At 65.1% G+C, this 94787-nt stretch carries 80 protein-coding genes (1 of these 80 only partly in view); 45 read left to right on the forward strand and 35 right to left on the reverse strand.

The genetic code is table 11. The annotated features are described in order from the left end of the window. From uraD to MTR66_RS07990, 10 genes are all read left to right on the forward strand, one after another. Window positions 1-352: the 3' portion of a 2-oxo-4-hydroxy-4-carboxy-5-ureidoimidazoline decarboxylase gene (uraD, locus tag MTR66_RS07945; protein ID WP_243919486.1), read on the forward strand. Its footprint begins 107 nt before the window's first position; 352 of the gene's 459 nt are visible here — the last part of the coding sequence; its start codon lies beyond the left edge, outside the window; it ends in the stop codon at window positions 350-352. Further along, a complete protein-coding gene (gene uraH, locus MTR66_RS07950; protein WP_243919488.1) occupies window positions 349-684 on the forward strand; it encodes a hydroxyisourate hydrolase in 336 nt (111 codons plus the stop codon). The genes uraD and uraH overlap by 4 nt, the downstream gene beginning before the upstream one ends. Before the next feature lies 1 nt (window position 685). Continuing rightward, the gene (locus MTR66_RS07955; RefSeq protein ID WP_243919490.1) at window positions 686-1882 is read left to right on the forward strand and encodes a urate hydroxylase PuuD; all 1197 of its coding nucleotides are present in this window, start codon (window positions 686-688) and stop codon (window positions 1880-1882) included. Then, window positions 1879-3411, forward strand: a complete 1533-nt coding sequence (gene xdhA / locus MTR66_RS07960; RefSeq protein ID WP_243919492.1) for a xanthine dehydrogenase small subunit — start codon at window positions 1879-1881, stop codon at window positions 3409-3411. The genes MTR66_RS07955 and xdhA overlap by 4 nt, the downstream gene beginning before the upstream one ends. A 123-nt stretch (window positions 3412-3534) precedes the next feature. Then, window positions 3535-5844 carry a xanthine dehydrogenase molybdopterin binding subunit gene (gene xdhB, locus MTR66_RS07965; protein WP_243919494.1) on the forward strand — a complete coding sequence of 770 codons (2310 nt, stop codon included), beginning with the start codon at window positions 3535-3537 and terminating at the stop codon, window positions 5842-5844. Continuing rightward, entirely contained in the window at window positions 5841-6758 is a 918-nt protein-coding gene (gene xdhC, locus MTR66_RS07970) for a xanthine dehydrogenase accessory protein XdhC (protein ID WP_243919496.1), read from the forward strand. The genes xdhB and xdhC overlap by 4 nt, the downstream gene beginning before the upstream one ends. Window positions 6759-6909: 151 nt before the next feature. Beyond that, window positions 6910-8190, forward strand: a complete 1281-nt coding sequence (gene guaD, locus MTR66_RS07975; RefSeq protein WP_243919498.1) for a guanine deaminase — start codon at window positions 6910-6912, stop codon at window positions 8188-8190. A gap of 73 nt (window positions 8191-8263) precedes the next feature. Next, complete coding sequence (locus MTR66_RS07980) at window positions 8264-9280, forward strand: adenosine deaminase (RefSeq protein ID WP_243919671.1); 1017 nt, start codon at window positions 8264-8266, stop codon at window positions 9278-9280. Next, a complete protein-coding gene (locus tag MTR66_RS07985) occupies window positions 9280-10398 on the forward strand; it encodes a nucleoside hydrolase (RefSeq protein WP_243919500.1) in 1119 nt (372 codons plus the stop codon). The genes MTR66_RS07980 and MTR66_RS07985 overlap by 1 nt, the downstream gene beginning before the upstream one ends. A gap of 5 nt (window positions 10399-10403) precedes the next feature. Further along, the gene (locus MTR66_RS07990; protein WP_243919502.1) at window positions 10404-10919 is read left to right on the forward strand and encodes a DUF4269 domain-containing protein; all 516 of its coding nucleotides are present in this window, start codon (window positions 10404-10406) and stop codon (window positions 10917-10919) included. A gap of 166 nt (window positions 10920-11085) precedes the next feature. Here the strand turns inward: MTR66_RS07990 and MTR66_RS07995 are convergent, their stop codons facing one another. From MTR66_RS07995 to MTR66_RS08010, 4 genes are all read right to left on the reverse strand, one after another. Beyond that, entirely contained in the window at window positions 11086-11481 is a 396-nt protein-coding gene (locus MTR66_RS07995) for a VOC family protein (protein WP_243919504.1), read from the reverse strand. Between the two features lie 4 nt (window positions 11482-11485). After that, window positions 11486-12064, reverse strand: coding sequence for an LOG family protein (locus tag MTR66_RS08000; RefSeq protein ID WP_243919505.1), 579 nt, complete (start codon window positions 12062-12064; stop codon window positions 11486-11488). Window positions 12065-12259: 195 nt separating this feature from the next. Then, window positions 12260-12793, reverse strand: a complete 534-nt coding sequence (locus tag MTR66_RS08005; protein WP_243919507.1) for a phosphoribosyltransferase — start codon at window positions 12791-12793, stop codon at window positions 12260-12262. A gap of 85 nt (window positions 12794-12878) precedes the next feature. Next, a complete protein-coding gene (locus tag MTR66_RS08010) occupies window positions 12879-13820 on the reverse strand; it encodes a LysR family transcriptional regulator (protein WP_243919515.1) in 942 nt (313 codons plus the stop codon). 245 nt (window positions 13821-14065) lie between these two features. Here MTR66_RS08010 and MTR66_RS08015 point away from each other — a divergent pair, with 245 nt between their 5' ends. The 5 genes from MTR66_RS08015 to MTR66_RS08035 all read left to right on the forward strand — a co-directional run bounded on the left by MTR66_RS08015 (window position 14066) and on the right by MTR66_RS08035 (window position 22355). Then, a complete protein-coding gene (locus tag MTR66_RS08015) occupies window positions 14066-15634 on the forward strand; it encodes an adenosine deaminase family protein (protein WP_243919516.1) in 1569 nt (522 codons plus the stop codon). Window positions 15635-15790: 156 nt separating this feature from the next. Then, window positions 15791-18250 (forward strand): TonB-dependent siderophore receptor, encoded by a 2460-nt coding sequence (locus tag MTR66_RS08020; RefSeq protein ID WP_243919517.1) that lies wholly within the window; start codon window positions 15791-15793, stop codon window positions 18248-18250. 95 nt (window positions 18251-18345) lie between these two features. Then, the gene (locus MTR66_RS08025; RefSeq protein ID WP_243919518.1) at window positions 18346-19458 is read left to right on the forward strand and encodes a purine nucleoside permease; all 1113 of its coding nucleotides are present in this window, start codon (window positions 18346-18348) and stop codon (window positions 19456-19458) included. A gap of 130 nt (window positions 19459-19588) precedes the next feature. Next, on the forward strand, window positions 19589-20950 hold the full coding sequence (locus MTR66_RS08030) for an 8-oxoguanine deaminase (protein WP_243919519.1): 1362 nt from the start codon (window positions 19589-19591) through the stop codon (window positions 20948-20950). A gap of 13 nt (window positions 20951-20963) precedes the next feature. Then, window positions 20964-22355: a uracil-xanthine permease family protein gene (locus MTR66_RS08035; protein ID WP_243919520.1), complete on the forward strand. Its 1392-nt coding sequence runs from the start codon at window positions 20964-20966 to the stop codon at window positions 22353-22355. 113 nt (window positions 22356-22468) lie between these two features. Here MTR66_RS08035 and MTR66_RS08040 read toward each other — a convergent pair whose 3' ends face one another. The 10 genes from MTR66_RS08040 to accD form a co-directional block, all read right to left on the reverse strand. After that, on the reverse strand, window positions 22469-23143 hold the full coding sequence (locus MTR66_RS08040; protein WP_243919522.1) for a cytochrome b/b6 domain-containing protein: 675 nt from the start codon (window positions 23141-23143) through the stop codon (window positions 22469-22471). A 14-nt stretch (window positions 23144-23157) separates the two neighbouring features. Beyond that, the gene (locus MTR66_RS08045) at window positions 23158-23628 is read right to left on the reverse strand and encodes a c-type cytochrome (RefSeq protein ID WP_243919523.1); all 471 of its coding nucleotides are present in this window, start codon (window positions 23626-23628) and stop codon (window positions 23158-23160) included. A 48-nt stretch (window positions 23629-23676) separates the two neighbouring features. Then, the gene (locus tag MTR66_RS08050; protein WP_243919524.1) at window positions 23677-25092 is read right to left on the reverse strand and encodes an ankyrin repeat domain-containing protein; all 1416 of its coding nucleotides are present in this window, start codon (window positions 25090-25092) and stop codon (window positions 23677-23679) included. After that, window positions 25085-26425 (reverse strand): DUF1552 domain-containing protein, encoded by a 1341-nt coding sequence (locus tag MTR66_RS08055; protein ID WP_243919525.1) that lies wholly within the window; start codon window positions 26423-26425, stop codon window positions 25085-25087. The genes MTR66_RS08050 and MTR66_RS08055 overlap by 8 nt, the downstream gene beginning before the upstream one ends. Further along, complete coding sequence (locus MTR66_RS08060; RefSeq protein ID WP_243919526.1) at window positions 26422-29061, reverse strand: DUF1592 domain-containing protein; 2640 nt, start codon at window positions 29059-29061, stop codon at window positions 26422-26424. Before MTR66_RS08060 ends, MTR66_RS08055 begins: the two co-directional genes overlap by 4 nt. A 193-nt stretch (window positions 29062-29254) precedes the next feature. Next, entirely contained in the window at window positions 29255-29944 is a 690-nt protein-coding gene (locus MTR66_RS08065; protein ID WP_243919527.1) for a DUF4396 domain-containing protein, read from the reverse strand. Between the two features lie 87 nt (window positions 29945-30031). Beyond that, window positions 30032-30979 (reverse strand): acetyl-CoA carboxylase carboxyltransferase subunit alpha, encoded by a 948-nt coding sequence (locus MTR66_RS08070; protein WP_243919531.1) that lies wholly within the window; start codon window positions 30977-30979, stop codon window positions 30032-30034. 163 nt (window positions 30980-31142) lie between these two features. Next, entirely contained in the window at window positions 31143-32492 is a 1350-nt protein-coding gene (gene accC, locus MTR66_RS08075) for an acetyl-CoA carboxylase biotin carboxylase subunit (RefSeq protein ID WP_243919532.1), read from the reverse strand. Between the two features lie 14 nt (window positions 32493-32506). Then, a complete protein-coding gene (accB, locus tag MTR66_RS08080) occupies window positions 32507-32965 on the reverse strand; it encodes an acetyl-CoA carboxylase biotin carboxyl carrier protein (protein ID WP_243919533.1) in 459 nt (152 codons plus the stop codon). Next, window positions 32962-33810 (reverse strand): acetyl-CoA carboxylase, carboxyltransferase subunit beta, encoded by an 849-nt coding sequence (gene accD / locus MTR66_RS08085; RefSeq protein WP_243919534.1) that lies wholly within the window; start codon window positions 33808-33810, stop codon window positions 32962-32964. The genes accB and accD overlap by 4 nt, the downstream gene beginning before the upstream one ends. 483 nt (window positions 33811-34293) lie before the next feature. On the opposite strand from accD, the gene fdhD reads away from it, so the two are divergent. The 6 genes from fdhD (at window position 34294) to MTR66_RS08115 (ending at window position 41325) form a co-directional block, all read left to right on the forward strand. Continuing rightward, window positions 34294-35061: a formate dehydrogenase accessory sulfurtransferase FdhD gene (gene fdhD, locus MTR66_RS08090; RefSeq protein ID WP_407673028.1), complete on the forward strand. Its 768-nt coding sequence runs from the start codon at window positions 34294-34296 to the stop codon at window positions 35059-35061. A 247-nt stretch (window positions 35062-35308) separates the two neighbouring features. Beyond that, a complete protein-coding gene (locus MTR66_RS08095; RefSeq protein ID WP_243919536.1) occupies window positions 35309-36523 on the forward strand; it encodes a toxic anion resistance protein in 1215 nt (404 codons plus the stop codon). 160 nt (window positions 36524-36683) lie between these two features. Then, window positions 36684-37382, forward strand: a complete 699-nt coding sequence (locus tag MTR66_RS08100; RefSeq protein ID WP_243919538.1) for a hypothetical protein — start codon at window positions 36684-36686, stop codon at window positions 37380-37382. Beyond that, complete coding sequence (locus MTR66_RS08105) at window positions 37375-38019, forward strand: YqiJ family protein (protein WP_243919540.1); 645 nt, start codon at window positions 37375-37377, stop codon at window positions 38017-38019. Before MTR66_RS08100 ends, MTR66_RS08105 begins: the two co-directional genes overlap by 8 nt. Before the next feature lie 505 nt (window positions 38020-38524). Next, on the forward strand, window positions 38525-38977 hold the full coding sequence (locus MTR66_RS08110) for a hypothetical protein (RefSeq protein ID WP_243919542.1): 453 nt from the start codon (window positions 38525-38527) through the stop codon (window positions 38975-38977). Window positions 38978-39609: 632 nt separating this feature from the next. Next, a complete protein-coding gene (locus tag MTR66_RS08115) occupies window positions 39610-41325 on the forward strand; it encodes a flotillin family protein (protein WP_243919547.1) in 1716 nt (571 codons plus the stop codon). Window positions 41326-41383: 58 nt separating this feature from the next. On the opposite strand, the gene MTR66_RS08120 is transcribed toward MTR66_RS08115, so the two are convergent. Then, window positions 41384-41728, reverse strand: coding sequence for a hypothetical protein (locus MTR66_RS08120; protein ID WP_243919549.1), 345 nt, complete (start codon window positions 41726-41728; stop codon window positions 41384-41386). A gap of 612 nt (window positions 41729-42340) precedes the next feature. Between MTR66_RS08120 and MTR66_RS08125 the strand changes: the two genes are divergently transcribed. Continuing rightward, a complete protein-coding gene (locus MTR66_RS08125) occupies window positions 42341-42712 on the forward strand; it encodes an EthD domain-containing protein (RefSeq protein WP_243919551.1) in 372 nt (123 codons plus the stop codon). A 6-nt stretch (window positions 42713-42718) separates the two neighbouring features. On the opposite strand, the gene MTR66_RS08130 is transcribed toward MTR66_RS08125, so the two are convergent. After that, window positions 42719-43534, reverse strand: coding sequence for an SDR family NAD(P)-dependent oxidoreductase (locus tag MTR66_RS08130; protein ID WP_243919554.1), 816 nt, complete (start codon window positions 43532-43534; stop codon window positions 42719-42721). 216 nt (window positions 43535-43750) lie between these two features. Here MTR66_RS08130 and MTR66_RS08135 point away from each other — a divergent pair, with 216 nt between their 5' ends. From MTR66_RS08135 to MTR66_RS08155, 5 genes are all read left to right on the forward strand, one after another. Then, entirely contained in the window at window positions 43751-44455 is a 705-nt protein-coding gene (locus MTR66_RS08135) for a CoxG family protein (RefSeq protein WP_243919555.1), read from the forward strand. Then, window positions 44452-45321, forward strand: a complete 870-nt coding sequence (locus MTR66_RS21350; protein ID WP_243919556.1) for an FAD binding domain-containing protein — start codon at window positions 44452-44454, stop codon at window positions 45319-45321. The genes MTR66_RS08135 and MTR66_RS21350 overlap by 4 nt, the downstream gene beginning before the upstream one ends. Further along, window positions 45318-45791, forward strand: a complete 474-nt coding sequence (locus tag MTR66_RS08145; protein WP_243919557.1) for a (2Fe-2S)-binding protein — start codon at window positions 45318-45320, stop codon at window positions 45789-45791. Before MTR66_RS21350 ends, MTR66_RS08145 begins: the two co-directional genes overlap by 4 nt. Before the next feature lie 151 nt (window positions 45792-45942). After that, window positions 45943-48672 (forward strand): xanthine dehydrogenase family protein molybdopterin-binding subunit, encoded by a 2730-nt coding sequence (locus MTR66_RS08150; RefSeq protein WP_243919558.1) that lies wholly within the window; start codon window positions 45943-45945, stop codon window positions 48670-48672. A gap of 235 nt (window positions 48673-48907) precedes the next feature. After that, complete coding sequence (locus tag MTR66_RS08155; protein WP_243919559.1) at window positions 48908-50263, forward strand: hypothetical protein; 1356 nt, start codon at window positions 48908-48910, stop codon at window positions 50261-50263. On the opposite strand, the gene putA is transcribed toward MTR66_RS08155, so the two are convergent. Continuing rightward, window positions 50260-53856: a trifunctional transcriptional regulator/proline dehydrogenase/L-glutamate gamma-semialdehyde dehydrogenase gene (gene putA, locus MTR66_RS08160; protein ID WP_243919560.1), complete on the reverse strand. Its 3597-nt coding sequence runs from the start codon at window positions 53854-53856 to the stop codon at window positions 50260-50262. The genes MTR66_RS08155 and putA overlap by 4 nt on opposite strands. 99 nt (window positions 53857-53955) lie before the next feature. Here putA and MTR66_RS08165 point away from each other — a divergent pair, with 99 nt between their 5' ends. Beyond that, complete coding sequence (locus tag MTR66_RS08165; protein ID WP_243919562.1) at window positions 53956-54426, forward strand: Lrp/AsnC family transcriptional regulator; 471 nt, start codon at window positions 53956-53958, stop codon at window positions 54424-54426. A gap of 84 nt (window positions 54427-54510) precedes the next feature. Here the strand turns inward: MTR66_RS08165 and MTR66_RS08170 are convergent, their stop codons facing one another. From MTR66_RS08170 to cobA, 7 genes are all read right to left on the reverse strand, one after another. Next, the gene (locus MTR66_RS08170; RefSeq protein ID WP_243919674.1) at window positions 54511-55728 is read right to left on the reverse strand and encodes an MFS transporter; all 1218 of its coding nucleotides are present in this window, start codon (window positions 55726-55728) and stop codon (window positions 54511-54513) included. 186 nt (window positions 55729-55914) lie between these two features. Continuing rightward, window positions 55915-56712 (reverse strand): phosphoadenylyl-sulfate reductase, encoded by a 798-nt coding sequence (locus MTR66_RS08175; protein ID WP_243919564.1) that lies wholly within the window; start codon window positions 56710-56712, stop codon window positions 55915-55917. Window positions 56713-56739: 27 nt separating this feature from the next. Further along, window positions 56740-57171 (reverse strand): DUF934 domain-containing protein, encoded by a 432-nt coding sequence (locus MTR66_RS08180; RefSeq protein WP_243919566.1) that lies wholly within the window; start codon window positions 57169-57171, stop codon window positions 56740-56742. Continuing rightward, window positions 57164-57328, reverse strand: a complete 165-nt coding sequence (locus MTR66_RS08185) for a hypothetical protein (protein WP_243919568.1) — start codon at window positions 57326-57328, stop codon at window positions 57164-57166. Before MTR66_RS08185 ends, MTR66_RS08180 begins: the two co-directional genes overlap by 8 nt. Then, a complete protein-coding gene (locus MTR66_RS08190; RefSeq protein ID WP_243919576.1) occupies window positions 57321-58955 on the reverse strand; it encodes a nitrite/sulfite reductase in 1635 nt (544 codons plus the stop codon). The genes MTR66_RS08185 and MTR66_RS08190 overlap by 8 nt, the downstream gene beginning before the upstream one ends. Further along, a complete protein-coding gene (locus tag MTR66_RS08195) occupies window positions 58955-59251 on the reverse strand; it encodes a DUF2849 domain-containing protein (protein ID WP_243919578.1) in 297 nt (98 codons plus the stop codon). The genes MTR66_RS08190 and MTR66_RS08195 overlap by 1 nt, the downstream gene beginning before the upstream one ends. After that, the gene (cobA, locus tag MTR66_RS08200) at window positions 59248-60051 is read right to left on the reverse strand and encodes a uroporphyrinogen-III C-methyltransferase (RefSeq protein WP_243919581.1); all 804 of its coding nucleotides are present in this window, start codon (window positions 60049-60051) and stop codon (window positions 59248-59250) included. The genes MTR66_RS08195 and cobA overlap by 4 nt, the downstream gene beginning before the upstream one ends. A gap of 177 nt (window positions 60052-60228) precedes the next feature. Between cobA and MTR66_RS08205 the strand changes: the two genes are divergently transcribed. After that, entirely contained in the window at window positions 60229-60909 is a 681-nt protein-coding gene (locus MTR66_RS08205; protein ID WP_243919583.1) for a helix-turn-helix domain-containing protein, read from the forward strand. 388 nt (window positions 60910-61297) lie between these two features. Then, window positions 61298-62194: a GGDEF domain-containing protein gene (locus tag MTR66_RS08210; RefSeq protein ID WP_243919585.1), complete on the forward strand. Its 897-nt coding sequence runs from the start codon at window positions 61298-61300 to the stop codon at window positions 62192-62194. Window positions 62195-62215: 21 nt separating this feature from the next. Here the strand turns inward: MTR66_RS08210 and MTR66_RS08215 are convergent, their stop codons facing one another. From MTR66_RS08215 to MTR66_RS08235, 5 genes are all read right to left on the reverse strand, one after another. Continuing rightward, window positions 62216-63154 (reverse strand): bifunctional helix-turn-helix transcriptional regulator/GNAT family N-acetyltransferase, encoded by a 939-nt coding sequence (locus MTR66_RS08215; protein ID WP_243919587.1) that lies wholly within the window; start codon window positions 63152-63154, stop codon window positions 62216-62218. A 167-nt stretch (window positions 63155-63321) separates the two neighbouring features. Further along, window positions 63322-63732 carry an acyl-CoA thioesterase gene (locus MTR66_RS08220; RefSeq protein ID WP_243919589.1) on the reverse strand — a complete coding sequence of 137 codons (411 nt, stop codon included), beginning with the start codon at window positions 63730-63732 and terminating at the stop codon, window positions 63322-63324. Window positions 63733-63836: 104 nt separating this feature from the next. Continuing rightward, on the reverse strand, window positions 63837-64916 hold the full coding sequence (locus MTR66_RS08225) for a mechanosensitive ion channel family protein (protein ID WP_243919591.1): 1080 nt from the start codon (window positions 64914-64916) through the stop codon (window positions 63837-63839). Beyond that, complete coding sequence (metC, locus tag MTR66_RS08230) at window positions 64913-66127, reverse strand: cystathionine beta-lyase (RefSeq protein WP_243919593.1); 1215 nt, start codon at window positions 66125-66127, stop codon at window positions 64913-64915. The genes MTR66_RS08225 and metC overlap by 4 nt, the downstream gene beginning before the upstream one ends. Window positions 66128-66155: 28 nt before the next feature. Next, window positions 66156-67319: a superantigen-like protein SSL4 gene (locus tag MTR66_RS08235; protein WP_243919595.1), complete on the reverse strand. Its 1164-nt coding sequence runs from the start codon at window positions 67317-67319 to the stop codon at window positions 66156-66158. Between the two features lie 178 nt (window positions 67320-67497). On the opposite strand from MTR66_RS08235, the gene queF reads away from it, so the two are divergent. From queF to MTR66_RS08255, 4 genes are all read left to right on the forward strand, one after another. Beyond that, window positions 67498-67959: a preQ(1) synthase gene (queF, locus tag MTR66_RS08240; RefSeq protein WP_243919603.1), complete on the forward strand. Its 462-nt coding sequence runs from the start codon at window positions 67498-67500 to the stop codon at window positions 67957-67959. 190 nt (window positions 67960-68149) lie between these two features. Beyond that, window positions 68150-69715, forward strand: coding sequence for a carbon-nitrogen hydrolase family protein (locus MTR66_RS08245; RefSeq protein ID WP_243919605.1), 1566 nt, complete (start codon window positions 68150-68152; stop codon window positions 69713-69715). 13 nt (window positions 69716-69728) lie between these two features. Then, window positions 69729-71513, forward strand: coding sequence for an SLC13 family permease (locus MTR66_RS08250; protein WP_243919606.1), 1785 nt, complete (start codon window positions 69729-69731; stop codon window positions 71511-71513). Between the two features lie 217 nt (window positions 71514-71730). Beyond that, window positions 71731-72069 carry a nuclear transport factor 2 family protein gene (locus tag MTR66_RS08255; RefSeq protein WP_243919608.1) on the forward strand — a complete coding sequence of 113 codons (339 nt, stop codon included), beginning with the start codon at window positions 71731-71733 and terminating at the stop codon, window positions 72067-72069. A 6-nt stretch (window positions 72070-72075) separates the two neighbouring features. Here MTR66_RS08255 and MTR66_RS08260 read toward each other — a convergent pair whose 3' ends face one another. Beyond that, entirely contained in the window at window positions 72076-73350 is a 1275-nt protein-coding gene (locus tag MTR66_RS08260) for an HD-GYP domain-containing protein (protein WP_243919610.1), read from the reverse strand. Window positions 73351-73543: 193 nt separating this feature from the next. Between MTR66_RS08260 and MTR66_RS08265 the strand changes: the two genes are divergently transcribed. The 3 genes from MTR66_RS08265 (at window position 73544) to MTR66_RS08275 (ending at window position 76652) form a co-directional block, all read left to right on the forward strand. Continuing rightward, complete coding sequence (locus MTR66_RS08265) at window positions 73544-74899, forward strand: GntP family permease (protein ID WP_243919612.1); 1356 nt, start codon at window positions 73544-73546, stop codon at window positions 74897-74899. A 113-nt stretch (window positions 74900-75012) separates the two neighbouring features. After that, entirely contained in the window at window positions 75013-75723 is a 711-nt protein-coding gene (locus MTR66_RS08270) for a GntR family transcriptional regulator (RefSeq protein WP_243919615.1), read from the forward strand. Window positions 75724-75902: 179 nt separating this feature from the next. Then, window positions 75903-76652: a hypothetical protein gene (locus MTR66_RS08275; protein WP_243919619.1), complete on the forward strand. Its 750-nt coding sequence runs from the start codon at window positions 75903-75905 to the stop codon at window positions 76650-76652. Window positions 76653-76734: 82 nt separating this feature from the next. Here MTR66_RS08275 and MTR66_RS08280 read toward each other — a convergent pair whose 3' ends face one another. The 3 genes from MTR66_RS08280 to MTR66_RS08290 form a co-directional block, all read right to left on the reverse strand. Continuing rightward, window positions 76735-78522 (reverse strand): DUF389 domain-containing protein, encoded by a 1788-nt coding sequence (locus MTR66_RS08280; RefSeq protein ID WP_243919620.1) that lies wholly within the window; start codon window positions 78520-78522, stop codon window positions 76735-76737. Continuing rightward, window positions 78519-79796, reverse strand: coding sequence for a cation:proton antiporter (locus MTR66_RS08285; RefSeq protein WP_243919621.1), 1278 nt, complete (start codon window positions 79794-79796; stop codon window positions 78519-78521). Before MTR66_RS08285 ends, MTR66_RS08280 begins: the two co-directional genes overlap by 4 nt. A 78-nt stretch (window positions 79797-79874) precedes the next feature. Next, on the reverse strand, window positions 79875-80306 hold the full coding sequence (locus tag MTR66_RS08290) for a nuclear transport factor 2 family protein (RefSeq protein WP_243919623.1): 432 nt from the start codon (window positions 80304-80306) through the stop codon (window positions 79875-79877). Between the two features lie 206 nt (window positions 80307-80512). Between MTR66_RS08290 and MTR66_RS08295 the strand changes: the two genes are divergently transcribed. Genes MTR66_RS08295 through glgX form a run of 5 tightly spaced genes read left to right on the forward strand, consistent with a single transcriptional unit; the run spans window position 80513 to window position 89718 of the window. Then, a complete protein-coding gene (locus MTR66_RS08295; protein ID WP_243919625.1) occupies window positions 80513-82942 on the forward strand; it encodes a glycogen/starch/alpha-glucan phosphorylase in 2430 nt (809 codons plus the stop codon). Next, window positions 82939-85119, forward strand: coding sequence for a 1,4-alpha-glucan branching protein GlgB (glgB, locus tag MTR66_RS08300; protein WP_243919627.1), 2181 nt, complete (start codon window positions 82939-82941; stop codon window positions 85117-85119). The genes MTR66_RS08295 and glgB overlap by 4 nt, the downstream gene beginning before the upstream one ends. A 28-nt stretch (window positions 85120-85147) precedes the next feature. After that, window positions 85148-86410, forward strand: coding sequence for a glucose-1-phosphate adenylyltransferase (gene glgC / locus MTR66_RS08305; protein WP_243919630.1), 1263 nt, complete (start codon window positions 85148-85150; stop codon window positions 86408-86410). 10 nt (window positions 86411-86420) lie between these two features. Further along, entirely contained in the window at window positions 86421-87884 is a 1464-nt protein-coding gene (gene glgA, locus MTR66_RS08310; RefSeq protein WP_243919634.1) for a glycogen synthase GlgA, read from the forward strand. 13 nt (window positions 87885-87897) lie between these two features. Next, window positions 87898-89718, forward strand: coding sequence for a glycogen debranching protein GlgX (glgX, locus tag MTR66_RS08315; protein ID WP_243919635.1), 1821 nt, complete (start codon window positions 87898-87900; stop codon window positions 89716-89718). Window positions 89719-89832: 114 nt separating this feature from the next. Here the strand turns inward: glgX and MTR66_RS08320 are convergent, their stop codons facing one another. Next, on the reverse strand, window positions 89833-91302 hold the full coding sequence (locus MTR66_RS08320; RefSeq protein ID WP_243919636.1) for an oligosaccharide flippase family protein: 1470 nt from the start codon (window positions 91300-91302) through the stop codon (window positions 89833-89835). A 206-nt stretch (window positions 91303-91508) separates the two neighbouring features. Here MTR66_RS08320 and MTR66_RS08325 point away from each other — a divergent pair, with 206 nt between their 5' ends. Both MTR66_RS08325 and MTR66_RS08330 read left to right on the forward strand, forming a co-directional pair. Beyond that, complete coding sequence (locus MTR66_RS08325; RefSeq protein WP_243919638.1) at window positions 91509-92348, forward strand: sulfotransferase family protein; 840 nt, start codon at window positions 91509-91511, stop codon at window positions 92346-92348. Between the two features lie 313 nt (window positions 92349-92661). Then, entirely contained in the window at window positions 92662-93360 is a 699-nt protein-coding gene (locus tag MTR66_RS08330; protein ID WP_243919639.1) for a sugar transferase, read from the forward strand. Between the two features lie 65 nt (window positions 93361-93425). Here MTR66_RS08330 and MTR66_RS21200 read toward each other — a convergent pair whose 3' ends face one another. Then, window positions 93426-93557 (reverse strand): hypothetical protein, encoded by a 132-nt coding sequence (locus MTR66_RS21200; protein ID WP_268740359.1) that lies wholly within the window; start codon window positions 93555-93557, stop codon window positions 93426-93428. Window positions 93558-93894: 337 nt separating this feature from the next. On the opposite strand from MTR66_RS21200, the gene MTR66_RS08335 reads away from it, so the two are divergent. Further along, window positions 93895-94787 (forward strand): endonuclease/exonuclease/phosphatase family protein (locus MTR66_RS08335; RefSeq protein ID WP_243919641.1); only part of this gene is annotated, 893 nt, incomplete at its 3' end.

Genomic DNA, 94787 nt, shown 5'->3' on the forward strand with positions numbered 1-94787 from the left:
GCCCGAAGAACAGCTGGCCCTGATCCGCGCCCACCCGGAACTGGCGGGCAAGGCGGCGATCGACAAGACGCTGACCGAGGCCAGCGCCGCTGAACAGGCGAGCGCCGGGCTCGATCGCCTGACGCCTGAAGAGTTCGAACAGTTCCACAGGCTGAATGCCGCCTATCGCGACAAGTTCGGCTTCCCCTTCATCATCTGCGTGCGCCTGACTGACAAGGCAGGCATTCTGGCCGCCATGCAAGCCCGCCTCGCCAACGACAGCGAGACGGAAGTGGCAACGGCCATCGGGCAGATCGGCGAAATCGTCCGGCTTCGCCTGGAGGATCAGGGGCTGGAGGATCAGGGCGCATGAACACGCTTTCGACCCATGTTCTCGACACCATGCACGGGCGGCCCGCCGCGGGGCTTGCGCTCGTGCTGTCAGGCCCGGACGGCGAGATCGCGCGCGGCGAGACCAATGCCGACGGGCGCTGCCCCGATCTCGTGTCTGGCCCGCTCGCGCCGGGGCGCTATGCGCTGCGTTTCAGGGTGGCGGACTATTTCCGCGCGGCGGGCGTGGAGCTTCCCGATCCGCCGTTTCTGGACACCGTGACCATCGACTTCGGCATGGCGGAAGGCGGCGGGCATTATCACGTGCCGCTGCTCGTCTCGCCCTATTCCTATTCGACTTACCGGGGCAGTTGATTTGCATTTCGATCTTACCGAATGGCTGAACCTTGCGATCCGCTGGCTGCATGTGACGGCTGCTGTCGCGTGGATCGGCGGGTCTTTCCACTTCATCGGGCTCGACCTGCGGCTGAAGAAGCCCCGGCCCGGCACCGCGCCCGAAGGCGTGACCGGTGAGGACTGGGCCGTCCACGGCGGCGGTTTCTACCATTCGCAGAAGTATCAGACCGCCCCCGAGGCGCTGCCCGAAGTGCTGCACTGGACGAAATGGGAATCCTATTTCACCTGGCTGAGCGGGTTTTCGCTGCTGGTGCTGGTCTATTATGTCGGCGCCCGGAACTTCCTTGTCGATCCGGCGAAGGCCGCTCTTTCCGGCGAAGATGCCACGATCATCGGCATGAGCGCGCTAATTGCTGGCTGGCTGTTCTATCACCTCGCCTGCAAGTCGCCGCTGGGGCGCGACAATCGCGTACTGGGCGTGGTATGGTTCGCTTTTCTGCTCGGCATGGCGATATTCCTCAACGCGATCTTCAATGCGCGCGGGGCCTATCTCCACATCGGCGCGATCGTCGGCACCGCGATGGTGGGCAATGTCTTCTTCGTGATCATTCCCAACCAGCGCAAGGTCGTGGCCGCGCTCAAGGCCGGGGAGCAGCCCGATCCGAAGCTGGGGCTGGAGGCCAAGCAGCGCTCGCTCCACAACAATTACATGACGCTGCCGGTGCTGTTCATCATGATCAGCCACCACTATCCGATGACGTATGGCGCCGAGCGCCCCTGGCTGGTGCTGGCGCTGCTGGGGCTGACCGGGGTGGCGGTGCGCCATGTCTTCAACTTGCGCCACATCGGCGCGAAGACCGGCCCGGCGATTGCTCTGGCCGTGGCGCTGGCGCTGGTGAGCGTCACTTACGTTTCGTTCGAGAAGGCCGGGGCTGCCCCGGCGGCGGCCAGCCCCGGGCTGACGTATGCGAATGTCGCGCCGATCTTTGCCAAACGCTGCCAATCCTGCCACAGTGAACATCCGACGAACCCCGCGTTTCCGGCACCGCCGCTCGGCGTCGCGCTGGATAGCTACGACCATGTCCACGCCGTTACGGACCGTATCAAGCGCGTGGCCGTGGATTCGGATGTCATGCCGCTGGGCAACCTCACCGGCATGACCGACGGCGAACGGCAAGAGCTGGGCGCATGGATAGCACAAGGAGCGCCCAAATGAGCGTGCGCTTCATACTCGATGGCGAGATGATAGAGCTGGCCGGGGCCGATCCGACCGCGACCGTGCTCGATCATCTGCGCTACCGGATGGGCCGCACCGGCACCAAGGAAGGCTGCGCCGAGGGCGACTGCGGCGCCTGCACGGTATTGGTGGGCTCTCTGGAGGGGGAGGCAGTGCAATGGCGCGCGGTCAATTCGTGCATCCAGTTCCTGCCGATGCTGCACGGCAAGGCCCTGCTGACGGTGGAGAGTCTGAAGGAGGCAAGCTCAGAGCAGTTGGGCCAAGACCCGCTCACCCTGAGCCTGTCGAAGGGTGTGGAGTCCAGCGCAGCGCCAGCGTCCTTCGACAAGCTCAGGACGAGCGGGTCCTGTGCGAAATCTCTTAATCCCCTCCAGTCCGCCATGGCCGAAAACGGCTCCTCCCAGTGCGGGTTCTGCACGCCGGGTTTCGTGATGTCGCTCTACGGCCGCGCGATCGGGGCGAGCGGGGCGGACATGGCAGTGGCCGATGTGCTGGCAGGCAACTTGTGCCGCTGCACCGGCTATGGCCCGATCCTGGCAGCGGGCGAGGCGGTGGACAGCCTGCCGCGCGACGACGCCGCTCTGGCTGCGCAACTTACCGAAATCGCGGGCGAAAGCGCGTCCGGCGAATGGCAGGGCCGCCGCTGGTTCGCGCCCAGGACGAGCGAGGAAGTGGCCACGCTGCTGGCCGACTATCCCGATGCCCGTATGGTGGCGGGCGCCACCGATGTCGCCCTGTGGGTGACGAAGGGGCTCAAGACGCTCGATACCGTGATCTTCCTCGGCGATGTGGCGGACCTCTGCACCATTGCGGAGACGGACGCGGCGCTGACCATCGGCGCGGGCGTGCGCTATGCCGATGCCCATCCCTATTTCGAGCGGCTCCATCCCGATCTGGGCGAGCTGGTGCGCCGCATCGGCGGTTTGCAAGTGCGCAATGCCGGGACAGTGGGCGGCAATGTGGCCAATGGATCGCCCATTGGTGACGGCCCGCCCGCGCTGATCGCGCTGGGGGCCGAACTGACGCTGCGCAGCGCCCGGGGACGGCGCACGATGCCGCTGGAGGCCTATTTCCTCGACTACGGCAAGCAGGACCGCCAGTCCGGCGAATTCGTGGAATCGATCCGCATCCCGCGCCCCGGCCCGGACGCGGTGATCCACATCGCCAAACTCTCGCGCCGGTTCGACAGCGATATCTCGGCGGTCTGCGGGGCTTTCAACCTGACGGTGAAGCAGGGCACGATCACCAGCGCCCGCGTGGCGTTCGGCGGTATGGCGGCCACGTCCAGACGCGCGGCCGGTTGCGAGGCCGCGCTGCTGGGCCAGCCTTTCAGCGAAGCGGCCATCGAGGCCGCCGCCGACGCCCTCAAGGCCGATTTCCAGCCGCTGAGCGATGTGCGCGGTTCCTCCGCCTATCGCCTCGAAGCCGCCGCCAACCTGCTGCGCCGCCTCTGGCTGCGCGAGCAGGGCACTGTCATTTCCGTGCTGGAGATGGAGGCCGGGATATGAACGCCCTCATTCTTCAAAGCTCGTCATTGCGAGCGGAGCGAAGCAATCCAGGGCGGTGCCACTGCGCTCTGGATTGCCGCGGCCTTGCGGGCCTCGCAATGACGAAGGACGGGAGCGTTCCCCATGGCTGAACGCGATCCCGCCTGGAAGGCGCTGGAAAAGCCCTCTCACCCGCACGACAGCGCGCCGCTGCACGTCACGGGCGAGGCGCGCTATGCAGACGATCTGGCCGAGCCGGGGAACATGCTCCACCTCGCGTTCGGGCAGAGCAGTGAGGCTCATGCGAAAGTCGTTTCGCTCGATTTGTCGCAGGTGCTGGCGGCCGAAGGCGTGGTGGCCGTGTTTACGGCCGCCGATATTCCCGGCAGCAACGATGTCAGCCCTTTCGCGGGCGATGACCGGCTGCTGGCGGATGGCGAAGTCACCAGCCATGGCCAGCCGGTATTCCTCGTCGCCGCGACCAGCCAGCGCGCCGCGCGCAAGGCGGCCCGGCTGGGCAAAGTCGAATACGAACCACTGCCGGCCCTGACCACCATGGCGGAGGCCCGCCGCGAACAGTCGCTGATCGAGCCGACCCAGCGTATGGCGCGCGGCGATGCGGCCAAGGCGCTGGAGGCCAGCCCACATCGCCTTTCGGGCCGCTTCGAAATGGGCGGGCAGGATCACTTCTATCTGGAAGGGCAGGTGGCCGTGGCCACGCCCGGAGAGGACGGGCAGGTCCATGTCCTCAGTTCCACCCAGCACCCCAGCGAAGTGCAGCACCTCGTCGCGCATATGCTCGGCCGTTCCTCCGCCGATGTGACGGTTGAAGTGCGCCGCATGGGCGGGGCGTTCGGCGGCAAGGAAACGCAGGCCGCGCTGTTCGCCGCCGCCGCCGCGCTGGTGGCGGACAGGACCGGCCGCCCCGCCAAGTTCCGCTGCGATCGGGACGACGACATGGTGATGACCGGCAAACGCCATCCCTTCGAAGTCTCCTACGATGTGGGCTTCGATGACGAGGGACATCTGCTGGGACTGTCGCTGTTCCTCTCGTCGAACTGCGGCGCGACGGTGGACCTGTCGCCCGCGATCAATGACCGGGCGATGTTCCATGCGGACAACTGCTATTACCTCGCCGACGTCGAGATCGTCTCCGAACGGCTGAAGACCAATATCGTTTCCGCCACCGCCTTCCGAGGCTTCGGCGGCCCGCAGGGGATGCTGGCGATCGAGCGGATCGCCGATCACGTCGCCGCGCGGCTGGGCAAGGACCCGCTCGAAGTGCGCCTCGCCAATCTCTACGGCCCGGGGCGCGAGGAAACGCAGTACGGGATGACCGTGGCGGACAATATCGCGCCGCAGATGATCGCCCGCCTGTGCGAAACCGCCCGCTACGATGACCGCGCGCGCGCCATCGAGGCGTTCAATGCCAGGAGCCCGGTGATCAAGAAGGGCATTGCGCTCACCCCGGTGAAGTTCGGCATCAGCTTCACCACCACGCATCTCAATCAGGCAGGCGCGCTGGTGCATGTCTATGCCGACGGCTCGATCCAGATCAATCACGGCGGCACCGAGATGGGGCAAGGCGTCTATGTGAAAGTAGCCCAAGTCGTGGCGGACGTTTTCGGCGTGCCCATCGCCCAGGTACGCATCACCGCCACGCGCACGGATAAAGTGCCTAACACCTCCGCCACGGCGGCCAGTTCGGGCGCGGACCTCAACGGCATGGCGGCCTACAACGCAGCCACTGCGATCCGTGAGAGGCTGACCAATTTCCTCGCCCGCACATATGGCTGCGATGAGGCGGACGTGCATTTTACCCCCGGCGGCGTGCTGGCGGGCGGGGAGACGCTCAGCTTCGCCGATGTGACGCACAAGGCCTATATCGGGCGCGTGGCGATGTCCTCCACCGGCTTCTACGCCACGCCGGACATCGAATACGACCGCGCCGCCCACAAGGGCCGCCCGTTCTACTACTTCGCCTATGGTGCGGCGGTGAGCGAAGTGGCCGTGGATACGCTCACCGGGGAGCACAAGGTGCTGGCAGTGGACATTCTCCACGATGTCGGCCGCTCGCTGAACCCGGTGATCGACGTGGGCCAGATTGAGGGTGGCTTCGTACAGGGGCAGGGCTGGCTGACCACCGAGGAACTGGTGTGGGATGACAAGGGCCGTCTGCTCACCCACAGCCCCGCGACCTACAAGATCCCCACCGCGTCCGACCGCGCGAAGCATTTCACCGTCACTTTGTGGGACGGGGAGAACGTGGAGCCCACGATCAACCGCTCCAAGGCGGTGGGCGAGCCGCCGTTCATGCTGGCGATTTCGGTGTTCTCGGCGCTGAACCGCGCGATTGCCGCCACCGCGCCGGGCAAGCGCGATTTGCCGCCGCTCGATGCCCCGGCGACGCCCGAGCGCATCCTGAAGGCCATTGCCGGGCATAAAGCGTCATGACGCAGTGGGTCGGATGGCTGCGGCGGCTGCCGCAGGAGCCGTGCGCGCTCGTCTCGGTGCTGGCGGCCGAAGGCTCCGCGCCGCGCGGGGCAGGCACGCGGATGCTGGTCACGGCGGAGGGGCAGCAGGGCACTATCGGCGGCGGCCAGCTCGAATTCCGCGCGGTGGAGCAGTCGCGCGCGATCCTCGATCATCCCCGGGGCACATGGCGCGTGCAGGACTATCCGCTGGGCCCTATGCTGGGCCAGTGCTGCGGCGGGCGCGTGCGCATTCTGGTGGAGCATGTGGACCCGGCCGCGCTCGACTGGTTGCACGATGCAGAGCTGGGCCGGATGCTGGAAACCGTGCTGGAGGAAGGCGGTGTCACGCGCCGTGTCTTCGAGCGCGAGACGGCCACCCGCCAGTCCGCGCGCGGCGAGCGCCCGGGCGTGGGCACGCGTATGGTCGAGCCGGTGGGCGAGCGTCCGCGTCCGGTCTATCTGTTCGGCGCGGGCCATGTCGGGCAGGCGATTGCCCGGCATATGACCGGCCTGCCGCTGCAACTCGCCTGGTTCGATACGCGGCCCGAACTGGAGGCCATCGACGGCGTGACCGTGGTGCGAGAGGAGGACATCGCCCACTGCATAGAGGAAGCCCCCGCCGATGCGGCGGTGGTGATCCTGACGCATGATCACCCGCTGGACTATCACCTGACGCTGGCCGCGCTCGGGCGCGATCCGCTGGCGTTCGTGGGGCTGATCGGTTCGTCCACCAAGATCGCGCGGTTCAAGTCGCGCCTGAAGGCGGACGGGATTTCCGAAGACGCGCTTTCGCGTCTCACCACACCGATTGGGGTGCCGGGCGTGCGCGGCAAGGAGCCCGACGTGATCGCCATCGCCGTGCTGGCGCAACTGCTGCAATTGAGAGGGCAATGATGGTCTCCGCCCAAATCAATCCTCCCTGTTCCCGAAGGGAATGGGGAGGTGGCATTCGCGCAGCGAATGACGGAGGGGTTTTGAGCCCCCTCCACCACCCGCTGCGCGGGCGGTTCCCCTCCCCATCGCTTCGCGACAGGGAGGATTGGGCATGATCCGCGCCTTTCGCGCCGAACTGCTGTCTGTCGCCGAAGACCCCCGCGACGCCCCCGATGCCGTGCGCCACGAGGCGGACGGTCTGCTCGTGGTCGAGGACGGCGTGATTATCGCACGCGGCGCCTATGCCGATCTGGTGGAGCACTATCCGAACGTCCCGGTCGAAATCCTGCCCGGCCTCGTCGTGCCCGGCTTCGTGGACGCGCACGTCCACTACCCGCAGACCGACCGTATCGCCTCGCACGGCGAGCAATTGCTCGACTGGCTCGACCGGCACATCTTCCCGGCGGAAAAAGCCTTCGCGGACAAGGCGCACGCCGATGCCGTCGCGGCCTTCTTCCTCGATGAATTGCTGCGCAACGGCACCACCAGCGCGCTGGTCTATCCCACCGTGCATGAACAGTCGGTCGATGCGCTGTTCGAGGCCGCGCTGGCGCGGCGGATGCGGATTGTCTCGGGCAAAGTGCTGATGGATCTCGGGCCGGAGGGGCTGCAGGACACCGTCGCCTCGGGCCGCGCGGAAACCGAAGCGCTGATCCGCCGCTGGCGGGGGCGCGGGCGGCTGGGCTATGCAGTGACGCCGCGTTTCGCGCTGGCCTCCAGCGATGCGCAGCTTGCCGATGCGGGCGCCTTGCTGGCCGAACATCCCGACGTGCTGATGCACACGCACCTTGCCGAGAACGTGCACGAATGCGCGGCGGTGGCAGCGCGCTTTCCCGAAGCGGCGGACTATCTCGATGCTTATGACCGCTTCGGCCTGGTCACGCCGCGTTCGGTCTTCGCCCATGGCATCCACCTTTCGGACCGTGCCTGCTCGCGGCTGCACGAGAGCGGGGCGGGGATCGCGGTGTGTCCGAGTTCGAACCTGTTCCTCGGCTCCGGCTTTTTCAACTTCGGGCAGGCGGACCGGCACGGGCTGCGGCTGGGGCTGGGCACCGACGTGGGCGCGGGGACGTCGTTCTCGATGCTCTACACCGCCGGGCTTGCCTATCAGGCGGCACTGGCGCGCGAGGAGCGGCTCGATCCTTTCCGCGCGCTCTGGCTGGCGACGGCGGGCAGCGCCGTGCTGCTGCACATCGGGGATAGAGTGGGCGCGCTGGAAGTGGGGCAAGAGGCGGACTTCGCCGTGCTCGACTGCGCCGCTACGCCCCTGCTAGCCCGACGCACGCGAGGGGCGGACCTTGCGGAACGTCTTTTCGCACTGCAGATCCTCGGCGACGACCGCGCTGTTGCACGAACCTATGTGCTGGGCCAATGCGCCTGGCAAAGACCGTGATTTCCAGCTTCGCCCTTTGCTCGCAATGGCGAAGGAACAGGTGAAGCCCAAATATGTCGCCGAAAGCACAAGCATGACCGATCTCGACACTTTCATCACGGGCCTGCCCAAGGCCGAACTGCACCTGCACATTGAAGGCAGCCTGGAGCCCGAACTGATGTTCGAGCTGGCCGGGCGCAACGGCGTGGAAATTCCCTTCGCTTCGGTGGAGGAAGTCCGCGCGGCCTATGCCTTTTCGAACCTGCAGGATTTCCTCGACATCTACTATGCAGGCGCGAACGTGCTGCGCACCCGGCAGGACTTCCACGATCTCGCAGCCGCCTATTTCGCACGCGCGGCGGCGGACGGGGTGGTCCATGCCGAGATCATGTTCGATCCGCAGACCCACACCGATCGCGGCATTGCCTTCGCCGAAGTGATCGAAGGCCTGCTCTCGGCCATGGCCGAGGCCGAGGCGAAGCACGGCATGACCAGCAAGCTGATCCTCTCGTTCCTGCGCCACTTGCCTGAAGAGGCCGCGTTCGAAGTGTTGGCCATGGCCGAGCCCTGGCTGGACCGGATCGAGGCGGTGGGGCTCGACAGTTCCGAAGTCGGCCATCCCCCGGTGAAGTTCGCGCAAGTCTTCGAAGCCGCGCGCGCCAAGGGGCTGAAACTCACCGCCCACGCGGGTGAGGAAGGGCCGCCCGAATATGTCTATCAGGCGCTCGACGTGCTGCATGTGGACCGGATCGACCACGGCAACCGCGCGCTGGAAGCCCCGGTGCTGGTCGACCGGCTGGCGGAGATGGGCATGACGCTGACGGTCTGCCCGCTCTCCAATCTCAAGCTCTGCGTTGTCGACGATCTGGCCAATCATCCGATCGACCGGATGCTGGCGCTGGGCCTCAAGGCCACGGTCAATTCGGACGATCCGGCCTATTTCGGCGGTTATATCGGCGACAATTTCAAGGCGGTGGCCAAGGCGCGCGGGCTCGATCGCGAAGAGATCGTCCAGCTTGCCCGCAACAGCTTCACCGGCTCGTTCCTGCCGCCCGATGCGATCGCGACGCACCTTGAGAAGATCGAAACTTACGTGGCGGCGCACGCATAATGCACAAGATTATCGGATTGTTTGCCGCGCTGTGGCTCGCGGCGGTGCTTTCGTGCGGCCCGGCCCATGCCGAGGCGGCGAAGCGCAAGGTCATCATCGATGACGAGGGCTTCGCCCTCGTGCACCTGATGCTGCTGGAGAGCGACAGGATCGATGTGATCGGCATCACCAGCGTTTCGGGCAATACATGGGCCAACCGGGCAACCGCCATGGCGCTGCGCGGCGTGGAAATCGCGCACCGGCCCGACGTGCCGGTGGTGCAGGGCGCCACTTATCCGCTGCTTAATTCCGAAGCGCTGACCGAGCGCTGGGAAGCGCTCTACGGCAAGCTCACGTGGAAAGGCGCGTGGATGAAGACGTGGGTGGAGCCTACGGTCCAGAGCGATCCGGTCTATTACGGGCCGAACGATCCCGTTGATCTGCCGCAGGGCAATCCCAAGATCAAAGCCTCGCCTGAGATCGCCGCCAACTTCCTGATCCGCATGGTTCACCAGTATCCCGGGCAGATCACCATTGTCGCCTGCGGCCCGCTGACCAATCTGGCGCTGGCGCAGCGGCTGGACCCGCAGTTCGCCTCGCTGGTGGGGGAACTGGTCTACATGGGCGGCAGCTTCAATCCGCATCAGGTTCTGAACAATGTATCGGCCGCCGAATTCGCGCGCGAATATGCCAATTCGCCCCGCCGGGAATTCAATGCGCGTTTCGATCCCGAAGCCGCGAGCATCGTCTCGCGCAGCCCCTGGCCGAAGCTGGTGGTGATCCCCGCCGATCCCTCCACCGCCACCCAGCTTACCCTGGACCTGCTGAAACGGCTGGAGAAGGCCGCGACGCCCGATATCGGTAAGTTCATCGCGACGATGGAGCCCGGCTTCCCGCTGTGGGATGAGATCGCTGCGGGCTATGTGCTCGATCCCCGCATCGTCACCGGGGCGGAAGACCTTTATGTCGATTACAACACCCAGTTCGGCCCCGGCTATGGCGACACGCTGAGCTGGCGCGAACACTATCAGCCCGGCCTTGGCGAACAGAAAGCCCACGTAGTGCGGGCCATCGATCCGAAACGGCTGGAAGCGGTGATGGTGAAGGCTCTCGCAGAGGGCGTCAAACGGGGAGATTAGGCGCGGTGAATTGGCGGGAGGTGCTGGACCGAATGGCCTTGCTGGCAAGGCTTGCCGCTTTCGATGTCCGCGTGGCCGGTACCTTCCCGCTCGGTATCGATGTGCCCGGCAGCGATATCGACTTGCTGTGCCACGCCCCGGACTCGCACCGTTTCGCACAGGCGGTATGGGATGCCTGTGCGGACTATCCGGAATTTGCGATCTATCAGTGGACCTATGAAGATCGGCCCGTGGTCGCCGGATTTGTGCTCCACCACATCCCCTTCGAGATTTTCGGGCAGGCCATCCCGGTTTCGAAACAGCACGGCTGGCGGCATTTCGAGGTCGAGCGGCGCCTGCTGGCTCTGGGCGGAGATGCCTTGCGCGAGGCGGTGATGGCAGCGCGTATGGCAGGGATGAAGACGGAGCCTGCTTTCGCCCAAGTGCTGGGGCTTGAAGGGGATGCTTACGAGGCCCTGCTGGAACTGTCGAAGCTTGATGATCAGGCTCTGAGAGCGGTGTTGCCGGAGCGGATGAAGTAGGCTGTGCGGCCTTTCCTGCTCCTCCCTGTCGCGAAGCGATGGGGAGGGGGACCGCCCGCACAGCGGGTGGTGGAGGGGGAAGAAACCCCTCCGTCATTCACTTCGTGAATGCCACCTCCCCATTCCGCAAGCGGAACAGGGAGGATTTGGCCATAGGGTTTGTGAGTTACCTTGCCGCAGCGGGTTCGATCAGATCCCACAAGTTCCCATAGAGGTCTTCGAACACAGCCACGGTTCCGTAATTCTCTTTCACCGGTTCGCGCACGAAACGCACGCCGCGTTCGGTATAGGCGGCATAGTCGCGGGCGAAATCGTCGGTTTCCAGAAACAGGAACACGCGCCCGCCGCTCTGTTCGCCGATGGCCGCGCGTTGCCGGTCGTTGGCGGCTCTGGCCAGCAGCAGCGCGCTGGCCCCGCCCTTTGGTGCAACCACGACCCAGCGCTTTTCCGGGGTAAGCTGGGTGTCCTCGCGCAGCTCGAACCCCAGCTTGCCGACGTAAAACGCAATGGCCTCATCGTAGTCGGCGACGACCAGTGCCGTCAGGCCAAGGCGCTGGGACATGCGGTCAGAGATCCTTCGCGCCCAGCCAGTGCTCGGTTTCCGGCGCCATATAGTGCATCATCCGGTCGAGCAGGGCTTCGGGCTCGCGCTCGATCATCAGCATTGCGCGGTGGCGTTCCTGCAGGAAGCCTTCCTCCACGATCTTGTCGATGAACTGGGTGAGGCCGTCGTAGAAATCACCGACGTTGAGCAGGCCCACCGGCTTCTTGTGATAGCCGAGCTGGGCCCAGCACCAGGCCTCGAACATTTCCTCGAACGTGCCGATGCCGCCGGGCAGAGTGACGAAACCGTCCGCCAGGTTGGCCATCATTGCCTTGCGCTCGTGCATGGTCTTGACGACGTGCAGCTCGGTGATGCCGTGGTGGTCCTTTTCGCGGGCGCGCAGGGCTTCGGGGATGACGCCGATCACTTCGCCGCCCGCCGCGCACACGGCGTCGGCGATCACGCCCATCAGGCCGACTTCGCCGCCGCCATAGACAAGGCCGATGCCGCGCTGGGCCAGAAGCGTGCCGAACTGCGTGGCCGCTTCGCGATAGACAGGGCTGCGGCCCGCAGACGAGCCGAGGTAGACGCAAATGCGCATGAGTGGGGAGCTTCTTTCGTTTACAGAATTAAACCATAGCCGGGTGATGACAACGCAGCTCCCCCTTCGTCATTGCGAGGAAGCGAAGCTGACGAAGCCATCCAGTGCAGGCGCAGACCGCCCTGGATTGCTTCGCCCTTCGGGCTCGCAATGACGAGGTGAAGAGGCATGCGTTTCCATCAATCGAGCGTGAAATCAGGAAAGGCGTTCGGGAACCGACTTCGCCTCTTCGACGATGCTGTCCTTGGTGCCCACCGATTCCCAAGGGAAGACGAACCAGCGCTTGTCTTCGGTCCGGTCGATCGTGTCGGCCCAGAAATCGACTTCGGCGCTGGAGCTGCGGTTGTTGATGACGACGGCAAAGCGCATGTTGGCCGCATCGCCGCCCGCTTCGGCGAACTTGCCGCGCAAGTACTGGATCGTGCCGCCGCTGTCGTTGATGTCGTCGACGAAGAGCATGCGTTTGCCCTCCGCGCTCATACCGGCGACTTTGGCCAGCAGCTCGTCGGCAAAGCCGGGCACTTTCGAGGAATGGTCGATCGAAAGCATCGGCAGTTCGAGCTGGTGCGAGATATAGACGCCCGGGGCCAGGCCGCCGCGGCCAATGCCGATCACGAAATCCGGCACCCAGCCGTCTTCACGCACCTTGCGGGACAGCACGCGCACCTTGGCGAGGAAATCCTCGTAATATTCGAGGTAGTGAAGTTCGGGCTCGGCGGTCGGGCTCATACGTCGCGAATCCTGTGCGCTGAATATAGGGAGAACCGGTAAAGTTATTGCGTTCGCACCGCCTGCGCAATCGCGGTGCTGCGATTTACGCGCGGTTTTCCTCGGCGCGCTTCATCGAGGCGGAATAGCTGAGCTGCGCGAAGCCGTTTTCGATCTCGCCGAGCACGAGCCCGGCCGCATAGGACGGCGTGCGCGCGGAGTTGGTGCACAGCGCCAGCGTCATCGGCCGCAGCAGCGCGTCGGAGATGCGCGTGAACGAGAGCAGGCCCGCCTGCACCTCGGTGATCACGTCGAGCGATGTCAGAACGCCGATGCCGCTGCCCTCCAGCACCAGAGAGGTGATCATCTGGATATTGTCGGAGCTGACCTTGCGGTCGATCTCCATGCCGGTGGCGCCTTCCAGAACAGCGATCTGCTGGCATACGGCGAGCGGCTCAGCGGGCACGATCAGCGGCGATCCGGTACAGGCGGAAAAGCGCGTTTCGGACTGTTCGGCCAAGGGATGGCCGGGCCGGGTCACGAAGCCCAGCACTACTTCCACGAAAGCGCGCACGGACAAGTCGCGGTAGGATTGCGGTTCGAACAGGATGCCGAAATCGACCTCGCCGCTGGCCACGGCTTTGCGCACGGCATCGTTTTCCAGCACCCGCACGCTTACGGTGATGCCGGGATAGCGGCTCTGGATCGACTGGATCGCGGCAGGAATGTGGCCTTTGGCCAGTGCGTCGATGATCGCCATTTCCACATGGCCGCGCTTCAAGCCGCGCAAATCCTCGATCTGCGCGCGCACGTCGATCATGTTCTTGTTCCAGCGGCTGCCTGCCGCCATCATAATCTCGCCTGCAGCCGTCAGCCTCAGGCCGCTGGGCAGGCGTTCAAACAGCGGCATGCCGATTTCCGCCTCGACGTTCAGGATCTGACGCGCGATGGCGGAGGCGGAGACATTCAGTTCGTCGGCCGCCTTGCGGATCGAGCCCTGCCGGCCAACCGCCATGAAGTAACGAAGGAAACGGGAAAACGCGGGCATTGATGTATCTTTCCAGCCTGCTCTAATTTTTGCAACGCAGCGTGGGATTCATTGCGTTTGCTCGCACCAAGTCAAGTGCCTAGGACCTGTCATAACACCGAAAAGTGCGGCCGGCCCGGCATCCGCGTTCCGATCTCTCCCCGGGATGCGGAGCCGGGCTGGCTGCATGACCGGAGGGGGCGTTCCTTTGCGGGTTGCTGACTGGTCTGGGTGCGTGCCGCGATTGCAGGGTTTGGCGAATGTGGATGAGTCGAAACGAGCGCCCTTCGGGGGCACGCCTTCGCGCGCTGGCTGTGGCCGGTGTGGCGATGGCGTCGGCTTGGCTCGCTCCGGCAAGCGCCCGCGCCGATGCCGCCAGTGAAGCGGCGGCTTCCGCGATGCTGGACGAGGTTTCCGGCAATGCGGCGCGCCTGCGCATGTTCCTGCAGGCGATGCCCAAGGGCGGGGACTTGCACAATCATCTGGGCGGCAGCGTCTATGCCGAGGATTTCCTGGAAGCGGCCGCGCAAAAGGGCATGTGCACCGATGCCGGGATCACCCGCATCGTGCCGGGGCCCTGCGGTGACGATCTCAAGATTGCGAAGCTGGCGGCGGATCGGCCTTTCGTTTTCGCCCGGCTGGTCGATGCGCTCTCCACGCGTGGCTATCAGCGCGGGGTGGGGGCGGACGAGGTTTCGGGCCATACCCAGTTTTTCCGCAGTTTCGCCCGGTTCGGCCCTGCGTCCGCAGGTGAGAACGGGCGCTGGCTCGCACTCGCGCGGCAAAGCGCGCAGCGCAACGGTGTTAGCTATCTGGAACTGATGCTCGATCCGCCGGGCCTCGCCGGATTTGCCGGCGGTGCCGGGGCAGGGCCAATTGATGAGAGCGGGATTGCCGCGCTCTACGAGGCGGACAGCGCGGAACTCGCGCCGATGCTCGATGGCTTTGTCCGGCAGGTCGATGGCATCGAGGCAGCGGCGAATGCGCGGCTGTCATGCGGCAGCACACAGGCCGATCCGGCTTGCGGCGTTGCCGTGCACTATCTGGCATACGGCTTGCGGGGCTTCGCGCCGCGCATGGTCTTTCGCACGCTGCTGGCCAGTTTCGCGATGGCGCATCGTGATCCGCGCTTCGTGGGCGTGAACATCGTGATGCCGGAGGACGATCCGGTGGCGCTGCGCGACTATCGCCTTCACATGGCGATGTTCCGCTTCCTTGAGGCGAAATATCCCGATGTGAAAGTGACGATGCACGCGGGCGAACTTGCGCTGGGGCTGGTCCCGCCCGAGGATATGGCGGACCATATCGCCCGCGCCATCGATTCCGGTGCACGGCGGATCGGCCACGGCACCGCCATCGCTTATGAGGACAAGGCGCCCGAAACCCTGGCCCGCATGGCGCGCGAGGGGATCGCAGTGGAAGTGAACCTCACCAGCAATGCCGTGATCCTGGGCGTGCAGGGCGGCGAGCATCCGCTGGCGCTCTACCGCAGCATGGGTGTGCCGGTGGTGCTTTCCACCGATGACGAAGGCGTGCTGCGTTCCGACATGACCAACGAATACCGCCGCGCCGTCACCGGGCAGGGGCTCGGCTATGCCGGTCTCAAGGGTTTGGCGCGTGCGAGCCTCGAATATGCCTTCGTGCCCGGCGCCAGCCTGTGGCGCGCGGGCAAGCCGGGAACCGCAGTGGCGCCGTGCGCCGCCTCACTGACCGGCAAGCGCTGCAAGTCTTTCCTCGCATCGAGCGAAAAGGCCCGCCTTCAGGCCGATCTTGAAGGCCGTTTCGACCGGTTCGAGCACACGCTCGGCCGTTTCACTCATCCACAGGGATCCTAGGAGGCACGCGTCTTTACCGACTTCGCCAATTCGAAATTCCGTATATTGATGCACCGCAGAAAATAACGATTGCAACGGGAGAGGTGGGTCACAAACAATATGCGGCGGGAAGCGCGGAAAGGGTCCGCATCCGCCGCCATCAGGGGGTTAGTCACGATGGCCAAGCACCATTCCGTTGATACACCGTTTGGCATTGCTGCACGGCGCAAGCCGCTGCTCGCGATTGCCACAAGTCTCTTTTGCTGCACTGCGCTGACAACGCCGGCCTTTGCCGGCGATGCAGCCGCAGAGGAACCGTCGGGCGAGATCGTCGTCACCGGTTCGCTGAACGCACTTCCGATCAAGGACGTGGGTTCGGTCTTCGGCTTCGACAAGACGATCACCGAAACCCCGCGTTCGGCCTCGACGATCAGCGCCGAGCAGATGGAACGCTTCGGCATCACCGATATTTATGACCTCGTCGCACAGTCGCCGGGCACGTTCACCAACTCGTTCTTCGGCGTTGGCGGCGCGCTCGACATTCGCGGCACGCCGGGCGAAGTCTATTTCCGCGGCGTGCGCCGTCTGGACAACCCGGGCAACTATCCCACCCCGATCGCGGCTGCCGAGCGCATCGACATCGTGCGCGGCCCGGCCTCGCCGATCTATGGTCCGTCCAAGACCGGCGGCTACATGAACTTCGTGCCGAAGTCAGCCCGCGCGCAGGGCGGCTCGTTCATGGCAAACCCTGAAGGCAAGATCAGCTTCACCGGCGGCAGTTGGTCGAAAGCGGATCTGAGCGCGGAAATCCGCGGCCCGGGCAACATCGGTTCGCAGGAATTCGGCTACAGCCTCTATGCTGAGATTGAGGATTCGGGCAGCTACTACGACAACATGTCGACCAAGCAGACGATCCTGCAGGCTGCGTTCGATACCGACCTCACCCCGAATCTGCGCTTCGAATTCGGCGGCATGTACCAGCGTTACCGCGGCCAGCAGAACGGCGGCTGGAACCGCCTGACACAGGATCTCGTTGACAACGGCACTTACATTACCGGCACCGCCCAGTCGCTCGATACGAATGGTGACGGGCAGATGTCGCCCGAAGAAATCAATGCGGCGATTCCGGGCGGTCTGTCGATCTTCGGTGGCTTTGCCTGTGGCGGCGATGCAACGCCCACCTCGATCACGGATGCCTGCTACACCAGCAGCCCCAACAACCTGCTCAATCTCGTCAACACCGGCACGACCAAGCTGAGCCGCCGTAAGACGCTGACGGGCAAGAACGACCGTCTCGACAACAACTCGACCACGGCTTATGCGGACCTGATCTGGACCGGCCCCGGCGATCTGGAAATCAAGAACCAGGCCTTCTACGATAGCTACGAGAACATCAACGAGAACGCTTACGGCTTCTCGCAGATGCACGATTCGTGGGTGTTCGAGGACAAGATCGTCGTTTCCAAGACGTTCGAGAACAACGCGGGCAAGTTCGCGTTCCAGCTCTCGCCCTCGATCCGCTACACGCACTTCCGCCACGGTGAGGACTTCACGTATGAATACTTCCACCGTGTCGATCTGACGCAGGGCTACACCCCGGCCAGCGACCGCCTGCTGGCGACCGAGTGCGACTGCAATTACACCAGCTTCGTCAAGGGCCACTACACTGACGTTGCCTTTGCCGGCCTGGCTGACCTCGATTTCAACTTCGGTCTCGATGTCACGCTGGGTGCGCGTTACGATCACATCAAGGCTGTCTCGAACTATGTGCCCAGCCTGATGGAAAACGCTCCCGACATTCCGGGGGCGTCGGGTTCCGATGGCGCATGGTCGTGGTCTGCCAGTGCCAATTACAAGCTGCCTTTCGGCCTGATTCCTTATGCGACGATCGCCCGCCAGTCGGTGGTCATCGCGGGCCAGGGGGCCGAGATTGCACCGGACAATATCGCGGGCGATACTTTCATCACCGCGTCCAAGCTCTACGAAGGTGGTATCAAGGGCAGCTGGCTGGATGACAGCCTTTATGCCGCGATTTCGGTCTACAAGCAGAAGCGTACCGACTACAGCGCGCAGTCGAGCACGGTGAACCAGGCGGTCGAGACCAAGGGCCTCGAAGCCGAACTGCGCTGGGCGGTTGACGACCACCTGCTCATCACCGGCGGCTACACGCGCACCAAGGTCTACAACCTGACCTTCCTCGAAGCGGGCAGCACTTTCAGCTTCCTGGGCATCGAGGATCTCGTCAACGTTACCGACCCGACGCTGTTCCTCGGCGGCCAGCCGGGCGGCCTGATCCCGATCCCGGACAAGGAAGCCTCGCGCCGTCAGGGTATCCCGACGAACCTGTACTCGCTGACCGCGACCTACGCCTTCGACAATGGCCTCGCCTTCTCGGGCAGCATGGTCAAGGTGGACTCGGTCTATTCGGGTCAGTCGCGGGCCGTGACGCTGCCAGCCTACACCCTGTTCGATGCCAGCGCATCGTACACCACAGGGCCGTGGAACCTGCGTTTCGTCGTCAAGAACCTGACGAACGAGAAGTACTACCGCGCGAACTTCACCGAACTGTTCGGTTCGACGATCGTGCTGCCTGAAAAGCCGCGTAGCTTCCAGGCGACGCTGTCGTACAACTTCTGATCCCAACAGGCCCGGTCCGTTGCGGCGGACCGGGCCGCTTTGCACGGGACGTGACAGTCACGCATCCCGTACCGTATTTTCCGGAAAGGTTCCTGATGTCCTTCCTTCTCCGCATGGCTGCCTGGGCCGGTGCGTGTCTGGCCCTGACGATGACAGCGCTGCCCGCCGCGGCCGAAACGGCGGCCGCGCCGGACATTTCCGCCTGCGAGCCGGGCGCGCCTTGCGCGACGCCGCTGCCGGTCAAGGTGGTGATCGTCTCGTTGTTCGAGATCGGCAAGGACGAGGGCGATACGGCAGGTGAATTCCAGCTCTGGAAAGCGCGGCGCGGGCTGACCATGCGCATCCCGTTCCCGCAGAGCTTCCACGATCTCTATTACAATCCCGAAACGCAGGTTCTGGGCATGGTGACCGGTATCGGCACCGCCCGTTCCACGGCCGCGACGATGGCGCTGGGGCTCGATCCGCGTTTCGATCTGTCCAAAGCCTACTGGCTGGTGGCGGGTATTGCCGGGATCGACCCCGAGAATGCCTCGATCGGCTCGGTCGCCTGGGCGCGCTATGTGGTCGACGGCGATCTGGCGCATGAAATCGATCCGCGCGAGATTCCCGCCGACTGGGGCTTCGGCTATTTTCCCCGCCAGACCAAGGGGCCGAACGATATGTCCGGCAAGCCCGATCCTTCGGGCGGGGAGATGTTCCAGATCAACCCCAGTCTGGAAAAGTGGGCCTATGATCTGACCAGCGGCATCGAACTGCCCGATTCCAAAGAAATCGCCAAGGAGCGGGCCAGGTTCACCGATACCCCGCCCGCGCAGGAGCCGCCGTTCGTGCTCGAAGGCGAACAGCTTTCTGCGATGACGTTCTGGCACGGCAGGCTGATGACCGACTGGGCCAATTCCTGGGTCCGCTACTGGACCAGCGGCAAGGGCGATTTCGTCACTTCGGCGATGGAAGATACCGGCGTGCTCACCTCGCTGACCTATCTCGACAATATCGGCCGGGCCGACCGCGACCGCGTGCTGGTGATGCGCGCGGGCTCCAACTACACGATGCCGCCGCCGGGCGTGGATGCCGCGACTTATCTGCTGCGCGAGAACGAGGGGTATGCCGGGCTCAACGCGGCGGTGGAGAATCTCTACACGGTAGGTTCGGTGGTGGTCGACGAACTGCTCGATCACTGGGATAAGTACGAGGACGCGACGCCTTGATAAGGGCGCGTATCGTGTTCAACATTCCCGTTCGTGTCGAGCGAAGTCGAGACACGCAGGAGCCGCGCGAACGTGTCTCGACTTCGCTCGACACGAACGGAGGTTTGTTGCTGACTGAGCCTGCCACAGCATGACCCTCACGCTCGTCCGCCATGCCGATGTCCTTGTCACGATGGACGATGCCCGGCGTGAGATCGCCGACGGGGCCATGGCCTTTCGCAACGGCGCGATCGTGGCGGTGGGGACCAGCGTGGAACTGGCGCCGCTGGCCGATGAGGCAGACGAGGTGATCGAGGCGCGCGGCTGCGTGATCACACCGGGCCTCGTCAACACGCACCACCACTTGTTCCAGACGCTGACCCGCGCGCTGCCGGACGCCATCAACACCTCGCTGTTCGGCTGGCTCAAGCGGCTCTATCCGGTCTGGGCGCAGTACCGGCCCGAGGATGTCTTCGCCGCCACGCAGCTGGGCCTTGCCGAACTGGCGCTGTCCGGCTGCACGATGAGTTCGGACCATCACTACCTGTTTCCCGAAGGCGTGCGGCTCGACGATTCGATCCACGCCGCGCGGGAAATCGGCCTGCGTTTCCACGCAACGCGCGGTTCGATGAGCGTAGGAGAGAGCCAGGGCGGCCTCCCGCCCGACAGCGTGGTGGAGGATGAGGAGGCGATCCTCGCCGATACGATCCGCCTGATCGATGCATTCCACGATCCCGCCGAGGGCGCGATGCTGCGCGTGGCCGTGGCGCCGTGCTCGCCCTTTTCGGTGAGCCCGGACCTGATGCGCCAGTCCGCGCTGCTCGCCCGTGACAAAGGGGTGATGCTGCATACCCATCTGGCCGAGGATGCGGACGATGTGGCCTTCTCTCTCGAACGGTTCGGCTGTCGTCCCGGCCAATATGCCGAGGATCTGGGCTGGACCGGGCCGGACGTGTGGCACGCCCACTGCGTCCAGCTCGATGCCGCCGAGATCGGCCTGTTCGCCCGCACCCGCACCGGCGTGGCGCATTGCCCCTGTTCGAACTGCCGCCTCGGCTCCGGCATCGCGCCGGTGCGGGCGATGCGGGACGCGGGCGTGCTGGTGGGGCTGGGGGTGGACGGCTCCGCTTCCAACGACAGCGGGCACTTGCTGAACGAGGCGCGTCAGTCGCTGCTGCTGCAACGCGTGCAACTGGGCGCGGACAGGTTCGATCCGCGCGAGGCCCTGTGGCTGGCAACGCGCGGCGGTGCCGAGGTGCTGGGCCGCTCCGATTGCGGTTCGCTGGAGGTGGGCAAGCGCGCCGATTTCGCGGTGTGGGACATGGGCGATGCAGCCTCGCTGGGCGTGTGGGACAAAGTGGCCGGGCTGATACTGGCCCCGCCGCTGGCTGCGCGCGATGTCTTAGTGGAAGGCTGCGGCGTGGTGCGCAATGGCGATCTTGCGACGGTGAAGCGCGAAACGGTGCTGGCGGCAGCCTCGCGTTCGCTCGACCGGCTTATGAGCCTTGCCTGAGGAAAGGGTGCGGATGACCGTTACTGCCACTGCCCCGGCCACGCCCGGCATGACGCCGGAACAGGCGCGCGATCCGGACTATTTCCCCGGCCTTGCCACCGCCATTCCGCTGGGCATCCAGCATGTGCTGGCGATGTTCGTCAGCAACATGACCCCGGCGATCATCGTCGCAGGGGCGGCCGGTTTCGGATATGGATCGGGCGATACCACCGAGATGATCTACATGATCCAGATGGCGATGCTCTTCGCCGGGGTGGCAACGTTGCTGCAGACCATCGGCTTCGGCCCCGTGGGCGCGCGGCTGCCGCTGGTGCAGGGGACGAGCTTTGCCTTCATTCCGATCATGATCCCGATCGTTGCGGGCAAGGGCGTGGAGGCGATGGCTGCGCTTACCACCGCTGCCTTGTTCGGCGGGCTGCTGCACGCGGGGCTGAGTTTCTTCGTCGGCAAGATCCGCTTTGCGCTGCCGCCGATGATCACGGGCCTCGTGGTGCTGATGATCGGTCTCTCGCTGATGCGCATCGGCGTGCAATATGCGGCGGGCGGCGTTCCGGCCATCGGCACGCCCGCGTTCGGCGCCTGGCAATCCTGGCTGCTGGCGGGCGTGGTGGTGGTGACGACGCTGGCGCTCAATTTCTTCGGGCGCGGCATCTGGTCCACCGCTGCCGTGCTGCTGGGGCTGATCGCGGGCTATCTGGTGGCATTGGCGATGGGACGGGTGGACTTTGCGCCGGTGGCCTCGGCCGGGCTGGTAATGCTGCCCACGCCGTTTCACTTCGGCTTTGCGCTGTCGGCTTCGGCCATTTTGGGCTTTTGCCTCACCGGCTTCGTGTCCTCGATTGAATCGATCGGCGATGTCGATGCGATCTGCGAAGGCAATGCCGGTCGCCGCGCCACCGACCGCGAGCTTTCGGGCGCGGTCTGCGCCGATGGGGTGGGCACGGCGTTTGCGGCGGTGTTCGGCGCCATGCCCAACACCACCTTCAGCCAGAACGTGGGCCTGATCGCGATCACCGGGGTGATGAGCCGCCATGTGGTGACGCTGGGCGCGCTGTTCCTGATCGCTTGCGGGCTGTTGCCCAAAGTCGGCGCGGTGATCACCACGATCCCCATCGAAGTGCTGGGCGGCGGGGTGATCGTGATGTTCGGCATGGTCGCCTCGGCGGCGACATCGATGCTGGCGGGCGTGGACTGGACCCAGCGCAACATGCTGATCTTCGGCGTGTCGCTGTCGCTGGCACTGGGCCTGCAACTGGAGCCGGAGGCGTTGCAGCATTTGCCGGAGACTTTGCGTATCCTGCTCGGTTCGGGCGTGCTTCCGGCGGCGGTGACGGCGGTGACGTTGAACTTGCTGGTGCCGGGGCGGACCGCGATGTGCGCCAATAAAATCCTCCCTGTAGTGTAACGACGGGGAGGGGGACCGCCAGCGAAGCTGGTGGTGGGAGGGGGAGAAACCCCTCCGTCATTCACTGACGTGAATGCCACCTCCCCATCGCTTCGCGACAGGGAGGATTGGTGTTAAAACCGGAAGCCGGTGGATGCGGCCCAGGCCACGGCCACGCCAAGCGCAATCCCAACCAGTGCCAGTACCGGAGACCAGCGCAGTTCCTGCGCGGTTTCGCCCGCGTCCAGTTTGCGTTTGCCGGTGATCATCGCGGGCACCAGCCGCTGGCGTTTCCACACCGCGTAGAATGCGATCGCAGCGATGTGCAGCGCCACCAGAGCGAGGATCACGTTGAACACCGTCTCGTGGAAGGCGGCGAAGGCCCGGCCCTGATCGAAAGTGATGTAGTCCGACAGCGGTCCGCCGTCCCAGCCATCGACATCGATGGCGAAGAGCCCGGCCACCACCATCATCAGCAGCACGCCGATCAGCGCCAGCGTGCTCCAGCCGCCGAGCGGGTTGTGCCCGTCGGCGGCGTGGGCCTGTTTGCTGCCGAGCGTCTTCGCATAAGCGGCGACGGCGGCGGGGCCTTTCACGAACTGGCCGAAACGCGCAGTGCGCGGCCCGGCGAAGCCCCAGAACAGACGGAACACCAGCAGCGCGAGAATGGCATAGCCGGACAGGCGGTGCCATTCCATGTCATGCTGCTCGCCGGTCCACCACGAAAAGCCCACGAAGCCTACCAGAAGCCAATGGAACAGGCGGATCGTGGGGTCCCAGATGCGGGTCGTTGCCGGGGCTTCGCTCATGGCCTTGATGCTGCTCAGTCGGCGCGGAACTGCTTGTGGCAGGCGCCGCAAGTGCCGCCCACCGCGCGGAACTGCGCCTGCATGGCAGAGGCATTACCCGTGTTGGCGACGGTGATCAGCTTGTCGGCCTCGGTCACCAGTTTGGTCATTCCAGCATCGAAAGTCGCACGCTTGGTCCAGATGGCGGGCAGGGCGTCGGTCTTCTCGCCCGAGGAGGGGCCGGTGCCGGCGGGGAAGAGCTTGGCCTGAACGCGGCCCGTCGCGGCGATGGTCTTCGCGGCCTTGAGCACGGCGGCCTTGTCCGGCGTGCCCGAAAGCTCGCCCTTCAGCGCCTTCATCGCGGCGCCCATTTTCTTGAAGTTGGCCTTGCGCGTGGCAATCGTGGTGCCCGCCGAAGGCGCGGCCGTGGCAAGCGTGGCACCGCACACCACAGCGGCAGCGGCAAGGCCAAGAGCAGTAAGAGCAGCGAATTTGGGTCGGGTCATGGTCTTTTCCTGAGTGAGAGGGGGCAGGATGCTGCAGGTGCTAACACATTACGGGCTGGCTGCAAAAGCATGGGTGTAGGCGTCACGAACCGTCGTAAGGCCGCCCGCTGCGGCTTGCGCGGCGGTCTTGCCGGACTTGTCGGGAATATCGGTGCGCGCGCCGTGTTGGGCGAGGACGCGCAGCATCGCTTCGAGCTGCGGATGCCAGCCACCGTAGAGCAGCAGATGCAGCGGCGTCATGCCATTGGCATCGGCGGTATCGGCATCCGGCGCGAGGCTGAGCGCATAGTCCAGCGCTTCCGGGCTGTGGCTATGCGCGGCGGCGAGCACCACGTTGGTGCCGTTCCCGGTAACGAAGGCGGTGTCGGCCCCGGCGGCGGTCAGTTGCTTCATCGCGCCGGTCTGCCCGTTCTGCGCCGCGATCAGCAGCGGCGGTGTGGGCGGGACGGGCGGCGGCGGCACGCCGAAATTGGCCTCCGTCACCCACTTGATCTTGGAAGGGCCGGTGAGGCCATCGGGATCGGCGCCTTTCGCCAGCAGCAGCGCCACCAGCCCGGCATCGCCTCCGGCGGCGGCCACGTGGAGAAGCTGGTTGCCGTTGCGGTCGCGCGCGGAAAGGTCTGCGAAGCTGCGTTCCACCAGCAGGGCGGCGGCACCCCAGTTCTTCTGGTACATTGCAAGCTGCACCGCGCTGGTGTTCTCCGGCCCGCGCCATGATGCGTCCGCACCGGCATCGAGCAGCAGTTTCGCAGCTTCGGGAACCCCGCTCTTGATCGCGAAGGCCAGCGGCGTGAAGCGCCCCGGCGTTACCCGGTTGACCCTGGCCCCGGCCTTCAGCAGCGCGGCCATGGCGCCCAGATTGCCTGAAGAGGCCGCCCACATCAGCGGCGTCTGGCCGCGCGCGTCGGCGGCTTCGGGCTTCGCGCCCATGGCCAGCATCCGCGTGACCGTGTCGGCGGGAGCAAAGCGCGCGCAGACCGCCAGCGGGCTGGCGCCGTCCGGCCCGGCCTTGCGGACATTCGCCCGGGCATCGAGCAGGGAATCGACGATGGCGCCATTGCCGCGCTCGCAGGCAAGGGCCAGCGGGGTGAGGCCGAGCGCATCGGCGGTGTCCGGCCTGGCGCCGTGGCGCAGCAGCGTGGCCACCAGCGCCGGGTCCTGCGTTTCAATGGCGTGAGCGAGGGGGCTTTCGTTGTAGGCCAGCGCTGCGTTCGCGCTGGTTCCGGCTTCGAGCACGGCCGCGGTGCCTGCGGTGTCGTCCGCCCGGATCGCGCGGGCGAGGGCATCGGGATCGCTGGATGCGTGGGCGGAGGGTGTGAGGGCTAGGCTGGCGGCAAAAGCTAGCGCGGTCCAACACCCTACCCCGCTCACCCTGAGCTTGTCGAAGGGTGTTCCCCGCGCGGCGCCAGCGTCCTTCGACAAGCTCAGGACGAGCGGAGTGGGGGTGTATTTCCCCCTACGCACGGATCAGCTCCTGCAGCGGCCCGGTGCTGTCCCCGAACGATGTCACCGGCACGTCCAGCAGGTTGAGCCCGGCCAGCAGCAGGTTGGACATGGTGGTGCCGTGTTCCACCCGCACATGGCGCCCGCCTTGCACCAGCCCGCCGGACACGGCGACGGGCAGGTCCAGAAAATCGTGCTCGTTGGAATCGCCGAAAGCCGATCCCCGGATCACCAGCGTGCGATCGAACAGCGAGCCTTCGCCGTCCTTCGTCTCCTTCATCCGCTGCAGGGCATAGGCGAAGAAGGTCATGTGATAGCGGTTGATCTTGGCCAGCTGGCGCATCTTTTCGGGGTTGTTGCCGTGATGGCTCAGCATGTGGTGCGAATCCGGCACGCCGATTTCAGGGTACGTGCGGTTGGACAGTTCGCGGCCGATCATGAACGTGCCCACCCGCGTCATGTCCGCCTGCATGGCGAGGATCTGCAGATCGATCATCAGCTTTACGTGTTCGGCGAAATCGTCGGGAATGCCCGCGGGCTGGGTCATCGATGCGGCCTGTGCGGGCGGGGGCGAGCTTTCCGCGCGCTGGATGCGTTTTTCGATGGCGCGGGTGGCATCGAGGTATTCGTCCAGCTTGCGCCGGTCTTCCATGCCCAGCTTGCCCGAAAGCCGCGCGGTATCCTCCATCACGAAATCGAGGATCGAGGCCTGCTTGCGCAGCCGGGCAAGGCGGCTCTTTTCATCGAGCGCTTCGCCGTCGCCGAACAGCCGCTCGAACACCGCGCGCGGATTGGCCTCCACCGGCAGCGGCACCGTGGGGGTGAGCCACGAAATGCCGTTGGTATAGGCGCAGGAGTAATTGATGTCGCAGCTTCCGGCCATGCTCGGCAGGTCGATGCTCAGTTCCGTCGAGGGGATCTGCGTGGCATCGCCCAGATGCGCGGCGAAGACCTGATCCATCGAGGTGCCGCAGCGGATGTCCGGCCCCTCGGTCTGCCGGGCGTGCGCGCCGGTGAGGAAGGCGGGGCAGGAGCGGCCGTGCCCGGCAGGCGCATCGCCCATCGCCGCGGCCTGCGGATGGCCGAGCCCGGTGATGAAAGTGATCGCGTCCTTGTGCGGCTCCAGCGGCTCCAGCGTGGGGGGCAGGGTGAACGCGGTGCCTTCGCCCGTGGGACGGTATTCGGGCATGGTCATGCCGTTGGGCGAATAGAACACCTGCAGCCGCTTGGGCCGCGCGCCGATGTCCGCCGCATAGGCGCCGGGCATCATCGCTTCGAGGAACGGCAGGGCCATGGCCGTGCCCGCACCGCGCAACACGGTGCGGCGGGAGAGGGGCTTGCGGGTGATCCTCATTTCACGGGGCTTCCTGCCTGGGGGATGGCGGTGGATTTCGATCCTCCCTGTTCCCGTAGGGAATGGGGAGGTGGCATTCGCGTAGCGAATGACGGAGGGGTTTTCTTACCCCTCCACCACCCGCTGCGCGGGCGGTCCCCCTCCCCATCGCTGCGCGACAGGGAGGACTGGGTGGACGCATAAGCCGCCTTGAACCGCTCCGGCGTCTTGCGCATGGTGAAGGCAGGGCTGGTGACGATGCCCTTGATGATGGCGCGCACGCGGTAGCCGTCGGCGGCGGCATCGCTGGCGATGCTGCGCACTTCGGGCATGTCCTGCGGCCCGAGACCGCGCGCGAGGGCATAGATCATCAGTCGCTCGGTGAAGGCCTGGGCGAACTCGTCCTTGCGGTTCATCAGGATCTGCTGGAGGCCGCCGATCCCGGCGAACTTGGTGCCGTCGGGCAGCACGGCGCCGCTGTCGATCGGCTGGCCCGCATCCACGGTGCGCCAGCCGCCCACGGCATCGAAGTTTTCGAGCGCGAAGCCGAGCGGGTCCATCTTTACATGGCAGGCCGCGCAGGTGGGGTTGGCACGATGCAGTTCGAGCTGCTCGCGCGCGCTCAGCAGCCGCCCGTCATGTTCGGTCTTGAGCGCGGGCACGTTGGGCGGCGGCGGGGGCGGCGGTGAGGCGAGGATATTGTCGAGGATCCACTTGCCGCGTTTCACCACCGAAGTGTGGTTGTTGTAGGAGGTGACGGTGAGAATGCTCGCCTGCCCCAGCAGCCCGCCGCGATGCCATTCGGGCTTGAGATGGACTTTGCGAAAGGCCGTGCCGGTAACGCCGGGAATGCCATAGTGCTCGGCCAGCCGCTGGTTGAGGAAAGTGTAATCGGATTCGATAAAGTCCGTCACCGGGCGGTTGCCGGTGAGCACGCTGGCGAAGAACATTTCCGTCTCGGTCGCCATGGCCTGTTTCAGGCGCGTGTCGAACTTCGGGAAGGCATCGATGTCCGGCTTTTGCTGGTCGAGATTGCGCAAGTAGAGCCATTGCCCGGCGAAATTGCCGGTGAGCGCCCTGGCCTTGGGATCGGCCAGCATCCGCGCGATTTCACCGTCCAGCACGCCCGGCGTGCGCAGCTTGCCTTGTTCGGCTAGCGCGAGCAGGCGCTCGTCCGGAATGCTGCTCCACAGGAACAGCGAGAGGCGCGTCGCCAGTTCCAGATCGGACACGGTGTGGACGCTGCCCGGCAGGCTGCCCGCCGGATCGCTCTCGACCACGAAGAGGAATTCGGGCGAGACGAGGATGGCTTCCAGAGCGGCTTCCACGCCGTGTTCGAAATCCGATGCCGCGCGCTCCTGCGCATAGATGCGCATGACGGGGGCAATATCGAAGGCCCCTACCGGACGGCGCCAGGCGCGGCGGGCGAGGGTGGAGACGATCTTTTGTGCGCAGGCCTCTTCCTGCGCGGCCTTCTTCGGGTGGCAGGTGAAAATCGCGCGGCGGCTCGGCGTATCGGGCACGCCGTGGGCGTTGTAGGGCCCGGCCACGTCGATCTGGAGCACGTCGCGCGGGAAGTTCTGCTGCGAATAGCGCTGGTGCATCCGGTAGGAGGGCACTTCGAGCGTCGAGACGCGCTGCCCGTCCACCCAGACGTCGAGCGGCAGCATCTGCGGCGGATCGAGCGGCAGCGGCACTTTGTCGGTATCGTTGCGCAGCGTCTGCACGGTCTCGTCCGGCCAGATCTTGCGGCGGAACGAAAGGCCCACGCGGTGCGCGCCTGCCTTTACCGGAACGCGCACCGAATAGCGGTCTTCAATGAGGCGGTCGGTCTCGTTGTTGGTGTTCGAATTGAGCCAGGCGGTGATCTCGTACTCGCCGTCATAGCGCGCGAAGTACGCAAAGGCGCCGCCCCCGCGAGAGGCCAGCGGCAGATCCGCGCTCGCCCGCTCGTTATAGGCCGGAACGCCCGAGTTCTTGACCGAACCGTCCTTGGGCACCTGCCAGGTCGTCACGAATTCGCGGCGGGAGGTGAGGCCGGTCGCTAGCCGCCCGACTTTGCCCGCCACCGCCACATAGCGCTCCATCAGTGTGGGCGAGACGGTGAGCACGTCGGCGATATTGTCGAAGCCGAAGCCCGAATTGTCTTGCGGCAGCTCGCGGCTGAAATCGGCATCGAGCGAGAGCAGATCGCGCACGGCATTGGCGTATTCGTAGCGGTTGAGGCGGCGCAGCGTCGCCTTGCCCGGATCGGGATGGGCGGCGGCAAAGCTGGCACGCGAGCGGTCTAGCCACTGCACGAAGGCGGCGCGCATGGCGGGATCGGGCTGCGGCTTGGAATGGGGCGGCATTTCGCCTGCGGCGACGCGGCGCAGGATCTTTTCCCAGGCTTCGGCGTGCTTGCCGGTGCGGATGTCGCTGGCCTTGAGGTCTTCGACCGAGAGATTGGCGACCATGTCGAAATCGTTGTGGCAGCGGGAGCAGTACTTATCGAGCATCGGCTCGATCATCGCCGCCTGCGCTTCGGCTGCGGCCGGTGCAGCGCCAGCCGCCGTGCCCGGCTCTCCATCCTGCGCGGCATAGACGGCGGCGGCCGTGATCAGCGCGCTTGCCGCAAGCGCGCTGCTGCCGATGGAAAAACGCCGTTTCAGGCTCATGAAATGTTTTGACCCCGTTTGCCGGTCGCCGTCATCGTGGGCGGCCTGCCTGCCCTTGCTGCGGCAAGGGTTCTGCCGGGACTTTGGACTATCGGCTAGGGGGTGTTGCGTCTATTGCCAATAAACGGACGGCATGCGCACAAAAATCGTACGCAGGCCTGCCGCGGGGAGAATTTCCGGTCATTTTCGACGTTTACATCGCTTCCTTGATCCCTCTGGCAATGAGCCACCGGTTGATCGGGAATGCGGTGATGAACCCGGCGATCATGGCGCCCTGCATGGCGAACCAGAATTCCGGCGTAGCGGCATCGAAGGTGCGCCCCAGGATATGCGGGAAGAACCAGAAATGCGCCATGGCCATGAATCCGTACATGCCGATCTGCCAGCACGTGAGCGACAGCGTATCGGCCTTGGCGGCTTCACGCAGGCCGTCCGTCAGGCCCAGGCCTCGCATCGGCGCGATGGCGAAATACTGGAAGGCGATGCCGAAGCTCAGCGCGAGAAGGAAATCGAACACCCAGGCGGCGAAGATCCTTTCGGCAAAGAGCCAGTGCAGGCCGAACACGGTCAGCAAGGCGGGAAACAGCAAGGCCAGTGTTTCGGCGATCATGTCGGCGAGCGCGCAGCCTGCGCCGCAATGAAGCGTGCCCTTTGCGATTGTGGCGGCGCGCGGCTTGCCGCTGCTCGCGTGTCCATGTCCTCCATGCCGGGCGTGGAAGAGGATCAGCAGCGGGCCAAGGAACAGCGCACACAAGGGCCAGACCCACGCCATCACTTTCATGTGCGGCGGATGGCGCAGCACCGTGGCGAGCATCCACACCGCGCTCGCAAACCCCACGCAAAGCGAGAGAGTGGCCAGATCGTGAAACAGTGCGGAGAACATGAAACACCCTAGTCTGATTGATAGACTGGCCCGGGAGGCCACAGTCCATCAATCAGCGCGGGCGCAGGTTTGTTCCGAAACCGGCTGTCAGAGCGCCCCGATCGCCAGGAACCGCTCTTCGCGCTGGCGCAGCAGGTCTGCCGGGGCCAGTGCGTCCAGTGCCGAGAATTCGCGCCCCAACGCGTCGGCCAGCGCGCGGGCCGTGCGGGTGGGGTCGCGGTGGGCGCCGCCTACGGGTTCGGGCACGATGCCGTCGATCACGTTGAGGCTCAGCAGGTCCTGCGCGGTCACTTTCATGGCGGTGGCTGCATCGGCGGCCTTGTCCGGCGTGCGCCACAGGATCGAGGAGGCGCCCTCGGGCGAGATCACCGAATAGACCGCGTGTTCCAGCATCAGCACTTTGTTGGCGCTGGCAATCGCCACCGCGCCGCCCGAGCCGCCTTCGCCGACGATCGCTGCCACCATCGGCACTTTGAGCGCCAGGCAGGCCTCGGTCGAGCGGGCAATGGCTTCGGCTTGGCCGCGTTCCTCGGCCTCGACGCCGGGGAAGGCGCCTGCGGTATCGACCAGCGTCACCACCGGCAGGCCGAACTTGCTGGCCATCTCCATCAGGCGGATCGCCTTGCGGTAGCCTTCGGGCTTGGCCATGCCGAAGTTGTGCTTGATGCGGCTGGCGGTGTCGTGCCCCTTTTCGTGGCCGATCACCATGACCTTGCGGCCGTCCAGCTTTGCAAAGCCGCCGATGATCGCGGCATCCTCGCCATAGAGGCGATCACCGCCCAGCGGCACGAAATCGGTGAAGACGAGGCGGATGTAATCCACGAAGTGCGGGCGCTGCGGATGGCGGGCGACTTGCGTCTTCTGCCAGGGGGACAGCTTGCCGTAAGTGCTGGCGAGCAGTGCGGCGCTCTTCTTTTCGAGCTTGCCGATTTCCGCCTCGATATCGAGGTCGCTTCCACCGGCCGTCGCGCGCAGGTCCGCGATGCGCATTTCCAGCTCGGCAATCGGCTTTTCGAAGTCCAGGAACGAAATCATGCTATCCTCCCCGATACGGGGAGGGGAACCATGCGAAGCATGGTGGAGGGGTACAGGCGGTTTACGGGACTATGAGAGGGCATGCCGTGCGGCGCGTGCCCCTCCACCATCGCTGCGCGATGGTCCCCCTCCCCGTGCCGGGGAGGATTGTATCGTGCGATCATCATCCGGCCCTCTTCGCCAGCCACTCTTCGAGCCACTTGATCGTGTAGTCGCCGCTGTTGAACTCGGGGTCTTCCAGCAGCGCCTGATGCAGCGGGATCGAGGTCTTGACGCCGCCGATCACCATTTCCTCCAGCGCGCGCTTGAGGCGCATGATCGCGCCCTTGCGGGTGCGGCCGGAGACGATCAGCTTGCCGATCATCGAATCGTAGTAGGGCGGAATGCGGTATCCGGCATAGAGCCCGGAATCGACGCGCACGTTCATGCCGCCTGCCGCGTGGTAGCTGTCCACCAGACCGGGCGAGGGGGTGAAGGTCCACGGGTCTTCCGCGTTGATGCGGCACTCGATGGCGTGGCCCTTGAACTCCAGCTCGTCCTGCGTGAACGAGAGCGGCTTGCCCGCCGCAATGCGGATCTGTTCACGCACCAGATCGACGCCGGTGATCGCTTCGGTCACCGGATGCTCCACCTGCAGGCGGGTGTTCATCTCGATGAAGTAGAACTCGCCCTTTTCCCACAGGAATTCGATCGTGCCCGCGCCGCGATAGCCCATGTCGGCCATGGCCTTGGCGACGATGCCGCCCATGCGCTCGCGCTCTTCGGGCGTGATGACGGGGGAGGGCGCTTCTTCGAGCACTTTCTGGTGGCGGCGCTGCAAGGAGCAGTCGCGCTCGCCCAGATGCACGGCCTTGCCGTTACCATCACCGAAGACCTGGAATTCGATGTGCCGCGGATTGCCGAGGTACTTTTCCATGTAGACGGTGGCGTCGCCGAACGCGGCCTTGGCTTCCGAGCGGGCCTGGCCCATCTGGCTTTCCAGCTCTTCGGCCGAGTTCACGACTTTCATGCCGCGCCCGCCGCCGCCGGAGGCCGCCTTGATGATCACCGGGTAGCCGATCTTTTCGGCCAGCGCGCGCGCTTCGCCGAAATCCTCGATCGCGCCGTCCGAGCCGGGCACCAGCGGCAGGCCGAGGGCGCCCGCGGTGCGCTTGGCCTCCACCTTGTCGCCCATGGTGCGGATATGTTCGGGCTTGGGGCCGACCCAGGCGATGTCATGCGCTTCGACGATTTCGGCGAAGCGGGCATTCTCGGACAGGAAGCCGTAGCCGGGATGGATCGCATCGGCATGCGTGATCTCGGCCGCCGAGATGATCGCGGCGACATTGAGATAGCTGTTCGCGGCGGAAGCCGGACCGATGCACACGGCATGATCGGCAAGGCGCACATGCATCGCATCGGCATCGGCGGTGGAGTGCACCGCGACGGTTTCGATGCCCATCTCGCGCGCGGCGCGGTGGATGCGCAGCGCGATTTCGCCGCGGTTGGCAATCAGGAGGCGTTTGATGGCCATGAAGCGCCCCGTTCTCAGCCAATCACCACGAGCGGCTGGTCGAACTCGACCGGCTGCTGGTTGTCGACGAGAATGGCCGTGACGGTGCCGGACTTGGGTGCGGTGATCTGGTTCATCACTTTCATGGCTTCCACGATCAGCAGCACGTCGCCTTCCTTCACGGCCTTGCCGACCGAGATGAAGTCCGCCGCGCCCGGCTCGGGCGCGAGATAGACCGTGCCGACCATCGGCGACTTCACCGCGTCCACCGGAGCTGCGGCAGGGGCGGCTTCGGCAGCGGGGGCGGCGGCCGGAGCGGCAGCGGCCGGGGCAGCCGCCATCGGCATGGCGGGCATGGCCGCGGCGGCCATCTGCTGGATCATCTGGCGGCTGACGCGGATCTTGCGGTCACCGTCTTCCACCTCGATTTCCGAGAGGCCGGTTTCCGCCAGGAGTTCCGCCAGTTCGCGAACCAGAGCGCTATCGATATTCACGCGACGTCCTTTCGTTCAAGATACTCGAGCAGCGTTGCCAGCGTGGACTTCATGTCCCTGCGGTGGATTACCATGTCCACCATGCCGTGGGCATGAAGATATTCGGCGCGCTGGAAGCCGTCGGGGAGTTTTTCACGGATCGTGTCCTGAATCACGCGCTGCCCGGCAAAGCCGATGAGCGCGCCCGGCTCGGCGATCTGCACGTCGCCGAGCATGGCATAGCTCGCGGTGACGCCGCCGGTGGTGGGATCGGTCAGGATCACGATATAGGGCAGACCTGCGGCGGCAAGGCGCCGGGTGGCCACGGTGGTCTTGGGCATCTGCATCAGCGAGAGGATGCCCTCCTGCATGCGGGCGCCGCCCGCCGCGGTGCAGATCACGTAAGCGCAGCTTTCGGCCATGGCGCGCTCGACGCCGGCCACGAAAGCCTCGCCCACGGCCATGCCCATCGAACCGCCCATGAACTTGAAGTCCTGCACGCCGAGCACCGCCTTGCGCCCGTCCACCGTGCCGAAGGCATTGGTGAGGGCATCGGGGAAGGGATTGGCGGCGCGGGCGGCCCTCAGGCGGTCGGGGTATTTCTTGGTATCGCGAAAGCCCAGCGGGTTTTCCGGCACCCGGGGCGTGGGCAGCACGGCGTAACCGGCATCGAGCAGCAGATCGAAGCGCGCCTGCGTGGCGATGCGGCCGTGGTGCTGGCAATGCGGGCACACCGAAAGATTGGCCTCGAAATCCTTGGCGAAAAGCATTTCGCCGCAGCTCGGGCATTTCATCCAGAGATTGTCGGGCGTGTCGCGTTTCGCCAGACTGGAAAGCGAATTGCGGACCTTGCTGAGCCAACTCATTTTGGTGCGTACCGATCTTGTTGAACAGGATAGAGACGGGGCGCCATAGCCACGCCTCGAACCATTCCGGGAAACGCCGTGCCTGCCCCTTTGTTCTTGGTGCGCAACGCCGGAATGAGCGGCGCGTTTAGGGGAAAGGGTTCCAGTGCCGCAAGCCAATTTGGCGTTGTCTGTGGGGAACTGCGGTTTTGCCCAGTTGCAAAAGAGCGATCCCGGGATGGCGTGATTTGCTATTTTGTATGCAAAAGTAGAAATTTCTGGATAAAACTTACGCAAGTTGTGGGATGAGTGGATACAATCGTGCGAGCGCTTTGTCCGGGGGCTACGGTAAAAATTCTGCTTTGCGCAAGATGGCTTCCCGGCATGGCCTTCCTGCGGTCCCGCGCTATGAAGGGGGCTGAAAGGCGCCGGTGGCCATCCGGTTGAGGCAGGAGCAGCGAACTGGACCATTCCGATGCAGCAAGCGGGGCGGCGCAAGTGCAAGTGCGTCGCAGTCCCTATCACGCTCCGGCGGAAGCACCGCGCGCCATGGCGGTGCCGGTCGAGGCGCCGGTGGCGATCGAGACCAACGGAATTGCCTATGCGGTAATGATGGCAACGCCGCTGGATCTGGAAGATTTCGTGACGGGGTTCCTTGTCGCAGAAGGGCTGGCCGGGCCGGGCGAAGTGGGCGATGTCGCGCTGCATGCGGTGGAGAACGGCGCCTGGGGCACGGGCCATGTCGCGCGCGTCAACCTGCCGCCCGATCGCCTCGGCCCGATCCTCGAACGCGCAAGGCGCCGGGTGGGAGACAGTTCCTGCGGCATCTGCGGGATCGAGGGGGTGGAAGCGGCGCTGCGGCCGCTGCCGTCACTGCCCCGCCGCAGCAAGGCCGCGCCCGAGGCGATCCGCCGCGCGCTCGATATGTTTGCGGAGCGCCAGCCGCTGGGCCGCCTCACCCGCGCCACGCACGCGGCGGCATTCTGTAGTGAAGAGGGCGACGTGCTGCTGGTGCGCGAGGATGTCGGGCGGCACAATGCGCTGGACAAGCTCACCGGCGCTCTGGCGCGGCAGGGGCTGGCGGCGGCGGAGGGCTTTATCGTCATGACCTCGCGCTGTTCCTACGAACTCGTCGAAAAGACCGTGCGCGCGGGCTGCCCGCTGCTGGTGACGATCTCCGCGCCGAGCGATCTCGCCGTGCGCCGCGCGAAAGCGGCCGGGCTGGCGCTGGCAGTGGTGGCGCGCGACGATTCGATGCTGCTGGTGGATTGAAATCCGTCTCTCCGTTCGTGTCGAGCCCCTCGACTTGCTCGGCATGAAAGGCCGAAGTTTATCCCGAGCAAGTCGAGGGGCTCGACACGAACGGGAGGGGGAACGGACAATTCGCCGCCGAATGTCGATCCCCATTTGACGTTCATCGACTACCAGTCCCGCGCGGGTCCGGTTTTCCTTGTAGTCGGCGGCGGGTAATTCTAGATTTCTCTTTCTTCCGGGGTTTGAAAGACAAGGATTTCCCAACATGGCCGTACTGACCGACCAGGATACCGCGGGCGAGCTGAAGCTGACCCCGCCCGATCCCGTGCCGGCCGTAAAGCCCGAGCGCGCCGCCGGTCTCGTGCCGGTGGGAGAAGAGCAGAAGAGCAAGCTGCAGGTTCGGGTCGATGAATTCGTGACCGATCTGGTCTCGCAGGATTCGAACTCGCCCGAGTTCGGCCGCCGTGTCGACCAGATCACCAACATGGGCCGCAAGGAGATTACCGAGGCGGCTGGGCAGTCCAACCGCTTCCTCGACCGTCCTGTGCGCGCGATGGACAAGGATGCGGGCGTGGGCGCCGATCTCGCCGAGCTGCGCCGCACCGTGGAAGACCTCGATCCTTCGACCAAGGGCGATCTGCTGAGCAAGCGTAAGCTCTTCGGCATCATCCCGTTCGGTTCCAAGCTGCGCAATTACTTCGAAGGCTACCAGAGCGCGCAGGGCCACATCAGCGCTATCCTCACTCGCCTGCAGAACGGCAAGGACGAGCTGCTGATGGACAATGCCGCGATCGACGTGGAGCGGCAGAACCTGTGGGCGGCCATGGGCAAGCTCGAACAGATGGTCTTCATGTCCAAGGCGCTCGACGGGGCGCTGGAGGAGAAGGCGAATGATCTCGATCACACCGATCCCGCCAAGGCCAAGGCCGTGCGCGAGTCTGCGCTGTTCTATGTCCGCCAGCGCACGCAGGACTTGCTGACGCAGATGGCGGTGACGGTGCAGGGCTATCTCGCGCTCGATCTGGTGAAGAAGAACAATGTCGAGCTGATCAAGGGCGTGGACCGCGCCTCCACCACCACCGTCGGCGCGCTGCGCACGGCGGTCACGGTGGCGCAGGCGATGGCGAACCAGAAGCTGGTGCTCGACCAGATTACCGCGCTCAACACCACCACGGCCAATATCATCGACGGCACCGGCCAGATGCTGAAGGACAACACCGCGCGCATCCACGAGCAGGCCTCCAGTTCGACGATCCCGCTCGAAACGCTGAGCCGCGCGTTCCAGAACATCTACGACACGATGGATTCGATCGATACCTTCAAGCTGAAAGCGCTCGATTCGATGAAGCAGACGGTCACCTCGCTGGAAGGCGAGATCGACAAGTCCAAGGCCTATATCGCCCGTGCCCAGGGGCAGGCGGAAGGCGTCACCGCCGACGGCAAGGCCGCGCCTTCGCTGCTGGAGGGCGTGGACCAGTAAGCGATGAGCAGCCGTGAGATCACCCAATCCTCCCTGTCGCGCCGCGATGGGGAGGGGGACCGCCCGCGCAGCGGGTGGTGGAGGGGGGAGAAGCCCCTCCGTCAGCCCTGCGGGCTGCCACCTCCCCATTCCCTGCGGGAACAGGGAGGATTGGCGTAACATGGCCCAAACTCCCGCCCGCGTATCACAGGAAATCATCCGCGCCGCCCGCCGCCAGCGCGCCGCCCGGCTCTACAACGCCCGCAAGGAGCGCTGGCGCTTCCGCCTGCGCCGCATCCGCCGCGCGTTCTTCGCGCTCTCGGGCATCTGGATCGCCACGCTGGTGACGGCGCTGGTGCTCGGCGGCATTTCGTTCATGGCGGGAATGCTCTCGATCCTGCTGGGCATCGCGGTGTTCGTGATGCTCTCGATCTACCCGGCGGCCCCGCGCACCCATGCCGGGGATCTGGAAAGCGCGAGCCTGCCCGAACTGGCAGGCTCGGCCGAACTGTGGCTGGAAGGCAAGCGCCGCGCGCTGCCCAATGCGGCGGTCGATGCCATAGACATGATCGGCGTGCGCCTCGAACAGATCGCCCCGCAGCTCGCCGCGATGGAGGAGACCGGCCCGGCCGCGCGCGAAGTGCGCAAGCTGTTGACCGAGCATCTGCCCGGGCTGGTGGACAGCTACACCCGTATTCCCGCCGCGCTGCGCAGCAAACCGGGCGTCAGCGGCGCCAGCCCGTCCGAGCAGCTTGTGGATGGCCTCAGCGTCATTTCCGACGAAATCGAGGCAATGAGCCTCGACCTCTCGCGGAACGACATCGACGCGCTGGCCACGCGCAACCGTTTCCTTGAAACCAAGTACGTCGATCGTGATTGAGCTGCTGACCGAGCCGGGAAATATGCCGTTCTCGGTGGCGCTGGGCGTGGTGGCGCTGCTCGCCGTGCTGCAACTGGCGGGCCTCGGCGATCTGCTCGGGGCCGATCTCGATGCGGATGTGGATGTCGGAGTCGATGTCGATCACGATCTGGCGGTCGATGCGGGGCTGCTCTCGCTGATCGGCGTGGGCCGCATCCCGTTCATGATGTGGCTGATGATCCTGCTGTCGCTCTTCGGCGTGATCGGCCTCGCCGGGCAGCACTTTCTGGAAGCGCTCACCGGCGCGCCATGGTCCGCCTGGCTGGTGAGCGCGGGCGCAGCCCTGGTCGCGCTGCCCGCCACGGGCGCGATATCCCGCCCGCTCGGCCGGGTGCTGCCCAAGGACGAGACCACCGCCATCAACGTTGGTGCGCTCGTCGGGCGCGAGGCGGAAGTGGTGATCGGCACCGCTACGCCGGGCAATCCGGCGCGCGCCAAAGTTACCGACCACTTCGGGCAGGTGCACTACGTGATGCTGGAACCGGACAATGCGGACCAGCGCTTCGTCCAGAACGAAAAGGTGCTGCTGGTGCGGCGCGAGGGCGAACTGTTCAAGGCTATCGCGCGCGGGGATCACTATTTGCCGAAGCTGGATTGAAGGCAGCAAGCAGAAGCTTCGATTGGATCTTCTCCTGCCTGCATCTGCATTTTGGGTGGTAAGCGCACGCAGCGCAACCTAGTTAGGCAGACCATATGCGCACCAACCGGACCTTTTATGCCTTCGATGCAGTGTGGCGCTTCCTGTTGCAGGTATATCTCTGGATCAGCATATTTATCTGCTTGCTGGGAGCATGGGGGATTGGCGTTGTTTCGCAAGGAGAGAATGCGAAGTTCGTAAGTGCAGCGCTCATCCTGTTCGCCGGACTGGGAGTGGCGTTTAGTCGCTCAGTGCGACATATTCAGAATCCTCGCTGGTGGCACTGGGGCTTGGGGGTAGTCCTAATTGCACCAGCGGTTCTGTTGGCCGTGAAGAGATAGCTTCATTGACCTGTGGAATGGCGGCAATGTCGGGCTGCCAGTCAGTAGAGGCTTTTCTCCTTGTTCTGCGATAGCTGGCGTGTTTATTGGCGTATGTGCGATTAAACATCAGGCGATACGGTTGCGTGCTGGCTCTTGCCCTTCCGGTCGCGATATTCTTGTTGGTAGCTGGACCAATCCAGTGGTGGCAGCATTACCAAAGCTGGTCTCATCTTTCGAAGGATGAACTCATCGAATCCGCGAACTGGTACATCGCTAACCGTGCACCGGGCAACGACGCCTGCATCTTCGCAGTTGAATGCAAAGATGGCCGAGCTCGTCTGAAACTGATCAAGACACTCGACGAGTGGGACTTCGAGGCATCGAAGCAGGCAGCTTGGGATCGTAAGTTCAAGGATGTTTGCCAAGGTCGGACTGCAAACTTCGCGTTAGAGGTGGAGCCGACAATCCGCAAAGTCAAACGACCGAAAAAGGACGCAAACGGGCTATTTGGTCATTCTACAACGATCGGTTCGTCCCGGCCAGAACTAGATTTGAACTTGCCGCCTTTAGCGAGATTGAGCCTGAGCCTTGTCTAACCGCATATGCGGTTACAACGCGCTCAAGATTGAATGGTAAACCCTAGCTCCTTCAGTCGAGCGACGTCCATTTTGTCGTCGTCTCCGTAAAGTCCGCTCTAGCGCATATGCGGCTTCACGCCGCCACAGACTTCGGCTGCCGTTGCCTTTGCGACTTTCTGGCTAGTGATGCATTGGAGTCTAAGCCACGATTAAATTTCCGCAATCTCCAAATGCAATCGACTCGCAATAATCCGGTTTTCCTATGAGCCGCCCCCAGCATCCGCTATACCACTCAAAGACAAGATGAAATCGAGAGCGGGGCGCTGTGCCGTCCGCAGCATCTTGGTTCGGAGAAGCGGAAGATGAGCGCCAGTATCGAACGCGGTTCGTGCAGGCTGCGATCCTGTTTTATGGCGCGGTGACCGTTCCGGTCCTGCCGCGACTTCAAATAACTGCCAGCATGGTTCTGGACTTCAAGCCGGTGAGGGCGGGTTTCGTCTGAAATCTGTCTGACGCCATGCGCCCTTGCCGGGCGCGGGAAAGCGATCCGAGGTCATTCAAGCTTAACTGCGTGCGCGCATTTGAGTTGGGATGAAATCGAGAGCGGGGCATAGTGCCGTCCGCAGCATCCCCTTGAAGGAGAAATGAAAATGGACGGCCTTTCGAACGGCCTATTCGGCATCGGCATCCTTGCCGGTGGCATTGTGATCCTGCTGATCGTGTTCGGCGTGATGCTGGCGCGGCTCTACCGGCGCGCGAGCAAGGAAATCGCGTTCGTGCGAACGGGCATCGGCGGCGAAAAGGTCGTGATGAATGGCGGCGCTCTGGTGCTGCCGATCTTTCACGAGACGATGCCGGTCAATATGAACACCGTGCGTCTGGCCGTGGAACGCAAGAACGGGGACGCCCTGATCACGCTCGACCGCTTGCGGATCGACGTGAAGGCGGAGTTCTACGTGCGTGTCCGTCCCGATGCGGGCGCCATTGCCATGGCCGCGCAGACGCTCGGCGCGCGCACGATGCACCCCGAGGCGCTGAAGGATCTTGTCGAGGGCAAGTTCGTGGACGCGCTGCGCTCGGTCGCGGCGGGGATGTCGATGAACCAGCTTCACGAACAGCGCGCGGACTTCGTGCAGAAAGTGCAGCAGGTATCCGCTGCGGACCTGGCGATGAACGGTCTGGAACTGGAATCGGTCTCGCTGACCGGCCTCGACCAGACGTCGATCGAGCACTTCAATGCGAACAACGCGTTTGACGCGGAAGGTCTGACCAAGCTGACCGAGCAGATCGAGCTGCGCAAGAAAACGCGCAACGACATCGAGCAGGACACGCGCGTGCAGATGGAGACCAAGAACCTCGAAGCCGACCGGCAGTCGCTGCAGATCCAGCGCGATAACGAGTTCGCGCGTCTGGAACAGGAACGCGAAGTCGAAATGCGCCGGGCCGAGCAGGCAGCGGAAGTTGCCCGCGAACAGGCCGCACGCGGCCGCGAGGCGGACGAAGCCCGCATCGAGGCCAAGCAGCAGGTTGATTCGCGCCAGATCGAGGCGGACCGGACAGTCCAGGAAGCCCAGATCGCACAGGCTCAGGCGGTCGAGCTGGCCCGTCAGGAGCAGCAGATCGCGATCCAGAACAAGAGCCGCGAGGAAAGCCAGGCCAAGGCCGAGGCGGACGAGGCCCGCGCCAAGGCGGTGGCTGCCGAGGAACAGGTCGCGACCAGCCGCGAAACCGAAGTGGCCGAGCGTCTGAAGAGGATCGAGCTGATCGAGGCGGCCAAGGAGGCCGAACGTCAGGCGATTTCGGTCAAGGTCGAAGCCGAGGCCGAAAAGGAAGCTGCATCCAACCGCGCCCAGGCCGCAAGGCTGGAAGCGGAAGGTGAGGCCGAAGCCGAGAAGCTGCGTGCCGAAGCGGCGCGTGTGCGTTTCGAGGTCGAGGCTGCCGGTCAGCGCGCGATCAACGAGGCAGCGAACCTGCTGTCTTCGGATCAGGTCTCGCTGCAGATGAAGATGGCGCTGCTGAAAGTCTTGCCCGAAGTCGTGCGCGAGAGCGTGCGGCCGATGGAAGCGATCGACTCGATCAAGATCGTGCAGGTCGATGGCCTCACGCAAAAGGGCGGCGCAGCGGGCGGCACCGGGGCTCCCGTCGGAGGCTCGGGCAACCTCGCCAACGATGCGGTGAGCGCAGCGCTCGCCTACCGCGCACAGGCGCCGGTGATCGACGGGTTGATGAAGGAACTCGGCCTCGACGGCGCTTCGCTGGCCACGATGGTCAAGGGCGCGGTGGAGCCGCAGGTTCCGCAAGCCCCTGAAGCGGCGGACAACGACGCGTCAGGGGATGAGGTTTACAGCCCCAAGACGGTGAACTGAACGAAAGGAAGCCCGGGAGAGACGATCTCCCGGGCTTTTCCATTCCTCGCAGACTGCTCTATCTGCCCAGCTTGCTACGGTTGCTGGCCCGGAGAATGTCCTCCATGTCCATGATACAGTCACGCCCCTTGATTCCGTCTTCGGTCTTATCCTCGGGATCGGCTTCGAAGTGCACGCGCATCTGCTCAGACAGTTCGGCGAGTTTCTGGTAGTTTTCTTCGCCCACTTTCTTGCGAATGCTCTTCAGACCTTCGTTTAGAGCGAAGAATTCTGTGTCGATGCTTTGTCCGGGGAAATGACCGCTATCATCTTCAAATTTCGGTGAATGGAGGATCATCCAACCCAGAAGATCCATCAATTCACTGATGCTCTTGGGGATGTAGGGAGCATATGGCTTCTGCATGTTCATCGCCTTGTCCGGGAAATGACGACGTGTCTCAGAGCGCGAACGCTTCCGGGGGCGAATGTGAATCGGCCGTTGCGGGGATCATGATATGGATTGAACTTGCGCTCGGTTCTCGACTGGAAGAGATGCGGCGAAAGCCGTCTTCCCGTTCTGAGATAGTGCTCGAATGCGAGACATTCGGCGGATTGACGCTCCATCGAGGGAGAGTGATTGGGCATTGTTTATCCCTTGTTGTTCAATTGGAACATTAGGGGAACAAATCCTGCAATTCAAGTAATGTAACAATAATGGCAAATCTGTCGCACACATCTGCGCGATCGATGGGTGAGAGCGTCGTTCGCCGTAATCATCACCGCCTGCGGCGGTTCCTGGCTTTGAAAATGTCCTCTCTATGTCCTTGATCTCGCCGACGCCCCGGGGGATATCAGACTTGTTTGTTCGAGTTGACGAATTGAGTGTCCCGTTATTTCTGTCGGAGTTCGGTTCAATTTTGCTATTGAACAATATCCAAAGTCGCTACGTTCTAATCGCCGGGGCGGAAAATATTAAGCAGGGCTCCTGTGTTGGACGGGTAGGAAAGGCTGCAACAGGCGGGGAGAGAGGCTAAATATGCCGGATAAAACCTACAAGATCCTGCTGTTCATGAAGCGCAGGCCGGATATCTCCGTCGAGCAGTTCCGCGACTATTACGAAACGCAGCACGCGCCTTTGGCGGAAAAGTACTCCCGCGGCGTGAAGCGCTATATCCGCCGTTACATCGATCCGCAGCCGCATCCAGAGACCGGCGCGTTTACCGATGGGCCCGATGTCATCACTGAACTGTGGTTCGATGACGAGAAGATCTATCGCGGCACGCTCGCCTATATCACCTCCAGCCTGATGCCGGAGGAGATCATCGCGGACGAGAAGAACCTGTTCGACAGGTTTTCCTTCCGTATCGCTACGGTGGTAGAGTGCGAGTCCCCCGTTCAGGAAGGCTGAGCGCCGTTATTTCCCCGCGTGCATCATGCCCAGATGGCCGACGATGCCGCCGTCCACGCGGATATCGGTGCCGCTGATGTAGGACGCGCCGTTCGAGCACAGGAATTCGACGACCGAGGCGATCTCATCGCCGTGGCCCATGCGGCCTTGCGGAACCATCCCGATCATCGCGCGCAGCTGCTCGTTCGATTCGGCTTCGGCCTTGCCCATCGGGGTGTCGATGAAGCCCGGCGCGACCGAGACGATGCGGATGCCCATGGCGCCGAAGGGAGCGGCCTCGCGCTCCACCATGTGGATCACCGCTTTCTTGGAAATCGCATAGCTGATGCCCGGATTGGTCATGTAGGGGGCGATTTCCTCGCGGTGGCCGGTGGCGACGAACTTGCGGATCGCGCCCAACATGGCCGGATCGCTGAGCATGTAGGCGGAGACCGACGAGATCAGCACCGCGCAGGCACCTTGCGAAAAGCGCGGCAGCAGCCCGGCGAGCAGCTTTTCGGTGGCATCGTAGTTGACGGCGAAGATGCGGTCTACGTCCGCCATTGTCGGCGAGAGGCCCGCCGTATGGATCAGCGCGGAGATCGGCGTCTCGCCCAGCTTGTCCAGGATCTGCTGGGGGAAGTCAGGTGCGGCGATGTCGCCCGCCAGGATATCGACCTTCACCCCGGTGCCGCGCAGCACGGAGGCGAGCACTTCCAGCGGTTCGGCATGAAGATCGCACAGCAGCAGCGAGTGCCCGCGCGAGGCGAAGCGGATCGCGGCGGGCTTGCCCATGCCGCCTGCGGCACCGGTGACGACGACTGTTCCGGGAACTGCGCTCATGACCTCTTCCAATCCTTTGCTGTTTGCTTTGAGGCGTTACCTAACCCCCGCGGTGCGCTGCGGCCAGTGCGATGCCGCCGTGGCCCAACGCGGCGGCGATGAGTGGGTGTTCTAAGGAAATATGATCTATTATCGCTCATAGGGGTTGCGTCCCGGCCTGTCCCGGCGTTCTATCTGCGCCAGATCCGAGCAGCGGAACATTGGGGAGAGACGCGAATGCAGATGACCGGCGAGCAGCGGATTGCCGCGCCGCGCCAGAAGGTGTGGGAGGCGCTGAACGATCCCGCGGTCCTCGCCCAGTGCATCCCGGGCTGCCAGAGCCTTGAGCGCGATGGGGCGGACAAGTTCGTGGCGGTTGCCGAAGTGAAGATCGGGCCGATCGGGGCGCGTTTCAAAGGCCATGTGCAGCTTTCGGATATCGATGCTCCTAATGGCTATACGATCACCGGTTCGGGCAATGGCGGCATTGCCGGTTCGGCGAAAGGCGGCGCCAAAGTGCGCTTGTCCGAGGCGCCGGGCGGCGGGACGCTGGTGTCCTATGAGGTGGAGGCGGAAGTCGGCGGGCGCATGGCGCAGCTTGGCGGACCGATTATCGATGCGACCGCAAAGAACCTTGCGGGCAAGTTCTTCGCCAAGTTCGGCGAAGTGGTGGGCGGCGGCGGAGCTGCCGCGCCGGTGGCTGAAACGGCGGGGGAGGCGGCGCCTGCGGTTGCTCCCGCGCCGCCTGCCGTTTCCGCCCGGCCCGTGCCTCTGTGGGGCTGGATCGCTGCGCTGGTTCTGGCCTTGCTGACGGGCTTTACGCTGGGGCGCATGCACTTTGCCGGTTTCGGCTTGCTGATGGTGGCGGTGCTGCTGGTCGTCACGGCCGCCGTGGCTTTCGAGGCCGGACGCGGCGGGCGGATCGGCGGAGGTGGCCAGTGAAGCCCGCGCCGTTCGACTATGTGCGCCCGGCCAGCATTGCCGAGGCCTGTGCGATCCTCTCCGAGGCGGGCGGCGGCGCCACGGTGATCGCGGGCGGGCAGACGCTGATGCCGTTGCTTAACCTGCGCATGAGCCAGCCCTTCATCCTCGTCGATATCAACGGCATTGCGGAGCTGAAGGGCGTGTCGCGCGCCGGGGGCGCCACGCGCATCGGCCCGGCCACGCGGCAGGCGGAGGCCTTGCGCGATGCCACGCTGGCCCGCCAGCTTCCGGCGCTGGTGACGGCGCTCGGCCATGTCGGCCATTACCAGACGCGCAACCGGGGCACCGTGGGCGGCTCGATCGCACTGGGCGAACCGGCGGCGGAAATGCCTGCCACCGCTGTGGCGCTGGGGGCGGAGATCGAGATCGCCTCGGTACGCGGCAGGCGCAGTGTCAAGGCGGAGGAGTTCTACCTCGGCCCTTACATGACGGTGCTGGAGCCTGACGAACTGGTGACGGGGATCACCTATCCCGACTGGCCAGAAGGCCACGTGGTGCTGTTCCGCGAAGTGGCGCAGCGCCCCGGCGACTTCGCGCTCGTCGGCATGGTGGGCGCATTGGCGCTGGAAGGCGGCTCCATCGCGCGGGCCGGGATCGCGTGGTTCGGCATGGGGCCGGTGCCGGTGAGGGCCCGTCAGGCGGAAGCGGCGCTGCTGGGCACGGGCCTCGGCGACATCGATGCCGATGCCGTGGCGGCGCTCGCCGTGGCCGATACCGCGCCGTTCGACGATCACCACGCCAGCGCCGAATACCGCCGCACGGTGGGCAAGCGCATCTTCGCCCGCACCTTGCGCGAGGCTCTCGACATCAGGAGCGTGGCATGAGCGAGCACAGGATAGATATCACGGTCAACGGCCGCCGCCACACCGCCACGGTAGAGGCACGCGCCAGTCTCGGCGAATTCCTGCGCGAAGGGCTGGGCTATACCGGCACGCACCTTGCCTGCGAGCACGGCGTCTGCGGCGCCTGTACAGTGCGGGTGGATGGCGTCGCCGTGCGATCCTGCCTCATGCTGGCGGTGCAGGCGGACGGGTGCGAGATCACCACAGTGGAAGGGCTGGCGGCGCCGGACGGCACACTCCACCGCGTGCAGCAGGCGCTGCAGGACAATTTCGGCCTGCAATGCGGGTTCTGCACGCCGGGCGTGGCGATCACCCTGGCCGCGGTGCTGGACGATGATCCCGCCGCCACGGCGCAGGATATGGAAGCGGCGATGTCCGGCCATGTGTGCCGCTGCACTGGCTATCAGGGCATCCGCCGCGCGATCAGGCAGCTTGCGGGAGAAGCGGTATGACCCCCATTTTCGCAGTTCCTTCCCCCCTCCCCTTCAGGGGAGGGGCCGGGGGTGGGGGCTCTCGACCAAGCGCAGTCTGTGGGGCCTGCCCCCACCCCAACCCCTCCCCTGAAGGGGAGGGGCTTGTCGGCGCGGATCGGAGGGCGTGGGCATGAGCTTTCACGCCAGCAGCGTCGGCGCCACGCGCTATGTCGGCGAGCGCACCCCGCGCAAGGAAGACGGCCGCCTGCTGACCGGGCGCGGCCAGTTCACCGACGACGTCCAACTGCCGGGCATGATGCATGTGGCCTATGTCCGCAGCCCCGTCGCGCGCGGGCGGATCGTGTCCATCGGTCTCGACGTCGCGCGCGAGATGCCGGGGGTGCAGGCGATCTACACGCAGGCCGATCTCGCCGCGATCCCGGTGCAGATGATGAGCTTCTTCTTCACGCCCATCGAAAGCCCGGTGACGCTGCTGGCGGACGGGCGCGTCGCCTGCGTCGGCGATCCGGTCTGCATGGTCATCGCCGAAAGCCGCGCGCAGGCGGAAGATGCCGCCGCACTGGTCGAGCTGGAGATCGAGGAAGAAACAGCCCTCGTCACTATCGCCGATGCCAGGACCGGCCCGCTCGTCCACCCGGACAGGGACGACAATGTGGCCGCCGAAATGGGCGATGCGGACATGTTGGAAGAGGTGATTCAGCCGCTGCTCGACAAGGCGCCGCATGTCGTCACCCACACGATCCGCCACCAGCGCATTGCCCAGTCGCCGATGGAATGCCGCGCTTGCGTCGCCTCGCCCGAGGGCTCGGGCGAAATGACGGTGTGGGTGGGCTGCCAGAGCCCGCACCTCGCTGCGCGCTATGTGGCGCTGGTTCTGGGGCTGCCGCAGGAATCGATCCGGGTGATCGCGAAAGACGTGGGCGGCGGCTTCGGCCTCAAGAACATCCCCTGGCGCGAGGAAGTGGCGGTGGTCGTGGCGGCGCGGCTGTTCGGCCGCCCGCTCAAGTGGATCGAGGACCGCTACGAGGCGCTCACCGCCTCCAGCCACGCGCGCGAGCAGGAAGTGACGCTCACCATCGGGCTCGACGAGGAGGGCAGGTTGCTCGCCGCATGGTCGGACTATGCCTGCAACAACGGCGCCTGGCCGATGGGCGAGGATGCCAATATCGCCGTGCACATGTTCATGTGGCCCGCGCACAAGCTGCCCGCCTACGGCTTCGTCACGCGCGGCTGGTACACCAATACGATGGGGCTGGGCGGCTATCGCGGGCCCTGGGCGATGGAATCGCTGATCCGCGAGACCACGCTGGACAAGGCCGCGCGCAAGCTGGGTATCGATCCGGTGGAGCTGCGGCGGCGGAACCTGCTCTATCTGCCCGAGCAGCCGGTCACTTCCAGCATGGGCATCGAGGTGACGGACATCACCCCCGGCGAATGCCTCGAAAAGCTGGTGGCCCACGTCGATATCGCCGCTTTCCGGAAGGAACAGGCGGAGGCGCGCAAGGAGGGCCGCTATCTCGGCATGGGCATCGCGACTTATATCGAGCCCACGGGCTCTGCCGGCGCGATGCAGCCGATGACGGGCGAGACAGTGCATCTGCGCATCGAACCCACCGGCAAAGTCGTCGCCATGCTCTCCACCCATTCGCAGGGGCACGGCACGGCGACGACAATGGCGCAAGTCATCGCGGACCGGCTGGGCGTCGCTTACGAGGACATCGCGGTGTTCGAGGGGGACAGCGCCATCGGCGCCTTCGGCCCTGGCGCGGCGGGCAGCCGTCAGGGCGTGATCGCGGGCGGCGCGACATGGCGGGCCACCGAACTGCTGGCGGAGAAGGTCAAGGCCGTCGCCGCGCACCTCTCCAACGCCAGCGTGGAGGCTGTGACTATCGCGGAGGGCATGGTCCATGTCGAAGGCGCGCCGGAAATGTCGCGTTCGCTGAAGGAACTGGCCGAGATTGCCTATGGCGACCCCGCGCGCCTGCCCGAAGGCATGGCGAGCGGGCTCGAAGCCCAGTTCCGCTACCAGCCGCCGCCGATGACGATGACCAGCGCCGCGCATTGCTGCGTGGTCGAAGTCGATGCCGAGACCGGCTTCGTGAAGATCCTGCGCTGGATCAGCGCCGAGGACTGCGGCACGGTGATCAACCCCGGCGTCGTCGAGGGGCAGATCGCGGGCGGCCTGGCGCAGGCGATCGGGCAAGTGCTGCTGGAAGAGATGCCTTACGACGCGCGCGGCAATCCGCTGGCGGCGACGTTCAAGGACTACCTGATGCCGACGATGTTCGACGTGCCGGATTTCGAATACCTGCACGCCAACACCCCCTCCCAGACCATCGGCGGGATGCGCGGTGTGGGCGAGGGCGGCTGCATCATCGGCCCGCCCACGCTGGTGAACGCGATTGCCGATGCCCTCGCTCCCTTCGGGGAGATCGAGGAACTGACGCTGCCGCTCACCCCCGCGCGCATTCTCGATGTGATCGAGCAGCGCGATGTCTCCGGCCGTCAGGCGCAGCCGGAAAAGGTGGCTGCAGCGCCGGTTGCGGCACCCCTTGCCCCGGTTCCAGAGGTTGCAGAACCGGCTCCAGCCGCGCCCACCGGCAGCGTCGATGGCGATTGGGACATGACGCTCAAGGCCCCGATGGGCGGTCAGACCTTCCTTGCGCATTTCGATACCGATGGCGCCGCGTTGTCGGGCTATCTCTCCGCGCCGGAAGGACGGCAGGAGTTTTCCGGCGGCATGATTGATAACGGCCGGATGAAGTTCGAGGTCAAGGTCGACAAGCCGATGAAGATTACGCTCAAGTACGATATCCAGCTGGATGGCGACACGATCACCGGCAAATGCAGGATGGGCATGTTCGGCACGGCGAAGGTCACGGCGGTGCGGCCTTCGTAGAGCATTCCGCCACCTGCAAATGTTGAGGTGCGTCAACGTGTTATAAACGGCGTGCGCGGTGCTGTTTTACACTGTGCGGTGCCGCTTCTTGTATGAAATAATTTAATTCTGTTCTTGAGGCGATTGTCTTTATGTACTGCATCATCTGCTGATCAATATTTTTGAATTATTATTAATAAATGATTCATTGTGTTCGGAGGGGTGATGTATGTCGCAGAAATTCGCGGATTTGTCCTTGGATCAGCGTATCGGCGTCCTGAATTCGGAATACTATGGCATGGTGTTCCTGGGGCTGGCGAACGCTGCCTATACCGATTCCGGGGGGACTCAGGAGCAGGCGATTGCGGATGAGCTTGAAGCTGCGATCACGGATACGGCCTATCTTCCGGCGCTTCCCGAACTCGGGCAGGAGGGTGCCTGCTCGCCGCAGGCAACCGTTCCCGGTGCGTGGAGCCTCGACTGGGGGCCGGCCTTCCCGGTGACGTGGGAAGCAAAGCTGAGCAATCTCATCTACATCGCATCCTACCGGGACGAGAGCGGTGCTCCTTATTTCTTCGTCGTCGGAATCCGAGGGACGGACATTTCGGCGGGCGCCTTGTCTGTGCTTGTGCAGGTGTTCGAGGATTTTGCCGCTTTCGAGACGATCGAATGGTCGAAGTTCTTCGATGAAGAGCGGTTGAAGCTGGGCGCCGCCGTCAAGACCGGGCCAGTCCCGGGCGGGCGCGTGGCGCAAGGCAGCTTCGATGGGGCTAAGGATCTTCTCGGCAGTGTGAACACGCCCCCGGAAGGGCAATCGCAGCCTTCCGGAACCTTGCAGGAAGCGCTGCAGCATTTGCTGGGGCAGGACAATGTCGTGGCGGGAACGCCTATCGTGGTTACGGGGCACAGCCTTGGCGGATGCCAGACGCAGACCATCGCTTCCTACGTTCAGTGGCTGTGCCCTGAAAATACCGTGATCCCGCACGCTTTCGCGCCGTCAACCGCCGGAGACGTGGATTTCATTGCCGATCCCGTGTTCGGCCGCGGGGCTTTCTGGTTCAACACGCTCGATATCGTGCCCTGGGGCTATGTGACGATCGCATCGGCCGATACGGCTCCGTTCCCGGATTCCCTGCCGGACCCGCAACCGTCCGACAATCCCGAACTGGGCGCCGAGTGGGCGGTCAGGCATCTCTGGACAAGCTACAACTGGCCTCCGCGCGATTGCGGGCCGCCGCAGCCCCAGCCGGGGCCGGAACTGCCGGGAAAGCTGCTGATCGAGGGACTGATCGATCTGAAAGGGAAAGTCTTGATCGGCAACAGGTATGCCCGGCCAGATCCGGGGCTCTATCCGGATGTGCTGAAAAAGATGGACGGCTATCTGCCGGATGAGGACACGATCCGGGAATTCTACGAAACCCTGCACGGCGGCGATCAAGAGCCGGAGCCGGTTTCCGGCAGCGGACAGCCCAAATGGCTGGACGGCATCACCCAGCTTGAATGGCAGCACTTTCCGCCGAACTACCAGACCCTGCTCTGGGACAACTACCAGTCGAGCATGGTCTATTTTGACTACAAGAGTTACCCGGCCGGGCCGGTCAGACTGCCTTAGCCGATGGCCATCAGGCTGGCGTTGCCGCCAGCCGCAGTGGTGTTGATGGAGGTGGAGACTTCCTCCAGCAGCCAGATGCCGTTCGGGCCGGAATCGCAGTGCACGGGCACGATGGGGCCGTCCATGGCCGCCACGGCTTCGCAGGCCGCGCGAACGGCCTGAGCGCTGCTTTTGGTTAGGCATGCTGCGAATGGCTCGTTCGGATCGGGGCGGAACTGCGCGGCGATGGCGGCGGGCAGGCCTTCGGGCAGGTCCATGCCTTGCACCGTGCCGCGATTGCCGGTGGCGAGCACGGCGGCCATCTGCGCCAGCAGGTCTTCGCGGTTTTCAGGGCGAAGCAGAATCCGGCCGCGTGGATGAAGGGCGTAGAGGTTGCGTTCGCCGACCGGCCCCGGCAATTCCTGTTCGAAACCCAGTGCTGAGGTTTCGGCCAGCGTCCGCGCCTGCGTGGCGGCAGCCGCTTCCCCTTGCGCCTCCAGCCAATCGGCGAAAGTCACTGCCAGCGGTGCCGCGCGGGGAGAGGAGCGCAGGACGCTTGGCGCCTGCCGGACCAGCCGCCCGAGATAGAGCGGTCCACCAGCCTTGGGGCCGGTGCCGGACAGTCCACGCCCGCCGAAAGGCTGTACGCCGACTACCGCACCAATGGTGTTGCGGTTGACGTAGAGATTGCCCGCCTGCACGCAGCCGGTCACATGTGCCACCGTGCCGTCCAGCCGGGTGTGAAGGCCGAAAGTCAGGCCATAGCCGGTCGCGTTGATGTCCGCGATCAGCGCCGCCAGATCCTCGCGGCGGTAGCGCAGGACATGCAGGACGGGGCCGAAGACTTCGCGTTCCAGCTCGCCGATCACGCCGATCTCGATGATCGTGGGGGCCACGAAAGTGCCTTGCGCGGCTGCATCATCGGGAACTTGCAACTGGGTCACGGGCAGGCCTTTCGCCCGCATTGCCTCGATATGGCCGGAGATGGCCGCTTGCGCTTCGGCGGTGATGACCGGGCCGATATCGTTGGCAAGGCGATCGGGATTGCCCACGCGCAATTCGGCCAGCGCGCCTTTCAGCATCGCCAGCGTGCGGTCGGCCACGTCTTCCTGCAGGCACAGCACCCGCAGCGCCGAACAGCGCTGGCCCGCGCTGTCGAAGGCCGAGGCGATGACGTCAGCCACCACCTGCTCGGCCAGGGCGGAGGAATCGGCGATCATCGCGTTCTGCCCGCCGGTCTCGGCGATCAGCGGAACCGCACGGCCATCGGGCGAGGTGCGCCCGGCAAGCTGGCGCTGGATCAGCCGGGCGACTTCGGTGGAGCCGGTGAACAAGACCGCCGCCACATCGGCAGAGCCCACAAGCGCGGCGCCCACGCTGCCGTCGCCGGGCAGCAGTTGCAGCGCATCGCGCGGCACGCCTGCCTCGTGCAGGACGCGCACGGCCTCGGCGGCGATCAGCGGGGTTTCCTCGGCGGGCTTGGCCAGCACCGGGTTGCCTGCCGCCAGCGCGGCAGCGGCCTGTCCGGTGAAGATCGCCAGCGGGAAGTTCCACGGGCTGATGCAGGCGGCCGGCCCCAGCGGGACTTGTCCGGGGCCGAACGTCTCGCGGGCCTGCTGGGCATAGAAACGCAGGAAATCGATGGCCTCGCGCACTTCGGCCACGGCATTGGCGGCGGACTTGCCTGCCTCGCGCATGGCAAGGCCTATGAGCGTGCCGGTTTGCGCCTGCATGGCGCCGGCGGCCTGCTCCAGAATGTCCGCCCGCTGCGCAACCGGAACGCGGCTCCAATTGCTCGCGGCAGCGCGCGACACGGCATGGGCGACGGCTTCAACGGGGGTATCGGTGACAGTGCCGACAAGGTCGCGGTGATCGGCGGGATTGCGGATGGCGCGGGCAGGCCCATTGCCGCCTTCGGGCGCGGCCCGCCATTCGCGCGCGGCGGAGGCCAGCAGGCCGTGCGAGAGGGCTGCCAGTGCGCGTTCATCGGTCAGGTCGATCCCGGCGGAATTGCGCCGGTCCGCGAACATGTCCTGCGGCAACGCGATCTGCTCGTGCCGGGCGCCGGGCCGCGGCATGGCGCGCACCACATCGGCGGGATCGGCGGTCAGTTCCTCCACCGGCACGTCCGGATCGCCGATGCGGTTCACGAAAGAGGAATTGGCGCCGTTTTCCAGCAGGCGGCGCACGAGATAGGCCAGCAGCGTCTCGTGCGTTCCCACGGGCGCATAGATGCGGCAGGGGCGGTCCAGCTTGTGCGCGCCCACAACCTGCGAATAGAGCGCTTCGCCCATGCCGTGCAGGCACTGGAACTCGTACTGGTCCGCTGTGAAGTCCGGCCCGGCCATGTGATAGACCGCCGCCAGCGTCTGCGCGTTGTGGGTGGCGAACTGCGGGAAGACTTCTTCTGGCGCGGCGAGCAACTTGCGGGCGCAGGCGAGATAGGCAAGATCGGTGTGGACCTTGCGGGTATAGACGGGAAAATCCGGCAGTCCGTCCACTTGCGCGCGCTTGATCTCGGCATCCCAATATGCGCCCTTGACCAGCCGCACCATGATCCGGCGCCCGGCGCGCCGGGCCAGATCGATGATCCAGTCGATCACCATCGGGCAGCGCTTGCCATAGGCCTGGACCACGAAGCCGAGCCCGTTCCAGTCCTTCAGCCCGGGATCGAGCGCGAGGCTTTCGAGCAGGTCGAGAGAGAGTTCGAGGCGGTCTGCCTCTTCGGCATCGATATTGAGGCCGATCCCGTAATCGCGCGCCATCAGGGCCAGCGCTTTTACGCGCGGCAGCAACTCGCCCATCACCCGGTCCGCCTGCGCGCGGACATAGCGGGGATGCAGCGCGGAAAGCTTGATCGAGATACCGGGGCCGCGGATGATGCCCCGGCCTGCGGCGGCCTGGCCGATGGCGGCGATCGCCTTTGCATAATCGGCATAATAGCGTTCGGCATCGGCCGCCGTCATCGCCGCTTCACCCAGCATGTCGTAACTGTAGCGAAAGCCCTTGGCTTCCCATTCGCGTGCGCGCTTCAGCGCCTGTTCGATGGTTTCGCCCACGACGAACTGTTCGCCCAGCATGCGCATCGCCAGATCGACGCTCTTTCTGATCACCGGCTCGCCCGCGCGGGCGATCAGGCGGGTGAGGGCGGCGGACAGGCCTTTCTCGTCGATGCTGCCCACCAGCTTGCCGGTCATCACCAGCCCCCAGGTTGCGGCATTGACGAACAGCGGCTTGCTGCCCGCCAGATGGCCGCTCCAGTTGCCGCCCGCGATCTTGTCGCGGATCAGTGCGTCGCGCGTGGCGGCGTCGGGAATGCGCAGCAGGGCTTCCGCCAGGCACATCAGGGCGACGCCTTCCTGACTGGAAAGCGCGTATTCCTGCACCAGCGCCTCGACGCTGCCGCCCTTGCGCTCCGCGCGCAGGGCCGTGACCAGACGCGTTGCCGTTTCACGGATCGCGGCGCGGGTTTCCTCCGGCAGGCTCGCGGCTTCCAGCAAAGGCGCAAGGCAGGCGGCTTCATCCCGGCGGCGGGCTTCGGCAATCGCGCTGCGCAGCGGCGAGAGGCCGCGGATGGCCGGGGCAAAAGAGGCAAAGGGAGGCAGGGCAGTCATGCCCAGCAATTTACATCATCCCGCATTGGCAATGTGCCTTTTTTCTGGCAATTATACCGCTATATTGGCCTATATTTCCTATATATTCGGACAAATTGCATGAATATTGGTGATAAATCAGCCGATCTGGATGATATGGACCGCAAGATCGTTGCGGTCCTGCGGGAGGATGGGCGGATCACCGTTACCGATCTCGCGCAGCGCGTGGGCATGTCGAAAACGCCGTGTCAGACGCGGATGCGCAGGCTGATCGAGAGCGGTGTGATCCGGGGCTTTCGCGCTGTGACCGATCCTGCCGCCTTGGGGATGGATCATATCGCTTTCGTCGAAGTCAGCCTGTCCGACACGCGCGAACAGGCGCTGCGGGATTTCAACAGCGCGGTACAGCGTATTCCCGAAGTGGAGGAATGCCACATGCTCGCGGCCAATTTCGATTATCTGCTCAAGGTCCGCACCGCCGATATCCGCCGCTACCGGGCCGTGCTGGGGGAGAAGATATCCAGCTTGCCGCACGTTGCCAGCACCTCCACTTTCGTGGCGATGGAAACGGTAAAGGACGGAGTTCGTTAAACCGGAAGCGCGAAGTCACCGGGCCTGGAAGATTCGACGGCGGGCCTGCCGTGCTCTGGCCGGTTTGATGCCGGATCAGGACTGTCAGACAGGCGCGGGGCAGCCTTCAGGCGCCAGCCGCTCCTGCCGCCGGTGCAGCGCGAGTGCCAGCACGAAAACGGCCAGTCCGCCCAGCGAGAGTCCGGCGCCGATCCAGCCGGTTACGCGCAAGCTGTAGCCCGCGCCGATCGCCAGCCCGCCCAGCCATGGCCCCAGCGCATTGGCGACGTTGAAGGCACTGTGGTGCGCGGCGGCGGCGAGCGCCTGCGCTTCGCCCGCCACGTCCATCAGCCGCGTCTGCAGGATCGTGCCGAGCCCGCCGCCGAAGCCGATCAGCAGGATGTCGAGCGTGAGCAGCCAGATATTGCCAGCCACCAGCGGAAACAGGCCGAGCGCGATGGCGCTCCAAAGGAAAGCGCCGATGGCTGCCTGGTTCTGTCTGCGGTCGGCCAGCCAGGCCCAGAACAGGTTCCCCACCGTCATGCCCACGCCGAACACGGCGAGCACCAGCGGCACGAAGGCTTCGGACACGCGGGTGACTTCGATCATGGTCGAGGCGACATACGTATACACGCAGAACAACCCGCCAAAGCCGATGGCGCCTGTCAGCAGGGTCAGCAGCACTTGCGGGCGGCGCAGGGCGCCCAGTTCGCGCAGCGGGCTCGATCGCGGGCCGCCGTGGTCGTGGGGGGCGAACAGGGTGACGAGCGCCATGGTCAGCAGCGCCAGCCCGGCGACGATAGCGAAGCCGCTGCGCCAGCCGATCACCTGCCCCAGCCAGTTGGCGGCGGGCACGCCGATGATCGTTGCCACGGTGAGGCCGGTCATGACTTTCGCCACCGATTGCGCGCGGGCATTGGCCGGCACCAGTGAGGCGGCGACCAGTGCGGCCACGCCGAAGTAGGCCCCATGGGGCAGGCCGCTGAGGAAGCGGAACAGCAGCAGCGTGTGGTAGCTGGAGGCCATCGCACTCAGCCCGTTGCCTAGGGCGAACATGCCCATCAGCCCGATCAGCAAAGTGCGGCGGGCCAGCCTGGCGCCGAGCACCGCGATCGTGGGAGCGCCCACCACGACACCCAGCGCATAGGCACTGATGGCATGCCCTGCCTCCGGCTCGCTCAGCCCCAGCGCGCGGCTGAAATAGGGCACGAGGCTCATGGCCGCGAACTCGGTGGTGCCGATCGCGAAAGCGCCCATGGCAAGTGCTAGGATAATAAGGCCGGGGTGGCCGGACGCGGGGCGTTCGGGTGGTCTGACTGTCATGGTGTACTGCGAAGAATCCGGGGGGGAGGAGAGATTCTGATGCGCCTGCGCGCGCTTGGAAAGGGGGCCAAGCATGCGTTTATTGCACAGGAAGGCGAGCTTGCTGCAATTGCACGGGGCATTCCCGGGAGGACTGGTCACCGCCAGCCTCCCGGAATACTGATAATCTATAGGCTCAAGTGCAGGTCAGAATACCGGATCGAAACCGGGCGGCAGATCGCTGGAGCCGCCATTGTCCTGTCCGGGCGTGTGGATGCCGCATTCGGTCTTGTCCCAGCCGCGCCAGCGGCCCGAGCGGGGGTCTTCGCCCGGCGCGACCTTGCTGGTGCAGGGCATGCAGCCGATCGAGGGATAACCTTCGGCCACCAGCGGGTGCGGGGGCAGGTCATGCTCTTCGATATAGGCGGCGATCCGCTCGGGAGACCAGTCGATCAGGGGGTTGATCTTCAACCGGCCCTGTTCGTCGGTGGTGTCGATCTCGAAGCGGGGCAGGGTGGCGCGGGTGGAGGCCTGGAAGGCCTTCCGGCCCGTGATCGTGGCGTCGAAGTTCAGCAGGGCCTTGGCCAGCGGCCTGACCTTGCGGATATCGCAGCAGCCGTCCGGATCATAGGACCAGCGCAGCCCGCTGTCGTCCTTTTTCGCCAGTTCTTCGGCGTCCGGCGTCAGGTTGCGCAAGTCCTTGAGGCCCAGCCGGTCGGCCAGCTGGTCGCGATAGGCCAGCGTTTCGGGGAAGTGCTTGCCGGTTTCGAGGAACAGCACCGGCACGGAGGGATCGACCTGGCTGACGAGGTGCAGCAGCACCGCGCTTTCCGCGCCGAAGCTGGACACGACCGCGGCATCGCCCGCCATGCGTTCCTTGAGCAGCGTTTCGAGCATTTCTGTCGTTTCGGTGCCACGGAACAGGCGGTTGAGGCGCACCGCATCAGCCTCGCCGAAGCGGGGGCCGGTGTCGATGCGGTCGCGGATGCGTGTCGCTTCGTTCATGCTGGAATTCCTTGTGCAGGAGCCCTTTCAGTTCTGGTGCCGCAGCGCCCAGATCGGCTGGCGGCCATCGGCGGCCGCCTGATAGACATTATCCCACCGCTCGAACGCGCTCTGCGCATCGGCGGGATTGAGCGGCTTGTCCGGCGCGAAAGCGTCGAAGCCGCAGCGGCGCAGGTGGCTGAGCATGTCGATCACGACATCGCCCACTGCGCGGATTTCGCCGGTGAAGCCCGCCTCGCGCAGCACGCGGGCGGAGGAATAGCCGCGCCCATCGGTCCACGCCGGAAAGTTCACTTCCACCAGCGCCAGCTGATCGAGGAACGGCAGCAGCGCGCGTGCATCGTCGCCCGGCTCGATCCGCACGGCGGTGGCGTTGGTCTGCTCCGCGAACGCATCGACGGTGACGGCGGAATCGTTGACGGCCTCGTCGTCACGGAACCGGAACTGGACTTCAACCATGGAGAACCTCGCTGATACGGGCCAGCGTCGCTGCCTGGCTCAAACGTGCTTCGACAAGCTCAGCACGAGCGGATGTGGGGGCAATCTCTTCGTTTCCGCTCATCCTGAGCTTGTCGAAGGATGACTGGCGTGCCGTTTCGGAGAAGCGATCAACCATAGATAGCCTCCTTGAACGGATCCATGCCGATACGGCGGTAGGTGTCGAGGAAGCGCTCGCCATCCTGCTTGTTGGAAAGATAGACCTCGGTGGCCCGTTCCACGGCATCGACGATGCCGTCCTCGTCGAAACCGGGGCCAGTGATCTTGCCCAGCGAGGTATCCGCGCCCTCGCAGCCGCCGAGCAGGAGCTGGTAGTTCTCCACGCCCTTGCGGTCCACGCCGAGGATGCCGATGTGGCCCGCGTGGTGGTGGCCGCAGGCATTGATGCAGCCCGAGATCTTGAGCTTCAGCTCGCCGATCTCCGCCTGCTTCTCGCTGGAGCCGAAGCGTTCCGAGATCTTCTGCGCCACCGGGATCGAGCGCGCATTGGCGAGGCTGCAGTAGTCGAGGCCGGGGCATGCGATCATGTCGCCCACGGTATCGAGATTGGCGGTACCCAGGCCCGCTTCGTCCAGCGCCTTCCACAGCGTATAGAGATCCGCCTTCTTTACATGCGGCAGCACGATGTTCTGCGCGTGGGTGACGCGCAGTTCGTCGAAGCTGTAATCCTTGGCAAGCTGCGCCATCAGGCGGATCTGGTCCGCGCTGGCATCACCCGGAATGCCGCCCACCGGCTTCAGGCTGATATTGGCAATCGCATAGCCGGGCTGCTTGTGGGCATGCGTGTTACGCTCCACCCAGAGGCGGAAGTCGGGATCGGAGAGGTCCAGATCCTCGGACAGGCCGGTCTCGAAAGCGGGATCGGCGAAGTAGGGCTTGATGCGCTCCAGCTCGGCCAGCGGCGGCTCGATGCCCATGGTGAGCAGGTGCTGGAACTCTTCCTCGACCTGGCGCACGTATTCGTCCTTGCCCAGCTCGTGGACGAGGATCTTGATGCGCGCCTTGTACTTGTTGTCGCGGCGGCCATAGCGGTTGTAGACGCGCAGGCAGGCTTCCGAATAAGTGATCAGGTGGTCCAGCGGCACGAATTCGCGGATCATCGGGCTGATCATCGGCGTGCGGCCCATGCCGCCCCCGGCGTAGAACTGGGCGCCGATCTCTCCGGCATCGTTCTTCACCATCTTGATGCCGATGTCGTGCAGGCGCATCGCCGCGCGGTCGGTCTCACTGGCGATCACCGCGATCTTGAACTTGCGCGGCAGGACCAGGAATTCGGGGTGGAAGCTCGACCACTGGCGCAGCAGCTCGGCATAAGGGCGCGGGTCGATCAGCTCGTCCGCGGCGGCCCCGGCGTACTGATCGGAGCTGATGTTGCGGATGCAGTTGCCGCTGGTCTGGATCGCGTGCATTTCCACTTTCGCCAGATCGGCGAGAATGTCGGGCGTGTCCTCCAGCTTGATCCAGTTGTACTGGATGTTCTGGCGCGTGGTGAAGTGGCCATAGCCGCGATCGTACTTGTCCGCGATATCGCCCAGCAGCGTCATCTGCGCGGAGTTCAGCGTGCCATAGGGCACCGCGACGCGCAGCATATAGGCGTGAAGCTGGAGGTAGAGCCCGTTCTGCAGGCGCAGCGGGCGGAACTGCTCCTCGGTCAGCTCGCCCGAAAGGCGGCGGCGGACCTGATCGCGGAATTCCGCGACGCGTGTGTCGACCATCTGCTGGTCGTATTCGTCATACTTGTACATCAGATCACCCAGTTCACGGCTTCGGGGTCGGACGGCTTGAGCGTCAGGTCGGGGCGCACGGTCGGGCCCAGCGCGCGGATGCGGTCCTTGATATGGGCGGGGCGCACGCCGTCAGCGTCCTTCTCGCCATCGATGACATAGGCGGCGAAGACGTTCTGCGCGCCTTCCTCGCGGGCGATGATCTTCGCGCCGTCCTCGCCGACATCGGCGGCCTGATTGACGTCCAGCGACCAGCCCACGCCGGTCCACCAGGTGACCGCTCCGGTCTTGAGGTCGTTTCCTGTCAGGATCTTCACTGTAGTGCCTCCAGCGCCGCCGCGTCCGATGCGAGCGCGCGAATGGTGTTGTCAGGTTCTGCGGTGACGGCGCCGATAACGATAAGTGCAGGGCTTTGCACCTGCTCATCGCGCACAAGGTCCGCCAGCCCGGCCAGCGGCGCGCGCAGCACGCGCATATCGGCGCGCGTGGCATTTTCGATTACGGCGGCGGGCACGTCCGGCGTCAGCCCGTCCGCGATCAGCTTTTCGGATATCTGCGCGGCAGTGGCCAGCCCCATGAAGATCACCAGCGTGCGGCCCTTGCCAGCCAGGCCCGACCAGTCCTGATCGGCGAGCCCCTTGCATTGCCCGGCCACGAACGAGACGATCGAGGCATGATCGCGGTGGGTGAGCGGGATTTGCGCGGCGGCCGAAGCGCCCAGCGCGGAGGAGATGCCCGGCACCACTTCCACCGGCACGCCCGCGGCACGGCAGGCCTCGGCCTCTTCGCCGCCCCGGCCAAAGACAAAGGGATCGCCGCCCTTCAGGCGCACGACGTCGTTTCCGGCCAGCGCTTCCTGCACCAGAAGGGCATTGATCGCTTCCTGCTTCATGGTGTGGCGCGAGCGGCTCTTGGCGACCGAGATCATCCGGGCACCGGGCCGTGCCATGGCGAGAATCGCGGGATCGACCAGGCCGTCATGCACGATCAGGCGGGCATTCATCACCAGCCGCGCCGCGCGCAGCGTCAGCAGATCCGGATCGCCAGGGCCGGCGCCGACAAGATGGACCGTACCGGTCTCGGCCGCATGGCCGGTGGGGAGGGGATTCGCTTCCATGCTCACGGAGATGGCCGCGATTGCGCAGCAGTACCAGCCAGAATGGCTTTGGGGCGCATAAGGGGAGCTTTATACGCCCCTGCCCGCTAGTTTGCAGCCTGCCCTGCGGCTAACCCGTTCGCTAACCAAATATTAACCCGGTGCCCCGACGATCACGCTTCCTCTGGGAGACAGGCTATGCCGATTTCGGCCCATTTCGAAGACGCCGAGCCTGCCGATGGCCAGGCTCGCGCAATCCGCCGCAGGCTGCATTTCGAGACGCAAGGCGCGCTCGAAACCGGGCAGGCTGCGCAAGTGCAGGTTCACAACGTATCCGAAACCGGGCTGCTGCTGGAAACCGCGGCGGATCTGGAAATAGGCGAAGCGATTGCGCTCGACCTGCCCGAGGCCGGGCAGGCCCGCGCCCGCGTGGCATGGGCCAGCGGCGCGCTTTACGGCTGCGCGTTCGACATTCCGCTTTCCGCCGCCGCGCTCAGCGCCGCGCAATTGCGCAGCGCCGCGCAGAACGAGGCCGGGCTGGGGCCATCGCCCACGCCCGCCGGACCTGCGGCGATTGGCGGAGAAAGTTTCGGCGAGCGCCTGCACCGTCTGCGCAAGCTGCGCGGCTACACGCAGGGCGAACTCGCCAGCCGCCTCGGCGTTTCCAAGCCGACGGTCTGGGCCTGGGAGCAGGGCCGTGCCCGCCCGATCGAAGACCGGCTGGAAGCCATTGCCGAAGCCCTCGGCGTGACGAGTGCCGAACTGCGCCCCAGCCGCACGGTGCCGGGGCTTCCTGACCTGATCGCGCGCTGCCGGGACCAGATTGCGGCTGCCGTGGAGACCACGCCTGACAAGATCCGGATCATGATCGAACTCTAGGCCTGATTATCCCGGCGCCGATTGGGCGGTCTGCATTTTCTGGAATGCAAGCCCTTGTCGCCGCCGTCCGTTCTTTCCGCCCAAACCGAAATGGCAGCCTGCCTGCGCCTTGGCGGCAATAAGCCGAGCTGTGGGAAATTTCGGACTTTCCGAATCTGTTGGCCAATGGTAAATAACTGAATAACAATCATAAAATATAAGCTGGTTATATAACAGGAATAACTGGTCTTATCGTCGATTGAAGAGTTTGGGTTGGTGAATTTTACTTTAACCATGTGTCTTTCGAAGTTTTCCAAGCTGCTCTGCAGTAAGGCTTTTCGTGAAGGTGCAATGTGAAATGCACTCGCCCGTGTCGATTTCTGGAGTTCGGGGCGTCGCCGAAATGGACATGAACTTTACGATTCAGGACAGTTCAGCTCTTTACGGGCTGCTGGCCGAGAGCACGTCCGACGTGATTCTCAAGACGGATCTGGGCGGCAGCATCCTTCACGCGTCGCCGGGGCTCGATCAACTGGGCTTCGTTACGGCCGGAACGCAGACCCCGCCGCGCCTTCTCGATCTCGTCGCGCCGGAAGCGCGGTGCGAGGTTGAGCGTGCCTATACTGATGCGCTGGCCGGTTGCAGGCCGGGGCAGCGGGTGGAATTTCCCGCGATCACAACAGACAAGCGGCAGCGCTGGTTCGAGATCCAGACTCAGGCCCTGAAGTCCGAAAGCGGCGAGCCATACGGCGCTCTCAGCATCCTGCGCAGCATCGACGAGCGCCGCAGCCTGGAGCAGCAACTCTTCGCCGCGACCTATACCGACCCGCTGACCAAGCTGACCAACCGCGCGGCCTTCGTTTCGATGCTCGAACACATGGTCGACAAGAAGATGGACGGCTGCCTGGCGCTGTTCAGCATCGACTTCTTCCGCACCATCAACATGCAGTACGGCCAGAGCACCGGGGACGATGTGCTGGTGGTCTTCGCCAATCTCCTGCGCGAGCTGCTGCGGGCGGAGGACATCATCTCGCGCATCGGCTCGGAGCGCTTCGCCGTGCTCCTGCCGCGCGCGACGCCTGAACAGGCCGAAGCGATCTGCAAGCGCGTGATCACGACTCTGGCCGAACTGCGCCAGAAAGTGGGCGAAAGCCGTTTCGCCATCACGGCCAGCGCAAGCGTCGCCCACATCGGGGAAAGCCTCGATTCCACCTTGGAGCGCGCCGAGATGGCGCTGTTCGTGGCCAAGGCCAAGGGCCGCAACCGGCTGGAGCTGGAAAAGGCGCTGCAGAAGGTGCGGCACTGAATCCGGCAACGGGCTGTTCGCTCAGGGAGCCTTCCGCAGGTCCAGAGTCCAGGTCTGGCCAGTAAGGTCTTGCCCGAAGGAATGGTGCGGTGCTTCTTCGGCCAGTTGGAAACCCGTGCGTTCGTAGATGCGGCGCGCGGCGGTGAGCACACTGTTGGTCCATAGCATGAGCTGGCCATATCCCATCTCGCGGGCGCGCTGGATGCAGGTATCGACAAGCAGCCTGCCGATGCCGCAGCCGCGCGCGTCCGGCTCTACATAGAGCAGGCGCAGCTTTCCTACGTCTGGTGTGTCTCCATGGACAAGGAAGATCGAACCGGCCATCCGGCCATCCAGTTCGGCAATCCAAGCGGCGTCACGGGCAGGATCGAAGTCCTGCTGGAAATCGGCCAGAATACGGGCGGCCAGCGCTTCATAACCGGCATCCCAGCCATATTCGCGGGCATAGAGGATCGCCTGGCGCGCCGCCACCATGCCCAGATCGCCGGGCCTGAGCCCGCGCAGGGCCGGTGCTGGCGGCGTATCGCCGCCGAAGATCCGCGTGATCGCTTCCGCAGCGGAAAGCAGCCGGTTGCGCCGGTGGAGCGGCAGTTCGTCGAGCAGTTCGCCGACGGCGGCGCGGGTGTTGCGTTCAAGCGCGGCGTAGGCGGCGCGCCCTTCTTCGGTCAGCGACAGGAGCTGATGCTTGCGGTGCGCCGGATCGCCGCGTGACGCGGTCAGGCCTCGGCTGGCGAAGCGCTTGAGCGTTCGGCTCATCTGCGCCGGATCGAGGCCAAGAATCCGGGCTAGATCCGCCGCTGTCGGGTCTTCGCGATGGGCCAGCTCGTAGAGCACGCGGGCTTCGCTCAGCGTGAAAGGGCTGCGATCGAGGTGCGCATCGAGCAGCCCCAGCCGCCGGGTGTAGATACGGTTGAAGGCGCGCAGCGTGGCAACGTCCTTATCGTGTCGGGGGTCGTTCATGCAGGCACCTTAAATATTGACTTGATCAATACCTGAGGTGTTGATGGAGTCAATACTGCTACTGCTGTGTGCCAGCCCCAGCCGGGGAAGGAGCTGCGACGGTGACGTGGCTGGATTGCGCTTGGGAGACTGCCAGCCGGACCGGGGCAACCGGCCCCGGCATTGGCCTATTCGCTCTCGCCAGCCGGGAAAAAACGCTGGATCACGTCGCGGGCGATGCGGGCCGGGCGTTTCGTGTCGGCGTCGATGCAGCACCAGCTCGATTTGACTTCGGCCAGCACTTCTTCGCCCCGCCGGATCACGGTCTGGTAGAAGGCGCGGGCGCCCTGCACCTTTTCCAGCAGGACGGTGGCGATCACGTCGTCTTCCAGAAAGGCGGGCTTGCGGTAAGTGATCTCGTGCTTGAGCGCGACCCACAAGTGCCGGGAAATCTCCTCCGACGGGGCCAGGGCGCGCCAGTGATCGAGCACGGCCGCCTGAACCCATTTCAGGTAGCTGGCATTGTTGACATGACCCATGAAGTCGATGTCGCCGGGATCGATGCCGATCGGAAAACGGTGGGGAGTCGCGTGCTTCACGTATACGTCAATACCACTTTGGCGCGCCGCGGGACAAGGGCGATAGCCAATTCGTATCCGTTTTGCCCGGTATAGTCCTATGGGCGCTTGCGGGGCTTTGTCTTTTATGCCTTGCGCATGGCTTCCAGCAGTTCGCGGAACGCCTCGCTGTCACGCAGGTTGACGTCGCGCTGGGGGAAGGGGATTTCGATCCCGTGTTCGTGGAACAGGTGCCACAGCGCTTTCAGCACTTCTGAGCGGACATTGCCGATGCCCTCTTCGGGATCGGTGATCCAGCAATGGATGATGAAGTTCACACTGCTGTCGCCGTAGGATTCCAGCCAGGCGGTGGGCGGCGGGGCGTCCAGTATGCGTTTCACCGAGCGGGCGGCCTTGAGCATCAGCTCCTCCGCCTTCACGATGTCGGAGGAATAGGAAATCCCCACCGGCACCTGAATGCGCACGTTCTTGCTGGAATAGGACCAGTTCTCCACCTGATTGATCATCAGGTTTTCGTTCGGGATCAGATATTCCTTCATGTCGCGCGTGGTCAGCGAGATGGCGCGGATGCCGATGCGGCGGATTTGGCCGAAAGTGGAATTGCCCGCCTGATCGGTGATCGCGATCACGTCGCCTGGCTTGATGGACTTGTCCATCAGCAGGATGATGCCCGAGATCAGGTTGCCGAAAGTCTTCTGCAGGCCGAAGCCGATGGCGAGGCCGAAGGCGCCGGAAAACACCGTAAACGCGGTGAGGTCTATGCCAAGAATGTCGATGCCGACCAAGATGGCGATGCCCCAGATGACGAGGCTTACCGTCTTTTCGATCAGCAGGCGCTGGGTCAGGTCCAGCCGCGTGGCATTGGCGAGCAGGCGGCGGGCCAGCTTGCTGGCCGTCCAGGCCACGCTGATCACCAGTGCCATGACCAGCGCCACCACGGTCATGTCCCACAGCGAAATGCGCGTGCCGCCCACTTGCACGGCAAGGCTGTCCAGCGTGTTGACGATGGAGCCGATCGTATCGCTGCGCGAGACGACGACGTTCTTCAGCCCCTCGGCCCCGGCAACGGGTTCGTCGAGAATGGCGGGCGTGATGGCCGGAGTGATGGCAGGTGCAGGGCTGGAAACGAGGACATCGGCATTGGCCGCGCCGCTGGCGTCCCCGGTGGGAACGGCGCTGGCGGCGGCGGCAAGCCAGGCGATCATGCGGCGCTCCAGGCTCCAAGTGCCTGTTCGATATCGGCGATCAGATCTCCGGTATCCTCCAGGCCGATGGCCAGCCGGACGCCGAAGCGGTCGGCGGGCGCGGCGGGCTTCGGCGGCCAGACCATGCAACTGCGGTAGTTGCCGGGATCGACGGGCAGGGCGAGGCTCTCATAGCCGCCCCACGAAAAGCCGAGCCCGAACAGCGACAACGCATCGACGAAGCGGTTGCGCGCGGCCGCGTCGCCGCCCTTGAAGGCAAAGCTGAACAGCCCGCAGCCGCCGGTGAAATCGCGCTTCCACAGATCGTGGCCGGGCGCGCCGGGCAGCATCGGGCAGAACACTTGCGCCACTTCCGGCCGCTGCGAGAGCCACTGCGCGATGGCGAGCGCGCTTTCGGTCTCCTGCTGCAGCCGCAGATGGAGCGTGCGCAGGCCCCGCAGGGCGAGCGCGGCATCGTCGGGCGAGACCACGGTGCCGAGCTGCTGCGCGCGTTCGCGCAGCTTCGCATAGAGCTCCGGCCCGGCGCTGGCGCTGCCCATCATCAGGTCCGAATGGCCGCCGACATGCTTGGTCAGCGCCATCAGCGTGATGTCGATGCCTTTTTCCAGCGCCTGAAAGCCGAGCGGCCCGGCCCAGGTATTGTCGAGCACCGAGACCGCGCCCTTGGCCCGGGCGATGCGGGCGAGTTCGGGCAAGTCGCATACTTCCATCGAGAGACTGCCCGGCGCCTCCAGCAGCACCGCGCGGGTACGCTCGCAGAACAGCGCCTCGTAAGCGGGAATGTCGAGCGGATCGAAGAAGCGCGGCTCGATGCCGAAGTCGCTCAGCAGGCCTTTGCCCATCGAGCGGCTGGGATCGTAGGCGTTGTCGCTGATCAGCACCACGTCGCCCGGTTTCAGCACGGTGAGCAGCGCGCCCGCGATGGCGGCCACGCCCGAAGCGTAGAGCACTGTGCCCGCCGCACCCGGTTCGAGCTGCGTCAGCGCCTCGCTCAGCGCCCACTGCGTCGGCGCGCCGCGGCGGCCGTAGAAGAAGCGGCCATCTTCGTTGTGGCGCGGCCCTTCGGCCAGCGCGGCGGTGTTTTCGTAAAGGTGGGTGCTGGCGCGCCAGACCGGCGGGTTGACGACCGGGCCGGTCCATTCCTTGCGCCGCCCGGCGCCGACGATCTTCGTGCCGGGGGCTGCGTTTTCCAGATTACTCGTATGGCTCAAGGTCTTCTCCGCTATCGCGCGGAGGAACCTAGCCCGCCGCGCGGTCAGGGTCGAGAGCCAAGAGCACGGTGCGGCGCGCCGTTTCGATTTCGCGGGCATCGAGGCCAGTGAAATCGCGCGGACCGGTATCGAGGCGCAGCGGGGCGAGGGACGGGCCTTCGCCCGGAAGGCCCACGGTAAAGGCGAAGCCGAGTTCGAGGCGCGGCAGCGCGGGATCGTTTTCCCCGAGCAATGCCAGCCGCACCAGAGGCACGAGGAACGCGGCCTTGCCGCGCTGCAGCGGGCGCACGGCGGCGAGTGGCAACTGCAACTCGCCTTTCAGGTCCAGAACCTCGCCCGGGCTCATCCGGGGGAAGCTGTGCACCGTGCCGAGCGCTTCGGGCGGCGGGGCAAGCTGCATTGCTTGCGGCAGCGAGGTATGGGCGGAGATCATGTCCGCCAGCAGCTTGCCGGGCGGAATGGCGGTCTTCGCCGTCAGCACCAGCCGGAATTGCAGTGTGGCGTAGACGAGCGAGAGCCGCATCGTCTGGGGTTCGAACATCAGGTCGCCGCTGGCCCGGGGGCGTTCGGCGGGTGGGGAAGGAGCAGGAGCGAAAGCCGGTGGCGGCGGGGCAGGCCGCGGCGCTGCGGGTGTGTCTGCCAGTGCGGTGCCTTCGGGGGGCGCGTTCTGGCTCCGGCGGCGCAAGAGCAACAGGCCCGCAGCCAGCACCGCGAGTGCGGCAGGCAGAGCCCACCACCAGAGCGGCCACTCGCCTTCCGGCGCGGGCGATGCAACCGGGGGCGGTTCGGGAGCGGCGGGGGCGGAATGCGCTTCGGGCGTTGCCGTTGCGGCAGGGAGGGCGCTTGCCGGTGCCGTGGCTGCGGGAGCCGGGGCGGCGGGATGGCGCGGCGATGATTCGGGCGCAGCCTGCGCCGGTGTGCTTGCAGTGGGGGCAGACTTTGGGACCGGCGTGTCAGAGGGACGGGGCGCAGGCTTGGGGCTGGCGGCTTCGGGGGAGGGCGGTGTGGAGGGAGCCGTTTCTGGCGCGGCGGGGCGGACCACCGGGTTTTGTGTATCGACCGGGCCTTGCGCCGCCGGGGGCGTGCCGCTCGGCTCGGGCGTGGGCAGGCTCCAGCCGCTAAGCGATTGCGGCAGTGCGGGTGCAGCGCAAAGCGCCGCGATCAGCGCAGCGGCGGCCCGTGCGCGAAACATGGTTCCGGATGTACCCCTCATGACCGGTCGAGCACAGGGGCGCGGCGCTGAACCGTGTGTTAATGCCCGGCAGCCGCGCGGCCAGCCGTGGCCGGACGGCGCCAGGCGGGGCGCGCCGCGCCGTGCCTGGGGCATCTTGGTTCTTGTCAGCGCGCGGCGTTGGCGGCATGGCCGGGGCATGAGTGAAACACCCCTTTCCCCCCTTCATCTGGGCCAAAGCAGCGCGCTTCCGGCCTCGCCCGAAGAAGCGGTGCTCGACTACGTGTCCAACCCGCGTGAGGGCAGCCTCTATCTCGTGCGCTTTGCCGCGCCCGAGTTTACCTCGCTGTGTCCGGTGACGGGCCAGCCCGATTTCGCGCATCTGGTCATCGACTATGCGCCGCAGGCCAGCATTGTCGAATCGAAGAGCCTCAAGCTGTTCCTCGGCTCGTTCCGCAATCACGCGGGCTTTCACGAGGACGTGACGGTGGGCATCGGCCAGCGCTTGTTCGACGAGATGAAGCCCCGCTGGCTGCGCATTGGCGGCTACTGGTATCCGCGCGGGGGCATTCCGATCGACGTGTTCTGGCAATCCGGCGCGCCGCCCGAAGGCCTGTGGGTGCCCGATCAGGGCGTGCAGGGCTACCGCGGACGGGGGTGAACTGTCTGTCCTCCCCCTTAGGGGGAGGGGGGCCATGCGCAGCATGGTGGAGGGGAGTCTCGCCAGGGCGCACCGTAGCGAAATGGGGCGAATCCCCTCCACCACCCTGCGGGCGGTCCCCCTCCCCGTGCCGGGGAGGAGGGGCATTCGGCACTGGAACTCTGGTATAATCCGCGCGTATTAAGCGCCTATGGATCAAACCAAAGCCAAGCTGATTATCCGCCAGGCCACTGTGGCCGACGCTCCCGCCATCGCCCGTCTTTCGGTCAAGGTCTACGGCAAGGCCGATTCCTTCACCCGCGCCGAGATCCGCGGGCAGGTGATCAATTTTCCCGAAGGCCAGTTCGTCGCCGAATATGAAGGCACCGTGGTCGGCCACTGCGCGACGATGATCGTGACCGCCGATCTCGCTTTCCGGCCGCACACCTGGGAAGAGATCAGCAACGGCGGTTACGGCCGCCCGCCCGCCGAGGACGGCGATGTGCTCTACGGGTTCGAGGTCTGTGTCGATCCCGATTACCGCCGCCTGCGCATCGGCCAGCGGCTCTACCGCAAGCGCAAGGAGCTGTGCCAGCATTTCGAGCTGAAGGGCATTGCCTTCGCGGGCCGCATGCCCGGCTATTACCGCCGCAAGCGGACCTATCCGAACCCTGCCGATTACCTGCAGGCGGTGAAGGACAAGAAGATCCGCGATCAGGTCGTCAATTTCCAGATGAATCAGGGCTACGAGCCCCACGGCATCCTGCTCGACTATCTGCCGAACGACAAGGAAAGCGGCGGCAATGCCGTCATCATGTACTGGACCAACCCGCTCGCCCCGCGCGATACCGGCAAGTCCATTCCTGGCCTGAAGGAGCGCGTGCCGTCCAATGTGCGCGTCGCCACCGTGCAGTTCATGATGCGCAAGATCGAGACCATCGACCAGTTCGAGGAACAGGTGGAATACTGGGTCGATGTCGCCGCCGATTACGAAAGCGACTTCGTGGTGTTCCCCGAACTGTTCACGCTCGAACTGCTCTCGATCGAGGAGCGCAAGCTGGAACCGGCCAGGGCGATCGAGAAGATCGCGGACTACACCGAACGCTTCGTCGAATTCATGCAGCGGATGGCGGTCAGCTATAACGTCAACATTATTGGCGGCTCGCACCCCACCCGGGTGAAGCTGGGTCACGGCAAGAGCGAGATCCGCAACATCGCCTATACTTTCCTGCGCGACGGATCGGTGCACGAAACGCAAAAGCTGCACCCCACGCCCTCCGAGCGGCGCTGGTGGAACATCAAGGGCGGCTACGGCGCCAATGTGATCCCCACCGATTGCGGCCCGATCGGGGTGATGATCTGCTATGACAGCGAATTTCCCGAACTTGCCCGCCACCTCGTCAATCAGGGGGCGCTGCTGATGTTCGTGCCGTTCTGCACCGACGAGCGGCGGGGATACTTGCGCGTGCGCTATTGCTGCCAGGCGCGCGCGGTGGAAAATCAATGCTATGTCGTCACTTCGGGCGTGGTAGGAAACCTGCCCAATGTCGAGAACATGGACGTGCATTATGCCGAAAGCGCGATCCTCACGCCTTCGGACTTCCCGTTTTCGCGTGACGGTGTCGCGGCTGATACGGCGCCCAATACGGAGACTATCGCCATCGCCGATCTCAGCCTCGATTCGCTGCTGACCGCGCGCCAGACCGGCGCGGTGCAGAATCTCAAGGACCGCCGTTTCGACCTCTACCGGGTCGAATGGACGCAGGTTCTGGGCTGAGCGCGGAGACACGATGACCCTGCTTCCCGATCTCCACGCCGCCAGCGCCATCCTGATCGCGCTGGCCATGTTCTATGGCTTTATCAATGGCCGGCTCAGGGTCGAGATCGTCTCGCTGCTGACGATCGGCTCGATTGCGCTGCTGCTCTATGTCTTCCCGATGCCGGGGCAGGACAAGTACGCCGGGCTGCAATTGGCGTTCGAAGGGTTCGGGCACTATGCGCTCGTCACCATCTGCTCGCTGATGATCCTCGGGCGCGGCATGGTGGTGACCGGGGCGCTCGATCCGGCGGCGCGGTTGCTGGCGCAGATGTGGCGGCACAACAAGATGGTGGCGATGCTTGTCACGCTGGTGGTCTGCCTGTTCCTCAGCATGGTCATCAACGATACGCCGGTGCTGGTGCTGATGATCCCGATCCTGGTGCAGATGGCCGCGGGAGACGGCATTCCCGCCTCGAAGACGCTGATCCCGGTCAACGCGGCGATCCTGATCGGCGGCATGTCCACCACCATCGGAACGTCCACCAATCTGCTGGTGGTCTCCATCGCCAACGATCTGGGCATGCGCCCGCTCAGCGTGTTCGAATTCACGCCGATCGTGCTGATCGCGATGCTGCCTGCACTGCCCTATATCTGGCTGGTCATGCCGCGCCTGCTGCCGGATAATACCAAGGCGGTGGCGGCCGAAAGCCGCCGTTTTCTGGCCAAGATGCGCATTGCCGCAGATTCCCCGATGCGCGGCAAGACCATCGAGGAAGCACGCGGCCGTCTGCCCGAAGGGGTGGAGGCCTGGCTGCCGCCCAGCGCTGGCGGGCATGTCCATCGCCGCGTGCTGGCGACGGGCACGTTCGAAGGTCTGCAGGAAGCCGCGCGCAAGCTGTCCGGCACGCTGGCGCCAAACTGGCTGGTGGAACGTATCCGCGCCGAATCCGGCCGTTCGGGCAAGGATCTGATGGTGGCCGAAATGATCGTGGCGCCTGATAGCCGCCTGATCGGTCTCACTCCCAAGAATGCTGGTTTCGAAGGCGTGGCGATGCTGGGGGTGCACCATGTCCGCCAGCCGCTGCGCGATACCCGCCCGCATACGCCCGATGCGCCGATGAAGGAAGGCGATGTCCTGCTTGTCATGGGCATGCCGGAGGATTTGCGCCGCTTCGCCGAGGCCGACGGGCTGCTGCAACTTGAAGGCGGGCAGGAAATCGCGCGTTCGGGCAAGGCGCCGGTGGCCTTCGCGATCATGGCGGGATCGGTGGGATTGGCTTCCGTGGGACTGGTGCCGATCGCGATTTCGGCGCTGGCGGGTGCGATCCTGATGTTCGCGACCGGCTGCGTGCGCTTCGAGCGTGCGGGGCGGGCGCTGTCCGGACAGGTTATCGTGCTGGTTGCCGCCGCGATCGCGCTGGGCAAGTTCATGCTGGTTTCGGGCGCGGCAATGTGGCTGGGCGGCATTCTCGCCTCGGTTCTGCAATACCTGCCGCCCGCAGGCGTACTGGCCGCGATCATGATCTTCGTGACCACGCTCACCAACTTCGCGTCGAACTCTGCGGCGGCGGCGGTGGGCACGCCGATTGCCTTCAACATCGCGGCCAAGCTGGGGCTTCCGGCCGAACCGCTGGTGCTGGCGGTGCTGTTCGGCTGCAACTTGTGTTACGCGACCCCGGTCGCCTACCAGACCAACATGATGATCCTGGCGGAGGGTGACTACAAGTTCGCCGATTACTTGCGCTCGGGCCTGCCGCTGGTGGCGATCATGGTCGCCACGCTCTCGGCCTCGCTGGTGTTCTGGTACGGGATATAGCCGCTAATCCTCCCTATCGCGCAGCGATGGGGAGGGGGACCGCCGCCGTAGGCGGTGGTGGAGGGGGAAGAAGCCCCTCCGTCACGCACTTCGTGCGCGCCACCTCCCCATCGCTGCGCGACAGGGAGGAGTGCTCTCGGCCAAACTGTCATTGTTCTTCGTAAAATCAGCCATATACCGTCACGCGGGGACAAGCCCGTTCCGTGAGGTTGCGCCTATGGATCTTGAAAATTTCGCCGCCCGGTGGATCGAGGACTGGAACAGCGGGGACATCGAAAGGATACTCGCCCACTACGCCGAGGATGCTGAGTTCCGCTCGCCCCATGCGGTGGCGCTGGTGGGAAGCGGCGCTGTTCGCGGCCGGGAGGCGCTGCGCAATTACTGGGGGCCGGCGCTGGAGCAACGCCCCAAGCTGCGCTTCCACCTCAAGAAAGCCTTCATCGGCCACCGAACGGTTGCGATCCACTACGGCGACGAACTCGGCCGCGACGTCGTCGAAACGCTGGTCCTGAACGAGAGCGGGCTGGCGGTCTTCGGGTGCGGCTGTTACGCCTGAAGGGGGCTACTTCGCGCCCACCGTGAGCAGTTGCTCGCGCAGCTCTTCGGCCGGGGGCAGACCCAGTGCGGTAAGGTCGGCGATACCGGCGATGGCATCCTCGCCGAAGCAGTTCGCCAGTTCGATCACCTTGGCCTTGGCATGCTTGCCCGTGGCGAGCGAGAAGAACGTGCGCACGGTCGGCAGGGCCGGTTCCGACGGATTCTGGTCGACCACGACCGCGATCCGGTCCGAGCGCAGGCGGACGAACGAGCCGACCGGATAGACGCCGAGCGCCTCCTGGAAGCGGGCGAGGATCTCGCTGTCGAAGGCGCCTGCGCAGCCCATCATCTCGCGCATGGCTTCGGCCGGGTCCATGGCATCGCCGGTCGCGGCGCCGGAGACCAGCAGGTCGTAGCGGTCGCAGATCGCGGCCATGCGGGAGACCAGGTCGATATCCCGGCCATCGAGGCCTTGCGGGAAGCCGGTGCCGTCCATCTGCTCGTGATGGCGCGCGACGGCCTGCAACACTTCCTCGGGAACGCCTTCGGCAGCGGCCAGCAGATCGCGGCCGACATAGGCATGGCGCTGCCACAGATCCTCATCAATGTCCTTGAGCCCGCCCGCCAGCGCCATCGGATCGATTTCGAGACGGCTCACGCCGACGTCGAGCAGCAGCCCGGCCATGCCGGCGGTACGTGTTTCCTGCGGAGACATGCCCAGTTGACGGGCCAGCGATACCATCAGCGCGCTGACCGAGAGCATGTGCTGGTAGATCGCTTCCATTTCCGACTTGCAGCGCATCAGCCCGGAAAAGGCATAAGGGTTGCGCTCGATCGAGGCGTAGATGTCCTCGACCACCGGCGTGACTTCGGCCACGCGGGGGGCCTTGCCCAGGCGCGCCTCGATGAAGACCTTGGAAATCACTTTGCGGGCCTGTCCGGCCACCCGGCGCGCGTTGCCGAACTCCCGGGCCACGCCCACTGTGGCGGTGCGGGGAATCGGGGCGCGGATCGGGGCCGCCGCCGGGGATTGCGCGGCGGGCATGGGCGGGCGGGCCTTCAGCGCCGGACGCAGCACGGGTGCGCGCGGCGGCGCTTCGTCCTGCCGGGGCACGTCGATCCCGCGGTCGGTATCGATCACCACGCCGTCGAGCGCGCTGCCACGCACGGCCAGGAGACGGTCCTCGTCCTCGATCAGGAAGCGGGCCTTCCAGAAGGGATGGTTCAGCCAGCTTCCCTGGAAGCTGTGAACGAACATGCCCATTTCGACCTGCGACGTGGAAATCTGTTTCAGTGCCATGCGACCGCCAAGTTTGCCAAGGTTTCCGCAAATAGAGCGGTGGTGCTGAATAGAGTTGCTACGGTTTTGGCAAACGCGGCGTTAACGAACGGTCCAAATGCCCGGACCATCTCTGTATTTGCGAGATGGACAACTATGCCGGACGTTTGCCACAACTCTATCCGGCAGAACGGAAAGTTGGGAGGAGAGGGCCTTGATCAGTGCCGTCGGTCTTGCAGGAGCCCTGATCCTGCTGATCTGGATGACCGTGCGCGGCGTCAATATCCTGCTGGCCGGGCCCATTGCCGCGGCGGCTGTCGCGCTTACCAGCGGCATCGCCTGGCTGCCGCCGCTGGCCGCACAGGGGGCGCCCGATTTCGCCACGGCCTACATGAAGGGCTTTACCGGCTTTTTTGGCGACTGGTTCCTGATGTTCCTGCTTGGCGCCATCTTCGGCGAAGTCATGGGGGCGAGCGGCGCGGCGGCGAGCGTGGCGCAATGGGTGGTGCGCCGGATCGGCATTCGCCATGCGGTGCTCGCCGTGGTCGCGGCCTGCGCGGTGCTTACTTATGGCGGGGTTTCTGTCTTCATCGTCGGCTTCGCGGTCTATCCGCTGGCCGTGCACTTGTTCCGCGAGGCGGACCTGCCGCGCCGGTTCATTCCTGCGGCGCTCTGCTTCGGCTCGGTCACTTTCACAATGACAAGCGCGGGTTCACCCGAAATCCAGAACCTGATCCCGATGCAGTATCTGGGCACCGATGCCTATGCGGGCTGGCAGGTCAGCCTGGTGGTTGCGCTGCTGATGGCGGGGCTGGGCTATCTCCTGCTCGACCGCATGGTGAAGCGTGCCGTTGCCAGCGGAGAGCGGTTCGAAGGACGCCCCAGCGACGATACTTCCGGTGCCAGCAGCCACCTGCCGCATCCGCTGCTGTGCCTGCTGCCGCTGATCGTGGTGCTCGCGGTGTTCATGCTGTTCCAGTATCCGCAGGCGCTTGGCCCGGTCTCGGCGCTGCTGCCCGCGCAATCGCTGGGCAAGTGGGCGCTGGTGATGGCACTGGGGGCAGGCACGGCGATTGCGGTGCTGATCGGCCTGCGCTCGCGCGGGGCGATGCCCGCCGCCTTCTCGCGCGGGGCCAGCGGCGCGGTGGTGGCGATCACCAACACGTGCGCCGTCGTCGGCTTCGGTGCGGTGGCGTCGCTGTCGCCCGCGTTCCACAGCGCGCTCGACGCGGTTCAGCATATTCCCGGCGATCCGCTGATCGGTGCGGCCATTGCCGTTACCGTCATCGCCGGGCTGACCGGCTCGGCCTCGGGCGGGCAGAGCATCGCGCTGCCGCTGCTGGCGCCCATCTATCTGCATATGGGCGCGAACCCCGCCGACCTGCACCGCACGGTCGCCATCGCCTCGGGCGCACTCGATAGCCTGCCGCACAATGGATACGTCGTGACCACGATCCGGGCCATCTGCGGCGAGACCCACCGCGATGCCTATCCGGCCGTCGGGGTGCTGACCGTGCTGGTTCCGGTGCTCGGGCTTGTGGTGGCAATTGGCCTGTTTTCCTTGACTTGAAGGGAAGGAGGCCGCTGGTCTGTGAGGCGGATGTTATAGCGGTGCGGTCAATGCGATTGGTCCCGCTCCGGAAAAGGGCTATGGGCGATCGTATACGGCAGCCGGGATTACTCATGCAAAAGGACCAGTCGATCGTCGCCAGCCAGAGGGTGGCGGATATCCTCGCGGAAAGGATTCTCGCAGGCGATCTCGCGCCGGGCACGCGCATCAAGCAGGACGAACTGGCCGACGAACTTGAGACCAGCCGCATCCCTGTGCGCGATGCGCTGCGCATGCTCGAAGCACGCGGTCTGGTGACGATGCGGGCCAATGCGGGCGCGCGCGTCGCCAGCCTGAGCCGCCGCGATCTGGAAGTATCCTACGAGATCCGCGAGCGCATAGAGCCGCTGTTGCTGGCCGACAGCGTGCCCCATCTCACGGCCGAGGACATGGCCGATCTGCGCGATGTGATGGAGCGCCATGAAAACGTCTGCGATGCGGGCGAGGCGATTGCGCTGGGGCGCGAGTTCCACTGGATCAGCTACCGCCGCCACAGCTCGCCGCTGCTGGCGCAGATCGTCGAGCGGGTGTGGGACACCACGCAGAGCTACCGCCGGGCCTATATGCGGCTGGCGATGGACGCGGCGGATGGCGAGCCCCGCCGCCCCCGCGGCATCGAGCACCGCCTGCTGTTCGATGCGATCTGCAAACGCGAAGTTGAAACCGCGCAGGCCGCGCTGGTCATGCACATCCGGCGCACGCGCACCGGGTTGCTCCGCTATGGCCACCTGCTGAGCGGATCGCTGGCCGAACCTGCGCCGCGTGTGTACGAGGGGGCGGAGTAGGGCGCGTTCTGGCCGGGCAGCGTGGACAAAGCGCAGCCAGATTCTGTTGCATTTCTCCTAAATCCGAAAATCAAACGCCAAGCTGAATAAGTCAGTGGAGGGATATGGATGAAATTTACTCTAAATTGACAGTTTAATTGTCAATGCGTCATGAAGTCAAACGTAGAGGCAGATGCGGCATGACGGAATTTGGACGGCGCACCGGAGGTTTCGGCAAGCGGAGAATAGACGGCCTCTCGGGCGTATCGACGGCAAATCGTTCATCAGCCACCGCGCAACCGCGTGGCGTAACGAATCCGGCCCAAAATAGCGGCAGCGGCGACAAGGTCACAGGACGCCATCTTATTAGCGCGGCGATCCTGCTGGTGTTTGGAGTGATACTCCTTGAAGCCGCCTTTGCCGAAACATCGCTGATCACACCGATCAACCCGCTTTTCTTGTGGACTATGCGCGGCATCGGCGCGCTAGTTGGGCTGGCGCTCGGTATTTTCACTTTGAAAACCAGCAACAGTCACATCTTCAAGAGAGTAGTCAGCGTCCTTTTTCTCCCGTTCATGGTTGCTTTCCTGTTCGACGGCATCGCATGGCGCATGGCCGATTGGTGGGAATTTCCCAGCTCTGCCGCGCTATGGGAACCCATGAGCTATCCGGTTCTGCGGGCCCATCAAGGCCGCAAGGCCGCGCGCAATACGCTTGAGATCGATCCATTCGGCGTAGGTGAAACAACTGATATCCCGGTCCCCAGAGACCAATTCAGGCAAGTCTATTCCGGTTCCGGCAACTGGTGCGTTACCGTTCTCCAACGCCGCTCCCCGCGTGGAGCTATCGAGATTCGCACGGATGGCCGCTACACGCTCAAACCGCCAGAGCCGGTTGATTTGCACCGTTGCAGTGTCTGGGGGGCTAGCCCCGGTGGCAGAACCCCTTGAATGGGATCAAGCGGTCCTTTGCCACTTGATCCAGGCGTTTGGACTGTGCCGGTATAACACCAACAAACGGCTTCTTTTCCGCCTACTCCTGGGCCTGTTCGGCTGCCGCTTGCTCCGCCGCAGCCCTTTCGGCTGCGGCTTTGGCGGCCTGTGCGGCGGCGATTTGCGAAGGGCTTTGGGCATAGACGCTGATGGTGGCAACCGGCGCGGGGGTTGGCGCCAGAGCCAGATCGTTGTCCGTGGGCGCAGGGGGCTCACTGGCAGCGGGGGTGGGTACCGTGTGCGCTTCGATCCCTGCATCTGACAGCAGCTTGGTCAGCGCGCCGAGGCGATCCGGGGTGGCGCTGGAAACCGTAACTTTGCTGATCCCCCAGCGGGCCAGCGCCCACAGCGCCAGGCCGCTGCGAATGGCGTCGGGCGGCGGCGGGGCGACGGCCTCCCCTTCGGCGGGGGTGGCGCGGGCGAGCAGCACGGTCAGGCTCGGCTGAGGCGGGGGCACGATGCGCACTGTCCAGCCCGTTACGCCCTTGCTGGCCTGGCTTTCGATCGCGCGGTAGTCCGCCAGCGTCCAGCCGGGGGCAGGCACCGGATCGGCATAGACCATGCGCTGGGCGCGGTCGGTCCATAGTGAGCGGGTGGGCAAGCCCACGGCTTCGCGGATCGTCTTGAACGGGGGGACATCGGCGGCGATGCCTGCGGTGGTGCGTTCCATCGCCGCATCGACCATCGCGCGGGTCTGCGCCTGCACGTCGGCGGCGAGCACCTGCTGGAGGTTGATAGTCACCTGCTCGCCAAGGCTCTTCTTCAGCAGCGTTTCGGCCTGTTTCGCCGCGTTGGTGGTATAGCTGGGGGCAATGACGAGGGCATCGACAGTGGGCAGGCTGAACACCCCCGTCTTCACGTCAAGCTGGGCGATGGTGACGCCCTTTTCGCCGCAGGCTTCCGTAATCGCGCTGCGCGCGGCCATGCGGATGCGCGCTTCGTTGGACAGCTTCATCAGCGTCATCGACAGGGGGGTGGCGAGCGCCAAGAAGGCGGCAATCAGGATTGCAACATAGCGCGGGGTCCATTCCACTTTGCCGAATGGCCTGGCCGCGCCCGAAAGACGGGCAATCAGCGCGAAAGCGAAGGTGATGGCCGCAAGGTTGGTCAGGAACAGCAGCAGCGCGCCCATCGCGAACATTGGCTGGAACACGCCGATGCCGTATCCGATCACGGTAAGCGGCGGCATCAGGGCGGTGGCGATGGCAACGCCGATGGCGGTGCCGCCCTTGCCGATCACGGTGGAATAGCCCCCGGCAAGCCCTGAAAACAGCGCGATGGCCAGGTCCAGCAGGTTGGGCTCGGTGCGCGCAAGGATTTCGGGCGTGGCATTGCGGATCGGCGAAAGCCAGGTCAGCACCATGCCGGTGAGAATGCCGATCAACGCACCGATCGCGACGACTTTCACCGCATCGCGGATACGGTGCCCGTCCAGCGAGGCGAAGCCGAAGCCCATCGCCGCGATCGGGCTCATCAGCGGCGAGACGAGCATGGCGCCGATGACGACGGCGGTGGAGGACTGCAGCAGCCCCAGCATCGCGATGCCCGCCGCCAGCGCGCACATCAGGATATAGCCGTTGGTGAGCTGGCCGTCCTTGCGCACCGTCTGGCGCAAGTCGAAGGCGAGGTCGGGCGTCAGCTCGGGCAGCAGGACGGCATGGGCGAGCTTGATGCGCAGGAGATGAAAGAACGCCTCGGCCCGGCGTACCCATTGCGGGCGGTTGAGCCACATCTCGTTGAACCGGCCGGGCGGCACTTCTCCAGGCGCTTCGGAGGTGGGGCCGGGCGGCGGCGTGTCCCGGGCGGAAGGGGGCGGGGGTCCGGTCACTGTTCCAGCTCCAGTTCGGGGGCATAACGGTCTTTCATCCGGGCGATCAGCCAGCCGATCGAGCCGCCCTGAACCACCACGGCGAAGATCACCACGATATAGGTTGCCACCAGCAGCTCGGTGCGGATGCCCGAGGCGGGCAGGGCGAGGGCCAGCGCCACCGAAATGCCGCCGCGCAGGCCGCCCCACACCAGCGTCGGGAAGGCCATCGGCCCCATGTCGATCACCCGCTTCATCGCCAGCAGCGGCACGCCGACCGAAGTCATGCGCGCGGCCAGCACGATCAGGATCGCACCGGCCCCGGCGGCGAGGTAGCCGGGCTTGAATTCCAGCGCGATCACTTCCAGGCCGATCAGCAGGAACAGCACCGCGTTCAGGATCTCGTCGATCAGCGCCCAGAACTTGATGACGTGATCGCGCGTGACATCGCTCATGGCATGGGCGATGCCGGCATTGCCGATGATCAGCCCGGCCACGGCCATGGCTACCGGGCCGCTGACATGCAGCCCCATGGCGAGGCTGTAGCCGCCCATCACCACGGCGAGGGTGATCATGACCTCGATGATATATTCGTCGATGGACTTCATCGCGATAAAGCCGATCCAGCCCACCGCCAGCCCTAGCGCGGCGCCGCCCAGCGCCTCGCGCAGGAAATGGCTGACCGCGAAAGACCAGCTGAACGTCTCGGTGCCGGTGGCAATGGCGATCAGGATGGTGAAGACGACGACGCCGATACCGTCGTTGAAGAGGCTCTCGCCCGCGACGGTGGCCTGCAGCGTATCGGGCATCGCCGCGCGCTTCATCACGGCCATGACCGAGACCGGATCGGTCGGGCTGATCAGCGCGCCGAACACGAGGCACCAGATCAGCGGAATCTCCACGCCCAGCGCGAGCGTGAGGAACTGGAAAGCAAAGCCCACGATCGCGGTGGAAAGCACCACGCCCACGGTGCTGAAGACCAGGATCGGCCAGGTGCCCTTGCGCATGTCCGCCCAGTTCACGTGCATGGCGCCCGCGAAGAGCAGGAACGAGAGCATGCCCTCCATCAGCGTGGTGGAGAAATCGACGTCGGCCAGGAACCGCCCGAGCTGGTCGGCCAGCGTGCTCGATGGCACCAGCCGGTCATAGGCGACCACCAGCAGCGAGGCGAGCGTGCCCATCACCGTAAGCCCCACGGTGGACGGCAGCCTGAGCACGCGATGGTTGAGATAGCCCAGAGCGGCTGCCAGCACGATAAGGATGGAGGCGGCGTCGAACGCTGTCAGGTCATGCATGGTGTGGTGCTTAGCTCCACTCGCGGGGATTTCCTAGCGGGCTTGGTATCCTCCCCGGCACGGGGAGGGCAGGGCTTCTCAGCTCCACGGCAGCGCTTCTGCGCGCGCTTCCAGCAGCGGGCCGATCGCGGCGTCGGCGAGGATCGTGCAGTAGTATTCGTTCACATGGACGATGCGCCCGCCGCGCAAGGTGAAGACCATGCAGTACTGGTTGCAATAGGGCTCGCCGTTGGCCAGCCGGGCATGGCCTTCGAATTCCACCGCCACCCGGTCTTCTTCCGCCGTCACCGAGTGGATCACCGGGTTCATGCCTTCGGGCATCAGTTCGCGGAATGCGCCAATGGTGCCGACGATCGTGTCATACCGGCGCTCGCCGGACAGTTTGCCGAAGCCCTTGGCGACAGTCACGGCTTCGGGATCGAGGCAGCGGGCCGCGGCCTCTGCATCGCCACGGTCCATGGCGGAAATAAAGGCAAGCACCACATCCTTGCTGGTCTGCGTCATCGTCATTGTCCTCTTCCCTGTTTTCTGAAACGCGCAGGCGATTATTTTTTTGCCGCACTGCACAATGGCCCTTGCCGCAATCCCGGCCTGTGCTAGCCATAGTATCCAAGGTTGGGAAGAGAGCGGGATACCGCCTCCGTCTTGGCGATAACCGGTGCCGTGCATGGGGCCTGTGGCAGGTTTTCCGTGCCGGTCTGTCAAGGAGTGCTTTCGTGGCTGCCGATCCCGTTTCCGCACCCAGTTCCCCCGCTCCCTCCGAGTTCGATCAGCATATCGTCCGCGTCCTGCGCCACCGCGTCGGCAAGGATGAGCGCGCCGCCAAGCAGCATGACTGGTATGCCGCCTCCATCTACGCGCTGCGCGATCAGATTATCGACCGCTGGATTGCCTCCACCCGCCGCACTTATGACGAGGGGGGCAAGCGGGTCTATTACCTCTCGATGGAATTCCTGATCGGGCGGCTGCTGCGCGATGCGCTGTCCAACATGGGCATGACGCGCGAGATGGAAAGCGCGCTCGCCGCGCACGGGCTGGACCTCGCCGCGATCGAGGAGCAGGAGCCGGATGCCGCGCTGGGCAATGGCGGCCTGGGGCGGCTGGCGGCGTGCTTCATGGAAAGCCTCGCGACGCTGGACATCCCGGCATACGGCTACGGCATCCGCTATGTGAACGGCATGTTCCGCCAGCGCATCGACGATGGCTGGCAAGTGGAGCTGCCGGAAACCTGGCTGGCCCACGGCAATCCCTGGGAATTCGAACGCGTCGAAAGCACGTACCGCATCGGCTTTGGCGGCGCGGTCGAGGCCGAGGGGGACGGGGTGATCTGGTCCCCGGCCGAGGAAGTGGAGGCGACGGCGGTCGATACGCCGGTGGTCGGCTGGCGCGGCAAGCGGGTGAACACGCTGCGGCTGTGGACCGCGAGCCCGCTCGATCCGATCCGGCTCGATGCCTTCAACGCGGGCGATCACATCGGCGCGCTGGAAGAGCAAGTGCGGGCGGACAGTCTGGTGCGGGTGCTCTATCCGGCCGATTCCAGCCCGGCGGGGCAGGAGCTGCGGCTGCGGCAGGAGTATTTCTTCACCGCCGCATCGGTGCAGGATATCGTGCGCCGCCACGTCCAGTACGAAGGCGATATCCGCACGCTGCCTGAAAAGGCCGCGATCCAGCTTAACGACACGCACCCCTCGGTCGCGGTGGCCGAACTGATGCGCGTGCTGGTGGACGCGCATGGGCTGGAATTCAACGAGGCGTGGGAGATCTGCAAGCAGACGATCAGCTACACCAACCACACGCTGCTGCCCGAAGCGCTGGAAACCTGGCCGCTGCCGCTGTTCGAACGGCTGCTGCCGCGCCACATGCAGATCATCTATGCGATCAACAGCCGCATCCTGCGCGAGGCGTGCAAGGCGGGGTGCGACGACGATCAGATCTCGGCGATCTCGCTGATCGACGAAGGGGGCGAGCGGCGCGTGCGCATGGCCAATCTCGCCTTCGTGGGTGCCCATTCGGTGAACGGCGTGGCCGCGCTCCATACCGAATTGATGAAGGAGACGGTCTTTGCCGATCTCCACGCGCTTTACCCGGCGCGGATCAACAACAAGACCAATGGCGTCACCCCGCGTCGCTGGTTGCAGCAGTGCAATCCCGGGCTGACCGGGGTGATCCGCGATGCCATCGGCGATGCCTTTCTGGACGATGCGGAAAAGCTTTCCGATCTCAATGCCATGGCGGGCGATGCGGCGCTGGGCGAGCGGGTTCACGAGGTCAAGCGGGCGAACAAGGTTGCCCTGGCCGAGTACATCAAGAAGACCATGGGCATCCGCCTCGATCCCGATGCGATGTTCGATGTGCAGATCAAGCGCATCCACGAATACAAGCGCCAGTTGCTGAACCTGATCGAGACCGTCGCGCTCTATGACCAGATCCGCAGCCATCCCGAGCGGGACTGGGTGCCGCGCGTGAAGATCTTCGGCGGCAAGGCGGCATCGAGCTATCACAATGCCAAGCTGATCATCAAACTGGCGAACGACATTGCCAAACGCGTGAACAGCGATCCTTCGGTGGGCGGGCTGCTCAAGGTCGTCTTCGTGCCCAATTACAATGTCAGTCTGGCCGAGAAGATCATTCCAGCGGCGGACCTGTCGGAACAGATTTCGACCGCGGGCATGGAAGCCTCGGGCACCGGCAACATGAAGTTCGCGCTCAACGGGGCGCTCACCATCGGCACGCTCGACGGCGCCAATGTCGAGATCAAGGACCACGTGGGCAACGAGAACATCGTGATCTTCGGCCTCACCGCCGAGGAAGTCGCCCACAAGCGCGCTAGCGGATATGACCCGCGCCAGATCATCGAAAGCTCGCGCGAGCTGGGGCAGGCGCTTTCGGCGATTGCCTCGGGCGTGTTCTCGCCCGACGACCGCAATCGCTATGCCGGGCTGGTTGGCGGCATCTACGACCATGACTGGTTCATGTGCGCCGCCGATTTCAACAGCTATGCCGCCGCGCAGCGCTCGGTCGATGCGCGCTGGGAAGACCAGGCGGGCTGGCGCGCCGCGGCGATCCGCAACATCGCCAATGTCGGCTGGTTCTCGTCCGACCGGACGATCGGCGAATATGCGAGGGAAATCTGGAACGTCCTGTGAAGCCAGCCGAAAGCGCCCCGGCCGCAAGCACCATCGACTCGCTGCTGCAAGGCACCCATGCGGACCCGTTCGCGCTTCTCGGCACCTATTCCGGGCCTGACGGCACTTTTGCCCGCGCGATCCTGCCCGGGGCGGAAGAGGCGGAGGCGTTCAGTCTTGACGGGCGCAGCCTTGGCCATTTGCGCAAGGTGGATGACCGGTTCCTGTTCGAAGGGCTTCTGGAAGGCGCGCCGCAGCCGGTGCGCTACCGCTGCACCGCGCAGGGGCATGACTGGCTGGTAACGGATGCCTATACCTTCGGCCCGGTGCTGGGCCCTGTCGACGATCTGCTGATCGCGCAGGGCACGCATTTCCGGTTGTTCGACAAGCTGGGCGCGCACCTGATCGAGCATGAGGGCTGCCAGGGCGTGCACTTCGCGGTCTGGGCGCCCAATGCCCGGCTGGTGAGCGTGGTGGGCGATTTCAACGACTGGGACGCCGCGCGCCATGTCATGCGCAATCGCAAGGACATTGGCGTCTGGGAAATCTTCGTTCCCGATCTCGGCGACTATTGCGCTTACAAGTATCACATCGTCGGCGCGGACGGGGCGGTGCAGCCGCTCAAGGCCGATCCTTTCGCCTTCATGTCCGAAATCCGCCCGCACAACGCCTCGATGACGGCAGTGCCCGCCAAGCTCGACTGGGGGGACGAGGAACACCGCGCGCACTGGGCCCAGGCCGATCCGCGCAAAGTGCCCATTTCGATCTACGAGGTGCACGCCGGTTCCTGGCAGCGCGATCCGTGGAACTGGTTCCTGCAGTGGGACGATCTGGCCGATCAGCTTATCCCTTATGTGGTGGAGATGGGCTTTACCCATATCGAGTTCCTGCCGATTACCGAGCATCCCTACGATCCATCGTGGGGCTATCAGACGACCGGCCTCTACGCGCCGACCGCGCGCTTCGGCGAACCGGCGGGTTTCGCGCGTTTCATCGATGGCGCGCACCGTGCCGGGATCGGGGTGATCATGGACTGGGTGCCAGCCCATTTCCCCACCGACGAACACGGCCTCGTCCGTTTTGACGGCACGGCGCTCTACGAGCACGAGGATCCCAAGCTGGGCTACCAGCCGGACTGGAACACACTGATCTACAATTTCGGGCGGCGCGAGGTGTCGAGCTTCCTCGTCAACAACGCGCTGTTCTGGGCCGAGCGCTATCATGTCGATGGCTTGCGCGTCGATGCCGTCGCCTCGATGCTCTACCGCGACTATTCGCGCAAGGAAGGCGAGTGGATACCCAACCCGCAGGGCGGGCGGGAGAACTGGGAAGCGGTCGATTTCCTGCGCGCCACCAACCGCGCGGTCTATGGCCAGCATCCCGGTTTCATGACGTTCGCCGAGGAATCCACCGCCTGGCCCGGCGTCACCCAGCCAGCGGACGAACGCGGGGGCCGCTCGGCGCTGGGCTTCGGGTTCAAGTGGAACATGGGCTTCATGCACGACACGCTGCGTTACATGAGCCGCGATCCCGTGCACCGGCGCTATCACCATAACGACATCACGTTCGGGCTGATGTACGCCTTTTCGGAGAATTACGTCCTGCCGCTCAGCCATGACGAGGTGGTGCACGGCAAGGGCTCGCTGCTCGCCAAGATGAGCGGGGACGACTGGCAGCAGTTCGCCAATCTGCGCGCCTATTACGCGCTGATGTGGGGCTATCCGGGCAAGAAGCTGCTGTTCATGGGGCAGGAATTCGCCCAGCGCCGCGAATGGAGCGAGGAGCGCGCGCTCGACTGGCACTTGCGCGAGGCCCCCGCGCATGAAGGCGTGCGCCATCTGGTGAAGGATCTGAACCGCATCTACCGCGCCAAACCCGCGCTCCATGCCGGGGACTGCGAGGGCGAGGGCTTCGAGTGGCTGGTGGTGGACGATGCCGAAAACGCGGTCTTCGCCTGGCTGCGCAAGGCGCCGGGCGCACGGCCGATAGCCGTCATCGCCAACATGACGCCCGCGCTGCGCACCGGATACCGCCTGCCGCTGCCGCTGGCGGGCAAGTGGAACGAGATCGTGAACAGCGATTCGGTGCACTACGGCGGCTCTGGCAAGGGCAATCTGGGGCAAGTGAGCGCGGCGGACGGATTTGCCACTGTCACATTGCCGCCGCTTGCCACCATCATGCTGGAATATGCCGGATAATGGGGCAGCCGAAGAGGAGGGAGAGGTCATGAGGATACCGACCGGACAGCCGCTGGCCCGCGATGCCATGGCCTATGTCCTGGCGGGCGGGCGCGGCAGCCGCCTCAAGGAACTGACCGACAACCGCGCCAAGCCCGCGGTCTATTTCGGCGGCATGAGCCGGATTATCGATTTCGCGCTGTCCAATGCGATCAATTCGGGCATCCGCCGCATCGGCGTTGCCACCCAGTACAAGGCGCATAGCCTGATCCGGCACATGAACCGGGCCTGGAACTTCATGCGCCCCGAGCGTAACGAAAGCTTCGATATCCTGCCCGCCAGCCAGCGCATTTCCGAAATGCTGTGGTACGAAGGCACGGCCGATGCGGTGTTCCAGAATATCGACATCATCGAGGCGCACAGCCCCAAGTACATGGTGATCCTGGCGGGCGATCACATCTACAAGATGGATTACGAGTTGATGCTGCAACAGCACGTCAACTCGGGCGCGGACGTGACGGTGGGCTGCCTCGTGGTGCCGCGCATGGATGCGACGGCGTTCGGCGTCATGCATGTCGACGGGAACGACGTGATTACCTCGTTCCTCGAAAAACCGGCCGATCCGCCCAGCATTCCGGGTGATCCCGATCATGCACTGGCATCGATGGGCATCTATGTGTTCGAAACCAAGTTCCTGTTCGAGGAACTGCGCCGCGATGCCGCCGATCCCCATTCGAAGCGCGATTTCGGCGGCGATATCATCCCGCATATCGTCAAACACGGAAAGGCGCAGGCGCACCGCTTCACCCACTCGTGCATCCGCGCGGCGGAGGAGATCGAGGAATACTGGCGCGACGTGGGCACGGTGGATGCCTATTTCGAGGCCAATCTCGATCTTACCGACACGGTGCCCAAGCTCAATATGTATGACCGCGACTGGCCGATCTGGACCGATACCGTCGTCGCCGCGCCCGCCAAGTTCGTGCATGACGAGGATGGGCGGCGCGGGCAGGCTATCTCGTCGCTGATCAGCCAGGACTGCATCGTCTCGGGCGCCACGGCGCGCCGGTCGCTGCTGTTCACCGGGGTCAAGATGGGCAGCTGGTCCAGCGTGGAGGAGGCGGTGATCCTGCCGTACTGCAATATCGGGCGCAATGCGCGGCTCAGCCGGGTGGTGATCGATTCCGGCGTGCGTATTCCCGAAGGGCTGGTGGTGGGGGAAGACCCGGTGCTTGACGGCCAGCGTTTTCGCCGTACCGACAACGGGGTATGCCTTATCACCAAGCCGATGATCGACCGGCTGGAGTTGTGACGCCGCGTCCATGCCGTTGAAAGTCCTGTCTGTCGCTTCCGAAGCCGTGCCGCTGGTCAAGACCGGCGGGCTCGCCGATGTCGCGGGGGCGCTGCCTGCCGCGCTGGCGCCGCACGGGGTGGAGATGACTACGCTGCTGCCCGGCTATCCGGCGGTGATGCAGGTGCTCAAGCGCGCGCGGGCGGTGCATGTGTGGGATTCGCTGCTGGGCACTCCGGCGCGGCTGCTGGCGGGCAAGCTGGACGGTACCCATCCGCTGCTGGTGCTCGATGCGCCCGCGCTCTTTGCCCGCGAAGGGTCGCCCTACACCGCGCCGGACGGGCGCGACTGGGCGGACAACTGGCACCGCTTTGCCGCACTGGGCCGGGCGGCGGCCGATCTGGCGGGCGGGATCATGGTGAAGGGCGGCAAGCCCCAGCGGTTCGATTTGCTCCATGCGCATGACTGGCAGGCGGCGATGGCAGCGGCCTATTTGCGCTTTGCGCCTTACGGCGGCGAGGGGCCGGTGCCTTCGGTCATGACCATCCACAACATGGCCTTTCAGGGCTGGTTCGGGGCGGAGGTGTTCGCGCAGCTCGGCCTGCCGTCCCGGGCGTGGACGATGGACGGCGTCGAATATCACGGCGGGCTCGGCATGCTGAAAGCAGGGCTGGCCTGCGCCGATGCGGTGACGACTGTCAGCCCCACGTATGCGCGTGAAATCCGCTCCGCCGCGTTCGGCATGGGGCTGGAAGGGCTGATCGCCGCGCGCGGCCATGCCGTCTCGGGCATTCTCAACGGGATCGACACGGCGCTGTGGAACCCGGCGCAGGATGAGGCGCTCGCCGCGCCCTACACCCACCGCACGCTGGAAAAGCGCGTGGCGAACAAGCGCGCGCTGGAGGCCGAATTCGGTCTCGACGAAGCGGAAGGGCCGCTGTTCGTCGCCGTTTCGCGCCTGACCTGGCAGAAGGGCGTGGACGTGCTGCCCGAAGTGCTCGATCACCTCGCGGGTATCGGCGCGCGGCTGGCGCTGCTCGGTTCGGGCGATGCGGGGATCGAGCAGGAACTGCTGAAAGGAGCGGCGCGCCATCCCGGCCGCATCGGCGTGCGCATCGGCTATGACGAGGGGCTCTCGCACCGCATGATGGGCGGCGGCGATGCGATCCTGATTCCCTCGCGCTTCGAGCCCTGCGGGCTGACGCAGCTCTATGGCCTTGCCTATGGCTGCCTGCCGGTGGTCGTGCGCACCGGGGGGCTCGCCGATACGGTGATCGATGCCAATCCCGCCGCGCTGGCCGTGGGCTGCGCCACCGGCGTGCAGTTCGACGGGGTGAATTACGACAGCCTCGCCGCCGTGCTCACCCGCACGGTTGATCTGTTCCATCAGGGCGAAGTCTGGCAGCGCATCCAGAAGAACGGGATGAAGAGCGATTTCTCCTGGGCCCGCAGCGGCAAGGCCTATGCGGACCTCTACCGGTCGCTGTTGGCATGAAGGCGCCGCCGGTATGAAGGAACTGGGCGCCGTGGTTGGCGCGCAGGCCACGCGCTTTGCCGTGCGCGCGCCGCAGGCCGATGCGGTGTGGCTGTGCCTTTTCGACGGGGATGAGGAAACACGCCATGCCATGCAGCGCGCGGGCCCCGAATGGGAATTGGAGCTGCCGGGCAATCTGGCAGGCACTCGCTACGGTTACCGCGCGCTGGGCGAATGGTCGCCCACGCGCCAGCACTGGTTCGATCCGGCCAAGCTGCTGGTCGATCCCTATGCCGTGGAGCTGGACCGGCGCTTCGTGCAGGATCCGCGCCTGGGTATCTATGGCGAGGATACGGCCGATATCGTGCCGCGCGCCATCGTGGCCGCGCCGTGTGCGCCGCTGCCCAAGGCGGCGGCCCGTTTCGCGCGCGGCGGGCTGGTTTACGAACTCAATGTGCGCGGTTTCACGATCCGCCATCCCGATGTGCCCGAGCATCTGCGCGGCACGGTGGCCGCGCTGGCGCATCCGGCGGTGCTGGCGCATCTGAAGAAGCTCAGCGTCCATGCCGTCGAGCTGATGCCGATCGTCGCCTGGGTGGACGAACGCCACTTGCCGCCGCTCGGCCTCGTCAACGCCTGGGGCTATAACCCGGTGGCGATGATGGCGCTCGATCCCGGCCTGTGCCCGGGCGGCGTGGCGGAACTGCGGGAGACCGTGGCCGCGCTCCACGCCGAAGGGATCGGCGTGCTGCTCGATCTGGTGTTCAACCATTCGGGCGAAAGCGACACCGGCGGCGGCGTGCTCTCGCTGCGCGGGCTGGACAATGCCGCCTATGCCCATGCGCCGGACGGCACGCTGATCAACGATACCGGCTGCGGCAACACGCTAGACTTTGCCAACCCGGCGGTGCGGGAACTGGCGCTCGATACGATGCGGCATTTCGTGGCGCATTGCGGGATCGACGGGTTCCGCTTCGATCTCGCGCCGGTCATGGCGCGCGGCCCCGGCTTCGATCCCGCCGCGCCCATCTTCGCCGGGATCGAGGCCGATCCGCTGCTGGCTGACCGCGTGTTGATTGCCGAGCCGTGGGACATCGGCCCCGGCGGTTACCAGCTCGGCAACTTCCCGGCGCACTGGCTCGAATGGAACGACCGCTTCCGCGACGATGTGCGGCGCTTCTGGAAAGGCGAGGAAGGTATTGGCGTGCTGGCGACCCGGCTGGCCGGATCGTCGGACGTGTTCGGCCCGCACCAGCCCCATTCGGATTGCCGCTCGGTCAACTTCCTCGCCGCGCACGACGGTTTCACGCTTGCCGACGTGGTGGCCTATGCCCACCGCCACAACGAAGCGAACGGCGAAAACAACCGCGACGGGCATGGGGAGAACCATAGCTGGAATAACGGCGTGGAAGGCCCCAGCCATGATCCGCGAGTGCTGGCCGCGCGCAAGGCCGATCTCAAGGCGCTGCTCGGCACGCTCTTCGCCTCGACCGGCACGATCATGCTGACGGCGGGCGATGAGTTCGGGCGCAGCCAGCAGGGCAACAACAACGCCTATTGTCAGGACAATCCGATCGGTTGGGTGGACTGGGCCGCGCGCGACAGCGAACTGGAAGACTATGTGGCCATGCTATCGGCCAAGCGGCACGGGCGGCTGCGCTCCTTCGCGCGGTTTCCGGACAAAGTGCGCTGGCTGACCGCCGAAGGGCGCCTGATGACCGTGGCCGATTGGGAGCACATGAACGGGCATTCCTTCATCTACGATGCCGAACCCGAGGAAGGCACCGGCGAAGGCGAATTGCGCGTGGAAATCTGCCGCGCGCGGCATCTGGTGGATATCGATTTCACGGCTTAAGGGCACGAAATCTTCGTCATTGTGAGCGGAGCGAAGCAATCCAGGGCAGTGTCCTGTGCTCTGGATTGCCACGGCCCTGCGGGCCTCGCAATGACGATCCAAAGTATGTGATCCCTATCCCGAAAAGGCCTGCAGGCTAAAAATGCGCAAGCGCACGGCGAGAGCCAGCACCGCCAGTGCGAGCCCTCCCGCACAGGCCAGCCCCAGCACCAGCGCCGCCAGGGGGGAGAGCGGTAAGGCCGCGATACCCATGCGGCAGATCGCCAGCAGCCCGCCATAGAGCGCGCACAGCATCACCGCTCCGCCAAAGGCCCTGAGGGCGTCGCCGATGCGGATCTGCCCGCGCCAGCGCAGCAGGCCGAAAGCCCAGCCGGTGGTGCCGAGTACGACGGCCGCCTGCGTCCACGCCAGCACCTCCAGCCCGAAAGGCGAGGCGGCGAAGACCGCCGCTATCGCAACTCCGGTGGAGACGAGATCGAACATCATCACCCAGCCCGTCCGGCCCAGTGCGGCGAAAGCCGGCTCGATCAGCATCTGCCCTGCGCCCGCCGCGCCGCGCAGGGCCATGGCATAGGTAACGGCGAGCGCGGCGAGGTACGAGGTCTGGAAAAAGAGCGCGATCACATCGTGGGCGAACACGATGATCACCGCGCCGGTAAGGCCGGTGAGCATGGTGATGGCCCCGGCAAAGCGCGCGAGCGGCACGGCAAGATCGCGGTCCTGCCGGGCAGCCGCGCCGAACTGGGTGGCGGCGAACGTGCTCATCGGCTGGTTGAACACGTCGGTCGCCCCCGTCGCCACCCGGTTGCCGAAGCGGTAGAGGCCGACAGCCGCGGGCGAATGCAGCAGGCCCAGCAGCAGATCGGCGGCATAGCGCGCGAGGAAGGCGAGGAACCGCGATCCGTAGAGCCCGCCCGAAAAGGCTGCGGCCTTGCGGGCCAGATCGCGGCGGAAAGTCCACTGCGGCCAGTCCCGCCCCAGAACGGCATAGAGCACCGCGCCGGTCAGCACGCGCAGATAGCGGAAGGCGACGAGCGCATAGATCGAATGCCAGAACCACAGCAGCATGGCCCCGCCGATCAGCGCTACCAGGTTCTGCGCGAACATCACTGTGAAGTTCAGCGTGACTTCCCCGCGCCGCAGCAGCGCGGCGGAGGACCATGCGCCCACGCTCGCCAGCGGCTGGATCAGGGCGAGCAGCAGCAGCACGGTGCCCAGCGGATGGGCCTGAAACATCCATTCCAGAGGAAACGCCGCCAGTGCCAGAACGAGCGAGGCGAGCGACACCAGCCCGAGGATCAGCCAGAAGCAGGTGGAGAGCACCGCGCTATCCTCTTCCTTCGAGGTCAGGATGAACTGGTAGAATCCGGTATAAGTCATCGTCTGGACCAGCACGATGAAGACGATGCCCAGGCTGTAGACGCCATATTGCGCGGGCAGCAGAAACCGCGCCGCCAGCAGCGTCATCACCAGCGTGGAGACTTGCTGCAAGGCGCGCGCGGTAAAGGCGAACAGCGCCTTCGCGCTTTGCCGCCCCGCCGCGCGAAGGGCTTGTCTGCCGGGAACCGCACTCGTCGTCGTCATAGGCCGCATCCCGCAGGCAGGGCTGAAAGGAGGCCGGAGGCGGGCGAGCCGCTGCCGGGCGCTGAAAGGCCGCGCCTGCGGCTTTCGCCGAAGGGCCGGTCCATTCCAGCCGCGGTTTGCCGGTGCCGTTTCTTGCGTGCCGGGCCGTAACGGACACGGCGTTTCTACCACCCCGGCGCGCAGGCAGAATCCGAATTGCCGCCGGGATGGAGCGAATTGCGCGCGCGCACCGGCGGCGGATGGATATCGTTGCGGCCATGATCGAAACCTTGCGCGAAACCGGAAAGAACACCGCCGGCTGGCTGATCAGCCGGTCCCGGCCGGGCTACCGCTATCGCAACTGCCTGTTCATCCTCGCCCATATGCGGTGCGGGTCCACCGCGCTGTCCAACATCCTGTGCTCCCGCCCGGACATCAGCGGCTATGGGGAAGCGCATATCCGCTATGACGGGCAGGGCGCGCTGGGGCGCCTCGCGCTCAACCAGATGCGCCGGGGCGGCTGGAAGCCGCAGGCGGCCGCGCTGTTCGACAAGATCCTCCATTCGCGCCACGATCGCGCGGCGCCGCCCGGGTTCTTCGAGGCGCGGGCGGTCTTCGTGGTGCGCAGGCCTGACGAGGCGATCCGTTCGATCGTCAATCTCTACGCGCAGCTCGGGCGGGACGAATACCGCACGCAGGAAGAGGCAGCGGCCTACTATATCGAGCGGCTGACCGCGCTGGAGGGCCTGTGGCACCGCTTTCCCGCGCACCGGCGCACCGGGCTCACGCACGAGGCGCTTGTTCGCGATCCCGATGCGGCACTGGCGGCGATATCGGCCCGGATCGGCTTCGATCCGCCGCTGGAGAACCGCTACGCCAGCATGGCCGCCTCGCGCCGCAAGGGCGGGGGAGACCCGTTGCAGAGCGGGCGTTATTCGCGGATCGAACCGGCCTTGTCGCGCCCGGCCGGGCCTGCCCTTGATCTGCCCGAAGCGGCGGTGCGGCAGGCGAACGGCCTCTATCAAGGACTGAGCGCACTGTTCGCGGCGGATCGCACGGGCGTGTGACGCGCGCTTCGCGAAGGGGCCGTGCACAGGGCTGCTTCCATTCCCGATCTTTGTATGGGGCGGTTTGATTGTGCGCTGCGGAAATATCTATTCCGGATCTGTGGGGCTTTATTCCTGTAAATGCGTTCTCCATGTAGAGTATCTTATGTGCCTATACCTAATAAATGTGGCAAGTTATTCGATTAAGTCGGCAATTGTTATTGAACCGTATTGAATACAACTCCCGTTGCGGGTGCAAAATGGTGGGTGGTAGCCAGTTAGGGTCGGTTGATACTTCCGGCTAACATCCGGCTTCAGGGAGGAGTAGGTGGATATGGACCTTGAACGGGGGGCAGCGCCCCCGGATGCATTTGCGTGGCCTGCGGACAGAGTCGAACCTGTCCGGCGCCCGGTGTCCTGGTGGGAAAGCGGGGCCTGGCGTGGTTTCGACATTGTGCTGGCTTTGCTGATCCTGATCGCCGTGCTTCCGTTTCTGGTGCTGGTGACGCTGGTGCTGTTCGTCAGTGATCCGGGGCCGGTTTTCTTCGTTCACCGCCGGATCGGATACCGTGGGCGGTACTTCAACTGCCTCAAGTTCCGGACGATGAAAGTGGACGGGGATGCCATCCTGCGGGCGCATCTAGAAACGAACGAGGCGGCGCGCCGCGAATGGGAGGTGGGGCGCAAGCTCCGCAAAGACCCGCGCGTCACCCCCGTTGGCGCGGTGATGCGCAAGCTCAGTCTCGATGAGTTTCCCCAGCTCATCAATGTGCTGATGGGGGATATGAGCATGGTGGGCCCCCGTCCGATCGTCGATGACGAAGTGGCCTGCTACGGCAGCCATTTCCCGCATTACTGCCTGGTCCGGCCCGGCCTCACCGGCCTGTGGCAGACAAGCGGGCGGAGCGATACGTCGTTTCAGCAGCGGGTGGAGATGGACTTATCCTATATTGCCCGCAAAAGCCTGGCGCTGGACGCCTGGCTGCTGTGCAAGACGGTTCCGGCGGTCGTCATGGCGCGGGGGTCTTATTAAGGGGCTTTCCTCCCAGGGTTGCGGGAACCCGAATCCCTGTTCGCCATCGCCACGCAGGCGTTTGCTCACAGCAGGGAGAACAGGCCCCACCAAAGAGCCAGCCCCATGGCGATGGCCATGCTCCAGCCGCCAGGAGAGATGCGGTCCGCCAGATGGCAGGACGGTATGACGAATATCCGGTGTACGTGCCTGTTCATGCGACCTCTCGAACTTTTCCGAAGACGTTTGCCGCCTTCCCATGTTGTCTGATGGGTTGGCCGCTTGGGGACACCCGATCGCGGCATAGAATAGATGCGCACCGGCACGGCTTCAAACCGGAACCCGCCGGTTTCGTATCGAATTCGGAGGGATTTTCTGTATCCTGCATTTGCTGAGCGGCGCAGCGCAGGAGGAAACAGGGCATATGCTTATCGATGACGGGCAGCCCCGCGTTTGAGTGACCCTCGTTTGATCGGGCCGCGCTCGACTGGCCCCCGTTCAACTGGCCGGCGCTCCGGCGTCTGGCTGGACAGGCTAGCCGTTGCCGGGCTGATCTTGTGTCTGCCAGTCCTCGCGGCGGCGTGGTTTGGCGGTGCGCTTCCCGTTCTGGATCTGGCCTCGCTGGCGGAACTGCCCGCAGCGCTGGTGAGCGGTGTTTGCGCGATCCGGCTGCTGCTGCGGGCGCGGACCAAGGCCGGAAAGGGGCTGGCGGGCCTGTGCCTGATCCCCGGCGCCGTGGCACTGGTGCCTGCTCCCCAGCCTGCGTCATGCCCGCCAGCGCAAGCGACTCTGCGAGTGGCCTGGATCAATGCGCACAATCCGGCTCTGGCGCGCCCCATCGCGGACTGGATCGCGCGCGAACGCCCGGAGATTGTCGGCGTCGCGGAAGTGGGAAAAAGGGCGCGGAAACTGCGGGCTTATCTCGCAAAGCACTACCCCTATCGCCAGAGCTGTCTGACCAGGGGGCGCTGCTCCACGCTTGTCTATGCGGCGATGCGCCCCCGCGATGCCGAGCCGCTCGCGCACGGCGATCCGGCAAATCGCAAGGCGCTGTCCGCCGTGCGCATGGCCTTTGCCCCGCTTGCCTTGGGAAACGGGGGAGAAGTGCTGGCAACCCACCTTTCGCGCCCGCTACCTCTTGGGCGGCAACGCGCCGAACTTGCCGAACTGGAAACGGCATTACAGTCTCCTGCCGATGCGATCGTCATGGGCGATTTCAACATGTCGCCGCGCATGCGCACGCTGCGCGCTTTCGCCCGGCGAAACGGCCTTCGCGTGGCGGCCGCGGGCGGCCCGACCTGGCCGGTGCGCTACGGCGGGCACCGGATCGGCGGGCTATGGCAGATCGACCAGTTGCTTGTCGGCCGCAACTGGCGCGTGGCGGCGGTCAGGCGTTCTCCCGATCTCGGGTCCGATCATCTGGGCTATGTGGCGGACTTGTGCCGGGC

Source organism: Novosphingobium beihaiense (assembly GCF_022832375.1).
GTDB classification, from domain to species: domain Bacteria; phylum Pseudomonadota; class Alphaproteobacteria; order Sphingomonadales; family Sphingomonadaceae; genus Novosphingobium; species Novosphingobium beihaiensis.

Coding starts and splice junctions, on each gene's coding strand:
- uraH (WP_243919488.1), top strand. CDS start 349: ATGAACACGCTTTCGACCCATGTTCTCGACACCATGCACGGGCGGCCC.
- xdhA (WP_243919492.1), top strand. CDS start 1,879: ATGAGCGTGCGCTTCATACTCGATGGCGAGATGATAGAGCTGGCCGGG.
- xdhB (WP_243919494.1), top strand. CDS start 3,535: ATGGCTGAACGCGATCCCGCCTGGAAGGCGCTGGAAAAGCCCTCTCAC.
- xdhC (WP_243919496.1), top strand. CDS start 5,841: ATGACGCAGTGGGTCGGATGGCTGCGGCGGCTGCCGCAGGAGCCGTGC.
- guaD (WP_243919498.1), top strand. CDS start 6,910: ATGATCCGCGCCTTTCGCGCCGAACTGCTGTCTGTCGCCGAAGACCCC.
- MTR66_RS07980 (WP_243919671.1), top strand. CDS start 8,264: ATGACCGATCTCGACACTTTCATCACGGGCCTGCCCAAGGCCGAACTG.
- MTR66_RS07985 (WP_243919500.1), top strand. CDS start 9,280: ATGCACAAGATTATCGGATTGTTTGCCGCGCTGTGGCTCGCGGCGGTG.
- MTR66_RS07995 (WP_243919504.1), bottom strand. CDS start 11,481: ATGTCCCAGCGCCTTGGCCTGACGGCACTGGTCGTCGCCGACTACGAT.
- MTR66_RS08000 (WP_243919505.1), bottom strand. CDS start 12,064: ATGCGCATTTGCGTCTACCTCGGCTCGTCTGCGGGCCGCAGCCCTGTC.
- MTR66_RS08005 (WP_243919507.1), bottom strand. CDS start 12,793: ATGAGCCCGACCGCCGAGCCCGAACTTCACTACCTCGAATATTACGAG.
- MTR66_RS08010 (WP_243919515.1), bottom strand. CDS start 13,820: ATGCCCGCGTTTTCCCGTTTCCTTCGTTACTTCATGGCGGTTGGCCGG.
- MTR66_RS08015 (WP_243919516.1), top strand. CDS start 14,066: ATGAGTCGAAACGAGCGCCCTTCGGGGGCACGCCTTCGCGCGCTGGCT.
- MTR66_RS08020 (WP_243919517.1), top strand. CDS start 15,791: ATGGCCAAGCACCATTCCGTTGATACACCGTTTGGCATTGCTGCACGG.
- MTR66_RS08025 (WP_243919518.1), top strand. CDS start 18,346: ATGTCCTTCCTTCTCCGCATGGCTGCCTGGGCCGGTGCGTGTCTGGCC.
- MTR66_RS08030 (WP_243919519.1), top strand. CDS start 19,589: ATGACCCTCACGCTCGTCCGCCATGCCGATGTCCTTGTCACGATGGAC.
- MTR66_RS08035 (WP_243919520.1), top strand. CDS start 20,964: ATGACCGTTACTGCCACTGCCCCGGCCACGCCCGGCATGACGCCGGAA.
- MTR66_RS08040 (WP_243919522.1), bottom strand. CDS start 23,143: ATGAGCGAAGCCCCGGCAACGACCCGCATCTGGGACCCCACGATCCGC.
- MTR66_RS08045 (WP_243919523.1), bottom strand. CDS start 23,628: ATGACCCGACCCAAATTCGCTGCTCTTACTGCTCTTGGCCTTGCCGCT.
- MTR66_RS08055 (WP_243919525.1), bottom strand. CDS start 26,425: ATGAGGATCACCCGCAAGCCCCTCTCCCGCCGCACCGTGTTGCGCGGT.
- MTR66_RS08060 (WP_243919526.1), bottom strand. CDS start 29,061: ATGAGCCTGAAACGGCGTTTTTCCATCGGCAGCAGCGCGCTTGCGGCA.
- MTR66_RS08065 (WP_243919527.1), bottom strand. CDS start 29,944: ATGTTCTCCGCACTGTTTCACGATCTGGCCACTCTCTCGCTTTGCGTG.
- MTR66_RS08070 (WP_243919531.1), bottom strand. CDS start 30,979: ATGATTTCGTTCCTGGACTTCGAAAAGCCGATTGCCGAGCTGGAAATG.
- accC (WP_243919532.1), bottom strand. CDS start 32,492: ATGGCCATCAAACGCCTCCTGATTGCCAACCGCGGCGAAATCGCGCTG.
- accD (WP_243919534.1), bottom strand. CDS start 33,810: ATGAGTTGGCTCAGCAAGGTCCGCAATTCGCTTTCCAGTCTGGCGAAA.
- MTR66_RS08095 (WP_243919536.1), top strand. CDS start 35,309: ATGGCCGTACTGACCGACCAGGATACCGCGGGCGAGCTGAAGCTGACC.
- MTR66_RS08100 (WP_243919538.1), top strand. CDS start 36,684: ATGGCCCAAACTCCCGCCCGCGTATCACAGGAAATCATCCGCGCCGCC.
- MTR66_RS08115 (WP_243919547.1), top strand. CDS start 39,610: ATGGACGGCCTTTCGAACGGCCTATTCGGCATCGGCATCCTTGCCGGT.
- MTR66_RS08120 (WP_243919549.1), bottom strand. CDS start 41,728: ATGCAGAAGCCATATGCTCCCTACATCCCCAAGAGCATCAGTGAATTG.
- MTR66_RS08125 (WP_243919551.1), top strand. CDS start 42,341: ATGCCGGATAAAACCTACAAGATCCTGCTGTTCATGAAGCGCAGGCCG.
- MTR66_RS08130 (WP_243919554.1), bottom strand. CDS start 43,534: ATGAGCGCAGTTCCCGGAACAGTCGTCGTCACCGGTGCCGCAGGCGGC.
- MTR66_RS08135 (WP_243919555.1), top strand. CDS start 43,751: ATGCAGATGACCGGCGAGCAGCGGATTGCCGCGCCGCGCCAGAAGGTG.
- MTR66_RS08145 (WP_243919557.1), top strand. CDS start 45,318: ATGAGCGAGCACAGGATAGATATCACGGTCAACGGCCGCCGCCACACC.
- MTR66_RS08150 (WP_243919558.1), top strand. CDS start 45,943: ATGAGCTTTCACGCCAGCAGCGTCGGCGCCACGCGCTATGTCGGCGAG.
- putA (WP_243919560.1), bottom strand. CDS start 53,856: ATGACTGCCCTGCCTCCCTTTGCCTCTTTTGCCCCGGCCATCCGCGGC.
- MTR66_RS08165 (WP_243919562.1), top strand. CDS start 53,956: ATGAATATTGGTGATAAATCAGCCGATCTGGATGATATGGACCGCAAG.
- MTR66_RS08170 (WP_243919674.1), bottom strand. CDS start 55,728: ATGACAGTCAGACCACCCGAACGCCCCGCGTCCGGCCACCCCGGCCTT.
- MTR66_RS08175 (WP_243919564.1), bottom strand. CDS start 56,712: ATGAACGAAGCGACACGCATCCGCGACCGCATCGACACCGGCCCCCGC.
- MTR66_RS08180 (WP_243919566.1), bottom strand. CDS start 57,171: ATGGTTGAAGTCCAGTTCCGGTTCCGTGACGACGAGGCCGTCAACGAT.
- MTR66_RS08185 (WP_243919568.1), bottom strand. CDS start 57,328: ATGGTTGATCGCTTCTCCGAAACGGCACGCCAGTCATCCTTCGACAAG.
- MTR66_RS08190 (WP_243919576.1), bottom strand. CDS start 58,955: ATGTACAAGTATGACGAATACGACCAGCAGATGGTCGACACACGCGTC.
- cobA (WP_243919581.1), bottom strand. CDS start 60,051: ATGGAAGCGAATCCCCTCCCCACCGGCCATGCGGCCGAGACCGGTACG.
- MTR66_RS08205 (WP_243919583.1), top strand. CDS start 60,229: ATGCCGATTTCGGCCCATTTCGAAGACGCCGAGCCTGCCGATGGCCAG.
- MTR66_RS08210 (WP_243919585.1), top strand. CDS start 61,298: ATGAACTTTACGATTCAGGACAGTTCAGCTCTTTACGGGCTGCTGGCC.
- MTR66_RS08215 (WP_243919587.1), bottom strand. CDS start 63,154: ATGAACGACCCCCGACACGATAAGGACGTTGCCACGCTGCGCGCCTTC.
- MTR66_RS08225 (WP_243919591.1), bottom strand. CDS start 64,916: ATGATCGCCTGGCTTGCCGCCGCCGCCAGCGCCGTTCCCACCGGGGAC.
- MTR66_RS08235 (WP_243919595.1), bottom strand. CDS start 67,319: ATGTTTCGCGCACGGGCCGCCGCTGCGCTGATCGCGGCGCTTTGCGCT.
- queF (WP_243919603.1), top strand. CDS start 67,498: ATGAGTGAAACACCCCTTTCCCCCCTTCATCTGGGCCAAAGCAGCGCG.
- MTR66_RS08245 (WP_243919605.1), top strand. CDS start 68,150: ATGGATCAAACCAAAGCCAAGCTGATTATCCGCCAGGCCACTGTGGCC.
- MTR66_RS08250 (WP_243919606.1), top strand. CDS start 69,729: ATGACCCTGCTTCCCGATCTCCACGCCGCCAGCGCCATCCTGATCGCG.
- MTR66_RS08255 (WP_243919608.1), top strand. CDS start 71,731: ATGGATCTTGAAAATTTCGCCGCCCGGTGGATCGAGGACTGGAACAGC.
- MTR66_RS08260 (WP_243919610.1), bottom strand. CDS start 73,350: ATGGCACTGAAACAGATTTCCACGTCGCAGGTCGAAATGGGCATGTTC.
- MTR66_RS08270 (WP_243919615.1), top strand. CDS start 75,013: ATGCAAAAGGACCAGTCGATCGTCGCCAGCCAGAGGGTGGCGGATATC.
- MTR66_RS08275 (WP_243919619.1), top strand. CDS start 75,903: ATGACGGAATTTGGACGGCGCACCGGAGGTTTCGGCAAGCGGAGAATA.
- MTR66_RS08285 (WP_243919621.1), bottom strand. CDS start 79,796: ATGCATGACCTGACAGCGTTCGACGCCGCCTCCATCCTTATCGTGCTG.
- MTR66_RS08290 (WP_243919623.1), bottom strand. CDS start 80,306: ATGACGATGACGCAGACCAGCAAGGATGTGGTGCTTGCCTTTATTTCC.
- glgC (WP_243919630.1), top strand. CDS start 85,148: ATGAGGATACCGACCGGACAGCCGCTGGCCCGCGATGCCATGGCCTAT.
- glgA (WP_243919634.1), top strand. CDS start 86,421: ATGCCGTTGAAAGTCCTGTCTGTCGCTTCCGAAGCCGTGCCGCTGGTC.
- glgX (WP_243919635.1), top strand. CDS start 87,898: ATGAAGGAACTGGGCGCCGTGGTTGGCGCGCAGGCCACGCGCTTTGCC.
- MTR66_RS08320 (WP_243919636.1), bottom strand. CDS start 91,302: ATGACGACGACGAGTGCGGTTCCCGGCAGACAAGCCCTTCGCGCGGCG.
- MTR66_RS08325 (WP_243919638.1), top strand. CDS start 91,509: ATGGAGCGAATTGCGCGCGCGCACCGGCGGCGGATGGATATCGTTGCG.
- MTR66_RS08330 (WP_243919639.1), top strand. CDS start 92,662: ATGGACCTTGAACGGGGGGCAGCGCCCCCGGATGCATTTGCGTGGCCT.
- MTR66_RS21200 (WP_268740359.1), bottom strand. CDS start 93,557: ATGAACAGGCACGTACACCGGATATTCGTCATACCGTCCTGCCATCTG.